Raw genomic sequence first — 115,343 nt, 5'->3', positions numbered from 1 at the left:
AGAACAGGTAAGCTGCTTCTTTTTTGGTGCTGGCCTCGGTCACGCCAAGGCCATCACCGAAGGTACCGGCAGCCTGTGTCGCTGGTCCCTTTGGCATGACACCATAACCGACCTTGCCAACAACGCGGGACTTCTGCGGATCTTCAATTGGCGGTGCAAAACCAACGCCGTCGAACCACATGCCGACCTTGCCCTGCAGGAAGGCCGACTGTGCTTCCGCCCAATTGAAGCCGGATATACCTGGAGGTGCCGCCTTGGTCATCAGACGCTGATAAAGCGTTGCCGCCTCGACCGCTTCTTTGGAGGTCGTCTGCAGTTTTCCATCAGCATCAATAGGACCGGAACCGTAGCCCAGCAACAGCGACGTCCAGACCGGCGTGTTGGCGTTTTTCAGACCGCGCGCAACGAAACCATAAGTGTTTGTCGATGGGTCCGTGATCTTTTCAGCAGCATCGACCAGTTCCTCAAAGGTCGTAGGATAGGAAAGCCCCTTCTGCTCGAACAATTCCTTGTTCCAGTAGACAATCCAGTAATCCACCGAGAATGGCAGCGAACGCAGGACCCCGTTGGAATCCTTGGCAAACAACATGCCGGCCTCAGCAAAATCGCTTTCCACAAGTGATGGATCGGTCAGCGACGGATCTTTCAGGAAACCGCTGATATCAGCCAGCCAGCCGCCCTTTTCGAACTGGCGCTTCTGAACGTGGTAGCTGAGGTGCACAACGTCGAAGCTTGGCTTACCTGTGCTGAGCTCGATAACCGTCTTCTGGCGCTGCTGCTGCTCAGGAGTGGCTTCGGCGTTGACCTTGATGCCGGTCAGCTCTTCGAATTCCTTGAGATGCTTGATCAACGTCTCACTGCGTGGACTTTTGACGAGATTGACTTCCAGCGTGGTGCCAGAGAATTTCTTCCAGTCCACTGCAGCCGATGCTGTGCGTGCGCCAAGCAGGGCTGCGCTACCAAAGGCAGCACTTGCCGCCAAAAACGTACGGCGGGTTGGTCTCAATAATGACGATGTCATGCCAGTCCTCCTCTTATTGCCGTACAACTCCTCCGCACGGCTTGCTTCTCATATCCTAAAGGCCTGTTAAGCCCCGATTATATTGCCAGTGAACGATCCCTCGCATTGTTAATATGTGCGGTCAGGTTCTGCACCGCCTCTTCGGCATTGCGCTTTTCAATTGCTTCAAGCACGGCCAGATGTTCCCCCATAACCGGCCCGACACGTCCATCGATGCGGAAACGCTCCTGATTGATGAGGCGCATCTTGATCGAATTGACGCGGTAAGCATTCGAAATGATCGAATTGCCCATCGCATCCACAAAGGCATTATGCATGCCCCAGTCCGTTGCCTGTGCCCGCTGTTCCAACTCGGCAGACGCGCCCTTTTCCTGAAGTTCCGCCGCAATATCCCGATGCAGCTTCAGCAAATGCTGAACGGCTTCATCGCTGGCAGAATGCGTAAACAGCGCCACGGCCTCACGCTCCAACAGAATTCTGAACTGGAAGGCCTCACGGATGAGGTTGATATCGATATGGGCAATTTGCAGTCCACGTTGCGGAACGGTTTTTATCAAACCTTCCGCCTCAAGCCGCGGAATAAGCTCGCGGATCGCTCCCAGCGTCAGTCCCGTCAGACCAACAAGTTGCCGTTGCGAGATGAACTGCCCCGGGCGGACGTCACGAGCGAGCAGATGGCGCGTGAAGCTTTCATACGCCTTTTCCCTCAGAGTGATCTGCTCGCCGGTTTCGTCCATGCAATCCTCTAACCTTGCCGTCAATCAAGCCGCTTTTGATGAAAAAAGCCCATCAAAAACCTGCCCAATCTTCTCCCGTTCCTCGGATGGAATCGTTACAAGTGGCGGTCTTACGTGGTGCCATACCGCGTCACCCGTCGTGCGGGCAACCAGTACTTTCACCGCAGGCGTGACCGGATACTTCAAAATTTCCACAACGAGATCAACGACGCGCTGATCTTCCTTGCCATCGACGGCCATAGCACGAATTTCCTGCGGCATGACATTTGCCATGCCCGAAATCGCACCCTTGCCACCAAGGCGCGTGCCCTGGGCAAGATGTCGCTCATCACCGATCAGAATGATCAGGTCTGCATGTTCTTTCAAAAGACGCTCCGTATGTGCCCAGTCACCACCGGAATCCTTCACACCGGTCACGACGCCCGGAAAGGCCTTGCGCAACCGGCCAACCAGCTCGACCGAAAGCTTCACCATCGTTACCGACGGAATGTTGTAAACGATAACGTCCCTTGCTTTGCTGCCAAGCTGTTCAAACACCTTGGAGAACCACTCAAACAGGCCGTCGTCAGACACGTTCTTGAAGTAGGATGGCGGCGCCAACAGAACATTGCGCGCTCCGGCATCCAGAGCCTGCGCCGACTGATCCGCTGCATCTTCAGCAGAATCAACAAGCACACCAGCCACAAATTGACGGCCAGAAATGCCCGCATCTGCAAACGCCTTGAGGACCGCACCGCGTTCGCGGCTGCCGATTGAACTTCCCTCACCTGTTGTGCCGAACAGCGTGACACTGTCGCAGCCCGACGCCAGGCAGTTCTTGGCATGCTGCGTCATGGTTGCGAAAGCAATGTTGCCTGCTTCATCAAAAGGCGTCGTGAGAGCCGCCGAAAGGCCGAAAGCTGTTGTCAATTGAATGCTCCTCCAGTCTGATAGCAGCAATATATTCAGGTAACATGTCAGTTGTAAACACAATAATTGTTTGCCTGTGGACGAATGATATGACAGGCATTTTGCGAATAAGAAATTATTCGTTACCGGTTGTTTATGTTTCTATTTTCAGCGCAGGTAATTAATGCGATGCTGTAATATCTCTGGCACCGGCGAGCTGTGGCCAATCATAAAGGCGCAATTGAATTGATGTGGTTTCCTCGTTTTGACGTAAGGCACATGATAGTAGAAAGCCCGGTTAAGCTGTCCAGGCTTGCTGTCACAGCATTGATTTGGGGTTGCGCCATGATGACGCCAACACACGCCCAGGATAACGCCAAGCCACTGCGGATAGTTTCCTTTGGAACATCCCTGACCAATCAGGGTGGCTGGCAGGTGCCGTTACAGACCTCACTCGCCTCATGCCTCAATCGGCAAGTTGAAGTGCTCAAGGTTGCTCAAAGCGGCGGCACATCAGACTGGGCCGTTTCGCATGTCGATGATGTTGTTCGACTTGCGCCGGACATTGTGCTGATTGAGTTTTATGCCAATGACGCAGCCATCAACCGTTTGATGACGCGTGATCGCAGCCGCACGAACATCGCACTTGTTTTTGATCGTCTCAAAAAAGAACTGCCGGCGACCCGGGTGATCATGACACGCATGAACCCGGTTTCCGGAATGCGCGGATCGATGCGCCCATTACTGGAATGGTATATCGACATGCAACGCAACGAGGCACTTGCCCGTGGTTATGAATATGTCGACTATTATCCCGGATGGTCCAAAATGACAAAAAATGAGCTGGAATCCGCCATTCCTGACGGATTACACCCCCGGCCCGAAGCCGTTGCCCGCATCGTCACATCGATCATGACGCCTTATCTTTGCAAGGGAAATGGCTAAAAGCCATTCCCCCTACATCACTTGCCCGGCCAAGGCTTTGGGTTTGAACGTCTTCCGCGCTGCTCCAAAGATGAACAGGCCCCAGACCGCAATGGAGGCGACGCCGAGAACGGCAGCGATGGGTCGTTCAAAAAGCCCAAACACATTGCCATTGGTGATGATCATTGACGTCGTGAAGTTCTGTTCGACCAGAGGGCCAAGAACGATACCCAGGATAACCGGCGCCATGGCAAAGCCGGACTTCTCCATAAAGAACGCCATCACACCCAGCACCAGCATGATCGTTACGCCAAACATCGTGTTGTTGATGGAGTAGGACCCAACAACGCAGAACAACAGAATGGCGGCGTTCAGCAGCGCACGGGGTACTTCAAATATCCACCGTGCTGAACGAGCCGCAACATATCCAAGCGGCAGCATCAGAATATTGGCAATCACAAACACCAGCATGACCGCGTAGAAGTTTTGCGGATTGGTGGTCAGCAACTGCGGTCCTGGCTCCATGCCCTTCATGACCAGGACGCCAACGGCGATCGCTGTCACGGCATCACCGGGAATACCGAATACCATGGCCGGAATCCATGAGGCACTGAGCGCCGCATTGTTAGTAGCGCCCGCCTCGACAAGGCCCTCCGGATGGCCCTTACCAAACAGCTCAGGGTTTTTGGAGGTTTTCTTGGCCAGTGAATAGGTTACCCAGGCAGCAAGGTCGCCGCCGACACCCGGCAAAGCGCCGATAAGACTACCGATGATTGAACCGCGAACCTGATTTTTGCGATATTTCCACAGGCAGGCCATAACGCCCTTGAACGGGTTGCGCACATTGGCCTGTGGAATGTCCAGCCTGAAGCGACGCCCGGTACGCATGACTTCCGCCAGGGCAAACATACCAATCATCGCCGGAATGAAACTGATACCACCCGTCAGTTCAGACACACCAAATGTAAAACGTGGCGTGCCGGTCAGCGGATCAACACCGACTTGCGAAATCATCAGACCGAGAAGCAATGAAAGTGCGCCTTTCGCAACGCCACCGGAGGAAATCAGGGCAGCACAGCTTAGGCCCAGTACCGCCAGCCAGAAATATTCAAAGCTGGAAAAACCAAGTGCAAACTTTGCCAAGGCTGGCGCGGTGAACATCAGGAATACAAAGCCGAACAGGCCGCCTAGGACCGAGCCGATAACGCCGATACCAATCGCAAGTCCCGCCTGTCCCTTCTGGGCCATGCGATAGGAATCTTCGACGTATGCGGCAGAGGCGGGAGTACCTGGAATGCGAAGCAGCGTCCCGGGCAAATCGCCAGCAGTGATTGCCATCGCTGTTGAGGAAATAATGGCCGCAATGGCCGGTATCGGCGACATGTAAAATGTCAGCGGCACCAGCAAGGCGGTTGCCATTGTCGCCGTCAGACCGGGAAGTGCGCCGACAAACAGGCCGAATATTGACGACGCGACGATGACAAGCAACGTCTCAAGATTGAAGACGAGAAAATAGGCCTCAATAAATGCATTCATGGCTCAACCCCACATCGCGACCGGCACCGGCACACGTAATCCATAAACAAACAGCGCATAGGTCAGTCCGGTCATGACCAATGCGAAAATGATCGCCTGCAACCATCCGCCGCCACCCAGCAACACCATCGCAAAAACGAAAATGGAGGCTGTGATGAGAAACCCGAGAACAGGCATAAGCAGGATCAATGCAAGGATCGCTAACAACAACAGCGGGTTATAAAGCCGGTCGATGAGAGTTATCGGTCCACCGTCATCTTCGGCTGGTTCGTCCACGGCCAGCTCATCAGAAGCATCCGTGCCACGTCCCATCCACGTCTGGGCATGCATAACAAGGCCAAAGAACAGCATACCGGCACCGGTAATGGCCGGAAATAAACCAGGCCCAACCGCCATGCCCGGCATGGCTTTCAGCTCCATGGAGCCGATGAGCACATAGGCGCCAACCAGCGCGAACAGAATGGATATTACAAGATCAAGTCGATTGACCGTCGTCATACGCGGTCTCCTTCTGCACGTGTTCGCAGGGACAGTCGGCATAGCAACGCGTGATGCTGAACACTGTCAGCGTTCCCATGACGTATCGTTTAAGAGAAGATGAGCGGCCGACTTCCGGCCGCTCGTAAACCCGATTAATTGGCTTTGATACCGGCGGATTTGATCGCAGCGCCGAACGCGTCATCACGCTGCTTCAGGTAGGTTTCGAAGTCAGCCCCGCCCTTCCAGTTGACTCCAAAATTGCGACCATCCATGAAGGTTTTGAAATCATTGCTGGTAACGATCTCTTCCAATGCGGAGGCCAGCTTTGCCTGGACGTCCTCGGGAATGCCCTTTGGAGCCGCAACGCCACGCCAGCCGGAGACAGCAAACTCGATACCGGCCGCTTCGCTGATTGGCGGCACGTCCGGGTTTTTCTCGTTCCGCTCGTTTCCGAGATAGGCAAGCGGTCGGATCTCACCCGCATCGACCAATGCCTTGGCTTCCGGGAACTGGGAAACAGCTACATTGATGGCATTAGACGCCAGCAATTGCAGCGACACGGTGGCACCATCCGTTGGCACCCAAAAGGCTTTTTCTGCCGGCGCACCCAAAAGCTGCACCAGACTTACCCAGGCGATGTGGTTATTGCCGCCGAAATTGGCGCCGCTTGCCTTGATGGTGGATGGATCCGCCTTGATGGCAGCAATCAGGTCATCAATGGTTTTATAGGGTGAATCTGCCCGTACAAAAATTGCAGACGGATCAGCATTATAAAGGCCGATCGGTGTGAAATCTTCGTAGGATATATCGGACGAGCCAACCGATTTGTACATGGACAGTTCGGTCGTGATGATACCGATCGTATACCCATCAGATTTGAGGTTTTTGAGTTCCTGGTGACCAACAATGCCGCCACCGCCGGTGCGGTTGACCACCGTGATGGGCTGCTTCAGTTTCTCTTCCAGCATCGTTGCAATGATGCGGCCCGTGGCATCCGTTCCGCCGCCGGCAGCCCATGGGATGATCATGGTGATCGCGCGCTCAGGATATTCCGCAAACGCCTGACCGGACAAAGCAACGACGGCACATGCCGCCAGAGCAGCTTTCTTAAAAAATGACATTGGTTCTCCTCCCGAATAGGCCGCCTCCACGCAGCCGTTTAAGTTCAGGGCGCTGGGGCGCCCCGCAGTCCTTTGCTCAGACTTTGATCAAACCGGCCCGGTTGAACCGACTGGCCAAACATCCCTCAGCTTTTCACCGGAAAGGATGCGTTCACGGCACGCGGCCTCGCCCTCGCCATTGCGATCCGCCTCATCAGCAATGACCGCAACCAGTTCCTGAGGAATGACCACCACACCGGAAATGTCTGCAAAAATCACATCGCCCGGCCTCACCTTCACACCCTTGATGTCGAGTTCGACCTGCGCTTCCGTCGGCTCCATACGACCTGAAACACCAACCGGGCTGACACCACGCCCAAACAGCGGGTAGTCGAGCTTGCGGACTTCGGCCAGATCACGCACGGTGCCGTGCACGATGGTTGCCGCAGCACCAGCGGTTTTTGCGCCCGTAGACATCAATTCACCTGTGCCAGAACCCTCTGCGCAGGAAGCATCCACCAGAATGATGCCGCCTTTCACCACAGCATCGATCGCGCCGTGATAGACATCCTGCGGCTGCCCCTTACGGGTACTCGGTGTATAACGCACCGTCGACACCGGGCCACAAACCACCTGACCTGGCTTGAGAACACCGTGAAGCGTTATGCCGTCGAGAAAGCCGTAAAAACCATGATTGTCCATCACGTCATGGATATCGCCGGAGTACCAACGAGACAGCCGCTTGATCGCATCCCAGTTCACGTTGTTGTAGTCATAGGCACTCATTCAGATTTTTCCTCCCGTTTACCGGATCTGCTCATGGCCTGTTCGAGATAGGCCATACTGTTATCGATATGTTCACGCATTGCAGAACGGGCGCCCTCAACGTTGCCACTGCGGATCAGCGTGTAGATGTTTTCGTGCTCAGCCAAACCATCGGCCAAGGTTTTGCGCGGTACGCGACTGGCCACCTTGATGACCCCGGCAATCAGAGTGTGCAGATTGCCGTGAAGCGACGATAAGATTTCATTGCCAAGCGACTGAACCAGTGCCCGGTGAAATGACGCATCACCTTCGGTGAACTGCGAAAAATCATTGTTGCGCACCGAGTTACGCATGGCATCAAGGGAGGCTAGGACCGCTTCCGAAAGCTGCCCTTCTCCGGCAGCAATCCGTCCAACCACTTCCAGTTCGATCATGCGCCGCACATCCATGGCCTGCACGAGATAGGCCGTGTCGCGTGCAAAAAGCGAACCGACTGATGCAACGAGCGATTCCATGAACTGCCCGACATCGTCACGCACCACTTCCGCACGTTCACCGTGACGGCGGCGTACCAAGCCTCTCGTTTCAAGGATTTGCAGCGCCTCACGCACCGAACGCGTGCTGACACCAAAGTTGCGAGCAAGCTCTGCCTCCGAAGAAAGCCGCTCTCCCACCTGCAATTCGCCGGTCAGGATGCGGGTTTCAATATCCGCGACCACCTGCATATGCAGCTTGCCGCGATCAGGTGCAGAGATTGCCGTTGCGTTTACCATGCAGTGAACCCACCATCGACCACGACGTTAGAGCCGGTCATGTACGTTGAAGCATCGGAAGCCAGGAAGCGGATAACACCGTTATACTCACCCTTCTCCGCTTGGCGTCCCAAAGGCACGCGCTCCAGAAATGCGTCGACAAACTCCTTATCGAAGCTGCCGGTCTTGACACCACCAAACGAAATGAGATTGCAACGCACATTTCTTGGCGCCCAATAGGTGGCCACATAACGTGTCAGATTAAGCAATCCGGACTTCGAGGCCGCGTAGGACACCGCCTTGATGAAGGGGACGCCGTCGCGTTTTTCGCGGTAGGCATAAAGCGCCTGATTTGGCGAAACCATGCCGTAGATGGAACCGACATTGATGATGCTGCCGCGGCCAGCCTCCGCCATGCGCGCACCGACAACCTGCGAACACAACATCACGCCGGTCAGGTTCACATCAATGATCTCATCCCAGTACTTCTGGGGATAGCTTTCGAAGGGACCGTTCTGATCTGCCGCGCCGTTTGGCTTGCTGTCAATGCCGGCATTATTGACCAGAGCGTGCGGCACGCCCCATTCCGCGCACAGAGCGTCGGTTGCCGCCTCAAGCGCCTCCTTGTCAGTGACACTCGCAACATAGACCTTCAGGCGACCGCCATGGTTTGGGAATTTTTCGTCAATCGCCGCAGCGTCAATCGGCCGGCGGCTGTAAATGGCAACCTTCGCGCCAGCGCTCAAAAGCGATGAGGCAAACTCTGTCCCCAACTGGCCAAGACCACCGGTTACAACAATCACCTTGCCCTCAACGCTAAACAGATCAGTCATAAAGCTCCTCCTCTTCTTAACTCATGACATATGTCATATGTCATGAGTAGTCAAATCGAATTTAGCCGATACTCACGACATGACAATTTGTCGCCGTATCCAACCAAAGCAACGCGCTTAGTGATTAAGAGGAGGAAGAGAGAGAGAGCACAACTCATTGCCGCACCACGCAACAACGTTTTCGGTGAAGGCATGCGAGGATCAAGGACACCTTATTCCGCAGCACCTTCAACTATGAGCAGAGCCCCCCCCGCGCGCGCCCAATTCGACAGGGACGACACCAGGATTGGTTGCCCTGACACCAGACAAAGAAACAGCGCGCCGCATCACCATCTTGGCCAAGCGCCCGCAACGTACCCCAGGGCATTGCGCACCACACAGTTGAAGAAGCCACAAAAAAAGGCGGCCCACATGCGTGAAAGCCACCTTTTACGAAGTCAAATCAGCGACAATTACTGCTGTCAAATCAAACAGAAGCCCTGCGACCACACCATCAGCTGGAAGAACAGAACACCCTTTAAACGAAGCTTCCCTTCGTGTCGCGGCTCCAGCGGCTCATCACGTCATTGAGCGTCTCAGGGAATTGGAATTCGTTTTGCTTCAGCCAGTCAGGATAGATATCAGTCGAGCGAACCAACTTCGTCACACGCTCTGGGTGAATGCCGACCTTCGACAAACCAAGCGACTTGATAAGCGTTGCGGCAGATGAGACAGCGCCACGCGGCACCATATATTCCCGCGCAGTTGGGAAGTGATCCTTGATAAGGACCGACACAATTTCTTCCAGCGTATATCTGCCGGGATAAGCGCCATTAAACAAAACAAACTTGTCCTCTTTCGCTTCAGCAAAGAGAATAGCGTTTATGAGGTCCTCAACGTAAATACATGCTTTAATTGTATTTTTTCGACCAGGATAAATAAAGAAGCCTTTTTTTAGCAACTGCGCAAGACGCGTGAAATTTCCACCCTCACCCTGACCAAACACCACTGCTGGGCGCACGATAACCAGCTTATTATCAGCCGCACGATCGAGCCAGGCCAAATGGATCTTTTCAGACAGCAACTTCGAGTGCCCGTAATCAGACTGAGGCGCAGGTACACTGCCCTCGGTCTTCATCTCTTCGCTCGGCCCATAGACAGAAATAGAACTGGTAAAGGTGATTTTTTTTACACCATTCTGCTCTGCAAACTTGGTGATCTCGTTGGCACCAGCGACATTCGCAGAGTAGTACTCATAGGGCTGATGTCCCGGCGTCGTGTGCACAGCGGCAAAATTATATATGTGATCAACCTCAATGCCTGCCTTGAAACCAGACAGATCCCGAACATCAGCCACGCGATAATCAACGTTTGGCAATCTTTCTCTGGGATCTTTTAGATCCAGCGAAATAACTTTTGAGCCCTCAGCAACCAGCCTACGCGTAAGTGTTGTTCCGATGAAACCGGATCCACCTGTCACGAGATATGTTGGCATAGGTTTATGTCCTTAAAAAACTGAATGAAAATCTCTGGCACAAACAATTCAAAAAAAATCTGTTCGATTTTATCTATCTAAATCATATGCAAATTCGAGCGACTGTGAAGCACGATGTCTTGAGCAGGGGCCTGAAATACACACACCAATGTGGCGCAACTGACGAATCTGCACCAACTCCAACTTTTAAGTCCCAATATTTAATATTGTTCAAATTTTGACATTGAGCGCAAATCATCCCATTATCAAAAAACAAGAGCCGAAGAATTCAGTTTTCTAGTACTTCATAAAATGCTCATCACCACCAAACAAGAAGGGCCCAGACCTCCGTCAGAGAAGGCCTGAACCCTGTTTTAAACGCCATAAACTCGAGAGACTCTCATTTTCAAAATGAGGAATTCTCTAAGTCAATCGACAATCACCTAGGCAAAAAGCCTGGGTCAAGCATGACATAGACAACATCCTATTGGAGCACGTCTCAATTAAAGCTATACCAACCTGCCCCGCACAAAAAGTGACGCGGCAGCCCCGCCGCTATCAATAGAAGCCGAAATCGCCCTTGACGAGATCAGCGCCGTTTACGGACTTGATAGCGATGCTATATTCAAGGCCAGTAGCACTGTCGGTCAGCGTGTAAATGCTTAGACCTGGATTGTGAATGCCCGCGTCAGCCGATAGAGCAACATTCTTCACCAATGTCGATTCTGCACCAAAGCCTGTGAAACGAAGGAAATCGTTTCCAGTAGCGCTCCAGCCACCAGCACCCTCAAAGTCCCAGATGTAGTCCTGAGCGCCATGGCCCAGACCAGAATCGAAGTCATTCTTGGAAAATGCGAAAGTGTCGTTGCCAGCGCCACCGTACAGGTAGTCAACTCCCTTACCGCCCATGATGAGATCGTTACCAGCGCCGCCGTCGATACGGTCAGAACCTGCACCACCGTAAATTTTGTCGTTGCCTGCGCCGCCACGAATAACTTCGTTGCCTGCAGTACCGGTAAAAGTATCATCCCCTGGGGTCGGGGTAAAAACTGTTGTTGCCATTTCATTAATCTCCAATTAGAAAATTTAATGGGTAATTAATTATACGTTGCCCAACCTGTGTCAATATCGAAAAGTCAGTTTTGAAGCATTAAGATTAATTTAACCATTGCAACTTGAAACAATCAACAAGTAGCCGGAAAAATAAAATAGATAACATATTATTAAAGTTGCCTACAAGTTCGTAGACTCAAACGAACAACTGGGAAATACCCTCAACAGTTCTACGTTGATTCTGTACCACCACCAAAGAAGCCGCAATCATCACGCTTAAAGCTCTGACAATAAAAATAAAAGCTAGCCGAAGCTCCATCTATGCTGTCGCAATGAATAAATGCGAGCGCAAAGTGTCTGGCAAAGGGGCACCATGACGCTCATAAAAGAGGGTGGTCGTTTTCATCCGTAACAGATGGCAGATCTATCGGACTCTCAGAATGCCCCCAACGCACGAAACAACCGATGCAGTTTAGCCAGTAGATCGGCTTCATGAATTACATTAGCCAATTAAGCGGCGTTATTCCGGCGTCATATCGCCAAGAAAAACCATGCACCAAATTAATAATTGGGTGTATCTGCTCCTAGTCCATGCCAGAAAATGGTGAAATATCGATCAGCAGAGCAAGACACAATAGACAACCGCCGCCCACTAAAATTGACAGCGATGCGGCAGTTGGCATATTTTCAAGCCAATTATCTTACGGTCACCGCGCAATCCGGAAACCAAACATCGACCCGCATTCAAAATTAATGACTTTAAACAATACAACACCGCACCAGCTTACACCTGATACAAACCACAAAAGAACAGTATCTCATAGTGCAAACATTATATTATAGCCTATAAAAATACGGGTATTTACATTGGAAAACAAAAACAAAACTCACGTGAGCACGGAGTTCATTAAACCGCTAATATCTGTAGTGATGGCAAATTATTGTGGCGAGCTATATATTGAGGACGCAATTAATTCGGTCCTGCAGCAAAGCATCAAAGAGATAGAGTTAATCATATCGGACGATGCATCATCTGATCGCAGTGTAGAAATCGTCCGAAACATGATGAAGTCTGACAATAGAATTAGGTTGCTGACATCTGAAATCAATCAAGGTCCAGCAAGGGCTCGGAATAGAGCGCTAAACGAAGTACGCGGTGAATGGGTATCGATCGTTGACTCTGACGACTTGCTACACCCATGCAGGTTTGAAAAACTGTTGCTTGCTGCTGATCATTTTAATGCTGATATCGTCGCTGACGACCTACTCCACTTTAACACTTACGACAGCAACGACGTATCCTTTCTCCTAAGCGGACGGTATTTTTCTCAACCTTTTAATCTAACACTGGACAGTTTTCTTGGCGATCAAGCCCAAAACGCACCTGCGTTCGGCTATTTAAAACCACTGTTTCGTAAAACGATCCTCAAGGGGGTTCGATACGATGAAACTTTGAAAATTGGCGAAGATTATGAATTGGTTTTGCGGCTGCTTATCAAAGGCGCACGATATACCGTCATCCCGCAACCATTTTATCTATATCGACGACACAACAGTTCTATTTCCTATCGATTGTCGGTGAAAGCCGTGGAAGCAATGATTGTCAGCCACGAAAAAATTCGTTCTGCTCACGGACCATTCAGCAATAGCGTCGAAAAAATCTTCGATGCGAACATACGCTCACTCAATAACGCGCTCTTATTTGAGCGTTTCGTTGCCGAAATCAAAGCTCGGCATTTTGTTTCCGGTGCGAAACTGGCGATCCGCCACCCGGGGCTTATCGGGAAATTTGCCAGAATATTTGGTGAACGAACAGCCAAATTACTTAAGCGTCGCGACAAAGTCGCTCCTGAAACCCAAGCAAAAATTACGATTTTTTTTGAAGACACGCAAACGCTCCCCGTCGACCTGACCGCAGCAAATGACTTCGCATTAAAGCACAATTCGACGCTTCTGATCGAAGCGGTTCCTGATTTACAAGACACAGCCACTTTATGGGAAAAACCATACGACGTACAAAAGAAACAACACCAGCGACTGGCCCGTTTCTCGGGCCTGAACACCGTAGCGCTGCTTTACAATAATCCAGCAGGTTACTACTACTCTGGTTTTATCCCTGCACCTGAGAAACGAACCAAACTGACGCCGATCAACAACTAAAGCGCATATACCCGGCGGGCCAAAAGACATAGAGAAAAGCGTTAATTTTCAAATACACCAGAGCCAAAACTAATATTTTAAGACGATTCACAAGGTAAGTAGTCAGTGGTTAATCGCTCAAAATTAAATATTCTTGCTCCTGTAGGTTATCCTTGGGATTTCAGCGGGCCTCGTCATTCAAAAAACAACGTAAAACGCAAACGTTTCGTTCCTTTCAACAGAATAAGAGGTGGACTTGACGGCTTTACGGTGTTCAATCCGGTCGACACATGGTCGTCCGATTTAATTCATGCATTCAACCGCATACCGTTAAACGCCAAAAGATTTGTGATTGGTTACGAGTCTCATCTCCCTCGCTTCTTCGGCAATCATAGCGGTTCATACGAAAAATTTCTGTACGGTCAGCTCCTATCTAGACGTTGCAAGAAGATTGTTGGTATTTCCAGATACGCTCAAAACAACTTCATCGAAGGGTTAGATAACGCCGATCTAAAAGACGAAGAGCGGTCGCTACTGAGGGGAAAACTCGACATACGATATCCCAATATGGATATTCCTGAGTGGAACGACCACGCACCGGTTTGGGAGGGTGAAATCAATCTGACGTTTGTCGGAAATCACTTTTCCAGAAAAGGTGGGTGTACTGTTCTGCGAATGGCAGAGCTGGCTTTCGAACAAAAGCTACCTTATGTTTTTAACATTGTTTCAGCTTTGCAATGCGGTGGCTCCATCTGGACGGACCCATCGCGTGAAGAATTTTACACCCCATATCTTCGGTTGCTCTCGCTACCAAATGTGAGACATCATAAGACGCTACCTAACCCTGAAGTCATGAAGCTGCTGGAGCGTAGCCATTTTTCGTTGCTCACAACCTTCGCAGATACATTTGGCTACAGCGCGATAGAATCTATGGCGAAGGGAACGCCTGTTATTTGCACAAACCAGGGTGCGCTGCCGGAGTTTATCTCGGACGGCGTCAATGGATTTTCGCTGGCACCAGCCACGACCCAAGGCGCACCAGATTGGCGTCCGGACTTTAATAGTCGTGGTAATGCAGATTTCGAGCAGTTATTCGCTGGCAATGTCGAAAGGTTGGCAACCGGCGCAGTAAAGAAGCTGACACAAATCACAAATCCAGATCAATACGCTAACATGCGCAAAGCCGCGCACAACACCGCAAAAGACTTTTTTGATGCAAATACTGCGAGTGCGTATTGGGACGAATTGTATAACGTCGTATTAGACAGAAAATAGAGCTGTATGCAGATTTTTGTGATTGGTTCAACAAGCCTTAGGGGTGCTCCACAATCGCAATATGCGAATTAGCGATCCTACCGTGACACACCCAAAAGTCAGCGCAGACCGCCTTCGACGATCTTAATAACTCAGTCGTCTCACCTCTCTCTAGGCGGAGAATGATGAGTAACTAGCCAACAGGTATTTAACCTTCTTTCGGCAGACAGAAGGCGCTCGCTCAATTACCTGATGGCTAGGTTTGTTCGCTTTTAAGAGCTTTATTTCGAAGCCTAAAATACACTCCAACGAGAACTGTTCAGGCGTGTGTCAATTCTCGACAGGTTACCATATTTTCGCGATGCGAGTACAACTCATGACAACAGGCCACGCAGCACGTTGACTATTCCTCTCTGAAGGCTCTTTCCAGCTGATCTCTGAGCGGCTTCATCAGGTAGGATAGAACTGTTCTGTCACCGGTCTGAATAAGAACTTCAGCCGGCATGCCAGGCACCAGAACAAGACTGCCAAGCTTCTCAGTTTCATCTCTGCGAAGGAATATACGCACCGCATAATAAGACATACCAGATCTCTCATCCAACGTGAGATCGGCAGCGACACGGCTGACTTCACCTTCCATCTGCGGTGTAGTGCGTTGGTTAAAGGCCGTAAGCCTAAGAAATGCTAACTGGCCAACCCTAACCTGATCAATGTCCTTCGGTTGGATGCGCACATCAATGGCAAGCTCGTCTCCAACAGGAACAATCTGCATAATCGTTTCCGCTGGCGTGATGACACCGCCCACCGTATGAGCGGTCAGTTCGTGCACAGTACCGCTCAAAGGAGAGATAATGTTGATACGCTTGAGATCGTCTTCGGCAGCGATTTTTCGCTCGACGTACTCGCCGATCTGCGCCTGAACTTCTCTAAGTTCTGTTCCAACCTCAGTCCTGAAATCTTGATCAATCGCGAGGATTTCAAGCTCAGCTTCGGTGATTTTACCGGCAACCTGAGCTTGGAAGGCAACTTTCTCACCACGCTCACCGCCATAGGTCGCAGCCTGTGTCTTCAGACTGTTAAGTCTCTGAACAGATACGGCGCCCTTGTTTCGCAACCCCTCCAGTGAGGTAATTTCTGAATGAAGCACAGAAAGTCCATCGCTGTAGGCGACTTCCTGTGCCTTGAGTCCATCAATTTCATGATTGAATTGGATAATACGTTCCCTGAGGCGCGCTTTTTTACTTTCGCGGGACTCTTTTCTGAACGTAAAGATACGTTTCTCGGCATTTACCTCGTCCACGTCGTTTGTGAGCGCGAATGGTGCCGTCGCTTCGTCAGGTGCAAAGCCGTCTCTGTCATCACGCTCGGCTTCCAGACGTAACCGGCGCGCATTGAGTTCATCAAGACGCTTGCTCACGATGGCCAGGCTTGCCTGTACTTGCGTAGGATCCAGACGCATAAGTGTCTCACCAGCTTTGACGACTTGCCCCTCAGAGACCAAGATTTCGTCAACGATGCCACCTTTAGGGTGCTGTATCTTCTTTACGTACGTATTAACAACGAAGTGCCCCGACCCGACAATAGCGCCTGCGATATTCGTCAGGGCAGCCCAAGTGCCGACCACGCCGAAAAGCAAAACGGACGCAGCGAATCCAACCAGAAAATGCCGTTTGATAGAGCTGTAGGCTTGTGTGTCTTCAATGTCGTTCACTTGGGATCTCCGAAGTGTTGTTTTCTTCGGTCATATGCAAATCTTGCTTTGCAACGATCTTGAATTGCTGCCCACTTTGGCTCGGTTGAGAAGCACGAGCGGCGTTGGGCAACTGAAGAACCTTTGAGAGCACCTCATCACGCGGTCCGAAGGCCTTCTGCCTGCCGTTTTCCATCACCAGAACATAATCCACAGCGCTGATTGCGCTCGGCCTGTGCGCAACAACAATCACAATGCCACCGCGATTGCGAACAGCAAAAATCGCACGGACAACTGCTGCTTCACCTTCTGCGTCAAGATTGGCGTTTGGCTCATCCAGGACAACCAGAAACGGATTTTTGTAAAGCGCGCGAGCAAGACCAACACGCTGACGCTGTCCTGCGGACAGTGCATTGCCAGCTTCGCCGATATTGGTTTGATAGCCGTTTTCAAACTGCAATATCATTTCATGCGCACCAGAAATCTTGGCAGCTTCAATAATTGCAGCTTCGTCTGGATTTTCCTCAAAACGAGCAATGTTATCTGCAATCGTTCCGTTGAATAGCTCAATCCCCTGCGGGAGATATCCAACGTGTTCCCCCAAAGCACGAGGGTCCCAGTGCTGGATATTCGCGCCATCCATTCGGACCTCACCAGCTGCCGGTTTCCAAGCGCCGACGATGGCGCGCGATAAGGTTGATTTACCTGACCCGGAGGCTCCCACAACACCAACTGCACTGCCAGCATTAACAAAAAAATTAACGCCTAATACGGAAGGTCTATTTTCACCAGGAGGTACAATGACGATGCCACTTAGTCTCAGTTGCGAGGTCGGAGGCGGAAGGGCCGTCAGTTCCGTTTCCAGTTCAATTTCTGCAGTTGAAGCCGTAAGCTTTCTCCAACTCTGAAATGCCATCTGCACGGATTTCCAGCTTGCAACAGCCTGTTCAATCGGTGCGAGTGCGCGTCCCATCATAATTGAGCTTGCGATCATAACGCCGGCCGTCACTTGTCTATCTACGACCAACCATGCGCCAACCGCTAATATCGCAGATTGCAGGACAATGCGGATAGTCTTCGACAAAATTCCAATTCCGCCAACAACGTCACCGACTTTTCTGTTTTCTTCGATGTAGGCGAGGTTGGATTTGATCCACTGGTCCCGAAAACGGGATTCGAGGCCCATCGCCTTGATAATTTCAGCATTACGACGTGCAGAATCGGCAAGACTATTACGTGTAATGTTTTTTGTAATTGTTTCCTGAATGGGCTTTTTGGATAAAAAGCTGTTCAGAATAGACAGGGCGATCAACAGAAATGTTCCAACCGTTGCAGTCACGCCAATCCAGAAGTTAAAAAGAAAACAGACAGCAAGATAAAATGGCATCCACGGCAGATCGAAAATCGCAGCGGGCCCTGGGCCGGCAAAAAAGCCTCGAACATTATCCAAGTCTCGCAATGGCTGCAGACCGTCGCCGGTCATCCGCGAGGTCAATGGACGTCGAACGATCGCGGTGTAGACTTTTTTCGAATACACATTATCGAATAACTCACCCACTCGTAAAAGCAGTCGCGATCTCGTTGTGTCCAGAATAAATTGGAAGACGTAAAGGATGATCGCGAGAAGTGACAGCCCCAACAAAGTTGGCACACTTCCGCTGGCAAGCACACGGTCGTAAACCTGTAGCATAAAGATGGGTGATGTCATCACCAGTATGTTGATGACGCAACTCATTAAGAAGAGGCTAAATGCCATAGATTTCGCATGAAATTTCATAACAATACCGATTGAAAAGACCGTTAGTATCTACGGCAAATAAAATCGACTTATTAGATGTTGTGCGAAAAAACACAAATAAAAAATTATGTATTGCTTAATATCAATGATTAATTTTCTGCCGCAGCAAACAAAAAAACAAAATCTTACAACACTGCATTGCGATTCATGGATTATCACACAAAATCACTCAAGATTTCAAAAGAAACCCAGGCTGTATCTCCTTAAACCACAAATACAATTGCAATGTTTACGTTACCAACGACAACGGCTCGACGACCCAACGCTAAAGCAGCAGCCGGCCTGACGTGACAAGGAAGAAATGCTCGTCCCCATGTACGGGCACGGGCGAATAGCGGCGGGCGACGCACAGACGCCCGCCTCGCTCCTCACTGACGCGATATCTTGGAGCCAAGTCGTTAGTGCCTACAGTTGACCGGACGACTATACCTTTAAAACGACATGAAATTTAGACAAGCCTACCGACGGCACGCCGCATCTTCACAGGCATTAATCTCCGCAAACACTGCTAGCGCTGCGCTTTTTCACGGGATTGTGGGATGCCTTACCTTACTCAAGAATTCGTAAAACTCCGGGTAATTTTTTCCCACAACGCGGATCAACAAACCTCGCGACATCGCTTTCAGCTTCGCACGAAACGTGAGTGCATGTGACTGATGAAATCCGATAAGGAACGATTTTAACAAACCATATTCTCTTTCGGAAATGCTGGAACGAAATGCTTCATTTGTAATATAATTTTCTTTTTCATTTTTGCCCGCAGAAAGCCACGCCAGACGCTGCAAGCTTTGAATACACCTTTTGAGGTCCAGTTCTCTTTTGAGATAGGAAGCATCAATTTCGGCATTACGTGTTGTCTGCTCCGCATTCTCCGCCCAAGCAGCAAGCGGCGTCATAGCTACGTAAACAGGCTCGCTAATAGCGTATGTTCTGAGATATTCTTGCGCCGTAGCGGTGCACTTTACACCAATTTCTAGTGTGCTTTTCGTATGCCGTGACCAGAACAAGCCACCATTTGACACACCTATACCAGTGATCAGCGAGAGCCGAAATCTTTCTGGCGGATACAGCCCTTCCTTAAAAAGATGGTTCAGTACTCCCACGTCACTTAATCTGGCATTCTCAGTTCCACTGGCAGTTTCAATCACTTGGTTACGTAGAACGACATTCACGTTGTGGAGATGACATAACTCTATATTCTCCTCGATAAATCGTTCGAATACGAAATTATCGTCCTCTAATACGAAGAAAAAATCTGCTGAGTGAGGATTCTTTTTCGTGAAGCACTGGTCGATATTTTTAGAGGCAAAGTTCTGCGGTGAGTTGTGGTTGTAGCGTATACGGTCATCATTGAGAGAAGCGCAAACCTCTCGGCCTGCGGCATCCGGATCGTCATCATAAACATCACAAATCCAATTGGACCACGTCTGATTGATGAGCGACTCTAATGCACGACGCAGCATAACTGGCCTGCGGTAAGTTGGAGTGCGAACGTGAACCAATTCATTCGATAACATTAGAATTTGCCCTATAGTTTGCCCCTGAAAACGGGAAAAAGAGATTATTCAATTCAAACAAAATATAATCAGATGTGCTTTGCCGAGAAGTAACCCTTTGCCAATCTCATGGCAACGCCTAGATAACCGGCACGCGAAGCCTCATTGCAAAAAACACCTTGCTGCCTCCTCATACGACACATGCAACGTGCTTTACCCTCGACGAAACCCATTAATCCGATACGGCTGACGCCCGATGATTTGACGCTCCGTAGGGACGTTCGATGCTTCTCTTAAAGCGCGAGAGCTTTGCGCAATTTTTATATACGCGATGTATGGCAAGAATGATTGGACAGTAAACTCAGTAAAAAATGTCACCTCACTGAAACTACGAGAGATGCTGAATGCGACAATCGTGAACCATAGGACATTGTCTGCAGAAGGTGCTGAAACACATAGCTTGAAACCTCTGTAGAGCGCCAAATACAAGATTGCTACTTGTATTGCCACTCCAACATATCCAAGCTCCACGGCGTTAGAGATATAGGTGTTGTGAAAATTAAATCCGGCACCAGATGGAACATCAAATTCGGCCCAAAGCATTTCTGCGTCCGCGTTACCGATCACCCAGAAACCTCGGTAACCTACTCCAAACAGCGGATTCTTGGCGATGAGATAATAGGCGTAATCCCAAAGCTCTGTGCGGCCGGTCAAGTCGGGACTCTTTCCAAAATACTCCAGCACACTCGATGTTATTTCTTCTGAGTATGTGGAGAGAATTGATCCCATGATTACAAAAAAAGCCACCAGAGCGAAGGTCGCTATGATCCTTACCGTGTGAGACATCCTTACAAGCATGCGAAAAAAAACGATACTCGCCAGGATAGGCATAATTGCCAGAATGGCTCCGGCGGACTGAGCAAGAGCAATAAAGATCGGCCCAACAAAAATGTAGCCTAGTGCAACAAGCCTCCACATCCGCATTTCCGGCATTTTTTGAACAGCAAAAGATAGTATCCACAAAATGGAGGCAAGAGCGGCAAATCCGTTTTTACTTCCAAAAAATCCAGCCCATGCTTGCCCTCGATTACCAGCCAATTCCATCAAGACACATATAACGCAACCTATCAGATAGGCGTAGAAAATCGCGCGTATTAATTTGGTCGAACTCAGCGACGTCGCGAATATTATAGCTATGCTCAACGTTATTAAGAGTTGAATTGCATAGCGGAAGGTAATGTCAGGATAATTAGACCATAACGCCGAAATTATGCAGTAAGCTGGAAGTATCAAAAGATGGCTATATTTCGCGGCATCACTGACAATCGATGGAAATCGTACAATACAAAAAGCTAGCCCGAACAGAATGAAACCTGCAGCTCCAAGATTTCCGACAAGTGGAATCAGCATCAACGCGAGAATCGAAAAAAAAGCGTTTGCAAACAACCACAACTCTACAGAAAGCCCGGAACTCTCTCCTCTACGAGCATTTTTTGACACAATATTCAAACTAACTTCCAATCATTGTAGCCGTTACCCCGTAGGCAAAAATTGGTTGCAATAAATCCGGCGACGTTCGTGTATGTGTCAGCAATGAATCATTGTCCTCAATATAACGTCACAAACCGCGACCACATTTCCAATAATATTTTTTCCCCAAACTCACAGCATAATCGCGAAATCGGCAATAGTACGACTTTCTTACGCGACACGTAATTTCTCGTCATGTTTCACCGACGCAGCGGTAACGACTTTAAGCCCTCACCGCTGCACCTTGCGACACCTTAAATCCCTGCCTTACTTACACAGTGAGGGAACCCACAAAAATCGATATCGACACGCTCCATCCTATACGAACGCAAATCGAAAGTATGGTTATCACAATGCGGTGACCTTGTAGCCGAGGACTTGCATGGTTAGTTGTTCGCCACCTGACAAGGGTTGCCAAGCACCGGCCCAGCCAGGATCTACACCATTGGCGGCCCAAAGGTCGAAAAATGCCTTCATCGGTAACGACGGAAATGATCCTTTGGTATCATTTGAAGTAATTGTTATTAGCTTCTGGCCATCAACATAGTAGGTGATCGACTTACCAGCCTCGTACTCAATGCCCAATTTGTAGCGCTTGCCAGAAAGATTTCCGGGAATAATCGGCTGATTGGGCCCCCTGCTCCACACCGCTGACTTAACGCCATTAACATTGGTCCACGTTGTAAGCGTAAGCCCCTTGGTGCCAAGGAACTCGAAATCAACTTCGTCCGACTTGTCGCGGCTCATCAACCAGAGAGGCGCAGCAACAAGACCGGAACGCATCTGGGGTAGGACGACGTCAATTTCCCAGAGCGCGTGGCTATAATATTGATTAGCTTGCACCTGAGCTGATGCTTTTTCGGAAACACTTAACAGAAGAGTGCCGCCAGATATGCTCGCATTGGCAGCCTGCCAGTTATACCCACCGAGCTTTGCCTCTCCCCATTGCGAAGGAAAAAAATCATTGGTGTAATTCCAGGTTTCAAGTTTAACTCCGGCCCAACTTGGGAGAGATTGCGCTGACACCGCGAACGGAACGAGAAATGCGAAAAGGAATGGGAGTAGCCTAGTCATCATTTGTCTACCTTTCGTAATTGATTGGTTACATGGATTTCTTTGCAGCTTATGTCTGCGAAAATAAATTGGCATAACGAAGGGGCACTACGTCAAATACCCACCCGAGGAGCGCAGGTAATACACTCCCAAAAACAGAACGACGCGTCGGAGAGGTCCGGTGCGCAAATCACTATAAAAAAGTGGTGTATGTGAGGGCAACCCAGAATCCGTCGCTTTGAACTCAATCTGAGGCATCCCGCAACAAACGCCCTAAAACGGCTAGAACAAAGTCAAAGAGGCGTCAGCACTGCAAAAAACTACTAATCCCAATTTTTCTGTGACCGTAATTGCCGTACTAACTTAATATGTCCTTGATTTAAAAATTAATGTGATACGCGTCGCCACATATAATATCAGAATAATTATACGGAGATCATTTTATGAAATTGACCTATTTCAAGGGAACAGTGCCAAATTTTGGTGACGAACTAAACGAATATATGTGGCACAAATTGGTACCGCCCGGTTTTTTGGATGAAGACGAAAGCGAACTGTTTCTGGGAATTGGCTCAATCATTTGGAACAACCTGCCTAAAACCGCGAAAAAGCATGTTATCGGCTCTGGCTATGGCGGATATACCGACATGCCAAACATGAATGATGGCTCATGGAATGTGGTTTTTGTACGAGGCCCACGAACAGCCGCCCTGTTGGATATTCCTGCGGAGAAGGCAATCGGTGACAGCGCAATTTTGCTGAGGCTTCTGGAGTTGCCCGCGCCTGAAAAGAAGCTTGATATCGCCTTCATGCCGCATTTTCATAGCTTCGACAGAGGCTTTTGGCCCGAGGTTTGCAAACTGGCTGGCATTCGGCTCATCGATCCACGCGGTGATGTCGAAACAATCCTGTCAGAAATTCGCGGCGCAAAGGCACTCATCACCGAAGCGATGCACGGTGCCATTGTTGCTGATGCAGTGCGAACCCCTTGGGTGGCAGCAAAACCGATACATGTTGAAAATCAGATGAAGTGGCTAGACTGGGCCGAATCGCTGAATATTTCTTTACGGCCACACGCTCTCGCTCCTTCGAGCCTGCTCGAAGCACATCTTCGGCTTTCGAAGACACGCAAAAACCATGGCCAAAGGGCATTCAGGTTGAACAAATCGGCATTGGCGAAACCTTTCAACCAAATCCTCACCCATTTCGCTGCTCGTCAACTACAAAAGCTTACCTCGGTCGAACCACAACTCAGCCAGGATAGCGACATAGCGCGCGCCACAGAAAGAGCGTCAACTGCCCTCGATCAATTTGTCGCCGGTCGCGCTTAGGTTAGAACGCTGTTAAAATAAAATGATTTACCGATGAATTCGCGGCCTGACTTTTTGTCGGCCGCGAAAATCTCTGATGTAAGAACTATAATCTGACTTACTGCTTTGCCTTGATGTTCGATGAAATGCCGTTGCGAAACTGAGTTTAGAGCAAACAGCTTGGTCTCTCGCGTTGAAGCGGCGATGGGCTGGCCGTGATGGTGACACAATCTTTTCAGACAGGCTTCATAAGAGCAGTCTACTACACATTAAAAAGGCGCTTTGGGAACCGCAACTGTAAGAAAAAACACCCGTTAACTTCTACAGCAATGTCAACTTTCCAAACGCCCTACAATAAACTAAGATGCCGATAAAATTCTAAATATAAATATCTATAATCAGTATAGGTTAGAATTAATACCCGCGTTAACTTATTAATTTTCCACAAGGACTGTATTTTACATAATAGCCGCTGCTCCGACCTTGCGCGCCTTCATTGAACTACAATTCTATCGTCTACAGCGCTGCCGAGCCGCACATAATCATTTTGAAACGACGAAAACACAAAAGAACTGATGTTATGAACGTTTTATATCTTGTTCACGATTTAGCAGACTCAGCGGTACGGAAACGTATCAAGATGCTGAAGGCAGGCAATGCCACAGTGTCGGTGGCCGGCTTTGTCAGAGAACAATCTTCCGGCGCCGTAGATATTGAAGGCTGCCAACCGATAGTTCTTGGAACAACCAGAGACGGCAAATTTGGCGACAGAGTTCTAAAGGTTCTCTTCAGTAGATCTGTTACGCAGCTCCACAACCAAAAATACGATGTGATTATCGCAAGAAATCTGGAAATGCTGGCGCTCGCGAGACGCGTCACCTTTTCCTCAAGGTCAGCGACAAGAATCGTTTATGAGTGCCTGGATATACACAGGATCATGCTCAATCAGGGCACGTTAGGAAAATTTGCCAGAGCAGTCGAACGATGGTTGCTTCGCAGCACATCGATGCTCATAACCAGTTCGCCTGCCTATTTGACTAATTACTTCAAACCCAAACAACAACTGACGAAGCCTGTATTGTTGGTCGAAAACAAGGTTCTCGATCTAGAACAAAACGATGCTACCGCTGTAACAGAGCGCAATTCTTCTGCTGCGCCAGCATGGCGAATAGGCTGGTTCGGTATATTGAGATGCCGTAAATCTCTCGCCATACTGAGCGCATTCTCGCGAATGATGGATGGCAAGGTCCAGGTTGTCTTGCGTGGAAAGCCTGCTTATCAGGAATTCGATAACTTTGATGCTGAGGTGGCGGCTGAACCTTACTTGTCGTTTGAAGGTGCGTACAAGTCTCCCGAAGATTTGAAATCGATTTATGAAGACGTGGACTTCATCTGGGCGATCGACTTTTTTGAAGAAGGATTAAATTCGAGTTGGCTTTTGCCAAATCGAATTTACGAAGGCTGCCGGTATGGCAGAGTGCCGATTGCCGTAAACGGGACCGAGACTGCAAACTTTTTGAAAAATAGTGCAATTGGGCTAACGGTGAAAGAGGCAACTCCCGAGGTTTTACGGGACATTTTTTCACAGATTACGCCATTAGACGCAGACAAACTTAAGCAACGTGTTCAGCAAAGTGATCCGCGAAAGTTCACTTTCACCAAGGCATCATGCAGCAGCCTGGTAGGCGAGATTAGTAAAGAGCGAACCGGGTCCGCTCAAATCACGATTTTAGAATAAAATATTAGGAGATAAAATTGAAAAACATCATCGTTATCCCCTGCCTGAATGAAATAAACCACATCAGCTCAATCATCGACAGCATGGCCAAGCAGGCTACTCTCATCGGTGCTGATTTGATTGTTGTCGATGGCGGCAGCACAGACGGGACTATTCAAGAAATAAAATACAAAGAGACTCAGTACGACAATGTATTTTTTCTGGATAACAAAAAGAAAATACAAAGCTCGGCAATCAACCTCGCCGTAGAGCATTTTGGCGCAGGTGCAGAATATCTGATCAGGATTGATGCTCACGGCGGTTATCCGGAAAATTACTGCCAAATCCTGATAGAAGAAGCTACGAAAACTGGCGCAAGTTCAGTTGTTGTTCCCATGAAAACAGAAGGTTTTGGTCTTTTTCAACGGGCAACGGCGATTGCTCAAAACTCCAAACTTGGTACCGGAGGGTCAAAGCACCGGGTAGGTTCGGATGGTTGTTGGGTGGATCATGGACACCACGCATTAATGCGCATTGATGCGTTCCGCAGTGTGAATGGCTATGACGAAACATTCACGCACAACGAAGATGCTGAGTTGGACTACCGCCTCCTGAATGCCGGGCATAAAATATGGATGACTGACAAGACCAGGATGATTTATTATCCGCGTAGAACCGCAAAAAGCCTCTTCCGGCAATATCTTGGTTACGGCAGAGGCCGGGCCAGAAACATCATGAAACATCGCGCAATTCCTAAAATTCGACAGATGGTACCCTTGTTGGTCGCTCCGTCTGCCTTTCTCGTTGCGCTTTGCGTCATCCACCCGGTTGCAGCTTTGCCATTTTCTCTCTGGGCAGGAATTTGTATTGCAATTGCGGTTCTCACAATGGCACGGGAACGCAGTTTTGCCGCCCTTTTATCCGGACTGCCAATCATGATCATGCACATGGCATGGTCGATTGGTTTTTGGCTCCAGATAATTGGCATGCAAAAAAAGAGCTACACCTGAACACACTGATAGCTGTGATGACGTGTAACGTGAGTTCCAGAGAGAACTCCGTTATGCGTCCTATGAAAACAACCCGACTTCGTGTATGGTCAAAAGCCTATTGATTAGAGCTTTGATTAAAAACGTAATTTCAAATAAGTGGATGATTATTCATGGTGCCGGAAACGGTAATTACGATTTGCATATGTACCTTTAGACGGCCTCAAATAACACTTACACTAGGATCTCTTTCCGGTATCAAAACGGACAAGAGCTGGAACGTTAACGTTATTGTCGCTGATAATGATTTTACGCCAAGTGCCCGCGAACTGGTTGAGGCATCTGCAGTGGGGTTTCCATTCCCTATCCGGTACATTCACGCGCCCGCTAGCAATATCTCTATCGCAAGAAACGCATGCCTTGGCGCGGCAAAGGGCGATTACCTGGCATTTATTGACGACGACGAAACCGTTACCACTGACTGGCTTATCGAGTTGATGAATGTGGCAAAAAAAAACAATGCCCATGCCGTTCTCGGTCCCGTAAGAGCAATTTTCTCCAAAGACTCGCCAAACTGGATGGTGCAAGGCAATTTTCACTCAACGTTCCCCACGTTTGTAAATGGAGAAATCATAACGGGCTACACGTGCAACTCCCTTCTGGATATGCGCCAGCCTACACTTTCCGAGCTAAGATTCGATATTGCTCGGGGCAAAAGTGGGGGAGAAGATACTGACTTCTTCGATCGGATTTACAGCAACGGTGGTCGGATTTCTTATGCCGAGAATGCTTGGGTGGAAGAGATCGTGCCGTCTTCTCGGGCAAGTTTAAAATGGCTTGCGACACGGAGATATCGCTCGGGTCAAACACACGGCAAAATCCTCTTGAAAAAGAAAAAGCAGGCCATAGCTCGAGCCTACGCTTTTCTAATCACAAGCTTCAAGGCGGCGTATTGTTTTTCCGGCGCGGCGCTCACTGTTTTTTCTCCCGTATCCTGGCGGCGAAACTATATAAGGGGCGCGCTCCACATTGGCGTGCTCTCCGCGTTGGTAGGCGCCCAGGAAATCGAACAGTATGGAGCCACGCTCACGGATGGAAAAAACACCAATGCCAGGTGAGAAAGACAAGCTTCCCTCACAACAGGCCGGCGATTCTTATCAGCATTTGAAATCCGGACGCGCTAAAGCCGCCATCGTTGGTGTCGCATGGTCGACGATGAACAGCCTAGTTCCTCTGGTCGTGAGCGTTGGCGTATTTACGATTACCTCTCGCTATCTGTCGCCCGCCGAATTCGGCGTCGTTGCGTTCGCAGCAGGTATAGCCAGTTTCGCGAGCGCGATTGCACCAATTGGATTTGGCGAAGCAATCGTACAAAATACTAATATCGAAAAAAAACACCTGGACAGTGTTTTCTGGCTTTGCGTAGCGGCAGCCGTAATCATATACGGCGGTCTACTTCTTGCGGCGTGGCCATTATCAGGCATGTCTGGTGAAGAGCAGCTAGCGGCATTTATTGCCGTTATTGGCGCTCGTGTAATTTTCGATCTGGCAGCAACTGTGCCAAATGCCCTGCTCACTCGCTCAATGTCATTTGATCGACTAGCGCTTCGAACGACATTGGCCGCAGTTGTTTCCGCGGTTGTGTGTCTCACGACGCTCGCAATGGGTTATGGCGCATGGGCCTTAGCTATTTCTCAATTGTCAGCGGCAATGGCCGCCTCTGTAGCCGCTTTTCTGTCTGTAAAGTGGAAACCAAGTCTGCACGTAGACAAGGCATCTCTTTCTGAATTGAAAAGATTTGGACTTTTTGCGTCTGGAAACCGCATTCTTACAACAGTAAGCGTCGACCAGGTAATGGTAGGCTTTCTTCTTGGAACAACGCCTCTTGGCCTTTACGGTTTTGCTCAGCGTATTCACCAGATACTCAGCCAGCTTATTGTTGGTGTTTTGAGCTCGGTTTCCTTTCCTCTTCTTTCTTCACTTAGAACAGAGCAAACAAAACTCAGAGAAGTATTTTTATCGGCCACATTTGTATCTTCAGCAGTTTCATTTCCAGTTTTCCTAGGACTAGCCGTTGTCGCCCGCGACTTAATCCCCTTCGTATTCGGAACGCAGTGGGTTGATGCCGTGCTACCGTTGCAGGCTTTCTGTGTAATAGGCCTTCTAACCTCAATTGGTGTGCTGCAATCGTCTTTGATCCGCAGTCAGGGCAAAGTTGATTGGTGGATGTGGTATATGGCGACCAATCAATTACTGACGGCTTTAACCGTATTAATTTCCTACAGTTTTGGCGTAGGGGTTATGGTTTTCGCTATTGCGCTGAAAACATTGCTATACTGGCCTGTCTCAGCTGTATTGACTGCAAAAATCCTGCAAATGAACACATGGTCTTATCTGAAAATCTTCACGGTTCCGCTTGCCGCAGCGATCTTAATGCTATTAGGCACAAGCTTGTTGCATGAATACCTCGGCACGCAAAAAGAGATTGTGCGCCTACTCCTCGAGATAATTTTTGGAGCGAGTATTTATGTTTGCATAACGTTCTATTTTGCCCGAGATAAAATATCGAATTTAAAGTCTGTATTTAAGAAAACACGGTCGTAGGCACCACAATTAAGCTCGCCTCGTGTTACGTGATACTCAATTTTCAACATTGAACTTCGATCAATAAATCGACCAAATAAAAGGCTTCAAATGAAACTGGTTTATTTCAAAGGTACAGTTCCAAATTTCGGCGACGAATTGAATCCTTATTTGTGGGAGAAATTGCTGCCCCAGGGCTTTCTGGATAATGACAGCGCGGAACTTTTCCTCGGTATCGGCTCCATTCTCCATAAGCATGGTTACCCACAGGAAGCGAAGAAACACGTTATCGGATCAGGTTATGCTGGATATGGGGAACCGCCGCCCGTCAGTGATGGCTCTTGGAATGTCGTATTTGTAAGAGGCCCGCGCACGGCAGCGAAACTCGGTTTACCTCCTGAAAAAGCTATCTCCGATACCGCGATACTTCTGCGCACAATCGATCTACCCCCACCTAGTGATCCGTGTGAGATTGCCTTCATGCCTCATTATGAAAGTCTTGAGCGAGGCTTCTGGCCCAAGGCATGCCAACTGGCTGGGGTAAAACTTATCGATCCAACCGACGACCTCGAGAAAATCATGTCGCAAATCAAGGGCGCGAAGCTCTTGATCACAGAGGCCATGCACGGAGCAATCGTCGCAGACGCTCTTAGAACACCTTGGATATCTGCCAAACCAATTTACAGCGGCCATCATGCCAAATGGTTTGACTGGGCTGAATCGTTGTCAATTGAATTGCGCCAAACAAGACTTTGGCCATCCAGCATTTCCGAGCTTTATACGCGCTTAACGAGACGCGGCTCGCCGGAAAGCATCGTGGGACGGCTTAATAAAAAGGCAGTGGCGGCTCCAGCCAACGCAATCTTGACATATATTGCCGCACAAAGACTGCTGCAACTGGCAAAACTTGATCCGCAATTAAGTGCAGACAGTGCTATAAAGCTTCAAACTGAAAGAGCACAAGAGGCCGTTTTCGGTTTTGTTGCTCAACACAAGAAGTGAACTGAAGAGATTGTAGGCTTGCTTTCATCATTTCGCGAGAGACGGTCTGAAATTCAGACCGTCCATGCTGTGATTTTTCATGGCGCTCGCAAGCTGAGCCACGACGTTGTAGTGTCATAAGACACTAAACAGCCGCGAATTTTCAACCAACATTCGTTTGGCTCAATCGCATCGCTTGGCAACACGGCCAAATTGACAAAACCGCACCTAAGGTCAATATAATTCCTTACGACTTAACTAGCACTCCCTGACACATCTCAGCGTGCCCATCAGTAAAGTTTCGAAATGAAGATTGCTGTCGCCGGACTTGGTTATGTTGGACTATCTAACGCCGTACTCATCGCTCAAAACCACGAAGTCGTCGCCGTTGATCTTTTGCAGGAGCGCGTTGATCTTGTTGCAGCACGCAAGTCACCGATCGTCGACAAGGACATCGAAGAATTTCTCTCGACAAAAGAGTTAAAGCTGTCAGCAACAACCGACAGTGCGGCAGCGTACACCGGCGCAGATTTTGTTATCATCGCAACACCGACAAATTACGATCCGCAAACAAATTATTTCAACACAACGGCTGTGCAGTCAGCAGTCGACGCAGTGCTTGCGGTTAATCGCAAGGCGTGTATTGTCATCAAGTCCACTATTCCCGTTGGTTTTACGGAAGGTTTGCGAGAGCAGACAGGTTACAGCAACATCATATTCTCTCCAGAGTTTCTTCGTGAAGGTAAGGCCCTTCACGATAACCTGCATCCATCGCGTATCATCGTTGGCGACAAGTCAGATGCCGCCAAAGCCTTTGCTAACCTGCTACTGCAAGGTGCATACAAAAAAGACGTATCTGTTCTTTTTACCGGTTCGAGCGAAGCTGAAGCAATCAAGCTGTTCGCCAATACATATCTTGCGATGCGTGTGGCCTACTTCAATGAAGTAGACACCTATGCTGCATCACGTGGGCTGGAAACACGTGACATTATCGACGGTGTCTGCCTCGATCCACGCATCGGAAATCACTACAATAATCCATCGTTTGGATATGGTGGTTACTGTCTTCCCAAAGATACCAAACAGCTGTTGGCGAATTACAGCGAAGTGCCACAGTCACTGATCCGGGCCATTGTGGACTCGAATTCAACGCGAAAAGATTTCATATCGGAAAGCATACAACGCCTGTCTCCTAAGGTTGTCGGCGTCTATCGCCTGACCATGAAGGTTGGCTCAGACAACTTTCGTGACTCCTCTGTCCAAGGCGTGATGAAACGTATCAAGGCCAAGGGTATCGAGGTTGTGGTTTACGAACCCAGCTATCAGGAAAGTGAGTTTTTCCGCTCAAGGGTCATCACAGACCTTGAAGAGTTTAAATCTCGCAGCGACGTCATTCTGGCTAATCGTATTACGCCTGAGATCGCTGACGTCGCTCAAAAGATTTACACGCGTGACATCTTTGGCGTCGATTGAACCTTACGGAATGCTTCCCGGCACAGTTTGACAACTAATACGCCTTGCGGAATGTGAGATTGTATCTGACATGACCGGTTTTGGGATGATCGCCGTCTTTCAACGTCAGGACACCGTGATGGAACAGGCGTGAGGCGCCGCCCCAGACAACGACATCGCCATGCTGCAGCAGGTATTTTTTGACCTCATCTGTTCGTTTTAGACCACCGAACTGGAATGTCGCCGGCAGACCGAGCGATATAGAGACGATTGGATTTTGAAAATCCTTTTCGTCTCGATCCTGATGAAGCGACATGCGTGCGCCGGCCTCGTAACGGTTTATCAGGCAGGCATCGGGTGAAAAACCTTCGTATCCTGCCTCCGCCGCTGCCTGTTCGGCAAGTTCGCAAAAAACATCAGGCATCTCAGGCCACGGCTGTCCCGTCTCCGGATCATTCTCCTGATATCGATAACCTCGACGATCCGTAACCCAACCTGCCCTACCGCAGTTGGTCATGGCAACCGACATGGAAAAGCCGCCAGGCGTCATCATGTTGCGAAACGGCGCGCGGTCGGAAATCTGGCACACCCCATCCAGTAACTTGTCCTCCACGTCAAGCGCCCGTTGACGTAGCAATACGGCGCCTTCTGCCAAGTCCTGCCGAGACGGCTCCGGTGATTTCATCTCCGCAAATAAATCATCCATTATCAGAACCTCCTGTGCTTGTTTGTCTTGAAAGAGATACGCCATATCGTCGCACGTAACAGAGGTTATTCGCACCCATTCCATGCCCAAATCCTATTTTTTTGTCCCTTTATCAACCTGCCTGTCGATCAAGCAAATTAACACCAGAGAAATTTAGAACCGTTCTGAAATAGGTTTTTTGACATCGTAAACCTGAGCAATTAAAGATGACGAAAGATATCATATTAATGTCCAACCACACTTAAATGTGGCTTTCTTCATTACGGGACAACAAAGGAAATGTCAGTGAACTTCAAGCCCCTTCACCCTGCCCGCCTGTTTGCTGTCGCAGCTTTCGGGTTCGGCGCCCTCACAGCAAACGCTCAAGACATCAGCATCAAGCATGGTCAGGGAGAGACTGTACTCAAGGGCGTTCCGCAGAAGGTTTTGGTTCTCGACATCCCTTCACTGGACACCATGGATGCTTTGGGCGTTGAGCCCGCGGGTGTCCTGGCCTCCAACCTGCCAGCATATCTTTCCAAATATTCAGATGCCAAATATTTGAAGGTTGGAACGCTTTTTGAGCCGGATTATGAAGCAATCAATGCGGCAGAAGCAGATCTTGCCATCGTTGGTGGCCGCTCTCGCGCCAAATATCCAGAAGTCTCTGCAATTGTCCCAGCGCTGGATATGTCTGTCGATGCAAAAAACTACATTGCGAGCACCAAGGCCAATATCCTGACCCTAGGTAAAGTGTTTGGTAAGGATGCTGAAGCCGCAAAACTTGATGCGACAATCGACGAAAAAATTGCCGCCCTCAAGGCTGCGGCTGCCGACGCCGGCACAGCAATGATCCTTGTCACGAATGCGGGCAAAGTTGGCGCTTATGGCCCTAACTCACGGGTTGGCTGGCTGCACAAAGAAGTTGGCTTCAAGACGGTTGCAGAAGACATTGACGACCGTTTCCACGGTGGAGACATCGTATCATTCGAGTATCTCCTTGAAGCAAATCCTGATTGGCTGTTCGTCGTAGACCGCGACGCTGGTGTGGGCAACAGTGGCGGTGATGCATCCCAAAAGGTTCTCGACAACGAACTGGTTCACCAAACCACCGCATGGAAAAAAGGCCAGATCGTCTATCTGGACCCACAGGCCGCCTACATTGTCAGCAGCGGATATACAGCCCTTACAACGCTGATCGATCAGGTTTACAAGGCAGTGTCCGAAAAGAAATAATTCCAGGCCCTTCATTTCCGCTCCCGATGACCAATACCATCGGGAGCATTCGCGCATTAGGACACTACGTTGAAATATCTGGCTCTAGCCCTGCTCGCAGCCCTAATGTTGGCCATCACCAGCCTTTTCATCGGGGTCAGCAATGTGTCACTTTCGACATTGATGTCGTCGGATACGGAAGCGCGCGCCGTCCAAGTACTGGTCGTCAGCCGCATCCCCCGGACGCTCGCCCTTATACTTGCCGGCAGCTCCATGGCAATTGCCGGACTTATAATGCAAATGCTGGTTCGCAATCGCTTCGTTGAGCCATCGACAGCGGGCACAATCGAATCCGCCAGCCTCGGCCTTCTGACTGTTACTCTTCTTGCACCGCAAACTCCCATTTTTGGTAAGATGCTGGTGGCGGCGGCATTTGCACTGGCAGGAACCGCGCTCTTCTTGCGGATACTGCGTGAAATTCCCCTGCGTGATATGCTGCTCGTTCCGCTCATCGGCATTATGCTCGGGGGCATCATCAGTGCGATAACGGCATTTTTTGCTTACCGTTACGAACTCACGCAATCTCTTTTGGCATGGACAACAGGAGACTTCTCCGGCGTTTTGCGTGGACGCTATGAATTGCTTTGGATTGGCTTTTGTTTTGCCATTGCAGCCTATCTGGCAGCAGACAGATTTACCGTCGCCGGCATGGGGCGTGACTTCACAACCAATCTTGGCCTCAATTACCGCCGCGTGGTGACATTCGGTCTGGTCATTGTGTCCCTGGTTTCAGCCGTCGTCGTGGTCACAGTCGGCATGATCCCTTTTCTCGGACTTATCGTGCCGAACATCGTCAGCCTGATGATTGGAGATAACATGCGCCGTTCCGTGCCATGGGTTGCGACCCTTGGCGCAATCTTTGTGCTGTCTTGCGATATTGTCGGCAGAACAATCCGTGCACCGTACGAAATTCCGATTGGAACCGTCGTCGGGGTCGTTGGTAGCGCTTTATTTCTCTATCTTTTGCTTCGGAAGCGTGACCATGCCCACTGATCTGCAGCAGAAACGCCCCGTCATTATCCTGGTGGTCCTCTCCGCTCTGGCAATTGTTGCCATCATTGCCTTCATGACACTTGGTGCAAAGGGAAGCTGGGCATTCGTTCTCAAATTCCGCGGCATAAAATTGGCGGCACTTTTGCTGGTTGCCTATGCGATTGCGGTCTCAACCGTCATGTTCCAAACGGTGACCAACAATCGCATTCTGACGCCAGCAGTCATGGGGTTCGATTCCCTATTTGTGCTGGTGCACACATTCATGGTCTTCGCCTTCGGATCTTCCGAAGTGCTTTTGATCGATCCTCGTTTGCGATTTATCGGTGAAACCCTACTGCTGGTCTTTTTTGCCGGCATTCTTTTCCGCTGGTTGTTTTCCGGCGGCGAACGCAGCCTGCACCTGTTGGTGCTGGTCGGAATAATCTTCGGTGTGCTGTTTCGCAGCCTCTCCAGTTTCATGCAACGTGTGCTGGATCCGAATGAATTCATGGTATTGCAGGACACACTGTTCGCCAGCTTCAACACAATTGATACAACGTTGTTGGCTATTTCTGCTGCTATTGTTGCATTGGCCAGCCTCGCTGGCCTGAGACTGTTTCACACCTTTGACGTCCTGTCGCTAGGAAGGCCTGCAGCGATAAGTCTGGGCGTTGCGCATAAACGTGTTGTCACCGCTCTTCTTGTACTCATTTCCATTATGGTTGCGGTGTCCACCGCCCTTGTCGGACCAGTGATGTTTTTTGGGCTGCTCATTGCAGCCCTTGCACATTACTTGACCGGCTCGGGCAAACATCGCCATGTGCTGCCAGCCGCAATCTTGATCGGCATCATCTGCCTTGTCGGCGGACAGGTGATCCTGGAACGGGTCTTCGCGTTCGACACGGCACTTTCAATCGTCATTGAGTTTCTCGGTGGCATCGTCTTTATTGTTCTCATTCTCAAACGGGGTGCTCGATGATCGTCACCAACGGCATCAGCAAGGCATACGGCAACTCATTGGTTGTCGATGATGTTTCCATCACAATTCCTGTCGGAGGTTTGACCTCGATTATCGGTCCCAACGGGGCGGGAAAATCAACACTACTGTCCATTATCGCGCGCCTGATGGCTATGGATAAGGGAACGGTTACCGTTGACGACATGGACGTGACGAAAACGCAAAGCGACCAACTTGCCCGTCGTCTTTCCATACTACGACAGGACAATCATATTTCATCACGCCTTACCGTGCGCGATCTGGTGACATTCGGCAGATATCCCTATTCCAAAGGGCGCCCGACTGTCGAAGACAAGGTGCATGTCGATCAGGCAATGCAATATCTCAACCTTGAGCCTCTTGCAGACCGCTTTCTCGATGAGCTATCTGGCGGGCAACGTCAACGCGCATTTGTCGCAATGGTTCTGTGCCAGGACACCGATTATGTGCTGCTGGACGAGCCCTTGAACAACCTTGATATGAAACATGCCAGCGCTATGATGAAAATATTGCGCAAGGCCGCCGACGACTTGAAAAAGACCGTGGTGCTGGTGCTGCACGATATCAACTTCGCCTCCTGGTATTCCGACCATATCATTGCGATGCGCGACGGAAAGGTGTGGGGCACTGGAACGGTAAATGACATTATCGACACCGATGCGCTAAGAGAGATTTACGATATGAAAATCGCCATTCATGAGATCGACGGGCGACGCATCGGATTATTTTATGAATGATCATCCGCCGCGATAGATCATGTATTTTTTGATAATTTCATGGTTTTCAAACCGCGCCTTCAGACAGGACGGAACCTAGTCGGGTCCATAAAAGTTTTGAACGAGGCCAGTTCTGACTGCCAGTAAAGAGAGAAGGAAGACAGACGTGAAAACCCATAAGACCAAAAATGATTTGCCATCGAATGCCAAGACAACAGTAAGCGCATTGTTGAATGAGGCGCTTGCTTCGATCATTGATCTGGCACTGGCAACCAAGCAGGCACACTGGAACCTTAAGGGCCCACAGTTCATAGCCGTTCACGAGATGCTGGATGGTTTCCGTACTCAGCTTGATGACCACGGCGACACGATTGCTGAAAGAGTTGTGCAATTGGGCGGCACTGCACTTGGCAGCCTGCAGGCTGTTTCTGCAGCAACAAAACTTGCTGCGTACCCAACGGACATTTACCCCGTGCACGACCATCTTCAGGCGCTGATCGAACGTTATGGCGATGTTGCCAACATGGTTCGCAAAGCCATTGATGAAGCTGATGAAGCCGGTGATGCGAACACCGCCGATATTTTCACGGCAGCGTCGCGCGATCTGGACAAAGCCTTGTGGTTCCTGGAAGCTCATGTTCAGGAAAAGAACTGAGACACGTTCCCATAATCAAAAAAGCCCCGGCAAAACCGGGGCTTTTTTCGTCACTCAATCTCGTTTGTAGTCGTCTTCGACACGGATAATATCATCCTCGCCGAGATAGCCACCAGTACGCACCTCGATAATCTCGAGCGGAATGCGGCCCTCATTGGCGATGCGGTGTAGCGCGCCAATTGGGATGTAGATAGATTGGTTTTCGGTTAGAAGTAGGGTTTCCGAACTGATCGTCACACTGGCCGTGCCCTTAACAACGATAAGGTGCTCGGAGCGATGCATGTGCTTTTGCAAGGAAGTCCGAGTGCCGGGATCAAGCATGGTTCGACGCACACCAAACCGTTCGCCATCATCCATGCTCTCCACATATCCCCACGGACGGTAGGCACGGGTGTGAACTTCCGTTTCAACATTCCGGCCTTCGGCCTTCAGCTGCTCAACGAGGCCTTTCACAGCCTGTGTCTTGTTTTTCGGTACAACCAGAACCGCATCCTTGGTTGAGACGACAACAAGATCCTTTGCACCGACAACTGTCGTCATCAGACCGTGTGAATGCACAAGGCATCCTTCGGAATCGACTATGAGACCATTGCCTTCAATTGCGTTGTCACCTTGCTGTTTGTCGGCAACCTCCCAGATTGCGTCCCAACTGCCAATATCGGACCAACGGAAATGACCACGCACCACCGCCATACGTTTGGTTTTTTCAATCACCGCGTAATCAATTGAGTTTTTAGGAGATGCCTCAAAGCTTTCCTGATCCAGACGGACAAAACCAAGGTCCTGTTTTGAAAGGTCCACGGCCTTTTCTACAGCGTCCAAAATCTCGGGTGAAAATGCCCGCAGTTCCGCAATCATCACGTCGGAGCGAAATAGGAAGTTACCTGAATTCCACAGATATCCCTTTTGCAGATAACTGACCGCCGTTTCAGCATTCGGCTTCTCGACAAAGGCTTCGACGATGCGCAGATCTTCGTTATCGGAAAACAACTCACCGGGATTGATGTAACCGTAGGCGGTACGAGGCTCAGTCGGAACCAGACCGAAGACAACAATGTTGCCTTGTTTTGCAGCTTCACATCCCAGTTTCACGGCGTCAGAAAACAGCTCCTCGTCCAGCACAACGTGGTCGGCGGCCAACGCCAAAACCAAGGAAGCTGCTGAGCGCCGTTCAGCCATCACGGCTGCGACCGCCATCGCCGCCGCACTATCGCGTCGTGCAGGCTCCAACACCACTGTGGTCGGCACCTCAACATCTTCTGCCTGACGTTTGGCGAAAAACCGGAAATCCTCGTTGGTGATGACAAGCGGCGACGCATAAAGCTTGGGATTTGAAACACGTTTCAATGTCTGCTGATAGGTGGAGAGATTTCCAACCAATGGCTGAAATTGTTTAGGCAATTGATCACGTGAGACTGGCCATAACCTTGACCCCGAACCTCCTGCGAGAAGCACCGGGGTAATTTTATCCGTCATATCACTCATACCAATCAGCCCATTCTAAAACAATTTTGAACATATACCCTAAATGCATACACGTAATAAATGTTCACCAGGAAAAGTTTCGGGTCAAGACAAACGGTTATCCCCCGAGTAAACTCCACACATGAACTGCATAAAAATTAAGCGATGAACCAACCTTGATATTAATGCATTATGATGACATGAGGCACGAGATCGGAAGGATAGATATGACCTTATCGTCACCGGCGAGCCGGGTGAATACACTTGAAAACAGGGTTTCTGAACTACGTCGATGGCTCGACGTGGATGCCTTGCCCTTGTGGATCAAAACCGGTCTAGCAGCAGACGGCCGTGGCTTCCATGAGCGCATTGGCCAAGACGGAATTCCGATATTCAGTGACGACAGGCGTTCGCGTGTTCAACCGCGACAGACTTATTGTTTTGCTGCTGCCGGGCACTCTGGATGGACTGGCCCTTGGCAATCAGCCGTTGAGCAGGGTGTCGCTTGGTTTGATAAAACCTATCGGTTGGACAGCGGTCTTTATGGCAATCTGGCCTCGGCAGATGGCCAATTGATTGATCCAACATTTGACCTGTACAATCAGGCTTTTGCACTTTTTGCTTGTGCAGAGCTTTCTATCGCAATGCCTGAGAAGAAAGCTGAAATGCGCGCCAAGGCGCTGTCCATACTGGACGCTCTGAAAAGAGAGTACAAACATCCTATCGCTGGGTTCGAGGAAGCCAATCCGCCACGACAGCCCCTCGGTTCCAATCCCCATATGCATCTGTTCGAGACAATGCAGGCCTGGGAAAAGGTCGATCCGACCGGACCTTGGATGGAATTGACTGACGAGATCGCCGCGCTTGCAATGAACCATTTCATTGACGCAGACAGCGGTGTGCTGCGTGAATTTTTCGATCACGATTGGCAGCCAATGCCAGGAGATGCAGGAAAGGTGGTCGAACCGGGACATCAGTTCGAATGGGCATGGCTTCTGGTTCGTTATGGCTCTTCACGGCACTCGCCGGAAGCAATTCAAAAGGCAAAACGACTGTTCGAAATTGCCGAAACGCACGGCGTTTGCCCAGATCGCAAGATCGTCATAATGGGCCTGAAAGACGACTTCACCGTGAGGGACAGCCTGGCACGGTTGTGGCCGCAGACCGAATGGTTGAAGGCGTCATTGCAACTGGCACTCAATTCAACCGGCGACGAACGGCAACGGTACCTTGCCTCAAGTTCGAAAGCATTGGATGCACTTCAACCCTTTTTGGAGACACCAATCAGGGGCCTTTGGTACGACAAGTGGACCAAGGACGGCGGCATGATTGATGAACCGGCACCCGCCAGCACATTTTATCATATTGTCTGTGCAATCCACGAAGCTGGTGACGTGTTAGAGCGCATCAGCAAAAGCTAATAAAACTAGACCATCACAAAACAAAAACCGCCGAAAGCCATGCCTGCGGCGGTTTTTTCTTGATATTGCAAGCTGTTATTTAAAGAGGCTTGGTAACCAGAGCGACAGCGCTGGAATATAGGTTACCGCCAGAAGCACCAGAACGCTCGCGCCGAAGAACGGCCAGATGGTTCGCATCGCCTCTCGTATCGATATTCCTCCGACAGCACATCCGACAAACAGCACTGTACCAACTGGTGGCGTGTTGAGACCGATGCCTGCATTGAGGATCATCACGACGCCAAAATGTACGGGATCGATACCAAAGGCTTTCACAACTGGCAGCAGCACTGGTGTGGAGATGATCACCATCGGTGCCATGTCCATGAATGTACCAAGCAACAGCAGAATGATGTTGATGACCAGCAAAACGATGATCGGATTGTCCGAGATCGCACTGATCGCACTGATCATAAGGGTCTGCACCTGAAGGAAAGCCATTAGCCACCCAAATGCAGCGGCTGTACCGATAACCAGCAACACCATGGCAGTGGTGCGCACGGCCCCCATCACCGCCTCAACAAAACCTTCCCAGTTCAGCTCACGGTAGACCAACATGGCAACCAGAAAGGCGTAGAGCACCGCAATGCACGAACTTTCCGTTGCGGTAAAAACACCGGAACGAACACCACCAAAGATAATGCCGATCAACAGGATGCCTGGAAACGAAGCAAGCAAGTAATAAAACAGCTTGGAAAAGCCCGGAAACGGCTCAGATGGATAACCCTTTCGACGTGCAACAATATAGGCGGTTACCATCAAAGCAGCGGCAAGCAGGAATCCCGGAATAATCCCTGCTGTAAACAAATCCGCGACCGAGACATTGCCACCAGCGGCGATCGAATAAAGGATCATGTTGTGCGATGGCGGGATCATCAGCGCAATGATCGCCGCATTGACAGTTACGTTGACGGCGTAATCCTTGTCATAACCACGTGCAGCCATCTGAGGGATCATCAGACCACCCACAGCCGATGCGTCAGCAACCGCGGAACCAGAAATACCGCCGAACAACGTTGACGCCACAATGTTGACCTGCCCAAGCCCTCCACGCATGTGACCAACAAGGCCTGCCGCGAACCGTATGAGACGATGTGCAATACCGCCGCGCACCATCAGGTCACCCGCAAAGATGAAAAACGGAATAGCCATCATGGCAAACACGCTCATGCCCGAATTCATTTGCTGGAAGATAACAACCGGCGGAAGCCCCATATAGAGAACGGTGGCAAGGGAAGCGATGCCGAGACAAAATGCGATAGGTGTGCCGATCAACATTAACAGGGTAAAGACCCCGAAAAGAATAGTGTATGCCATTTACGCAGCCTCCTGCACGATCACATCCGCTGCAATTTCCTCGCCGAGAGCAACATCAATGAATCGCTCAGTGCCAAAGAGTGCAATAAGAAAACCACCACCGATCAGCGGGAAAAAGTCCACACCGCCAGGCCATCCCAGAACCGGAATCGTCGCCGTCCATGTGCCCATGCAAAGCTGCACGCCGTAAAAGGTCATCGCCGCCCCAAAGAAGACAATGAGACCGAGACTGATCATATCCATTATTTTCTGGATGCCGGGTCTCATCATGTAGCGAATGATATCCAGCCCAAGATGTACGCTTTCACGCACGCCAACAGCTGCCCCAAGCATGATGAACCAGGCCATAAGATGAATGGACAAAGGTTCGGACCAACTTGGCGAATCATTCAATATGTAGCGGCTGAAAACCTGCCAGCCGATAATCAGCGTCATGATAACCATGCCGACGCCAGCGACATAAAGCGATGCACGATTGAGCGCACCAAGACCGGGGCGTATCGCCCTCATAAAATTTCGCATGTTCCCGTCCTCCACAACTCCAGCCCATGCAGCTGGATAAAAAAAGACCGGCTCAATAATGAGCCGGTCCTTCGTGTAACTGTTCACTTGACCGCCTGAACGCGCTCCAGAAGATCTTTCATCTTCGGATCGGTTACGAACTTGTCGTAAACCGGCTTCATAACGGCAGCGAATTCCTCCTTATTGACTTTGATGACATTGACGCCACCGGCACGAACTTTTTCTTCGGAAGCCTTTTCACGAGCACTCCAAAGTTCGCGCATTTTGCCAACAGAATCCTTGGCAGCCTGACGAACAAGCGTCTGATCTTCAGGCGACAGCTTGTCCCAGGACACCTTGGATATAACGAGGATTTCAGGGTTCAGAGAGTGTTCAGTAAGAGTGTAGTTCTTGGCCACTTCGAAGTGACGGGCGGATTCGTACGAAGGCCAGTTGTTTTCCGCGCCATCGACAACGCCGGTTTCCAGCGACGAATAAACTTCGCCCATAGGCATCGGTGTCGGGTTGGCACCAAACGCTTGCATCATCGCGATCCAAAGGTCGGATTGCTGAACGCGAATTTTCAGGCCCTTGAGGTCGTCGAGTTTTTCGATTGGCTTTTTGGTGGTGTAGAAAGACCGCGCCCCGGAATCATAAAATGCCAGACCAATCAAACCATGGGGTTCGAAGGCAGCCAGCACCTCATCACCAATCGGACCGTCCACCGTGTTGTGCATATGCTCGGTGGAGCGGAACAGGAATGGTAGACCCAAAACGGTCGTTTCCTTGACCAGGTTATTGAAGGGAGCCGCGTTAACGCGGTTCATGTCGATGACGCCGAAGCGGGTCTGTTCGATGGTGTCTTTTTCGCCGCCAAGTACAGCGTTGTTCATGACCTGTATTTTAATGCGGCCATTGGTGCGCTCAGAAAGCAGCTCACCCATATATTTGACGGCTTCGACCGTCGGGTAGCCATCCGGATGGATATCAGCAGAACGCAAGTTAATCTCCTGCGCCTGCGCAGAAACACTGCCAAGAGCCATGCCCATGGCAACGCAAAGCATGCCAGCAATCTTTTTCATTATTAGTCCTCCTCCGTTAAAACGGCCCGACCTTCCCCAGGTCCCGGGTCCGCTGTCGTCCTGCCCGTTCGGGCGGGTATGCAATGCCTTTCATTCGCTGGGCACAATGCGCGGGAGCCTCCACTCCCCCGGCGCATGCGGTTAAACTTATGCCGCTGTAAATGCAGGCAGATTAAAGAGAGTCTCAGGGTTGGAAACCAACGCAAGCCTGCGGGCGGCATCGTCAGCAAACCAGCCAAGGACGGTGTCAGCCAAAGCCGCATCGTCAGGATAATCAGCAGTTGTTTTCGCCAGATTGTGTGGCCAGTTCGTGCCCCAGACGATGCGCTCAGGCGCAAAGGCCGCAATCTCACGCGCAACAGCAGCAACATCCTCATAGTCAGGACCAGCGCTTTTGGCGGATTCGTAAACACCTGCAAATTTAAACCAGCAATTACCCGTATCGATCAGACGCTTCAGCACATCGATCTGAGGGCTTTGCGGTGTCACGCCACAAAAGAACTTGCCATGATGATCAAGCACCCAGCGGGATTTCAAACGCGACAGGCGTTCTTCGTGATCCCCAATGTTACTGCCATCGAACTGCACGGCAACCATCCAGTTGCGCGCCGATGCCCGGGCATCCACATCTTCCAGTGCCTCAAGACCAACCGCACCGCCAGGCAGATCCATTATACGTGCGCCAACAACGCCGGCGTCTGCCAGCGCATCGAGATCACGATCAGTTGTATCAGCTGAAATCACCGCAACGCCGCGCGCCACCTCGCCCATTTCTGAGAGGCAAGCGACGAGATTGCCATTGTCACGCTGGTGAGCATTGCCTTGGGTAATGATGACGCGATCGATACCGATCCATTTCATGAAGCTGCGATATTGCTCAGCGTCCGGCAGAGTACCCGCTGGCAAATCAGGGCCGCCCGGCAAAGCCGGAAAACCTGGCAGATACATATGCATCTGCGTATCCACTGCGCCTTTGGGCAATGTAATTTTCGGAGCGGGGCCAGAGAGGGTCCTGACAACCATATCAAGCCTCCTTCAGGCGGAATTCCGCCAGCGCATCACGGTTTATCTCTATGCCAAGGCCGGGCGCATTCGGTATGGAAACCACACCGTTGACATGCTCCAGCGGTGTCTTGACGATAGCCTGACGATAAGGATTGTCGGTGCGATCAAACTCAAGGATAGGCTCAACAGGGTTTGTGCGAACAGGGTCTGGCACCATTGATGCCATGAACTGCAAGGCCGCAGCAATCTGTACCGCAGTTCCCCAGACATGCGGCACCACGCGCACGCCGTGAATGGACGCAAAATCCGCAACGCGGCGGGCCTCTGTAAAGCCACCCACGCCACAGAGATCAGGCTGAATAATATCGACCGCTCGGGTTTCAAGCGGCTCCTTCATACCCCAGCGACTATGCCATGTCTCACCACCGGCAACCGGAATGGGCTGCTTGGCGCGCACCTCACGGTAGGCAGCCAGTTGCTCCGGCACAACGGGTTCTTCAAACCAGTCGATATTGTATTCAGCCGCCTTGCGACCGAGTTCAATGGCTTCAAGAACACCATAACCATGGTTGGCATCGATCATCAACCGCATATCCGGGCCGATCGCCTCGCGGACGGCGCGAATGACCTGAAGGTCTTCAGCAACACCAAAACCGATCTTGATCTTGCTGGCGTGAAACCCTTCCGCACGGTAGCGGGCGGCTTCCTTCGCGTTGTCCTCAACACGATTGACACCATCTCGTTTGAAGCTGCCCGTGGCATATGCACGGACAGATTCACGAAAACGACCACCCAGCAATGTGGAAACGGGAACACCGAAGTGCTTGCCCTTGATATCCCATAGCGCGATATCGATGCCGGAAAGCGCGGTCAGTGTAAGACCGCGCTGCCCCTGGTCGCGAAGCGCATTGTAGAGCTTCGCCCAGAGCTTTTCCGTTTCCAGCGGGTTTTCGCCAATCAGCCAGCCCGCATAGGTTTCGACGACGGCAGCATTTGCTTTCGCAGGGCCAAGGCATTCGCCCCAGCCAATGGTGCCATCATCACAAACGATCTCTACCAGAACATGCAGGCGACGATCGAAGCGCATTGAAGCACTTTCGAAAGGAACCGAAAGACGATGTTCGAGCAGATGTGTGCGGACTGCTGTTATTTTCATGCGCTGCGCTTCCAGGTACCGATGAGCTTGTCGAGGATTGCTTCTTCTTCCTTGGTCAGATCATCAAGCGGCGGACGAACCTTGCCCGCATCGAAGCCCTGGAGGCGAACACCGGCCTTAACCGCGGAAACCGCATAACCCTTGCGGCGGCTGCGCAAAGCCATGAACGGGTAGAAGAAGTCTTTGAGAATAGTTTCACACTTTGTGCGATCACCCGCACGCAGGGCATTGTAGAACTCCATCGCCAGACCGGGCACGAAGTTAAACACAGCAGAAGAGTAGGTTGTGAAACCAGCGCCCAGATAAGCTTCGGCGAACAGTTCGGCGGTCGGCATGCCACCAAGATACGTCAGACGGTCACCCATCGTTGCACTCACCTGACGAACGAGACCAATATCGCCGGTACCGTCCTTGAAACCAACCAGGTTCGGGCACTCGTCACACAGACGCTTCAATGTGTCAGCCTGAAGAACGGAATTGTCGCGGTTGTAGACCATAACGCCAATACCAATGGACTGGCAGACGCGCTTCACGTGCTGGTAAAGACCTTCCTGTGGCGCATCAATCAGATAATGCGGCAGAAGGAGAATGCCGTCAGCGCCCGCCTTTTCAACGGAACGCGCCAGATCGATGGCCATTTCCGTGCCGTAACCACAACCAGAAACGATCGCAGTCTTACCAGACGCTTCCTTGGCTGCGCGGACAATGTCGGGAATTTCAGACGGAGCCAGCGAGAAAAATTCGCCCGTACCGCCAGCAGCAAAAAGCACAGGAGCGTCATAACCAGCCAGCCATTCAACGTGACGACGATAGCTTTCAGCCTGGAATTTGCCTTGTGCATCAAAGTGCGTGACGGGGAACGACAATAGGCCCGAGCCAAGCGCGACCTTGATTTCTTGCGGATTCATCACTGATTTCCTTTTCTACGTACTCAGTTAACTTGTCATACGTCTAGGTCGGAAAAGTGTCAATAGTTATCATACATGTTTTCGCTGCTCGCGCAGCAACGCCCTGTACCGGGCCTGACTACCGCGCAAATGAGCGCGCATCGCTTCTCTCGCCGCATCCTCATCACCATTGGAAATAGCCACAACGATTCGATCATGTTCCTTATCAAGAAGCTTGATATAGGCCGCTTGATCAGCCTCGGACTCGTCACTGCTTAGCGCCGCACGCGGAATGGCATTGCGGCCAATCATCGTCAAAAACTCCGGAAACCTCGAATTGTTGGCAGCCTCAGCGATAGCAATATGCAACGCGAAATCCGCCTCAGAACTGGATGTACCGGCATCAAGACAGGCACGAACGGCGTGATGACATTCAAAAATTACTTCTTCCTGCGCGGGCGAGCGACGAAGCGCTGCTAAGCCGGCTGCCTCAACCTCAACCGCCGTACGCAATTCAAGCAACTCAATCATTGAAGAAACGCGAGCTGGATCAACAGCATGCAAGGAAAGGAGACTATCGTTAGCAACAGGCGTCGTCAGAACGAATACGCCAGCTCCTCGCCTCGCCTCGACCAGTTTATCAGCGCGCAAGGCAGCGATCGCCTCTCGTACAACGGTGCGGCTTACGCCATGCGCCTCAACGAGCTGCGCCTCACTGGGCAATTTTGTGCCGGGAGGAAACTGCCCTGCGGCGATTGCCTGGCGCAGATTTTCACCCAGCCGCTCCGTCAACGTGCCCGCACCACCTTCTATTCTGGTCTGTGTGTTCATCCCCGCCTCTTTCCCTATCCCGTTCATGCAAATGCCAATTTCCGGGTTGGCTATCATAGAAATTACGCAGAACCCACACCTTACCAATCACACTGGTTGACCACACCATATCAAGATGTATGATAACTTAAAAGCCATATTACATTAAATCATTATACAGCCTGTGAAGGCTGGCGACGGGAGGAAGAATTTTGAAGCGACTTCTGGTAACGGGAGCAGCCGGTGGGCTTGGACGCGCCATGCGCGACAGATTCTCCAAAATGGCAGATGAAGTGCGTCTTTCCGATATCGTCGAGATACAAGGTGAGCTGGCGGCCAACGAGACCTTCGTGCGTTGCGACCTTGCTGACGCAGCAGCGGTACACACATTGGCGCAAGGATGCGACGGTATCATTCATCTTGGCGGCATTTCAGTTGAGGATAAGTTCTCAAAAATACTGAACGCCAATCTGCTTGGTCTCTACAATCTCTATGAGGCGGCACGCGCCAACGGTCAGCCACGCATTATCTTTGCAAGCTCCAACCACACCATCGGATTTTATCGCCAGGACCAGCATATCGACTCGAGCGCACCAATGCGCCCGGATGGGCTTTACGGCGTGTCAAAATGCTTTGGGGAAGCGCTCGCCCGAATGTATTTTGAAAAATTTGGACAGGAAACTGCCCTTGTGCGCATCGGCAGCTGCGTCGAGAAACCGGTCAATTACCGGATGCTGTCGAGCTGGATGTCCTATGATGATTTCGCATCATTGATCAATTGTGCGTTCCGCGCGCCGCTGCTCGGTTGCCCGATCATATGGGGCGTTTCCAACAATGACAGTCGTTGGTGGGACAATTCTCAAGCGGAGTATCTGGGCTGGCGCCCAAAGGACAACGCGGAAATTTACCGTGCCGAGTTGGAAAAAACCTTACCTCGTCCCGGCACCGACGAACCGCTATCGCTTTATCAAGGCGGTCAGTTCGTCAAGGACCCGATTTTTACAGAAGACTAAGTGACGGAAAGCCACCTTTCCCGCATCTCACAACTCGATTGTCTCGACCCGCAAATCTGCGGGTCTTGAATTTCTGATCACTCGCTCGCCATTGGGCAGGTCATTGCCGTAAAGCTTGTGAGCAATGCCGTCGGCGTCCATACCAATGTCCGTCCAACGCTGGGTCAACCGTTCAGTCAGGACATCGGCATCAGGACCGATAAATATCGTGTAATCAAAGCAGCCACCGAGCCTGGCCCACGGACCTTCGTTCAACAGCAGGTAATTGCCTTCCACCAGAATGAAACGCGTGTCTGCGGCGATCGCCCGAGCAGAGGCAATGGCAATTTCCCGTGACCGGTCAAACACCGGCACAAGCACTTCCTGATCAGCTTTGTGAACTGCAGCAATAATGTCCAGGAAGCCCCTGACATCAAAGGTTTCCGGCGCACCTTTGCGCGGTAGAAGTCCACGCCTCTCCAGCAGTCCGTTGTCCAGATGGAAGCCATCCATCGGCAGAATTTCCGCACTGAGTCCTTTTTCCAAAAGACGCTCACGCAGTGCCTCAGACACGGTTGACTTGCCGGCAGCTGGCGGTCCCGCAATGGCGATAATGAAACGCGGGCGTTCAGCCGCGCGTTTCATAATGTCTGCAACCAGATCTTCCAGTCTCATGCGGCAACTACATCCTTTGGTGCTTCTCTTGCACCGGTCATGAATGCCACAGCATCCGACATTGAATAATCCTTCGGTTTGATAACACACAACCGCCGTCCAAGCCGGTGGATGTGAATGCGATCTGCCACCTCGAACACATGCGGCATGTTATGTGAAATCAGCACGATCGGAAGCCCTCTGGATCGAACTTCCTGAATAAGCTCCAGAACACGCCGGCTTTCCTTTACGCCGAGCGCTGCAGTCGGCTCATCAAGAATGATAACTTTTGAGCCAAATGCTGCAGCACGGGCCACGGCAACACCCTGACGCTGACCGCCGGACAACGTCTCTACCGCCTGATTGATGTTCTGAATCGTCATCAAACCAAGCTCGGAGAGCTTTTCCCGTGAGAACTTCTCCATGGCTGGACGATCGAGTGTGCGCAACAGACTGCCACGCAAACCGGGTTTTCTGATCTCGCGACCGAGGAACATGTTGTCGGCGATAGACAAGGCCGGAGACAGCGCGAGGTTCTGATACACGGTTTCGATACCAGCCTTGCGCGCCTCGATTGGCGAGCGAAATTGAACCGGCTGGCCGTGCAGCCGAATTTCACCTTCATCAGGTGTGATGGCGCCGGAAAGCGCCTTGATCAGTGAGGACTTTCCCGCGCCGTTGTCACCAATCACCGCCAGAATTTCGCCGGGATAGAGGTCAAAGTCTGCGTTATCGAGAGCCGTGACGCGGCCATAACGTTTAACAATACCGCGGGCTGTGAGAATGGGTTCGTTCGACATCAGCCAGCTACCTTTCTGATCCATTGGTCAATAGCAACGGCGGCGATAATCAGCACACCGATGAGAAGGTAAGTCCATTGCGGATCCGTGCCGATAAGACGCAGACCAAGTGAAAACACACCCACGATAAGAGCACCGAACAACATGCCAAGAATGGACCCACGCCCACCAAACAGTGACAGGCCACCAATAACCACCGCCGTGATGGATTCGATGTTGGCAAACTGACCGGCTGTAGGGGAAACCGAGCCGATACGTCCAATCAACGCCCATCCCGCAAGTGCACAGATAACACCAGACAAAGTGTAGACCGAAATGAGCATGCGCTTGACGTTAACACCCGCAAGTTCTGCAGCCTCAGGGTCGTCACCAACAGCATAAACGTGTCGGCCCCATGCCGTGTGGTTAAGCACATACCAGAGCAGAGCAACCAGCAGGACCATGACGATCACACCATAGGTGAATACCGCATTGCCCATGCGCACACTCTGGCCAAAAAACTGTAGTATCGGCGCATTCTGAGAAATATCCTGCGCACGGATCGTTTCGTTAGCGGAATAGAGGAAGTTTGCAGCCAACACGATCTGCCACATGCCAAGCGTTACGATAAACGGTGGCAGACGCATGCGGGAAACAAGGAAACCATTGATGTAACCGCACAGGGCACCCACTGCAAATCCACAGACAATCGAGAGTGTGGGCGGCAGGCCGTAGCGGAACGTGAATTGCCCCATAATGACCGAGGACAACACCATGATGGCACCAACGGAGAGGTCAATACCGGCCGTCAGGATGACAAGCGACTGAGCGGCACCGACGATACCGACGATCGCAACCTGCTGCAAAATCAGCGTTAGTGAAAAGGCCGAGAAAAATTTACCACCCAACAGCATACCAAACACTGCCAGCGACATGACCAGCACGATCAAGGGCACAGCCGCAGGGCTGGAATGCAGGAAGTGCTGAAATTTTTCGATGGGTGTTTTGTCGTGTGTATCGAACGCGGCAAGCTGCGCAGAACTGCCCGTCAGAACTTTTTCGAATTCATTGTGCGGTTGGGCACGTGTTGTTGATTGGTCGTCCATACCACTCCTCCCCGGTCGTCCGTATTTTTCGCCGTCTGCTGTGCGGATGATATGCGAACAGAAGAGACGTGGGTACATTGAGGGAAAGGTGCCTCAGCACCTTTCCTGTTTCGGGATGTTATTCAGGCGATCAGCCCCAGCACTTTGCCAGACCCTGCTTGGTATCGATTGATTCAACGCCAGCAACAGGCTTGTCTGTGACGAGCGTCACGCCGGTATCAAAGAAGCTCTTGCCTTCAGTTGGCTTTGGCTTCTCACCGGTATCAGCAAATTTCTTGACGGCTTCGACGCCAAGTGCTGCCATCGCCAGCGGATACTGCTGCGAAGTTGCACCAATCACACCTTCCGCAACATTTTTAACGCCTGGGCATCCGCCATCGACCGACACCAGCAGCACATCCTTTTCACGACCAACAGCCTTCAGGGCTTCATAAGCACCGGCAGCGGCTGGTTCATTGATGGTGTGAACAACGTTGATGGTCGGATCTTTCTGGAGCAGGTTCTCCATTGCGGAGCGACCACCCTCTTCGTTACCGTTGGTGATATCATGGCCAACGATACGAGCGTCGTCTTCATCACCGATCTTGTTGATGTCCTTCACATCAATACCAAAACCCTTCATGAAGCCCTGGTTACGCAGAACGTCGACGCTTGGCTGTGATGGCGTGAGGTTAAGAAATGCGATCCGCGCATCCTTGGCCTTGTCGCCGAGAGTGGCGGCTGCCCATTTGCCGATCAGTTCACCAGCAAGCAGGTTATCGGTTGCGAATGTTGAATCAGCAGCATCAATCGGCTCAAGCGGTGTGTCGAGTGCGATGACCAGAAGGCCGGCATCACGAGCCTTTTGAACCGCCGGTACAATGCCCTTCGTATCGGACGCCGTAATCAAAATACCCTTTGCGCCATCGGCAATGCAGGTTTCGATGGCAGCTACCTGGCTTTCAGAATCGCCATCAATCTTGCCGGCATAAGCCTTCAAGGTAACACCGAGTTCCTTGGCCTTGGCTGTAGCGCCTTCTTTCATCTTCACGAAGAAAGGGTTCGTGTCTGTTTTGGTAACGAGGCATACGGATGTATCAGCCGCAGATGCCATGCCTGCAAAGGAAACGCCAAGCGCAAGTGCGCCAATAAAGGCGGAAACGGTCGTCTTCATATAGTCCTCCTAAAGACGTGCGGATGCTTCTTATGAAACTATCCGGGGGCCAACCTCCTCCAAGGTGTGAGCGGCACCACCACGCAAATGGAAACACCAAATGAACAAAGTGTCAATAAATAAATCCAATTGAATTATTAATTCGATATGGCATGCTCTGGACGCGTCAACACAATGCATGTCCGGTCAACTCGCTTGTGCAAGAGCGGAAAAACAGGACCGAATACGCAATAAGGTGGCTTGTCGCGAATCCTGAGTGGCGGCATATGCAGTCATGAAGGGAGGGAGGAAATAATGTCTCGAGTAGCCGAGCCGACATGGCCTGCAACAAATGCCACCCTTGATATCAGCGGCGGCTCTAATCAGGTGCGCGTCCGGGCCTATAATGAGCGGCTCGTCCTGTCTCTGGTTCGTCGCCATCATGCCCTTTCAAAGGCCGAAATCGCTCGTCGCAGCGGGCTTTCCGCTCAGACTGTAACCGTCATTATGCGCGCGCTCGAAAATGACGGACTGCTATTGCGTGACGAACCCAAGCGCGGCAAGGTCGGCCAACCCTCCACCCCCATGCGACTTAATCCAGACGCTGCCTATTCCTTTGGCGTGAAAATTGGCAGACGCAGTGCTGACCTGGTGTTGATGGACTTTCTTGGCAAAATCCGGCTGAAACTGCGGCGCGCCTACCCCTATCCGCTACCAGAAGGAATCATCTCTTTTGTAACGGACGGCATAGGTGAGCTTGAAATGAAGCTCGACGAAAGCGAACGCAAACGCATCGTCGGCGCTGGCATCGCAGCACCGTTCGAGTTGTGGAGCTGGGCGGAAGAAGTGGGTGCTCCACAGGCGGAAATGGACACCTGGCATGGCGTAAATCTGCAGCAAGAGATAGCCGACCGCATTCCTTATCCCGTCTACCTCCAGAACGATGCCACAAGCGCCTGTGGGGCGGAGTTGGTATTTGGCGCCGGCCAAAACCACGCCGATTTTCTCTATCTGTTTATCGGCTCGTTCATCGGTGGCGGCGTCGTTCTCAATTCCGCGCTGTTTTCTGGTCGCACCGGAACGGCTGGTGCGGTTGGTCCGTTACCCGTGCAGCGACGGGACGGAAAAACCGTCCAGCTTTTGAAGATCGCCTCGATTTTCGTTCTCGAAAATATTCTTCGTGATCATGGCATTGATCCAAAGCCATTATGGTTCTCACCTGACGACTGGATCGATTTTGGAAAACCACTGGATATCTGGATCGATGATACCGCAGCCGCTCTGGCACAAGCGGTAATCGCCGCAGCATCTGTCATCGATTTTTCAGCCGTGGTGATCGATGGCGGATTCCCGAGCTGGGTGCGAGAACGCATTGTAAACGCAACAAAAAAAGCGCTCGGCGCGCATGACCTGCAAGGTGTTGTCGTTCCGGATATCATTGAAGGCATGGTCGGCAGCCAGGCCCGCGCCATAGGTGGCGCAAGCCTGCCACTCTTTGACCGTTACCTCTTGGACCACAACGTACTTTTCAAGGAAACAGGTTGAAACCGATAAACTAAAAATCGGCCCGACGGCTATGAAAGCAGTTCTCCACAGTAGAGCCTCCTTATAAAAGCTCTCGCATTTTTATTGTCACGATAATGTCCCGTTTACGGAACAAAACGATCCCCGTTGAATTGAAATAAATATTGCGCAATACAATTTACCTGCTGGGGGTATACAAGGAGAAAAACATGAAAAAGACCGTTCCCATGGCCCTGCTTGGTTCTGCGTTGGCTTTGGCTGGTGCGACCTCATCTTTTGCCGCTGACTTGGCGAGAGAATATCCTGCCTATCAGAACGACGACGACCGTAACGGTGTGAAGATCGGTTACCTCGATTGCTCCGTTGGCGGTGGCGTTGGCTACGTACTTGGCTCCGCAAAGGAAGTAGAGTGCACATTCCAGTCCACCGTCGGCCGCAAGGCGACGGAACAGTACACCGGCGCTATCCGTAAAATGGGTATCGACCTTGGTTTCACCGCAAAAAGCCGCATCGTCTGGGCCGTATTTGCACCGACTGCCGGTTACCACCGCGGTTCGCTGAGCGGTCTCTATCAGGGCGCTTCTGCAGAAGCCACGCTTGGCGTTGGCGTCGGCACCAACATTCTGGTTGGCGGCACCTCTGGCTCCATCCACCTTCAGACAATCAGTGTCCAGGGTCAGGTTGGCCTCAACGCAGCCGTAACCGGCACGTCGATGACACTGACATCTGTTCAGTAAGCCTGACTGTATTGTAAATCTGGAAAGATTTTCTTTTGAGACACCGTCATCCCCTAGGGGATGACGGTGTTTTCATTTGCCAAGCCGCGTTTTCAGCAGTGTCAGTACACGTTGGGCCAGTGCTTCATAATCACCGTCAAAATGATGTCCGCCTTCGAGTGCAACGACATTGGCGCCTGAACCTTCCAATGCAGGGCAGGCATTTTCGTCGTCATCCTTGCCGTAGATGCATTGCACCCTGCTAGCATCCATTTTCTTGATGTAATCAACCGGATCGCCGGCAGAGCCCTCGCCCTGAATACCAAGCCAACCCTCGACGGACACCTTATAATCAGCCTGATGTGACAGTGCCATCAGTGACATCAGGGCGACACGTTTCTTGTCTTTTTCCGGCAAGAGATCGTAAAGCGCAGGCAGAATATCGGCGCCGAAAGAATAACCGACCAACAGCACATGATGGACGCCCCATTGATGCCGGTAGGTTTCGATGATCCGCGCAAGATCGTCCGTTGCTTCCTGTGGTTTACGCTCCGACCAGAAATAACGCAGCGAATCCACGCCTACCACCGGGATACCTTGCTTTTGCAGATATCCACCCATTTCCTTGTCGATATCACGCCAGCCACCGTCACCGGAATAGATGACAGCCATCGTATCCATGCTTGGTTTGGCATCGAGAATGGTCAGAGGCAAACCAAGCGGTTGATCCGTATCTCCGGCAGCATCCACCCGGTCACTAAGCGCCTGCAATAGTTCATCATTCGCCTGCCCTGTCACATCCTGAATATCGATATCGGGGTGTTTGGTTTGCAAGGCTGTGGCATGGTCACGCCCTTCCTGCTTTGCAGCAGTAGAAAACAGCACCGTTACGGGCGCCGGCAGATCGCCGTCTGTCAGCCCATAAATAGTGCGGTTGCCAGCCTTTTCCTTGGTCGCCGGCGTGCAGAGTATCCTGTTTTCAAGAGGAATGCCTGCCAGCGGATCAACGGCGATCGCTTCACCGATGGTCGATGCCGGGCTTTGCGCAATCATCGCCAATGCCAGTGCACCGCCTTCACCAACACCTGCAAGGATTGGCAGTCGGTAGGTTTGTGCCTTGGCCTCGCGCTGGATTTCGTGCGCCAGTTCTTCGATATCAGAGATCATGTAGACGCAGTCACCTTCATCGGCACTGAGCGCCTTCATGTAAGTGGGAAAGTCTATACCAACGACGGCAGCACCCTTTTCAACCAAGGCCTTCGCCTGTTTTTCTTCCTCGTCGCCCCATCCGCCAGCATCAGACATCAGGAAAATGTTGGCCTGCACATCGCCATCTGGCAGCATGATATGGCCAGGGGGCAGCATGCCCAATTGATAGTTTGGTTTGTCCTGCGCCTTCACCGTATGCGGCAGAACCATGAACGCGCAGCCAAGGGCAGCATAGATCAAACGCGATACACTCATTTCCCAACCACTCCCCTCACGCCGCCTCCAATCAGAAGCGTTACATCCATCAAGGCAAGAGCCGCGCCTGCGCCATTCAATACGGCAAGATAACGTGGCTCCCATTTCGGGTGAAATTTGGTCTTAAAGGCACGCAGCCCTTTGAAGTTATAGAATTTTTCTCCGTGCTCGAAAAGCGTCCCACCAATCCAGTCCCAGACCGGTGCGATGTCACGTTTCGACATGCCCGAAAGCGGCGCCATGCCAAGATTAAAGGTGCGATATCCTTCGCTACGCATTTGCTCCATGATGCTGATGAACAGAAAGTCCATCGCGCCACGTGGCGCCTCCGGCAGAAACCGCATCAGATCCACTGTCGCTTCCTGTTTGGTGTCTGTCACCATGACGGTGGCAAAGGCAACAATCTTGTCATCCTTGCGCAGGACCGCTACCGGCTGCGACAGTACATATTCATCCGAAAACGATCCGAGTGAAAATGTCTTTTCACGGGTGTTATGATGGGCAAGCCAGGCATCCGAAATATCCCGCAAATTGCCAAGGACAGACTTTGCCTCATCCGGTGTCAGCAGGCTGAATGCCAGTCCATCACGCGTGCCACGGTTGAGCGCCTGGCGCAGGCCCGAAAGCCGACTGCCCTTCAAGTCGAAGGTCTCAAGGTCGACAATTGCGAGTTCGCCCAGTTTGAACGCACGAAGACCAGCATCGGCGCAATAGGAAAGCAGTTTCGGCGACACCTGGTAGAAGGCGGCGCGTCCGCCCGCCGCTCGCGCCGTCTCGACAAACTGCCAAACCAGCTCCGACATTTCGGATTCTTCACCGATTGGGTCCGTCAGTCCAATCCAGGAGCGCCCCTGAATGCCATACATGATGAAGGCATTGCCATCTTGCGAAAACATGATGTGTTTGTCGGCCATCCGCACCAGATTGGCATCGGCCATATCCTGTTTTTTAGCAATGGCGATGGCCTTTTCGAGATCGGCGCCCGCCATTTCATCAGGTCTGTAGGTCACAGGCCGCAACAGGCTGAAAATTGCCAGCGCACTTGATGCGAGAACCAACCCCAGCAAAGCACGCAGGCTGCGCGGCGCTTCCTCGGAAAATTCGAATTCCCACCAGAGAGCGTGGCTATATTGCGTATCGCGGTACACGAAGAACAGTATGGTCGCAGCACCGGCGATGATGATTGCAATTGCTGACAACCAGGCTGGCCCCATTCTCATTCGCAGCAATGAGGCGTGGCGGGTAAATTCACCCGCACTCAGCAACATGACCGCAATAAATACGCCGAGGAACATGGCCTCGAATACGGCGACAGCTTTCAGCAACGATAGGACAAGTGCCGCAGATGCTGCAATAATTCCAACCCACCAAGCACCATCCAGCCGTTGGCCAATGCCGCGTGACGCAACGACCAGTCCAAGTCCGAGAATGCTGGAAAGGAAATGCGCGGCCTCAACAATCGGCAGCGGCAGAATGCTCGACAGAAAATCGAGATTATCATCAGGTGTTGGCGTAACGCTCGAAAAAATCAGCATGGCGCCAACGATCAGCGCCAGTGTAGAAAGCAACGAGGGCGCAAGCCGAACCGTTATCTGCCCGATATCGGCAAATAGTGGCCTCGCTGCAAGCTGGCGGATTTCGCTCGCCACCAGCAAGACAGTTGCCAGCATAAGCGGCAGCACATGATAGATGATGCGATAAAGCACAAGGCTGCCCAGAAGCGTGTCGATATCAATGGCATTGCCAAGCCCGGCAATCATCACCGTTTCAAAAACGCCAAGACCAGCCGGCACATGGCTTAGAACGCCGAGACCAACTGCCGTCGCGAAGATCGCAAAAAACGATGGCCAGCCAACATGGGTGTCAGGCAACAGCACATAAAGTGCCGTGGCCGTTGCCGCGATATCCAGTGCCGAAACCAGAAACTGGCGGGAGGACGTGCGTGTATCCGGCAGACGCAGACGCAGCCAGCCAATGCTGACGGTGCGCTCACCGCGTGCAACAACAAACAACGCGACCATGATACCAACAATTACAACTGCGCCAACCCGCAACCAGAGTGGATCCAGCCCGACAATCGAGGCTACACGTGGTGCGACCATCAGCAGCGAAAGCGCTGTTACAGCGAGAAGACCAAGCCCGAAGGACAGCGTCACAAACGCAATAATCCGACCGATTTCACCGGGGTTTAGCCCAAGGCGCGAGTAGGCACGAAACCGGATCGCGCCGCCGCTCAGCGCACCGAAACCGGCAGTGTTGCCGATAGCATAGGCACTGAACGCGGTAATCGCCACGGTCGGGAGGGGCAGCTTTTTGCCGATGTAATCGATAGCGTTCACATCATAACAAATCAGCGCAACAAAACTTAAACCCGTAAACACGATCGCCAACAAGATTGAGGTCCAACTGGTGCTGAGCAACGCGGTCTCGACTTCGTCGTAACGAACTTCGGAGGTCAGGTGGTAGATGGCGAAGGCCGTCAGTGCGAAAACCGCAATGATGGCAAGTGACGTCAGATAGGGTTTGAAACGGATGAGAAATGCCCAGATCGCCGAGGATGCGGGCTGTTGTTCAGGCACTTGTTCTTGTGCAGGCATGGAACACCGAATTGCTGTTCATTTACATTGAAGATAGCAGGAAATGTCACGCCGAAAAGCTCGGTGGATGTGCTGCAATGCGCATTAATAAAGGCGGAATAACGACGCTATTTTTCGCTCCGATTTGCATGCCCGAATGATCAACCAACCGACGGCGTGGACAACAACCAAAGACCGAAGACAGTATAAAATACCATGAGAGCCGCCAGCACAAGTTGCGAGACCACAGCTCTCTTCGCCTCACCGAAATGACGCAAGGCAATTGCGTGCGCCAGAACAATGCCAATCACATGGCCTGCCACGATAATGCCGGTCTGTGTCAGCCAGATAATTCTGACATCATCGATGTTGAGCAGGAACGATGTCGTCACATGCCAGTGCGCCATACCAAACAGGTTCCACCCAAGTGCAAACGGGTCGGACATCATGATCAAGAGATACTGCCCATTGACGAGAAGAAGCGTCAGATAATGCGCCGTATGAAATGCAATCGAAATGGGAATGATGGAATAAACGAGTTTCCCGGAGAAACGCATCCATCCGGTCATCTCTCTTTCTCCCGCAAGCCACGCACCCGCGATCACGGCTTTATAAAACAGCACGACAAGAATAATCGGCGAGGCAAGCAGACCCAGCGTATTGGCAAACATCACGCCACTTCGACCGGGAAACTCCAATGGATTTACGCCGATGAAACCAAGCCAGGTGAACGTCTCGGAAAAACCGTCAAATGACGCGGTCGCCAATGTCAGCAGAATAAAGATAACACCACTTGGTGGTAGAGCATCAGCAACGCGAGAACGGTCGACCGGCCATCTCAGCACAAACATCTTGCCGCTTTCCGATTGCGACACCCCAAAGGGCGACAACATACCGATCATGCGAAAGAACACTGAAAATGGCTCCCCTCTCGACAGCCATGCCTTTTCACCAAAGATCAAGATGCCAGTGAAATTCACCAACCAATAGACAATCACAGCGGTAGAAAGCCGGGGCGGATCATCTGGTGCGAGCGAGACAAGCTCAAACCATGCGAAAGCTGAAAATTGCAAAATTGCTGGCAGGAAACCAACAGAAACCGGTAAGTTCACATGTGAGGCTTTAGCTAGCCTTGGCCCAACCAGCTTGCGAAGCAGGGCAACTGGACCGGTCCACGGATTAAGCCCCGGCCAAAGACTGCCCGTGACCACCTGTAACAGCGTAAAACCAACCCACCAGCCGGTCCATATCAGCAACGGCAGCGGATTGCTTAGCGGATCGGAAGGAGCAACAAAACCGGCGACAACACACAGCAGCAACACCAGAAAAGACAGACAACTGAACGGGGTCTTCGGCACCGCGAAATATGGAACGATTTTTATGCTGGCGCCCTCACCTTTGGCAAACCAGGTGCTCGGCGCAAATGCCAGCAACAGAAATGAAAACAACACCGCCAGCGCACCGCCAGTGACATAAAACCCTGTCGGCAACAACATGACCAGGCCGCGCTCTGCGCCATGGGCATTGGCATCACCCGCCATCATCATAAGAAACGCCACGGCAGCGAATTGCTTCAGCTGGGCGCTACCGCAATGTCTCACCACCCTCTCCTCCTCCAAAACCAGCCTGTTTCCGCTCCGTTGAGTCGGTTCATCTCACGTGGGCACGACGTTTCGCAAGCTGCATTTGATCCCGAAAAAGCCGACAAAACCCCAATAACTGGAATAAATTTCACCGAACAACCTTTAAGCGTTAAAACAGTTTGTGCTTCAAACGTTTCAGGTGAGAAAACACGACATTTGGTGGTCTTTAAGCGCCAAAAATCAAATGCTCTGTTTACGACGGCTAAAGCTGTTGTCATAAGATTGGTCAAACCAGTTGCCTTACCTGCCGCCACGGTCCGACAGAGGAGAATTGTCGCCGTTTCGTATGCCAGTGAGTATGCCTGTACGCTTGAAAGCGGCAAATTCAAACAATGATCATGAGCCGCAATGTGCTGCCAGTACGGCTGCATTGCCGGGATAATCTTTACGCCATTTGCATGAGAGGGGAGTTTCATGTCCGACAAGATCATTAAGCCTGAGAATGCCATTATTACCCGCCGTTCTACCCTGTTGGGAATGGGCGCCGTTGTCGGAACAGGCCTTGCAGCAGCTGCAGCACCGGGCTTCGTGCGCTATGCACAGGCGCAAACATCGGAACCGATCAAGATCGGCATGCAGCTCCACCGCACCGGCATCGGCGCATCCTACGGTCGCTGGTATGAGCGCGTTGCAAAGGCCGCCGCCAAAATCATCAACGACGAAGGCGGCATTAACGGACGTCCGTTGGAAATTATCATTGAAGACGATGGTACCGACGCCAAACGCGGTGCAGAAGTGGTCGAAAAATTCGCGACCCAGCACAAGGTCGATGCGATCTACGGCACGCTTTTTTCACACGTCGTTATTGGATCAGCGCCGCGCGCCGGCGAGTTGAAAATGCCATACATCGTGGTTTCAGAGGGTTACCATGTCGCGTCCGGCAATCTGAACCGTTATTGTTTCCAGCCGTGCATTACCGATGTTCGCAGCCAGGTCACGGCCATGGCGCCGTGGGTTTCGCAAAACCTCGGCAAAAAAGCGACGATGATTTTCCCGGATTATGCCTTCGGCCATGATCACCGCGACTATTTCTCGGCAGCCATGAAAGCGCAGGGTGGCGACATTGTGGAAATGATCGCTATCCCGCCAACAGAGACATCCTTCACTCGATATCTGCCGCGTATTCCCTCAGACACCGAAGTTCTCTACCACGTCATGGTCGGCCCATCGGTCCTGACCTTTGTGACCGAACTCGGTCAATTCTACGGCTCACAACGCCCTGAGATTTTCGGGTTTATCGACAGCCTCGAGGCAGTCGATCTGGCCACGCCACAACTTTCCTATCTCGACGGAACCTATTTCTGGGAAGGCATGCCGCGTTATGCCCAGAAGGATCAGAGCGAATGGGACAAATTTTACCGCAGTGCCATTGGCATTGATGACAATGGCGCCAGCACGGCCGATGCGAAAGACATCTCGACCTACGCCCATATGTTTGGATGCTGGGAAACGCTGTTCGTCATCAAGAAAGCCATGGAAAAGGCCGGATATCGCGGGCCGCAAGACAAGGCTGCCTTTATCGAAGCCATGGAATCCTTCGAAAAATTTGATGAGGGCCGTGATCACCCGCAGGGCGACAAGCTGTTTAATGGCAAAAACCACCAATGTTACGGCCACCAGTACATATCGAAGGTCGAAAACGGCAAACTGAATGTAGTGCACAAGACCTCAATTGAGGATGGCGCCTATGAAGTTACCGCCGACTACACTAAAATGTCTCTCTGATCCGTAAATTACCTCATATTGAGTTAATTTAACTTTATGCAAATTCATTCAATGCGTTATCCAGCATTGAATGAATTTTGTTTTGGCGCAGGAGCTTGTTTTGGCATTCGGTCCATTTCTGTTACTGGCAACACTGGAAGGTTTGCTGCAAGCGGCAGTCCTGACGCTGACTGCGCTTGGTCTTTCGCTGGTTTTCGGTGTGATGCGGGTGGTGAATGTCGCCCATGGTGAGTTCTTCATGCTCGGTGCTGTCATCGCATGGTGGGTGACGTCAATGCTCGGCCTTCCGCCCGCGCTTGGTTTCGTTGCCGCATTGCTCATCAGCCCCCTCGCCGTCGGCGCCATCGCATATGCAGGTGAAAGGCTCGTGTTGCGACGCCTGTCCTACAATCCCGAGGCAACAATCGTCGCGACGATTGGCATGCTCTACATTATCCAGCAAACAGTCCTTTTGACCTACGGCCCAGATGCGCGTCCGGTAACGGCACCATTCTATTATCGACTGCAACTGCCATGGTTTGGATATTCGGCCTACAACCTCTTCGTTATTGCCGCTGCAATCATCGTCCTTGCCATCACATGGTTCGTCCTCACCAAAACCAAAATTGGCTTGATCATGCGCGCAGCACAATTTGACAGTGAAACCGCGCAGGCCTTCGGCATTCCAATCGGCAAAGTCTACGGCCTGGTCTTCGCAGCCGGTGCGATGCTGGCCGCGATCGCTGCCGTCTTGATCGTACCCATTCGGCAAGCCCACTATCTGATGGGGCTTGATCCACTGCTGCTGTCCTTCATAGTGGTCATCATCGGCGGACTTGGCAGCATTCGTGGCACGGTGGTTGCAGCCTTGGTGATTGGCTTAAGTGACGGCATTATTTCGATGTTCTTTTCGCCAACACTCGCCAAGATGTTGTCGACCCTGCTTGTTGCACTGGTGCTGGTGTTCAAGCCGGAAGGGCTTTTCGGGGCAAAGACACGATGAACACCGCGCCATCCTTAAAAGTCCTGCTGCTGCACATTGCTGTCATCGCTATCTTCTTTGGCCTGCAGTTTGTTCTGCCGGAGTACCATCACCTTGCCATGACGCGCGTTATGGTGCTGGCCATTTTCGCCATGGGGTACAATCTTCTTTTTGGTTACACAGGACTTCTCAGCCTCGGCCACGCCCTGTTTTTTGCCAGCGGCCTTTATGGCGCGGGTCTTGCAGCCTACCATCTGGAATGGAGCGTGCCAGCCGCCTTCCTGTGCGGCATCCTGGCAGGATTTGTTATGTCTCTGTTCATTGGCCTGATCTCGCTGCGTACAACCGGTGTGGCGTTCATGATTGTGACCATGATGTTTGCGCAGGTTGCCTATCTGGCCAGCTTGTATTTTTCGCAATGGACACGTGGTGAGGAAGGGCTGGTTTTACCGCAATCGGCACGCAGCTTCGACCTCGCCGGAGTGACCTTTGATCTGACCGATGCCGCGACCCGCTATAATCTTGCGTTCGTCTTGATGACTGTGGCGCTTTTGATCTGCTTTATTATTGTGCGCAGCCCGCTGGGCCGCGCAATGATCGCCGTGCGCGAAAACGAACCACGGACGCTGATGCTTGGATATGACACATTCCGGCTGAAGCTTGTGGCACTGATAGTGTCGGGCTCGCTGTCGGCCATGGCTGGCGCGACCTATGCCTTGCTCTTTGCCTATATCGGTTCGTCTTTTGCATCGATACAATATTCCATCGAGGCATTGTTGTTCACCCTGCTGGGTGGTGCTGGCACCGTGCTTGGGCCGTTGCTGGGCACCGTTTCGATGTTTTACATGATCGATATCGCCAGTAATTACACACCGGCTTACATGCTGGTTACTGGCGTCATGCTTGTCTTTCTTATCCTGTTTTTCCCTCGGGGTATTTTGGGAAGCATCCGTGAGAGGTGGTTGAAGTGGCTGCCATGACGTTGCTTTCAACACAAAACCTGACCCGTCGCTTCGGTGGTTTGACCGCGGTCAACGCTGTGGATTTTGAGATCACGCAAGGTGAAATCCATGCACTGATCGGCCCTAATGGGGCGGGCAAGACGACCTTCGTATCCCTTCTGTCAGGGCGACTTGCCCCGTCTTCCGGACATGTCGTATTTTCCGGAAAAGACATTACTGCAATGCCTGCATTCGAGCGAGTAAAGCAGGGAATTGCCTACACATTCCAGATTACCAGCATCTATCCAAATCTGAGTGTCTACGACAATGTCGCGCTTGCCGCTCAAACTGCGCAGCGGCGGAACACCGGGCTGTTCAGCCGAATAGATACCAATCTGCTTTCGACTGATGTTCACGCCGTACTCGAACAGGTTGGCCTTGCACAATACGCCAATGAGACGGCAGGCGCCTTGGCTTACGGTCACCAGCGACTGCTGGAAGTCGCGATGGGACTAGCCTTGCAGCCGAAGCTGCTGATCCTTGATGAACCGACACAGGGGCTTTCAGACCCGGAAATTGCCAATTTCTGCGGGTTGGTCAAAGCCATTTCAGGTCAGATCACCACATTATTGATAGAGCACAATATGGATGTAGTCATGCAACTGGCTGACAGAATTACCGTATTGAACCACGGGCAGGTGCTGGCGACAGGAACGCCGGACGACATTCGCGACAACAGCGCAGTACAAACCGCCTATCTTGGAGGACATTGACCCGTGCTGAAGCTTGAGGATCTCAATGTCTACCACGGCAGCAGCCGCACATTAAAAAGCGTGTCCCTGTCACTTGCCAGCGGCGAAGTCCTCTGCCTATTCGGCCGAAATGGGGCCGGTAAAACAACAACCCTGAAAGCCATTATGGGCCTGTTACCGGCTCATTCGGGCCGGGTGACGTTGGATGATGTGGAACTGACGGGACGGGCAGCGCATGAGGTGCCGAAATGCGGCATTGGTTATGTTCCGCAGGGCAGACGTCTGTTCGCAGAACTGACGGTGGAAGAAAATCTCGAAATTGGCCTGATGGCACGCGGAACGGATCGCGAAATTCTGACCGAAGTATTTCGGTTGTTCCCCATATTGAAAGAACGGCTGCCACAGGTTTCAGGTACGCTATCGGGTGGAGAACAGCAGATGCTGGCCATGGCCCGTGCCTTGTGCCTCGATCCATCGGTTGTTTTGCTGGACGAACCAACGGAAGGCCTGATGCCTTCAATGATTGCCACCATTCGCGATGTCATCCTCGAACTCAAAAATAACGGCAAAGCCGTGCTGCTTGTGGAGCAACGAATAGAGGCGGTGCTGGCGGTGGCTGACCGTGTCTGCTTTATTGAGAATGGTACAGTTAAGGCAACCATGCCAACGGATGAGCTTCGTGCCGACCCGGCCTTGTTCAGACAATATGCCGGCATCGTGTAACCACGACACCGGCGAGACTATCACGCAACCTCGATAATGAAGGTTTTGCCGTCGAGCAGAATTTCAAGTCGTGCCGGCTCAGCGATTTTGACAGCACCACACAGAGTACCTGTGGTGATAACCTGACCCTTGCGCAGAAAACCGAGTGGCGATGGCGTACTGTTGGCGTAAGCGATCACACCCGCAACTGGATCGATATCCTGGTGATTTGAAGGCGCATCATAAAGCGTTGCGCCATTGCCCAGAACCTTCAGTGGAGAATCGAATGCCGGATCGTCCAATATGGCGCGCGACAGTTCCGGTCCGACTGCGTAAGAAATATTGCTGAGGCTGTCGGCAAGGCCAAGCGCGAAGATACCACCTGCACCACCCTCGTAACGGCTGCGGACAAACTCCGCACCAATCGACACCGTGCCGATTGCCGCGATAACCTCTTCGCGTGTCCAGGGCTCACCGCGCGACGGGAGATCGCTCTGTAGCGTGAAAGCCAGCTCCACTTCCAGTACGATGCCATCGACATACTTATATCTGTCATCACGAATGACCGAAAACAGCGGCGCGCTATAGGTACCGTCTGCCCGCTTCGACAGTTTTAAACCCTCAAGCGGACGGCCGGAGCGCTGAAAAACCTCCGCCTGCACCTTATACGCCGCCTCAACATCCAACGGAGCAACGGTGTTGCGGTCCAATGCCTTGCCGTTAGACATGGCGTCAAAAAGAGCGCCAGCCAGCGAAGAATTATCAATAGTGGTCATCGGGTTATGTCCTGAACTGTAACATCATCAAACAAGGGAAAACGGCGCGAAATATCAATGCATCAAAACAGCTTTATTGCGCGCGTTATTGGCAATTGAAGTTCTCCCAATCCTTAACCTACCTTAAAGTCAATCATTGATAACACAACACATCGTTTCCACTCTTCACGCCTGCCAACGCCCCGGTCAATCAACCTTGGGTTTGTGCTTCCAGAATGAAATTTTGCCAAGCCTGCGCCAGCTGGGCGTTCGGATTTCAATTGATGACTTCGGAACCGGTTTCTCATCGCTTTCCATTCTCGCCGACATTGATGCCGATGAACTGAAAGTGGATCGCGCCTTCATCATGTCCATTCATGAACGTCCCCGCAGCCAAGACATTCTGAAAGCCATCGAGTCCGTCTGCGCAACACTCGGTATCGGCATGGTGGCGGAAGGCGTTGAACTGCGAGAAGAACTACCTCGCGCAGAATACCAAAATCCGGCTGGCTCAGGGCTATTTCTTCTGCAAGCTGGCGTTCCCCGAAACATCCCTGACCGGCAACGCTCTATCGGATTTTTTTGACGTTGAGACACCAGCGATCGATCGTAAGAACAAAGGCAGGTAGCAAGCCAACACGTTCCAAACACAGGAAAACCGGAGACGAACAAACGTCTCCGGTTGCTGCATTGTAGACTGTATATGATTTCGCTTAGAAAGTTGCCTTAGCACCCACCCAAACGGTGCGGCCAATGCTCCAAGGTCTGGCGACGCCGGTTCGTACATTGCCTGTTTCATTAAACAGGTTGCCAATTTTCATATTGAGCATAAGCCCGCGATCTTCATTCTTGTAAATTTCATAGCTTGTGGAGAGATCAACGGTCACAGTTGGCGAGAAGTCGTGATCTTCATAGATTGCATGTTCCAGGCCATAAAGGTCTATCGTATCCCCTGTGTCACGAACACCTCGGAAAGCAAAATTATAGTTTGCCGACACATCGACGTTCAGGCGATTGTCAAACCAACTGCTCGCGAAGCCTGCTTGAAGACGCAATGGAATATCCATATTGCCGGTAACAACGCTAAAGCCTGCTTCTGAGTAAGACTGATTATTATAATAGATATGATTATCTTCCAAATTGTCTTCAAAGTACGTTTTGTTGCTAACCTCGTTACGTGCCCACGTAATTGACGTATTGAAAGATAGTGCGTCCAGTGCTTCGATGTTAGCCGTATCCAAGTCCTTGGAATATTCACCAGTTATAGACTGATAAGCACCATGGCCACTATTAGTCAGCGTATTGACTGTGCTCGATAAACTCTCAGTTGCGAACTGATCTTTTGATCGCCGATCCATAAATCGTATGCGCCAATCACCATCGAGTAACGGTTCTTTGCCAGACAATCCAAATGTAATTTCGTCGTTGTATGGTGTCTTCAGATCAGAGGCATGATTTTCGTATGGTGTTAGGGTCGTACCCTCAACCCAGCCGTTAACCGCACCGGTCAATGGGTCATGATTACGCGTCCATGGAGTCGTGCGTGGAATGCGTTCACGCAAAGCGTAGGCCAGATTTGTTGCATTATAATATCTGTTAAAACCAGCAGATATCGAAAAGTCTTCAAACGGCGTCAAAGTCGCGACAACGCGCGGTGCAACCTCAAAATTTTTCATATAGTCATCGTAGGACGCTCGCAGACCAGCACGTACATTAAGCCACTCCCAGGTTTGATCAACCTCAGAGTAGAAATTAAACTGATTAAGCCGCGTGCTGATGTCATAGGCCCCATAGACAGTTTTCCGACTTGAATACTGTTCAGAGCTGCAATTATCCGCGCCATTACAAATAAAACCCGCCAAAGTCGGGCTATTAAATATGACAGTGCTCACCGTGTGATAGGTATATTCTTCGGGACGACGTCGATGAGCCTCAGTGCTTGTATATTCGGCACCCAATCTAAACGAGCCCAAAAGCAAGTCGCCAGTCAACTCCTCGGAAAGGCTCCACTGCTCTTGGCCCTGTTCCTTGTAACCCCATCCACCGTCGATACATGATGTGGCGGTGCTCATGCCGGGCTGACTTTGGCACCAATCGCTTATCTCGCGCGCATTCCATACGATTGCTCCAGAACGAAATACATTCTGGATATATAGCCGCGCTTCATTTTCGCCGCCATCATTGAAAAAATTGGACTTGTTGTAACTTAAAACCGACTTCAATTTGACGTTATTGAATGCGACGCCGCCTATACTAAAGTCTTCAAATCCATAGTCATGCTGCAATTTGGTTGTTAAACCATCCTTGCCCAAGATCATGCCTGTATCACGCCATAGGGCACTTTCCCATTCCTGATCGTATGTATTGTAGATACCTTCAAGGGTGAAGTCACCCAAATCGGTTTCAGCCACAGCCTGCAGGCGGTAGAAATCACTTTCAGATTCCTCTGCCGTCCTTTCATTCCCAACATATTTTTTCTGCTTATCTTTGTGGGTGATGGCACTTTGAGTGCTGTATTGACCGATAACAGCGATATTATCTGTAACAGGTCCGGACACGGATACTGAGGAACGGCGACGGATGTAATCGTTACGAGCAACATTGCTCGGGTTCAGTCCAGTGGGTGTGAGGAGATTATACTTCGCCCACTCACTCGTCGTATAATCAGTCGTGACAGATGCTCGCCAACGGTCTGTTGAAGGTTTTTCAAGGTCATAAAGAATAACACCACCTTGGAAATTACCATAGCGAGCGGAAGCGTTGCTATCGATCACGGTTGTAGACGCGACAAAATCCGTCGGCACAAAAACGGTCTGCGAATGAAGGCCAAACAGCTGATAGTGTTCGAAATTATTCGATGTAACCAAAAAACTGTCACTTCTAAACTGATCGACACTTCCAGCAACATTATTGATTTCCATGCCGTTGAGAATGAAATTATTCTCATAAACACGCGCACCGGAAATCGAAACTTCCTTTGGTTTCAAGTCGATAACCGACTGATCCGTTTCACCCGCATCGGTGTTGATCTCATTCTGATATTGAACATTCGCCAAGTTACGCAGAACGCTGTTGGCGTCACCACTGCCACCTGTGCGGCCGTTCAATTGTCCTCCGGAAATTGTGGTGGTGCCAGTGTCAGCAGCGGAGCTTGTGCCAAGAACAGACTGGCCGGATTTCGACTGAACCTGAATTGCCTCAAGCAGGATCGTGCCATCTGCGTTGACTGCCGCCTGTCCGCCGGCAAGTAACGAAGCGGTTTTAGGCCCAGTCATGCGAATTTCAATGCCAGTCCCCGAAAGCAGCGTGCGCAACGCCGTCTCAGGCGTCAACTTGCCCGAAACGATAGCCGATTGCTTTCCATCGACCAGAGCCGAGGAATAACCGATTTGCCAACCTGTAGACTTGATGAAACTGTTTAGAGCTTTGCCAAGCGGCTGCGCAGGAATGTTAAAGCCAACCGTTGCAGAGGCAACCGAACCGCTTTGTTGCGCTTCAGCGTCGGCTGACACAGCCATCACACCTACATAGCCAAGAATTGTTGACGCAAGAAGCAACGAGACAACATTCTTGCCGCTTCTTTTTCTGCCCTGCACTGCCATTACCCTACTCCTGAACGCCTTTGGCAACGTTAAACGTCACCGGCACTTTGCATTCGCGTGCGGAAGGTCGTTCCAAACAGAGTTTCCGTCCCCCGAAAGCCCTGACACGCAAGGGGTTTTGGCTTCATGCCAGTACCGCCTCATTGCCTTCGACGTTCGAGACTTTTCAATCTCACAAAAAAAGTTGAGAATTTAACGAATGATTATGAAATTGCCCGGCAGCATATCGATTTTGCCGCCTACAGCAGTGACGATACTGCCAATAGCGCCAGCCGCATCATCCGTTCGATAGTTACCGCTCACCGCCACCGAAAGCAGATCACGGCGTAGAACAAAAACACGTCCGTCATAATAGCGTGCGAGATCACCCAACACGGCTCCGAGCGGTTTGCCTGAAAAAGCAATGCGCCCTTCGCGCCAGGCAAGCATTTCATCCGGTTCAAATGGCTCTATGTCTGAGATGGATTTTTCATCCACCGCCACCATCTGATCGGGCAAAAGCTGCACAGCAGTTTGCGCACTGCCATCACGGATGACATCAACGCGCCCGCGCTCAAGCGCCACCACATCGCGATTTGCCTCTGCGCGAACAACGAAGGCAGTTCCCTTCACGATAACATCGCCAAAATGCCCCACGACCCGGAACGGACGCGAAGCATCATGGACAACATCAAACCATGCCTCGCCCTTGATAAGACGCACACCACGTTGCTGCCCCTGATAGGCAAGCTCGACCGCGCTGTCGGTATTCAGCAGCATACGGGAACCATCCGGCAAGATGACATTCTGCATCTGGCCCGCAACAGTGCGATAATCGGCACTCCAGCGAAGCATGATCTCGGGATAGGCGTTATATCCGCCAACAAACAGGACCACTGCTGCCGCCAGTGACAACCAGTGAGCGCGCTTTCTACCAAAAACGGAATATGCAGGTTTAACGGCACGCAAATCGACTTGCCGTGCATGACGCTGCGACGCTGAAAACAGCTCAGGGTCGTGCCATAAGCCTGCAAGTTCCGCATAAGCGGCCGCATGGGCTGGATCGCTGGATATCCAAGTTTCAAAACCGATATCCAATGCTGGATCAACAACACCGGATTGTTTATGGACGAACCAATCCAATGCGGCGTCCATCACCACCTCAGTCTGCAAACCAACAATCTGCGCGTCATTATTCCTCATAAACACTGCCCAAGGGTCTCTTCGCGTACCCACAATGAATCAGACGTTTGAGCGGACCATTTCTCATAAAAAAAAGCAGCCCTGCAACGACAGATTGTCGATTTCGTTATTTCGCGGAACATCATCCCTTGTCCAGCCTCTTTCTGAAATCGTTGAGATGCGCCATGGCATGTTTCATGTCGTTGAAGACGGTGTTCTGGGACACATCCAGATGTTCGGCAATCTGTGGGTACGTCCAGCCTTCTACACGGCTCAAGACCCAGACCTGTTGCACACGTTTCGGCAATTTATCGAGCGCTGATTGGTAGGCGCGCAAACGGTCGAGATGAATGACCTTGTCTTCAGCGGACGGCTGATCATCTGCCACCAAATCCATAGCTTCGCCGCTGATCTCACTCGCCTCGTGGGCGCTGCGCACCTTTCTCTGACGCAGATAATCCAACGCTAGGTTACGAGCTGTTTGCTGCAAAAACGCCTCGGCATTGAGAAGTGCGCCATTTGAGGCCGCTTTTCGAGCACGCAGATAACTTTCCTGCGTCAATTCCTCAGCGGTTTGTTTGTCACGAACAATACGGAAAACACTCCATAACAGGGAGTTGCGCGCGCGCAGAAACGCATTGTTCACGTCTGCGGCTTCATCATCCATAGTGTCGGTAAATCCGTATAAGCAAGTCGGCCGTTCATTCGGAGGCAGTGGGATGTAGTTCAGAAACGATCAACAATGAATTACCAATGGCAATTCTTTGTGCCTCTCAACACCACAGACCAACAGCTAAAAAGTTGATTTTATTAATCACCTTTCCATTAACCGAACAGAACGTTTTATTCAACAGCCCTTTAAACAGGAAAGCGCGGCAGGAGCTGCCGCGCTTTGGAATGATCAACGATGAGACTTGTGACTAGAATTTTCTGATGATGGAAATCTTGAAATTGCGACCCGGCATGGCCGTAATACCGTCAGACAGGTACGGTTCGTATCTTTTATCGAAGATGTTATCCAACGCTACATGCACTTCACCACCCTTCATAAGGCCCTCCTTCGGCGACCAATCAAGGAATAATCCATGCACTGCATTACCGGCACTTTCAGGACGTGCATACAAGGGTTCTATTTTAGCTGATGTATGGTTCTGATTGTCTACGAACTTGCCGTTCCAACCAAATGAAAGATCGTAATCTACAAGTTTAAAGCCAAACTGCGCATCGGCTGTCAGCGGAAAGAGGTCTTTCGCGTAAGTATCTGAGCCATTTACATCACTAAGTGAGCCATTGCGACGGCCGTTCATCCAGGACACACCGAGATCCGCAAACAGAATATCATTCTCGTAGTGTGCGGAAGCTTCAACACCCCAGATCTTGAAGGCGGGCGTATTCCAATAGAATGGAACCGAGGCATAAGCTAAACCGGCCAGGTTCTTTGTACCCGTGCGGCGGTTAACCGGGTTACTGACGCGGTTGTAGTAGCCTTCCAGACCAACAGTCAGATTGTCACCGTCACTCAACAAGTCGTCAAACATCTGGTTGATCCCGATATTGACGTTATTGTTGCGCTCGACATCGAGATCGCGGGATGTCTTCGACGCCTTTGTATCCACGCTTTGCGTCGAATAGATTTCATCAATATTCGGCGTACGCATTGCGTAAGCCCAGTTGGCGTAAAGTTTGGTCTCCGGTGTAACATCCCACTCTATGCTCAGGGCGGGCGTGAAACCGTCATGCGATATGGCCGAATAATCATGACCGGCAGCTGGATTATTATAACGTGGCGCCAGGTTCGGCACACCTTCAGAGCGCACATGATCATAACGCAGGCCAGGCGTTAGCTTGAAAGTGTCGGTAATTTTGATCTCATCGCGGAAAAAGGCAGAAATCGTCTTCTGCGTGCCTTCAGGCAAAATCCAAGGCGCGTAATAACCGTAATTATAGTCTGCGCTGGTGCTTTTTCCTTTTTCAAACATCCAAACATCACGATCACCGTAATGATACTGGATGCCGTAATTGGCCATATGAGACAGGCCACCCAATTCGAAATTCGAGGTGTTCTCTACTTCAAACTTGATATCCGTATATTGGGTGTCGTTCTCGTTACCGCCCAGTGACCCCGTCGGGTTAAATCCTGGAATTGCGGGACGTGTTCCGTGTTGGGATACCTGCGAATAAGCCAGCAGAGATTTAATATTCACAAGGTCGCTGTCACCGGTGTAGCTGTATTTCAGCGTTGAGGTAAAATCGTCCATTTCACGCCAAGACAAAAGCCGAAGCCTGGCTTGTTCATAACCATATGTTTTGATAGAATAATCTGACAATGACAACTGACCGCGGATGGCCGCTGGTGGTCCCCAATTGGCAGAGGAGCCGTAAATCACGGATCCACGCAGTTCATGGCCATCATATTCGCCACCAGCATTTGCTGTAAATGTTGCCAACTCGCCATTTGAGGCATCGTACACCTCGCCTCCGCCAACACGCATATTCTCTGATTTGCGCCAGGTGGCTGAAACAAGGCCATCATAGGTTATCGGACCACCAAAGTCTGACATGCCGTAGAGCGTGCCTGTTTCGATAAATTGATTGTTGGCTGTTTCATATCCGGTCTTCCCCCAGAAACCCCAGCTCTCACCCTGGCGCAGCATATCCTTGGCTGTCTTGCTCTCCATGGAGACAGTGCCACCAAAGCCGCCGTTGCCATATCGTACAGAGGTCGCGCCCTTTTGCACTTCCACCCGCTTCAGCAGTTCAGGATCAATGAAAACAGTGCCCTGATCGTATCGTTCGAAGTTTTTTGGAGCACCGTCTAACAGAATACGCACGTCAGACTGACGGGTAAATCCACGCATCGCTACCGTCTGGCCTTCCAATCTTACGCCACCGGTACCACTGACACCGGGTATCTTCGAAAGGAGATCTCGCACTGACGAAGATTGCGCGCGCTCGATAGCCTTTGCATCCAGTTCAGCCGTGTTAAGGCCGGGGTTGGTGAAAGGCGCATTGTTCATGACGGTGATTGTCTGCAGATTGGTCGCGTCGCTATCCGCCGCGGAGGTGGCCGTGCCTGGAATCTGCAGCTTAACCGTGGTCTCGCCAATGAAATAATATTGAATGCCAGTTCCAGACAGCAATCTGTCGAGCGCGTTGCGGGGCGACATTTTTCCAGACACTGGCCGGTTTTTGAGCCCACTGGCGACAGAGGCATCAAAGATCATCTGCAAACCGGATTGCGACGCCAGTCGGTTCAACGCACTTGCCATATTACCAGCCGGCAGATCGACGCGAACCATATCAACTTGCTGGGCATAGGCCTGCGAGATTGGGCTCGTGAATGCGACACTGCTAAACAGCAATGAAAGAAGAAGACCGGACCGGCTCATATATGTCATATTTCTAGCTCTCCATTATGCAGGATCATCTGCACTTGTCCCGGATACGAATGAGCTTTCGGATTTGGGACAGCCCGGAGAGATTTTTTTAACAAAAATTTAGCACCTGCCTGAAAATCGTTCCCCCATTGCATTCAAGCCATTGAATTTGTTTCATACTAATGAAGTATCGTTAGATACGGCCCCACTCGCATTACACCAACATCGAACGCAACAGTCAGATCACGTAGAACCGCTTGCGGGTCAGCGAGATCAAAACTTCCGCTAATGCGCCGCTCACCAATATTTGCTCCTGCGATGACGATGCGGCCAGGAAGATAACGTTCCAGTTCAGCAACAACGGAGGAAAGCTGGCGGTTTTCAAACACCAGTCTGCCCTGTCGCCAAGCCGCGATTGAAAGTGGATCAACCGTTTCTATCGAACCAATTGACCCCTCCGCGTCATATGCAACCTTCTGGTTCTCCTTGATGCGGATGGACCGATTGGCATCTCCCACGTCCACCCGCACACTGTGCTCAAGCACGGTAACATTGGTGCCATTTTTCAACATTTCGACGTCGAAAGCCGTTCCGAGTGCGGTCGTTGTTCCGCCATTTGCCTCAACAACAAAAGGTCTCGTCTTGTCGGCCGCAACTGTCGCAAAAACTTCGCCCTTCAACACGACAATCCGACGCTCAGACGAACTGAATTTCAAAGAAACCGCCGTATCGGCATTCAATATCAACCCCGACCCATCAGGCAGATAGAGCGTTTGCCTTTCAGCGGTGCCGGAGATGGCGTCAGCTCTTAAGCGTAATGGTACATCAAGCGCAAAAAATGCCCCGGTCATCATTGCAAGACAGAGAGACAGGGCAACAGACCGGGCCGTGGAAGAGCCTGATTTGCGGATCGATGCATTTTGAATAAAGGCAGGGTCGCTTGATAACAGACGGGAGGCATCTCCCATTAGACATCGAACACGCTCGTAGACCTCTGCATGACGTTTGTCACTTGTGAGCCAAGCTTCAAAATCGGCATTGAGTTTTATATCATCGGGGGCATCACGCAGTTTCAGCAGCCAGTCAATTGCCTGTTCCCGCAACTTACCGATGGTTGGTTCACCTGCCGTCATAGCGTGTCCTCCAACGCGTCAAGGCAATGGAGATAAGCCTTCCTCAAATGGCGGTCGACCATGTTGCGGGAAATTCCCGCGCGTTGTGCAATTTCATCGGATGTGAGATTGGCGATGCAGCTGGCCAAAAACACTCTCCTGCGCTCGACGGACATATCCAGAATGGCTTTGTGCAACAGACCAAGCCGGTATTGTCTGTCTGCAAGCGCTTCTGCGTCCGGCAACTCCGCAGCAACCGACATGGCTTCAAGTTCGGTCCCGCTAAACAAACGGCGCTCAAGTTGTTCTCTGCGAAAGCGATCAATTCCAAGATTTATGCAGGCCCGCATCAAAAATGCCTTGAGAGACGCACGTCCCTCCAGTGACTTTGGTTTACCAGTGAGCCGGAGATAGAGATCATGAACGATCTCATGCGCTACCGGTGGTGCATGACCATGACGACGCGCAACAAGGCACAATTCCTGATAATAGGTTTCCATTGCATCATCGAGCGTAACGCGCGAGGCAGGTTTATCCCACATGATCTGGCCTTAGTTGGCTTGAAGAAGTCCGCGAGGCAATGCGGTTCGCATGCGTTTAACGGATAGGGATCAGCAAGGCAATAAACATGACTATAAAAATCATATTATCTTCTAAGGACCACCTTCAACTTTCCCCGCTAATATCGGGATAAACAAAGAAAACCCCACGGTCGCCCGACCGTGGGGTTTTGAATTTGATCTTAGAACTCCAAGTGATGCTGTTGCCTCAGTGTGCCAGTGAACGGCCTGTCTCAGTATCAAAGAGATGCATCTGGTTCATGTTGAGGGAGAGCGGCATAACAACCCCTGCCCGCAATCCATCCTGCGGTTCGATGCTGGCGCACAGACCTGCCGCACCAACATTGAAGTAGATCATGGTAGAAGCACCAAGGGGCTCGACCAGATCAATCGTGACATCGACCGGTACGTAACCTGGACGTTCCTGCCGTGACGAAATGGACTCGGGGCGAATGCCAAATGTCACCGCCTTGCCGGTATGAGACACGTAATGCGCGGCTTTCTCCAACGGTACAGCAAGTCGTTTGCCATCCTCGAGAACCACGAACAATCCATCGGTCCCACCTTCCAATCTCGCCTCGAGAAAGTTCATTGATGGCGACCCGATAAAACCGGCGACAAATTTACTGGCCGGATTGAGATAAAGCTCCTGTGGTGGACCTGCCTGTTCGACCAATCCCTGGTTCATCACCACCACCCGGTCAGCCATTGTCATGGCTTCGATCTGATCGTGCGTCACATAAACAGTCGTGGTCGGCAAAAGCTGGTGCAGCCGCTTGATTTCAGTGCGCATTTTCACACGCAATTTGGCATCAAGGTTCGACAAAGGCTCGTCAAACAGAAAGACCTTGGGGTTGCGCACGATGGCGCGGCCCATCGCCACACGTTGCCGCTGGCCACCTGAAAGCTGGCCAGGGCGACGATCCAGGAGATCACTGATATGAAGTGTTTCCGCGGCCTGTTTGATGCGTTGTTCAATTTCTGGCTTTGGCAGGCGCTGCTGCTCCAGGCAAAAGGAGATGTTATCGCGCACGGTCATATGCGGATAAAGCGCATAGTTCTGAAACACCATGGCGATATCGCGCTTGCCCGGGCCAAGTTTGTTGACCACCTGATCATCGATAACGATCTCACCGCCGGAAATATGCTCCAGACCGGCGATCATTCGCAACGTCGTAGACTTTCCGCACCCGGACGGACCGACAAAAACCACGAATTCTTTATCCTCGATCTCGAGATCAATGCCACGCACAGCCTCGTAGATTCCATAGGATTTGATGACGTTTTTAAGCTGTAATCTTGCCATCGACCGCTCCTACTTCTCAGCCAGCCAGACCTGCATCGCACCTTCGTCACGATTGGCCCAGAGATGATATGGAATTGCCTTGAAAGACCGGTTTTTGAGTTCGGCCGGTGCGGTGCGATAGAGCGTTGCTTTCCAGGACGATGTGTCTGCTTCCAGCGCATCTCCCTCAAGCACCGTTGCGCCGCCTAAGAAGTCCGCATCGAAACGCGAGGTGATGCTGGCCTGTGGCGTTAGGCGAAGCTGCTGCGGCTCGCTGCCAAGATCGGCCTGCTCAACACAATAGACAACCGGACCACGTCGCAGGGCAACACGACCGGCATCTTCCCCCACTGCAGGATTGGCATAAAGACGCTCCACCGGCATATCGAAGGACAGGCGAATTTCGTCGCCATCCTTCCACGCACGAGAAATCGAGACATAGCCCTTCTCGATCGATGAAGTGATGTCGACACTCTCGCCGTTAATGCTGACCTTCGACGAACGGCACCAGCCGGGAAGGCGCAACTTCAGTGTAAATGTGCTGGTGGCAGAGAGGCCAATTGACAGTTTGATATCGCCATCCCACGGATAGGCGGTTTGCTGCCGCAAACGCAGGAAACTGTCTCCGATTGTCAGTTCAGAGCTATTTTCACCGTAGAGATGGACCGCCAGCGTATCTTCGTTGGCGGAATAAAAATACTGACCAAGCGACGCGATAAATCGAGCGATATTGGTCGGGCAGCAAGGGCAATAATGCCATTTCCAGCGGCGATGCTGTCCATGGCTTTCCAGTGCATTCTCATAGAAATAATGCTCGCCATCCCGCGAAATGCCTGACAGCGCACCATTAAACAACACTGTTTCCAGCGCATCGGTGAACTTGCTGTCAAGATCGATCTGCGCCATGCGATGGCTCCAGAAACCAAGCGCGACAGCCGCGCAGGTTTCAGCATAAGCCGTTTCATTGGGAAGATCATATTCGCGGGTAAAACCTTCATTTGAGGCCGATGGCCCAAGACCACCGGTAACGTAAAGCTGGCGTCCCGTCAGATTATCAAAGAGGCTATCACAGGCATCTTTCAGGCTCTGGTCGTCATTTTCATAGGCAAGATCCGCCATGGCAGAAAACAGATACATGGCGCGCACGGCGTGACCGACCACCTGGGTCTGTTCACGCACCGGCATATGCGCCTGGCTGTAAGCATAGGTCTGGTAGACATATTTTGCCGGATCATCGCCTCGCTTGCGCGCCTCTTCGTCATAATAGGACGGCATCTGGCCACGCTCATCGACAAAATAGGTAGCGAGTTTCAGGTGGCGCGGATCCTTGGTGACGCGGTAAAGCTTGACCAGCGCGAGCTCGATTTCTTCATGGGCATCGTAACCGCGCAACTTGCCCGGCTCTGTACCGAAAGTATCGGCAATATGATCGACTGCACGTATCATTACGTCTAGAAACTTGCGTTTGCCGGTTGCTTCAAAATAAGCGACGGCACCTTCCAGCAAGTGCCCCATGGAATACATTTCATGCAGGTCACGCAGGTTGGTCCAGCGGTTTTGAGGTTCTCTGCGAATGAACCAGCTGTTGAGATAGCCATCGGCCATCTGTCCCTGCTCCAGCTTATCGACAATGGCATCGATCTTGGCCTCCACATCCGGATTAGGGTGCTTTTTCAATGTGTAGCTTGCAGCCTCTATCCATTTTCCGAAGTCGGAATCGAAGAAATGCTGCATGGAAAGGCCGCTCGGCTGAATCGGACGGGCAAGAGGGCCGGCAGGCTTGTCGAAATCCAGCACCTCAAGAAAACCTTCTTCTTCAAGGCGCTTGTGCTGCGTGGGAATGGTGACATTGCGAACCGTGTCTGACCAGCTTTTCCAGAAACCGCCGTCAAAAGAAACGCTGGAATGATCAACCGGGACCAACCGCTTGAAACGGCGCTCTGACTGGCTGGCGGTCTGTTTGAGAGATGAAGACATAAGAACTCCTTATCGCAGGGTCACTGCGGATTTACTTGACGGCGCCAGCGGTCAGGCCGCGCACATAATAACGTTGCAAAGCGAGGAAAAGCAGGATGCACGGCACCATGGTCACGGTAATACCGGCTTGCAGCGCGCCCCAATCGATGATGCCGTAAATGCCCGAGGACACATTGACGAGCATGATGGGAAGCGTGAACTTGTTCTGGTCCGACAGGAAAATCAGCGCCGCCAGAAACTCGTTCCACGAATTGAGGAATGCAAACATCGCAACGGTTGCCACGCCCGGCAGCGCAAGGGGCAGCAGGATGCGACGCAACAGCGTCCATTGTGACGCGCCATCAATACGCGCCGCCTCGATCAAAGCGCCGGGTACCGCATCAAAGGCATTGCGCATCATGAAAATGGAAAACGGCAGCTGGAAGGTCGTATAGACCAGCACCAATCCGAACAGGTTGTTCTGCAGCCCTAAAAACTTCAGGATCAGGAACAGCGGCGTCAGAATGGACTGGAACGGGATCATCATCGTTGCCATGACAATAACAAAGATCAGCGACTGTCCGGGAAAGCGGAATTTCGAAAACCCGTAACCGGCGGGTACAGCCACCAGGACCGTCAACAAAATTGTGCCAAGCGCGATCAGGACGGAATTGCTGGCATAGACATACCAGCCAGCCCCGACGCCTTCGAGACGACGATAGTTCTCCAGCGAGAACGCTTTTGAAAACAGCGCCACCGGATTGGCCAGCGCCTCAGCCGCCGGTTTAAACGAATTGGCGAAAGACCAGATGATCGGCATCAGGAAGAAGATGGCGAACAGCAGCGAAACCAGAATGAAGGTGATGTGGCCCAGCCGTTCCGCCACGGTTTTGTCCTGACCATTCGAATAGAAAATCTTCATCGACCTTCCTCCGGACGTTGACGCATGAAGCTGAGCTGGATGGAACTGATGGCGACGAGAACAACGAGCAACGCGAAAGACAAAGCTGAACCGTAGCCAAGCCGATATGACGAGAACGATGCCAAGTAGATGGAAAACACTGCCGAAATGGTACTGTTGCCCGGTCCGCCCTGCGTGATGATGAAGAACTGGTCAAAGGCCAGCATCGAAGATGTGATGTTGAGAATGAGCGCCAGAAGCAGCGAATTGCGCATCAACGGCAATGTAATTCGGCGAAACCGACTGAACACACTTGCACCATCGATCTTGGCAGCCTCGACGACATCAGGCGATATGCTTTGCAGACCGGTCAGCAGAATGACCATGGTGAAACCGGCAGTCTTCCACACAACCATCAAAATGATCACCGCAAGAGCCGGCCAGAAATTTTCAAGCGGGCGCGGCGCACTATCGACAAGGCCAAGCCCCAACAGAAGTCTTGAAAATACGCCACTGTCGGGATTAAGCAGCCACATCCACAAGGTCGACGCGGCACCAAAACCCGTCACCACCGGCATGAAATAAACCGTGCGGAAAAACGATGCGCTGCGCAACGGCCGGTCAACCAGCAATGCCAGCGGGAAAGCAACAAGCAGGATCGCAGCTGTTACAAATACTGTGTAGAGCAATGTGAACCCAAGCGAGTTCCATAGCTGCGTATCGCCCATCAACTCGACATAGTTTTCAAGGCCAATGAACTTCTTACGGCCAAGCAATGGCCAGTGGTAAAGGCTCATCCACACGGTCATGATGAGCGGAATGAGAAACAGCCCGATGATAAGCACCATGCTGGGCAACAGAAAAACAAGCCCGAGCCAGCCGTGTGGCTCGCGTTCATGAACGCCGGTTTTTTCGGAACTCGCTTCTTTGGTCGGGAACTTGGACACCACGGTGCAAAGTCCTTCTCTAAGCGTGAATGGATTGCGTCAGATCATCTGGTCCAGATCGCGCTGCCTGAACCAGAATGTCCGGTCGGTATTTCGCCATCAACAAACGAGGCGAAACAAACTTTCAATTCATTGGGAATGGGCCGGCAGACATCACCGGCCCTGCTCTCAAGTCAAGGATTGGTGCGCTCAAGAATCTTGGTAAACTCGTCCTGCGCCTTCTTGATCGAACCATCGACATCGTCACCGAAGATCGCACTCTGAATAAGATTCAGGAATGGACCAGTGCGGCTGACGAACAGCTCATCCGACGAGAAAGTATACGGCGTCTTGGCTTTTGCCAGCACGTCATAGGCAATCAGGTTACGCTTGTCGAACTGGGCGTAGGCCTGGTCGGCCACATCAGTACGCGGCGGCATGCCGGATTCCTTGGTAATGTAGACCTGCTGCTCAGGCTGCATGTAGAAGTTGACAAAATCCAGTGCCACTTTCTTCTTTTCCTCACTGACACCCTTAATGAGGGCCAGAGTGTCGCCGCCAGCAAAGCTCGAAACGCCACCCTTTGGACCAGGGATCGGCGCAACATCAAATTTCACATCGGGATATTTGCTGGTCAAAAGATTGACGATGTAGGAGCCGGTCATGAGAACGCCGACCTTACCGGACGCAAAAGCTTCAACGGCGTTGTTGCCATTGCCCGAACGGGATGTCGGATGAATGGCCCCAGCCTTCCACATGTCGCGATAGGCGGCGAAGGTGTCACGCAATGCCGGTGTATCGACCGTCGCTTCACGTCCATCTTCAGAGAGAATATCTGCATTTGCCGCCCACAGATGCGGCAAGAAGTCGTAAATCAGCCAGCTACCGGAGTTTGCGACAAAATAGAACCCGTAGGTATCATTACCAAGGGCGTGGATTTTTTTAGCAGACTCAGCGACTTCCTCAAGGGTGGCAGGTGCTTTCTTCGGATCAAGGCCAGCCTTTTCAAACAATTCGGTGTTGTAAGCGATGATTGAGGCATCTGGCAGTGCAGGCACACCGTAAATCTTGTCCTCATAGGTCGCCAGACGAATATGTGACGGGCTCAAAGCGTCAGCGTAAGGCAGCCCCTTCACGAAGTCAGTGATGTCCTCAAGGCTTTCATTGGCAGCAAAGGTCGGCAGGTAGATCAGGTCAAGCACAGCACCATCCGGTGGCGCACCACCGGCAATGGCAGCTCCCAGCTTTGGCACCATTTGTTCTGCCGTGATTGGTGTTACGATAACCTTGTCGTCATGGGCTGCATTATACTGATCTGCCAGCCCCTGAAGTACTGCTGCAGATGACGTACGCACCCACAGTGAAATCTCTTCCGCACTTGCGATAGACGTGGATGCTGCAAGCGAAAGTGCCGCGAGCATGAGTTTGGTCTTGTGCATCGCATTCCCCTTTTGGTTGTCGTCAAAACCCTTGTCCAGTTGACGTGAGGGAAACGCTATTCTAGATTTTTTTCGTTGTCGACAGTGTGTAGCCAGAAAAATGTCAGAAATATGAGAAAACCTTTTCCCAACGTTGAAATTGCTTGATAAAAGGTTTTCTCAAGATGACAGGGAGTGATTGGTTGAAACCTCAAATATCGCGACGCAAGACAATTCACGATGTCGCGAAAGCGGCAGGCGTCAGTATTTCGACAGCCTCAAAAGCTCTCAACGACAACGGCCGGATGCATCCGGATACCCGCGAACGGGTCAAACGGATTGCTACAGAAATAGGATTTCGGCCCAACGCCCTTGCCCGCGGACTGTTAAGCCGTCGAAGCCTGACAATCGGCCTGCTGACCAACGATACCTACGGCCGATTCTCGCTTCCGATGATGGCAGGCGCCTCCGAGGCGCTGTTCGACAACGGTGTTTCGGTCTTTCTCTGCGCCACCAATGACAATCCGGAGCTTGCCAGACTGCATGTCGAGGCTTTGCTCGACAAACAGGTCGATGGCATCATCTTCTCGGCGACCCGACTTGACCGTAGACCACCAATGGACCTGTCAAACCTGCCTATTCCAGTGGTCTATGTCTTCGCCGAGGGGCCACCAGGCAGCGTCACGATCATCCCGGATGATGAACAGGGCGCAAGGCTTGCCGTCAACCACCTGATTGAAATGGGACGCAAACGCATCGTTCACATTACCGGGCCTGAAGATTTTCGCGCAGCGCGCGCCCGATCCAGCGCCTATCACCGGATTTGCGGCGACAGCGCACCCACCTTGTTTGGCGAATGGACAGAGACTTGGGGGCACGAAGCCGTCGAGCGCCTTTGGTCACGGGAAACCCCTGCCCCGGATGGCATATTTTGCGGAAACGACCAGATCGCCCGCGGTGTGATTGATGCACTCCGCGATCGTAACATCCAGATCCCGAAAGACGTCTCTGTTGTTGGCTTCGACAACTGGGAAATCGTCGCTGAACAGACCCGGCCAGCGCTGACAACGATCGACATGGAATTGAAGGAATTGGGCAGACAGGCAGGGCTCGCCGTGCTGGCCCTTTCAAAGGGAGAGACGACAGTTGGTGGTACGCGCAAGCTGCATTGCAGCCTGATTGCTCGCCAATCCTGCTGATAAGGTACTGGAAAAATTGTCCCAAATTCTTTTGTGGGCAATCTGTCGACAAATAAGTTGACAGTCTGTTGAGATTGTCCAGAATGCGACGTCAGCGGCCTCATCTAAGACGCCGTAACAATCAGGGAACTTCAAAGAGGGATTGGACACATGAGTTTTCGGACAAAAAAACACGCATTGGGTCTCGCTGCTTTTATGCTTGCCGCATCCTGCTCGACGCTGACACTGGCAGCCGATCCACAGGCCGGCGGCGTGCTACGAATTCTCGGAACAGCTGATGTCGACCACTTTGACCCGACCTCCGGCGCCTTGGTGACCACCAACAATTTCCTGCGCGCAGTTAGCCGCCAGTTGATCAGCTACGAAGCATCGACCGATGAGAACGCCCGCCTTGAGCCGAAAGGCGACCTTGCGACAGAAGTTCCCCAGCCGACCAATGACGGCCTGACCTATACTTTCACCCTGCGCGATGGCGTGACCTGGAACACGCCATCAGGCGAACGCGCAATCACCTCGCAAGACTTCGAGCGCGGCATGAAGCGCATGTGCAACCCATCACTGGGTTCGGCTGCGCTGACCTATTACGTCGACCTGATCAAGGGCATGCGCGAGTTCTGCGACGGCTTCGCCAAGGTTGAACCAACCGCCGAAGCAATGAAGGCCTATATTGAAGGCAATGACATCTCTGGCATCGAAAGCCCTGATGAGAAAACTGTCGTCATCAACCTGACCGAAAAGGCCGGTGACTTCGTCTACATGCTTTCCCTGCCAACAGCGGCTCCGGCACCGGTTGAAGTTCTCGATTATATGCCTGACGGTCCCGACTATCGCTCCAACTTCATTTCCAGCGGTCCCTACACCATTGGCGAATATGTACCGGACAGCCGCCTTCAGCTCGTACGCAACCCATCCTGGAAGGCAGAATCCGACCCGCTTCGCAAAGCCTATGTCGATGAAGTGGAAATCACCTTCGGCATTCAACCTGATGCAGCCATCCAGCAGTTGCAGGCGGGTGATGGCGACATGACCTATGACATAGTTATTCCGCCTGCAACGTTGCACATGCTGACGACTGCCAGCGATGAAAAGCTGATGACCATGTCGGTTGGCCGTACCGCCTTCATCTTCATCAACACCGTTTCCGAGAACAACAAAGGCGCTTTGAAAGACCTGCGAGTCCGCCAGGCGCTTCAATATGCCATCGACAAGGCCGCAACCGTGCAGCAGCGTGGTGGCCCAACCGTTGCCAAGCCGCAGCATGGTATTTTTGGCCCCGGTGTCCTCGGTTATCACGACTTCGACCTCTACCCGTCGGAAGGTTCAAAGGGCGATCCTGAAAAAGCAAAGGCTCTGCTTGCTGAGGCCGGTTTCCCTGATGGCATCACGTTGAAAATGCCTTACCGCAACCAGAATGCGGAGCCTGCTATCGCCCAGACAATCCAGGCCAGCATGAAGAAAGCCGGTATCGAGATTGAACTGACGCCGGTTGCCCCTGCCGACTATTACTCCAAATTCATGACCAACCCGCTCAACACCAAGGAAGGAAACTGGGACATTGCGCCGGTTGGCTGGTCTCCTGACTGGGTTGGTGGTGCTGCACGCTCGGTCTTCCAGCCGCAGTTCACCTATAATGGCACGCACCAGACCTATAACTACACCGACTATAATAACGAGGAAGCGAACTCCTTCGCCCAGCAGGCCATTAACGCCACAACACCGGACGAAGCTGCCAAGCTTTGGGCCAAAGTTGACGAACTGGTCATGAAGGACGCACCAATCGTTCCGTTCATCTCCGAACAGGTCGTTCTCTACCATGGTGAGGCTGTGCAGAACTTCCAGCCTTATGCCATTGGTGCACAGGGTGACTGGACCAACGTCTGGCTGGATCGCTAATCACAAAAGGCCGCCTGCACGTTGCAGGTGGCCTTTTTTCGTTCCGACAGGACATACGGAGGCGACCATTCGCCTCCCTTGTTGTTTGTTCCAATGGTGTGGACCAGCTATCGTCAAAGCATGGTCACGCCTTTGCAACTGTTGAGTTCAGGGAATTGATCGATGCCCATTCTGGAAACCCGCAATCTGAACATCCAAATCCCGACGGAAGACGGCATTGTTCAGGCAGCCAGAAATGTTTCTTTTGAAGTAAGACAGGGCGAACTTTTCGGAATTGCCGGCGAATCCGGCTCTGGAAAAAGTGTCTTGACGCAAGCGGTCATGGGCCTGCTGCCTAACGCCGAGATTACCGGCGAAGTCCTGTTTCAGGGCAAGAACCTGCTGACCCTTTCCCAAAAGGAAATGCGCAGCTATCGCGGCGCGCGCATTGGCATGATCTTCCAGGATCCACTGTCCAGCCTGCATCCCTATTACACCATCGGCTCGCAGATCACAGAGATGATCCATGCCCATGAGCGTGTCTCGGCCGACGAGGCAAAAAAGCGGGCCATTGCCATGCTTGAGCGGGTGGGCATCCCCAATGCCGCGAGCCGTTTTAACAGTTATCCTCACCAGTTCTCCGGTGGCATGCGTCAGCGTGTAATGATTGCCATGGCACTGGTACTCAATCCACCGCTGGTCATTGCCGACGAACCAACGACAGCCCTCGATGTTACCGTTCAGGCGCAAATTATCGAACTACTCAATGAGATGCGGCGCGAGCGCGGCACCACCGTCATCATGATCACCCATGATCTCGGCCTGCTTTCCAGTATCGCTGACCATGTCATGGTCATGTATGCGGGCAATCGCATGGAGCTCGCCTCCAGCAACGCGCTTTTCTCCCAGCCAGCCCACCCCTACACCGCCGGTCTGCTGAATTCGTCTCCGGCCAATTACACACCCGGTGCAGAACTGGTGCCGATCCCCGGCCGGCCGCCAAGCCTTATTCACCTGCCAAAAGGCTGCGTGTTTAAGGCCCGCTGTCCGCAGGCGCAGGAAATCTGCGCCAATCCACCACCGCTTCGAATTTTCAATGACGAAACGCAAAGCCTCTGTTGGCTCGAAATACCTGCATCATTGAAAGAAAAGCAGAATACCTTGGCCGTGACCTCACAAGCCGACACGGTCACTGCACCGGCCAAGGTCATAGAAGCGCGCAACGTCAAGCTGAGCTATAATCTCGGCGGCCCATTCGGACCGGGCAATACGCTGGAGGTGCTGAAAGGCATTGATCTCGATCTCTACAAGGGAGAGACGCTGGGCCTGGTCGGAGAATCCGGCTGCGGGAAATCAACACTGGCACGTGTTCTGGCTGGCCTGATACCGGCAACCGACGGCAGCGTTATGGTCGAAGGAAAATCTCTTCAAGCCCTCAGCGGTCGCGAATGGCGTGAGATGCGAAAGCGCATTCAGCTGGTGTTTCAGGATCCGTTCGGCTCCCTCAATCCACGTCGACGCGTCAGCTCCATCATCGGCGACCCCTTTCGCATCCACGGCGTATTTGCGGGAAACCGGCGCAAGCAGGCCGTTCAGACATTAATGGAAAAAGTCGGGCTTAACCCAGAACACTATAACCGTTTTCCATCCGAGTTTTCAGGTGGTCAGCGGCAGCGTATCGGCATTGCCCGCGCCCTTGCACTCAACCCTGAACTTATCATTTTTGACGAACCGGTTTCTGCCCTGGATGTCTCCATTCAGGCACAGGTGCTGAACCTGATGCGGGAACTGCAACAGGAGTTAAATCTGACCTATCTGTTCATTTCCCACGATCTTTCCGTCGTACGACACGTGTGCAACCGCATCGCGGTGATGAACAAAGGGCAGATCGTCGAGCTTGCCGATGCAGAAAGCATCTATTCCAACCCGCAGGATCCCTACACAAAAACGCTGATTGCCGCGTCCATCCACACGCCGAACACGGTTGTTGTGCAAGACAGGCAGTTGATCCGCTCCATTCCGGGAGAGGCTGCATGACCGACACAACACAGACCACATCAGAAACGACGGTTATTCAGCGCGGCCCTTTAGAGCTGACAATGCGTCGCTTTTCCAGAGATCGTGCCAGCGTCATTGCGCTGATTTTTATTCTGGCACTTATCGTCATCGCCATTTGCGCACCGTTGATCGAAAATGCGACAGGCCACTCTCCTATTGAGCAGTACCGGACAACCGGCCTCAGCGAAATGGGCCTGCCGGTCGCCCCGAATGATGAATTTACGCTGGGCACCGACCATCTGGGCCGTGACGTTATGGTCCGTCTCGCATACGGCGCGCGCGTCTCCTTGCTGGTTGGCGTTCTGGCATCGCTGGCTGCCGCCTTCATTGGCCTGACGATTGGCATGATTGCCGGTTATGTCGGCGGGGCAACCGATATGGTTCTGAGCCGCCTGATGGACCTCGTCATGAGCGTGCCTTTCCTGCTTTGCGCTTTGGCTCTCGTTTCGGTGTTCGGACCAAGTCTGGGCCTCAGTGTCGGGGTTATCGTATTCTTCAGCTGGACGACGATGGGCCGCGTCATACGTGCCGAGGTCAATTCGCTTCGTCGTCGTGAATTTGTCGAAGCCAGCCGCTCACTGGGAGCTGGTCCGGTGTCCATCATGCTGCGGGATATTCTGCCAAATCTGAGCGTACCCATCATCGTCTACACCACGATGATGATCCCGAGCGCCATCGTGTTTGAAGCAACTCTTTCCTTCCTTGGGCTGGGTATTGTGCCACCAACGCCGAGCTGGGGCGGCATGCTGGCCGATGCGGCCACCAACTCGATTTATCTTGTGGCGTGGTGGCTGGTGGTGTTCCCGGGCATGGCGCTGCTATTCACGACACTTGCCTTCAACATTCTGGGCGATGGACTGCGTGATGCGCTTGATCCGAAAGCTCGCCCCGTTCGCATGAGCCGGTTTTTGAAAAAAGCCGGAAAGGCAGGAAAGCCATGATCCGTTACCTCTTAAAAAGACTGGGCTTTTCGGCACTGATCCTGTTCACCCTCAGCGGTTTCGTGTTCTTTCTGTTCTTTGTTGCGCCCGGAGATCCTGCCCGCGTCATCGCCGGAGAAAAGGCAACTGAAGCTCAACTGGTCCAGATCCGCACCAATCTCGGGCTGGATCGACCGATCCCAGAGCAATATTTCAAATTCATCAGCAAAGCAGTTCAGGGTGATCTCGGCTTTTCCTATCGAAACCAGCAGCCGGTTACCAAACTTATCGTCAACCGAATTCCAGCCACCGTCTCATTGGTTATCGGCGGTGTGATTTTCTGGCTACTGATTGGGATTCCGATCGGCGTGATGTCCGCCCGACATCCCGGCGGTTTTCGCGACCGTATGGGGCAAGGTTTTATTCTGCTTGGTCTCAGTTTTCCGACTTTCGTTCTGGGTATGCTGTCGCTCTATGTGTTCTATTTTCTGCCCAAGCAGGCGGGGTTCACCCTGTTTCCGGCCGGCGGTTACAAGCCGTTCCTGAGAGATCCAATCATCTGGGCATGGCATCTCTTCCTGCCATGGATGACGCTTGCGCTGGTCACAGCTGCGGTCTATGCCCGCCTCACACGTGGTCATCTTTTGCAGGTCATGGGGGAGGATTACATCCGCACGGCCCGATCAAAGGGACTTTCAGAGCGAACCGTTCTTTTTAAACACGGTCTGCGCAGCACCCTGACCCCGCTGGTAACGCAACTTGGAGCCGACATCGCCTTGCTTCTGGGCGGGGCCATCGTCATCGAGCAGATTTACGGCCTGCAGGGTGTCGGTGCGCTGGCTGTCCAGGCTGTCAACAACCAGGATCGCCCGATCATCATTGGCGTGGTGTTATTGGGTGGCCTTTTCATCGTCGTGACAAATATCGTCGTCGATCTTCTTTACGCTGTTCTGGACCCCAGGGTTCGAAGATAGGAACGGAAAAATAAAATGGCTCTTTCCGAATACGTCATTCCCGGCATGTTCATTCGTGATCACATCGTCACTGTTCCGCTCGACTGGAGCAAACCGGATGGCGAAACGATCGAGGTCTTTGCACGCGAGGTATGTGACCCGACCAAGCGCAACGCTACACTACCGCTGCTTGCGTTTCTGCAGGGCGGCCCCGGCGGCAAATCTCCCCGTCCGGCAAATGGTGGTCCCTCCTGGCTTGCTGAAGCACTGAAAAGCCACCGTGTCATTCTGGTTGATCAACGTGGTACCGGACGAAGCAGCCGCATTGAAAACGCCACCATGGCTCGTTTTGGTGACGACGGCGCACAGGCGGCGGATTATCTTGCCTGCTTCCGCGCGGACAGCATTGTTGCGGATTGCGAGCACATTCGCAAAACCCTGTTTGGAGGAAAAAAATGGGAGACGCTTGGCCAGAGTTATGGTGGCTTCCTGACGCTGACCTATCTATCCAAGGCCCCGGAAGGTCTGTCTGCCTGCTACGTCACTGGCGGTCTGGCTGGCATTGATGCGACAGCAGATGATGTCTACCGCTGCACCTATCCGCGTGTCGCTGCCAAGACGGCACGTTATTACGAGCGCTACGCTGCCGATCGCGCCAAGGTGGGCAAGATTGCCGATTTCATCGCTACAAATGATGTTCGGTTGCCGGATGGCGATCGTCTGTCCGTGCGTCGCTTCCAGACTGTTGGCATCGATTTTGGCATGGCGCCCGGCTTTGAAAACATTCACTGGCTGGTTGATGAAGCTTTTTCGTCCAGCGCAGAGGATCGTCTGTCCGATCATTTTCTGGCATCAGTTATGAACCTGACATCCTATGATGGAAATCCGCTCTTTGCCGTGCTGCAGGAAAGCATCTACGGACAAGGACAAGGTGCCACCAACTGGGCAGCAGAACGCATTCGCGCAGAGTTTGCCGATTTCGAGGAAACAAAACGGCCTTTGCAATTCACCGGCGAGATGATGTTCTCATGGATGTTTGACGAAATTCGTTCTCTCAAACCATTCCGTGTCGGCGCCCGTGCTCTGGCCGAACGCCAGAGCCATAGCCAACTCTACGATACCACACGCCTTGCCAGCAACGAGGTTCCAGTGGCCGCCGCCATCTATTTTGATGACATGTATGTCGACGCGGGCCTGTCGCTGGACACCGCGAAACGCACCGGCAATGTCGAGGCATGGGTTACCAACGAATATGAGCATGACGGTGTACGCCAGTCTTCCAGAGTTTTCCGTCGCCTGCTTGATATGGTCCGGGACAAAGGCGGCCCGCTCTCCTGAATGAAAGAAAATTAGCATGACCTCTTCTGCTGATATCAAAACGCGGCTTGCCGCGCTTCGTGCTGTCTTGGCCTCCAAGGGGCTGGATGGCTTTGTCGTCCCCCGAGCGGATGCCCATCAAAGCGAAGTGGCGGCACCGCGTGACGATTGCCTGGCTTTCATCACTGGCTTCACCGGTTCTGCCGGTCTGGCATTGATCATGGCAGGCAAGGCCCTGATTTTCGTCGATGGACGCTACGATATCCAGGTGCGCCATGAGGTGGATCAGGCATCGTTTGAGGTTCATCACCTTCACAATGCGCCCATTGATCGCTGGATGCGTGGCAATGCGACAAAGGGCATGCAGATCGGCTTTGATCCGATGTTGATCAATGGTGAACTGCACAACAGAATGTCCAACGCCCTGACGGAAGTGGGCGCCGTTCTTACTCCTGTAGCAGACGACATTTTCGACCAGATCTGGAAAGACCGTTCGCTCAAGCCATTGTGCGCTGTTCGCGCGATGCCGGTGAGCGTCGCAGGGGAGACTTCTGACAGCAAAAAACAACGTGTTGCCGCATCAATCACTCAAAGCGGTGCAGACATTGTTGTGGAGACACTGCCAGACAATATTGCATGGCTTTTGAACGTTCGTGGTTCAGACGTGCCTATGAACCCCGTGCCGCACTCCTTCCTGACGCTATCATCCGATGGAACAGCGGAGTGGTTCGTTGATCCGCGCAAACTCGGCAATGATCTATCAACGTTCGAACTTGATAACGTGCAACTGTCGTCGCCCGACGCATTCATAGATCGTCTCTGCGAACTGGCGTCCAGCAAGACCGCCATGATCGATCCGCAGTTTTCTCCTGTTGCTGTGCGTCTTGCGGTCGAAGCCGCTGGCGGCAAGACCGTAAGCAAAACCAGTCCGATGACGATTTTGAAAGCATCCAAAAATGCTGTCGAGTTGGAGGGTTACCGTCGGTGCCATGTAGAGGATGGCGTTGCCGTCACCAATTTCCTCGCCTGGGTGCTGAAAGAAGGACGTGAGCGTGAAGGCACGGCAAATCCGCTGACCGAACTTGAGGCCGAAGCAAAATTGCTGGCATTCAGAGCGGAAGGCGCAGGTTTTCTGGAAGCAAGTTTCCGCTCGATTTCTGCCTCTGGCTCCAATGCCGCAATGTGCCACTATAATTCCGCGGAATACACCAACGCTGCAATCGACAGCCACTCACCCTATCTGATTGATTCCGGAGGCCAATATACAGACGGCACAACAGATGTAACCCGCACATTAATGCTGGGAACGGCGAGTGATGCCGTGCGGCAGACCTACACGGCCGTTTTGAAAGGGTTTCTGTCGCTGCTCATGGCAAAAATGCCGATCGGCACACAGGGCCATCAATTGGACGCCTTTGCCCGCCGTCCTCTATGGGATCTGGGCCTGGATTATGATCACGGCACAGGACACGGTGTAGGGCATAATCTTCTCATTCATGAATACCCGCACCGCTTTGCCAAGATTGCAAATCCCTATGGGCTTGAGCCCGGCAACATCATGACGATCGAACCTGGATATTATGAAGCCGGACAATATGGGCTGCGTATAGAAAACCAGGTCGAAGTGACTGCCGTCTCCTCGAAGTTTTGCGGATTTGCATCCTTGACGTTGGTCCCTATCGATCTGTCGGCCGTCGATATTGCCAAGCTGTCGGACGAGGAAATCGTCTATCTGAACGAATACCATCGGACTGTGAGAGAGGTGCTCTCATCGAGGGTAAAGCAAGAGACGCTTGCGTTCCTGATGGAGCAAACCCAGGCGATTACACGTCCGCAATAAAGACAACAAAATCACGGCAAACTTCGCGAGACCTCCCATTTTTGAGAAGGGAGAGACGTGCCAACCTTTACGGCCGATTAAAGAGTGGAAAAATACAACCTGAAAAAAGGCAGAAAAATGTCAAAAACAAGCACGAAACGAGGCGGCACTCGCCTCGAACATGACTAACCTTCTAAATTTACAAGTATATTCAATTCACTGCCCTATACTAATAGGCAATCAATTGCACCCTCACATTAATTAGACATTAACTATGTGCCCACATAGTGCAACCCGAAGCGGAATATCTCGAGGAAGCTCTCGCGACGTCTCCGTGCTTCTCAACTGATGGCATGACGCCACTCAGAACACCTTCAAAAAATGTCCAATCTTAGCGAAATTCACCGTTTTCACGGACCGTTTTCGTGCGCGCATTTTTCAGTTGAATACGGCAATCGGGGGCCAAACGTGCATATTGTACTGGTAGACGACAGCAGGTCTGCTCTTTTTGCACTTGATATAGCAGTTCGGGAAATTCCCGGCGTGCATGTTACTGCATTTGAAGATCCCGCAAAGGCACTGGAACACTGCCTGAAATCCCCTATCGACCTTTTGATCGTTGACTTCACAATGCCCAAATATACCGGCATTGAGCTTGTGGCTGAACTCAAACGTCAAAACGTCCTGCAACATATCCCCGTCATCATGGTGACATCGGAAACGGAACGCAGCATCCGCATTCAGGCCATTGAGACTGGCGTAACCGACTTCATTGGCAAACCTTTTGACTCGATTGAACTGAAAGCCCGAGTGCGCAACCTTCTGGCGCTGCGCAGAGCACAACGCGACCTTTCCCAGCAGGCCAGCAGGCTTGTCGATGAAGTTGACAAGGCAACCGAAGAGCTTGCCGAACGTGAAGAAGAAATCATCTGGCGATTGGCACGTGCAATCGAGTTTCGCGATGGCGATACTGGTGATCATATTTCCCGTGTCGCCCAAATCAGCAAGCTGATTGCAAAGGATCTCGGGCTCTCCAGTGAACACTGCCGCATGATCTATCTTGCTGCCCCTTTGCACGACGTTGGCAAAATCGGAATCTCAGATAGCGTGTTGCTCAAACCCGGCCGCTTGACGCCGGATGAAATTACAGAGATGCGCAGACACGTCGAAATTGGCGTGCGGATACTGGAAAAAGGAACCTCCGATCTGGTTAGGATTGCCGAGGCGGTTGCCGGTGGCCATCATGAAAAATGGGACGGCACCGGCTATCCAAAGGGCATTACCGGCGAAAACATTCCGATCGAAGCCCGCATCGTCGCAATCGCCGATGTTTTTGAAGCCCTGTGTTCAGAACGACCTTACAAACGCGCTTGGCCCATTGAAGAGGCCCGCGACCACATCATCGCGCAAAGCGGCCTCCATTTCGACCCAGCCTGTGTGACGGCCTTTGAAAACCAATGGTCACGCATCGCCAGCCTCATGGCGCAGGATCTGCCAAAAACGATCGTTGATGTTCCCAGCTTGGAAACACCCGACGAACCGGCTGGCCCGAACCAAACCGTCTCTGAAAAACCCGCACCAATACGAGAAACATCCAATGTCAAGTAACGCAACCGCTGAAACGCTGGTGTTCCCTCCCTCGCTTTCCATCAGGCAGATATCCGGCGCACACGAACTGCTTTTAAAGCAGCTCGAGAAAGAAGACGCCCTGCTTCTGGACATTGCAGACGACGCCGACACTGACCTCAGCTTCATTCAACTGATCGAGGCCTCCCGCCTCTACGCCAAAAAACACGGAAAAACAGTCAGCCTGAAACACCCTGCCAGTGAAAACCTCCAGCAGACACTCCGCAGAAGCGGCTTCCTGTCACGTATGGACAAAGAGTCACGTCAGTTTTGGCTGCATGGAAAGGACATCTAATGAGCGCCAATATTCTTACAGTCGACGACTCTGCCAGCATCCGCATGACCACAAAGATCGCGTTGACCAACGCCGGTTATCAGGTCACCGAAGCGGTTGATGGCCAAGACGGCCTTGCCAAGGCAAAGGGTGCGACGTTCGACCTGATCATCACAGATCTGAACATGCCCAACATGAACGGTCTGGAAATGATCGAGGCATTGCGGCAGTCGCCAGCACATACCGGTATTCCGATCATCTTCCTCACCACTGAGTCCGATGCCGACATGAAGGCACGTGCGAAAGCGGCCGGCGCAACTGGCTGGCTGACAAAACCCTTCGACGCTGAAAACCTCGTCAAGATTGCCAAAAAGGTACTCGGAAAATGACCACGCTTGACCCGATTCAGGTTTTCAGGACGGAAGCGGCTGAGCTGTTCGAACAGATCGAAAGCGGCCTGCTTGATCTGCTTCACGACCTTTCCGATCAAGATCAGATCGACGCCGTGTTTCGCGGCCTGCATACGCTGAAAGGGTCCGGCGCAATGTTCGGGTTTGAGGCACTTGCCGCCTTTACCCATCATTGCGAAACGGCATTTGACCGGGTGCGCAAGGGCGAAGTGCCCGCCACAAGCGAACTCATCGCAGCTGTTCTGGCCGCGCAGGACCACATGCGCGCCCTCGTAGAGAACCCACTCGGTGTTCCAGGCGATATCGGCGACAAATTGCTGGCCAAACTGCATGACGCCGTTGGCGAGGGTAACCGCGGATCGGTAACCCACGTACCAGCCGCAGTCAAAGCGGCACAACCGGCACCAAAGCCGAAAGCGACGACATGGAACGTCAGCTTCCGCCTTCCAATCAACGCCATGGCAAACGGAACCAATCCGCTTGGGCTTTTGGATGAGCTGGATGAACTGGGTGAATGCGAAATCGTCGCGGACCTTTCAAAGGTCCCATCGCTCGATGTTCTCAATCCTAGCGATCTGCATGTTGGTTGGTCGATTACGCTCACGACGGAACAACCAAAGTCTGCCATCGAAGATGTCTTCATCTTCGTCATGGATGACATGGAAATCAATATTCGCCAGATTGAAGATACTGCAGAGGCCGAAGACACGCCCCTCGTAGAAGAGGTCGTGCAGACACCTGCAAAGTCCGCACCGGCAGCAACTCCCTGCTCGAACGACACCAAAAATGCCAAGGCCACCGAAAATGTTCGTGTTCCGGCTGAACGGCTTGACGAGTTGATGGACCGCGTCGGCGAACTGGTTATCGCCCAGTCGCGACTGTCGCAATTGGCAGGTGGCAGTGCTGACATTCTGCTTCGCTCGGTCTCCGAAGATGTGGAGCGGCTTTCCGGCGAACTGCGGGACACCATGATGGTATTGCGCATGGTGCCGATTGCCCAGCTTTTCGGCCGGTTCCGTCGCCTTATCCATGATCTTGCCCGAGAAACTGGCAAGCAGATCGAACTGGTAACCGAAGGCGAAAGCACCGAGGTCGACAAGGGCGTCATTGAGCGTTTGGCAGATCCGCTTGTGCACCTCGTCCGAAATTCCTGTGACCATGGATTGGAAACACCAGAAGAACGAATTGCTGCGGGTAAGCCTGCAATTGGTACCATTACTCTCGTTGCGCGCCAGTCCGGTGGTGATGTCACAATCAGCATTCGCGACGATGGCAGAGGAATTGACCGCGACCGTGTTCGTGCCAAGGCCGAGTCCTCAGGTATTGTCGCAGCGAACGCCGTTCTTGCCGATCAGGAACTCTTGCAACTGATATTCCAGCCTGGTTTCTCGACAGCGGCTCAGGTCACCAACCTCTCGGGCAGAGGTGTCGGAATGGATGTGGTCAAGCGCAGTGTCGAGGCTCTTCGCGGATCGATCAACGTCACCAGTACGGCGGGTATCGGCTCTGAGATATCGCTTGCCATCCCGCTCACCCTCGCCATCATCGATGGGCTGCTCGTACGGGTTGGCACGGGCTGCTACGTCATTCCGTTGTCAGCAGTTGAAGAATGCCTCGAACTTTCTCCCGAAGAAGATCTTCGTTCTCGTGGCCGTTCGTTCATCTCACTGCGCGAAAGTCTCGTACCATTCATCCGGTTACGTGACCTCTTCAGAACAGGAACGCCCCCGGACCAGTTCCAGAAAGTCGTGGTCGTATCGACGGGCGCAGAACGGGTTGGTTTGGTCGTTGACCAGATCATTGGCGATCACCAGACCGTCATCAAAGCGATGTCAAAACTGCATCATGACGTATCTACCTTCTCAGGGGCGACAATTCTCGGGGACGGTAGCGTCGCCCTGATCCTCGACGTCGGCCACCTCGTGGCAGCGGGACAACACCAGGAGGCGCAATTGCGCGCAGCAGGATGAACCAGCACATTACAATTAATGCCGGAACCATTTGGGGGAAGGACGATGATGTGGAGGTCCTGACCTTCAGTCTCGCCGGAGAAACCTTCGCAATTGAAGCGGTCAAGGTTCAGGAAATCCTTGATCTGCTGCCGGAAACCTCCGTCCCTGGAAGCTTGCCATTCGTTGGAAGCGTCATCAATTTTCGTGGCAAAGTCATTCCACTGGCTGACATACGTCTGGCATTCGGAATGGAGGCTGGAGAGAAGACGATCGACAGCCGGATTGTGGTCATTGAACTGCCACTTGGTGACGAACGCACCCTTATCGGGATTCGTACCGATAGGGTCTTTGAGGTCACCACCTTTTCAAAAAGCGCCAGTGAGGCCCCACCCAGCGTCGGAATGCGTTGGCGCGCAGATTACATCGATTGCCTGATCAAGCGGGAAAACCAGTTTGTTATCCTGCCGAACCTGGCGGCAATTTTTTCAAATCACAATTCACAATCGGCGGCTGGACCCTCGCACGGTTGAACTGAGCCAGCAATGGAGAACTAACATGCGTGCTTCGATCAAGTTAAAACTTGGATTGGCCTTCGGATTTATCATCATCATGCTCGTTGCGACCGCGAGCTACGGAATTTTGAGCCTCGGCAATCTCAACAGCACACTGGGAAGTGTTCTGCAGGGACCTGCTCTGCGCCTCAAGCTGGCGCAAAACCTGAACAATGAGCAGCTTCAGCAGCTACGGCAGCAAAAGAACTTGCTCCTCGCACCAGGCACGGCAGAAATGCAGGGCTACATTACGGCCTCTGACAATGCGCGTCGCGCCTTCGATGAAAACTTCAACCAAGTCAACGCTCGTGCAACAGAACAGGGGAAGGCCATCTGGGCAAAGCTTGCTGACTTCACCGCAGAATTCCGCCGGCAGGACGACCGCATTCGCTCATTAATGCTGCAGGGCAATACATCCGCAGCGCTACAGGTCTCCACGAACGAAGCACGCAAAGTCACAAACGAAATTGACGCACTGCTCAGCGAAGTTGTTACGTTGGAAGAAACCCGCCTGGACGAAGCCGAAACGGCTGCCAATGCAACATACATCGACACCAGAACAATCATGATTTCTGTCGCTGCTTTTGCGCTGGTCATCGCGGTTATCGCTGCGTTCTGGATTGCACTTTCGATCAACAAGGGCTTGCGCAATGCGATTCGTGCCGTACAGAGCGTCGCTGAAGGAGACCTCACTGAGTTCGCTGCTATTTCGAGCAAAGACGAAATCGGCGAGATGCTCAGCTACCTGAATGGCATGATTGAAAGACTGCGCGGCGTAGTGGGCGATGCACTCTCAGCGTCCGATAACGTTTCTTCGGGCAGTCAAGAGTTGTCTGCAAGTTCTGAACAGCTCTCGCAGGGTGCTACCGAGCAGGCTTCCTCCGCCGAAGAGGCATCTGCCTCCATGGAGGAGATGGCCGCCAACATCAAGCAGAATGCCGACAACGCCGCACAGACCGAAAAGATTGCCCGTCAGTCTTCTAAAGACGCTGAAGTCAGCGGTGAGGCTGTTGCCCGCGCAGTCAGCGCAATGCGCACGATCGCCGAAAAGATCTCCATCGTTCAAGAAATCGCTCGTCAGACCGACCTGCTCGCACTTAATGCAGCTGTTGAGGCTGCCCGCGCGGGTGAACATGGCAAAGGCTTTGCGGTTGTGGCTTCTGAAGTGCGCAAGCTGGCTGAACGCAGCCAGGCAGCAGCATCCGAGATCAGCTCTCTGTCCGGCGAAACTGTACAGGTAGCCACAGAAGCGGGCGAAATGCTGAACCGTCTGGTGCCGGATATCCGCAAGACTGCTGAACTGGTTGCTGAAATCTCCGCAGCATGCCGCGAGCAGGATATCGGTGCATCGCAGATCAATGAAGCGATCCAGCAACTCGACAAGGTAACGCAGCAGAACTCTGGTGCATCCGAAGAAATGTCGGCAACCTCAGAAGAGCTTGCTGCACAGGCAGAAGAACTGCAGAGCAGTATCGCATTCTTCAAAGTCGATCGCGCTGTTACATCGCAATCCGCACCAGCACGCAGGCCCGTCGAAAAGCCACAACCAGCTGCACGTCAGGTGGCCAAGCCCTCGTCGTTCAAGCCGGCTTCAAGTGGTTCGGTCAAGGCACAACAGGCCCGTGCAAAGGGTTTCGCGCTCGACATGTCGATGGGTGGCCCGGATGCACACGACGCTGACTTCAGGGAAAGTGCCTGAAACACACAATTATGATGCCGGTTAATCCGGCATCAGACCACCGTGTGTATGCGGTGGTGCAAAAGGGTCGCACGGACCCGCAGACAGGTGGATGTATCGCCCCACTGCATTCTTCAAGCTTTTCTTCCGTGAAACATGAAGAGCCAACATCGTACATTACCGTCATCGGGGACATACATGCGTCTGACTATCAAACTGAAACTGGCAATGGCCTTTGGTCTTGTCATCACATTGCTCGCCATCACCGCTGGCTACGGTATTTACAGCCTGGCCAATCTCAATCAGGCCGTCACGGACATCATCGCAGGCCCGGCGCACCGTCTCGAAAGCGCGCAGAACCTTAGCAACATTCAGCTTCGGATCACCCGCTCTCAGATGAACATGGCGACGGCAACCAATAGTGCGGATGTTGCAAAATACATCGAAGCTAGCACCACAAACCGTCAGCGCTTTGATGAACAGGTCAATGAACTCGAGCAGGCATCCACAACCGAAGACGGCAAGCGTGGTTGGAGAGAAGTTCGTGCTGCGAGTGCTCGCCTCTTCGCGATTGACGATCAGATCCGGGAATTTGCACGCGTCAACAACGCGACAGAGGCAGTCCGTCTTGCCACTGGCCAGGGACGGCTTATCGTGGATGAAATCGAGGCTTTGATCACAGCCCGTGTCGAGGCGAACAAGGCCTCAATGGTCCAGGCAGACCAGGACACAAATGAGCAGTACACGGCCACTCGCGACTATATCATAGGACTGACGGTCATTGCACTTGTGCTCGCGATTAGTGCAGCGTTGTGGATTGCTCTTGGCATCAACCGAGGCTTGAAAAAAATCATGGTTGTCGCTGAAGCTGTTGCGCTTGGCGATCTCAATCAGGATGTCGACATCAAGACGAATGATGAAATCAAGGATCTCGTTAACCGCATCAATGTGATGACGGGCAACCTGCGCAACACCGCTTCTATCGCCGACCAGATTGCCGACGGTGATCTGACTGTGACGCCAACACCGCTGTCCGACAAGGACACGCTCGGATTGGCACTGGAACGTATGGTTGAGCGTCTTCGCGGCGTTGTTGCAGATGCACTGTCTGCCTCAGACAATGTCTCTTCCGGTAGCCAGGAATTGTCTGCAAGCTCTGAGCAGCTTTCTCAGGGTGCAACCGAACAGGCATCATCCGCCGAAGAAGCCTCTGCTTCAATGGAAGAGATGGCTGCCAATATCAAACAAAACGCCGACAACGCAGCGCAGACAGAAAAGATTGCTCGCCAGTCCTCTAAGGATGCCGAAGCAAGCGGCGAGGCTGTGGGTCGTGCGGTCAGTGCAATGCGTACCATCGCCGAAAAAATCTCGATCGTTCAGGAGATCGCACGTCAGACAGACCTTCTCGCTCTCAATGCCGCTGTAGAAGCAGCCCGTGCGGGTGAACATGGCAAGGGTTTTGCGGTCGTCGCTTCCGAAGTCCGCAAGCTCGCCGAACGCAGCCAGGCAGCTGCATCGGAAATCAGCTCACTCTCCGGTGAGACCGTTCAGGTCGCGACGGAAGCGGGCGAAATGCTCAACCGTCTCGTACCTGACATTCGCAAGACAGCTGAACTTGTTTCCGAAATTTCGGCCGCTTGCCGCGAACAGGATATCGGTGCGAGCCAGATCAACGAAGCGATTCAGCAGCTGGACAAGGTCACGCAGCAGAACTCCGGTGCCTCCGAAGAAATGTCTGCAACATCCGAAGAGCTTGCCGCACAGGCAGAAGAGCTGCAGAGCAGCATTGCTTTCTTCCGCGTTGATCGTACCGTGGTTCCGCAAGCCGCTGCGGTTCGCAAACCCGCCGCAAAGCCTGTAATTGCTGCACGACCTGTCGCCAAGGCACCAGCATCGAGATCCGCAACAGCGAACTCGGTCGCATCTCAGCAAGCTCGGGCAAAAGGCTTCGCGCTCGACATGTCCATGGGCGGACCGGACGCAGGCGATGCAGATTTTAGAGAAAGTGCCTGATCTATGACCAATGTATCCTCCGAAGGTCAGTTTGTTACATTCAGCCTGGGTGACGAAGTCTTTGCGGTACCTGTTGAGGTGGTTCGTGAAATCCTCGATCATGAGGATGCATTCAAGATCCCACACGGACCGGATTATCTTCTTGGCTTGCGCGATGTGCGTGGACAAGGCGTTCCGGTCATTGACCTCAGACTTCGCTTAGGCATGAGCGGGACGGTCAAGACACCCCACACCAGGATGTTAGTTCTCGATATTCCAATGACCGAGCGCGTACTTGCGCTCGGCTTGGTGGCCGACAAGGTGTTTGAGGTCACGCCTTTCAGGGGTGACCAGATCGAAACAGCGCCTGACATTGGGGTAAACTGGAGTTCGGACTACATAGCCGGGGTGGTGAGGCGTGAAAGTGACTTCGTGGTCATCATAGACCTCGCACGCCTTTTCTCCGATGCCGCTGGCGTGCTTTCGCGCCCATCCAGCCGCTCTGGCCAAGCCGCATAAAGGAGCTTTTGTCTTGAATGCGACTGCAAGAAACACCTTTGATGACAGCCTTAGCCAACGAGACTTTCGTCAACTCGCGGCTTACATCTATGATTATTGCGGCATCAAGATGCCCGATACAAAACGATCAATGCTGGAAGGTCGCCTTCGCAAGAGATTGCGGGCGACAGGCTGTGGGACATTCAGCGCCTACTGTAACTATCTGTTTCGAGAAGGTGGCATGGATGCAGAGTCCATTCACCTGATCGATGTCGTTACGACCAACAAGACAGACTTTTTCCGTGAACCGAACCATTTCGAGTATATGGAACAGGTCGCTCTTCCGACACTTGCGAGAGATGGTCATCGTCGTATTCGCACCTGGAGCTCGGCATGCTCAACAGGTGCCGAACCCTACACTATGGCCATGGTACTGGCAGAAGCTGTCGAGAGAAATGTGATCCAGGACTACAGTATCCTGGCAACGGACCTTTCAACGGATGTCCTGAAAAAAGCGCATTGCGGTGTATACGCACGTGATCTGCTAGAGCCTGTTCCTGCTCCACTCGCAAAAAAATACGTCATGCAACCGGTAGACAAACACAGGAATGACGTCCGCATCTCTCCTGCACTGAGGTCAAAAGTAGGGTTTGCCCGTCTTAATCTGATGGATGCTAAGTACCAGATCGGCGAACCTGTTCAGATGATTTTCTGCCGGAATGTCCTCATTTATTTTGACAAGAAAACGCAGGTGCACGTGTTGTCGCGCCTTTGTGAAAACCTTGTCTCAGGTGGATATTTGTTTATCGGTCATTCTGAAACCGTCACGGGGATCGATCTTCCGATACGACAAGTTGCCAACACCGTGTTCAAGAAGAACTAACCAGCGTTATGTCCAAGAAGATCCGCGTCCTCATCGTTGACGATTCTGCGAGTGTCCGACAGACGCTCACAGCGGTCCTGCAGTCCGACCCGCAGATCGAAGTGATCGGCGCAGCCGCCGATCCCTTCATCGCCGCCAAGCGAATACAAGAAGAGATCCCCGACGTCATCACACTTGACGTCGAGATGCCGCGTATGGACGGGATCACCTTTCTCCGCAAATTGATGTCACAACATCCGATCCCAGTGGTGATGTGTTCCTCATTGACGGAATCCGGCTCGGAAACCCTGCTGCAGGCTCTCGAGGCCGGCGCTGTCGATATTATCCTCAAGCCCAAAATTGGCGCAGCGGACCATCTTGCAGAGTCTGCCATGAGGATATGCGAAGTCGTGAAGAGTGCTGCACAGGCAAGGCTAGGACGTCGTAAGATTACGTCCGCCCGCCAGTCGGAACTCAGTGGGCCAACTGCCAAGCTAACGGCTGATGCAGTCCTACCGCCCCCCTCGGGCAAGGCGATGGCTCGCACCACGGAAATGGTCGTCTGCGTGGGTGCATCGACCGGTGGCACAGAAGCACTGCGCGAAATGCTGGAGAAACTTCCTGCCAATGCCCCAGGCATCGTCATTGTCCAGCATATGCCGGAAAAATTCACCGCAGCTTTTGCCAAACGTCTCAACAGCCTGTGCGAGATGGAAATCAAAGAAGCGGCCGACGGTGACCCTGTCTTGCGGGGTCACGTGCTGATTGCGCCCGGTGACAAACACATGTTGCTGGAGCGCCAGGGCGCCCGTTATCATGTGTCCGTGCGCACCGGACCGTTGGTGTCACGTCACCGCCCGTCTGTTGACGTGCTTTTCCGTTCGGCAGCGCGCGCCGCCGGCGCCAATGCCATGGGTGTCATCATGACCGGCATGGGTGACGACGGCGCACGTGGCATGCTGGAAATGCATCAGGCTGGTGCTTTTACCGTCTCTCAGGATGAAGCAAGTTCTGTCGTTTTCGGCATGCCGAAAGAAGCAATCGCCCATGGCGGTGTCGACAAGATCCTGCCACTCGACCGCATAGCCGCAGAGATATTGGCTGAAGATCGCCGGCGATAATCAGATTTCCGGCGGCTGTTTTACTGTTCATTAACCATGTTGGCGAATGATGGACGAACCACCATGCGACCCGGTGCGTCCTGTGAGGCATGAACGTCTCTGTCAAAATTTCGGATCTGCGGCCATGTCAGTCATCACGTTTGCAAACACCAAGGGCGGCGCGGGCAAAACAACCGCAGTCCTGTTGCTGGCGACTGAACTTGCCCGTCGGGGCCTGCGCGTATGTGTGATTGATACCGATCCACAGCGCTGGATCTCACGGTGGCGCGATGCCGCTGATTACCGGGTCAGCTTTACAGTCATCACCTATGTCACCGCATCCAACTTGCAGCAGCATGTGCTGGACAGCCGCAAGGCCTTCGATCACGTCATCATCGACCTGCCAGGCGCACAATCACCTTTGCTGGCCACAGCAATCGGTCTGTCAGATCACGTCATGATCCCCGTGCAGGGAAGCACGATGGACGCGCAAGGTGGTGCCCAGGTGCTGGAACTGTTGCGTTATCTCTATGAGAAGGCCAATATCAGCATTCCGCACTCTGTTGTGCTGACGCGCGTCAATTCACTGGTCACCACACGCGCCTTGCAGGCTGCACGTCAACTGCTGGCCTCGCGTAATGTACATGTTCTGGATACACCGATCATTGAACGCTCTGCATTCCGCGACATGTTCGAATTTAACGGTTATCTGCACATGATGAACCCGGCGCAGGTGAGCAACCTGGACAAGGCCATTCACAACGCCGGATGTTTTGCAGACGAAATTCTGCGTCTGCTTCCGGCCTCAACAGCCAAGCGCAAGTCGGACATGATGCGCGCTGCCTGAACAAGTTCAGGCAGCATCACCGGCTTAAAACAAAGCGTCAGCGAACAGATCGTCATCGTGGTCTACGGATGACGAGGTGACCTTCTCCTTGGCGGGAGCCAGCTCAACCGGGAAATACTGGGTGTGAATGTCACGTTCTTGCGCCATGGTGTAAAGTTTGTAAATCCGGTTCGAGAAGGGCTGGATTTTTTCACCGATTGACGCGACATCAATCGAACCACCGTTCAGGACGCTGGCGGATAGTCCGCAGCACTCATCCAGGACGTTGCCAAGCTCGTTTTCAAAATCGAGTTTCACGACCGCCGAGCTGATACGGCTGAACACGGCCTGACCTTCGCGCGCCAGATCCTCCATGCCAGCTTCCATTTCAGTTTTGGCACCGGTGACGGCAGCAAGTGCGTCGCGCAGAGGCTGGCTGAGGTCATTGGAAGCATTGGCTTCATGGAGACCAAGTTTGCCGATTGCCGTTTCGATCTGCTGCAGGTCGGACACGATCGCATCTGCAGGACTTTCCAGCTTCTCAGCGAATACCCGCAATTCAGCGCTCACTACATTCACGGAACGTCCTTCATCACCCAGTTTGGAGCAACGAAGGTTGGAGTTCAAAGCCATGTAGTGAATTTCTGTCTTGATGGAACGCAGTACCCCCATGCCTCGGAGCAGGTCGTCCGCAGTCTGAGTGACCGTACTCACAACAGCATCGGCATCCGTACTGCTACCCTGCACACGTTCTGCCAGCTGACAAGCCTTGGAGATATCACGCTCCATAAGCTGCAAGGCACCGCCGCCGCCCTGGCGCGTGTTCTCGACGAGGTTATCGCGCAGGGACAGAATACGTGCAGCGTCATCGGCGAAGCTGGAAATACCTGCGAAAATCTTGCGGCAGTCGCGCTGCAGATCTGTCGTGGTTTCCTCCAACTGTGCATTCACGAGAACCGCAACAGCTTCTTTCAACGTATCGGCTTCATCCTGAGAGAGCTCCCTGCCCTCATCAGAATTCATGTATTCATCCAGCATCTGCATGGTCGACTGAACATGCTCGATGCGCTGGCGTGTGATGTCGCCGATCTGCAAAGATGAAAGTGCCGAGGCAATCTTGCCCTGAACGCCCTGCGCGATGGATTTGACCTGCGCAGCCATCTGCTTCATTTCGCGATGCTGTTCGCCCACCAGCGCTGAATTGCGCTTCAAGCCTTCAATGATTTCTGGGATGGTTGCCTGAAAATCCTTCAGGATCGTTGCCGAGAAATTGCGCGCCTTGCCAAGCTGCTGGCGCATGGTTTCAAGATAGGTACCAAACTTGCCGACTTCATCAGCACCAAACTGAATGCGCTCACGGATTTCGTCAGCAAAGGAAGAAAATTCGGCAATACCCGCGCCGGTAATCTTCACCGTGATGGCAAATGTCTTGAGATAGCGGATTGTCTCTCTGATATCATCGAGATGATTGTCCGTCGACTTGCAGAATTCCGCCATGGCTTCAAACGCCACCTGCCGTTGCTGCTCAGTATCAGGCAGACGGGCAAGATCTTCAATCGTCTTGCGCATGCCGGCAATCGCCGCATCGGCAGTGCCGCCATCCATCGTACCGGCCATGCGGTCGAGAATTGCAATCAGATCACTCAGAATTTCCATGACGGAAACCAGAACCGCGCCGCCATCCAGAAAGGTCTTTTCGATGCGAGCATGCGCAACCGACAAGCCTGTCGTCAAATCTGCCCGATGATCAATTATATTGGTTGTGAGTTTACGTTGTGCGTTCACTATTCTTTTCCCAACCGCCCTGTTTGAAGGCAAGCTAGGTGGAATATGGAAATGACAGGTAAATTCGGGCGCCTGTTCTAAAACAGAACAATTTGAAGGTTAATGAACTGCGTCACATATCACTAAAATTGCAATGGATCTGTCACAGTATCGCTTATGCATTATGTCTGAGGTCGATTGCACCGCCGAATTCCCAAAACAATCGAGTTAGTTGATGCTTACTTCGCCGGATGATGGAATATCGCTACAATTTGTCTCGCGATATCCTCAGGTGACAGCCTACCTGCCCGATACCAGCCAGCCACCTTATTCAGCAGCGTCAACAACAACAGGCGATAAACGCTTCGATCAAGTACTGGATCAAGCGGCAGCGCGTTGACAAGATCTGTAAACAGCGCCTCAAAGGCGTCACGCTTCAGGATCAGTTTTTCACGGACGGGAGGTGGCACTGACTGAAAATCATTCATCAGGGGCAGGGTCAGCGAGTTCGGATCAAGCTGGATATCCAGCATGGTGACACATGCGACTTCCAGCCGCCTCCAGGGGTCTTCAACGCCTTCGATGGCGGCGCGAATACGGTCCTCACCCATTTGCAAGGCCATATCATGGACTTTGACAAACAGGGCTTCCTTGGACTTGATGTAATGGTAAAGCGACCCGCCGAGCAGCCCGACCTTTTCGCCGATGTCACGGATCGACGTCGCCGCAAATCCACGCTCGGCAAACAGCGCACCTGCTGCTTCTAGCACCTCGAGATGGCGGTCGGTGAGTTTTGCGCTGCTTTGCACAACGCCGTGATCACTCTCATTTTCCCCTCTACGCAAAACCTTGTTTCGGGCTGCCATCTAAACTCTTCCTCGACATAGCCTGCAGATCATCAGGTTTCGAACATTGCGCACAAATTCAACGGCACGAATAGAGGTGTCGTGATTTTTTGACGATCCAAAGACAGCTCATGCCAGGAGACTTGAGGAAGACGAGAAAAGGCATCACGACTTTGTGGAGTAGTAAGACTTATACCACTCGACAAATCGCGCGACCCCAACCTTGACCGGCGTGTCTGGATTAAAACCGACCCAACGTTCAAGTTCATCGGTATCAGCCGCGGTTGCCGGCACATCACCCATCTGCATCGGCAGATAGTTTTTTTCAGCCTTCATGCCTAGGGCATCCTCTAGCGCGCCGATGTAGTCCATGAGATGGGTTGGCTGATTGTTGCCTATATTGAATACACGATACGGCACGTTGCTGGTTGAGGGATCAGGATTGGCCGGATCAAAATTAGGGTCGGCCTCGGCAGGTCGATCATTTATTCGCACAACACCTTCGACAATGTCATCGATATAGGTGAAATCACGGACCATTTGCCCGTGGTTGAAGACATTGATCGGCTTACCGTCCAATATTGCTTTAATGAACAGAAACAGCGCCATATCCGGGCGTCCCCACGGACCATAGACCGTGAAAAAGCGCAAACCTGTCGTCGGTAGATTGAACAGATGGCTGTATGTGTGAGCCATGAGTTCATTTGCCTTTTTTGTGGCAGCGTAAAGACTTATCGGGTGGTCGATATTGTGATGTTCGCTGAACGGCAAAGCGGTGTTTCCACCATACACCGAGGACGAACTTGCATAGGCCAGACTTTCAACACCGTTATGCCGACAACCCTCAAGAATATTCAGGAAACCCTGAATGTTGGAATCGATATAAGCGTACGGATTTTCTAAAGAATACCGAACACCGGCCTGTGCTGCCAGATGAATGACGCGCTGCGGACGGTGTTGTTTGAAGATGCCGGCAACACCATCCGTGTCTTCGACACTCAGCTTGGAAAAAATGAAATTCGGATACTCTTTCAACCGTGCCAAACGCGCTTCTTTTAAAGCGACATCGTAATAGTCGTTCAAGTTGTCCACACCGATGACCGTATCGCCACGCTCAAGCAAACGAATGCTCGTGTGCATCCCGATAAATCCCGCCGCACCAGTAAGCAGTATTTTCACGACAGACGCTCCAACTCGCAGTTTAGTTCAGTAATGTGTGACTCGTCGCCTCGGCAACGGAACACCAAGCGTTTCCAACACAATCGATAAATCGTCAATTCGTTTTACGCTTAAAGACGATCAACATTCAGATAGTGCAGTTTAAAACGACAATCCACCATAGAAAAACCACGTGCACTTTGCTAATCGCACATACCTTCAAGCGTTACGAAGAAGCTGCTCATATCATTCTGAAAGGTGAGATAATGACGTTGGAAAATCGAACTGTAGCCGTTATTGGCCTTGGCTATGTCGGACTTCCTCTCGCAGCAGCATTAGGTCGCGTTAGAGAAACAATCGGCTTCGATATCAACCCAACGCGAATAACGGAACTTTCGTCGGGACACGACCGTACTCAAGAACTGACGCCAGATGAGTTGAAAGCCAGCACCAACATATCGTTCACGGCGGATTCGGCGCAGTTATTAACCGCCTCCATCTTTATCGTAACAGTTCCGACACCCGTAGATGAGGCAAATCGCCCGGACATGACACCGCTTGTTAAGGCAAGCGAAACAGTGGGACGAGTGCTGAAAAAAAACGATGTCGTCATTTTCGAATCCACGGTCTATCCGGGCGCGACGGAAGAAGTCTGTGTACCTATCCTGGAAGCGGAGTCTGGCTTGGTCTACAACCGAGATTTTTTCTGCGGTTACAGCCCGGAACGTATCAATCCAGGGGATAAGGTCCACCGTTTGGAGAACATCGTAAAGGTCACGAGTGGCAGCACGCCCGAAACCGCTGACCTTGTTGATAGCCTGTATAAACAGATCATTCTGGCTGGCACCCACAAGGCCAGTTCCATTCGTGTTGCCGAAGCCGCCAAAGTGATTGAAAACACCCAGCGAGACGTCAACATCGCTTTGATGAATGAATTGAGCCTGATCTTTCAGAGGCTGGAAATTGACACGATGGACGTGCTTGAAGCCGCCGGTACGAAATGGAACTTCTTACCGTTCAGACCCGGTCTCGTTGGCGGCCACTGCATTGGTGTTGATCCCTACTACCTCACACACAAGGCTCAACAGATCGGTTATCATCCAGCTGTCATCCTAGCCGGGCGCCGCATCAATGACAGCATAGGCGCATTTGTTGCAGAAAAGACGGTAAAGCTTATTTTGCAACGTGATTTACCGCTTAACAATGCGCGGGTACTCGTGCTCGGGCTGACATTCAAGGAAGATTGCCCGGATCTACGCAACACCAAAGTTGTCGACATCATTCACTCCCTCAAAGAATATAATCTTGAGGTCGATATTTACGACCCTTGCATAAATGTTGAGGACGCCGACCGTGAGTACGGCTTGAAATGCCTGACAGCATTACCAGAAACTGACGATTACAGTGCTGTTATCGTCGCTGTTGGCCACAGCCAATTCAAGGAAATGGGCACAGACGCATTGCGCAACCTTGCAAAGGAAAATGGCGCATTGCTGGACGTGAAATCCATATTCGCCAAGGAAACAACCGATTGGAGACTGTAACGGTTTTTGGGTACTCTTCCGGCCATTAAGATATCGAGGTTGCTAGGCTGGCCGTTTCGAAATACATCGCCTATCTCCACTCTATGAGATAACAATATTATAACTCAGAGCTCTGAAAATGACGGCGAAACGCATAACCGATCTAGTTCTCGTGATACTAGCAGCGATAATTCTCGCCGTGCCCATGATCATGGTCGGCATTGCCGTGAGGCTTACCTCGAAGGGTCCGGCTCTTTACTGGTCGAAACGCGTTGGTAGAGGCAATCAATTGTTCGATATGCCAAAGTTTCGAACGATGGCTGTGGATACCCCAGTCGTCGCAACACATCTCTTAAATGACCCAGCGAAGCATTTAACGCCAATTGGCAGCTTCTTGCGCAAGACCAGTCTCGACGAACTACCCCAGCTCTGGTGCATACTGAATGGCGAGATGAGTTTCGTGGGGCCGCGGCCCGCTCTTTATAATCAATACGACCTGATTGAAGCGCGGACCTTGTGCAATGTCCATTCACTTCCGCCAGGGCTGACGGGCTGGGCACAAATCAACGGTCGAGATGAATTGGCGATTCCAGAAAAAGTCGCCTTGGATGCCCACTACCTGGCACGACATAGCTTCCTTCTCGATATGCGCATTTTGATTATGACCGCCGTGAGCGTTATCGGAGCCAGAGGCGTTAAGCACTAGAACTTCAGTTTTTGACGCCAAGTCGTCGCCACTAAGAATTTTGCCTTTTCTTTGAGAAAGGTAGTCAGCACACTTGAATTGATTGATGGAGTATTTTTGTTGAAGACGACATTGGTCACTGGAGCGTCTGGATTTGTGGGTTCCCACCTAGTTACCGAGATGGCGCGACGTAACATGCCGTTTAGGGGACTTACGAGAGGAAGTGCGCCTAACTTGGTAACGATCCCCTCTTACAGTTCCGACATGAGCTGGCATCCTTATCTCGAGGATGTCGAGACTATCGTACATTTAGCCGCCCGCGTTCACGTGATGAGAGAGACCGACGTAGATCCAATCAAGCGATTTCGTGAAGCAAACGTTTTATCGACAATTAATTTGGCGAAACAGGCTGCAGAAGCCGGCGTTCGACGTTTTGTATTCGTGAGTTCCATCAAGGTGAATGGTGAGTGCACACCGCCCGGAAAACCATTTCGCGCAACTGACCCGCGAGGCCCACTGGATCCATATGGCATCTCAAAAGCAGAAGCCGAGGAAGCACTCATTGAACTAGGCGCGAAAACGGGAATGGGCATTACAATCGTTCGTCCCCCACTCGTCTATGGCCCCGGCGTTAAAGGTAATTTTCAAACCTTGATCAAATGGGCACGTAAAGGCGGGCCATCGATTTTTTCCAAGGTAGACAACAAACGTTCCTTCATCTCCGTCGATAATCTTTGTGATTTTCTCATAACGGTTCTGGATCACCCGAACGCATCAAATTCGGTATTTCTGGTGAGCGATGGCGAAGATCTTTCAACCCATGAACTTTTAACCAGATTGACCACAGAGCTTGGCCGCACGCATAAAAGCATACCACTCCCCCCGTTCATTTTACGAGGGCTTGGAGCACTTGTCGGTCGCAAGGACATGATTGCAAGGTTGACAGAAAACCTTGAGATCGACATGTCAATGACGAGAAAGTTCCTAGGATGGGCACCTCCCTTTTCGGTAGGCGAGAGCTTGCGTAAGCTTACGAGGCCGTAATTTGATTGTGATTCACAAATAGCTCGCCAAGTTGCGCTGCGCGGTAGTATGGAGGCCTATAAAACGCGCCCCTCCCAAAATTTCAGATTTCCACAAGAATACGAACGCTCACGTATAATCGTTAATCAAGCTTTTTTTACAAAGCTTGTCACATAGCGTACACAATTACCCCAGTAACAATTGCATGGGGCAACACACAATGACGGCAGACAAAATTATCGAAGGCATCGAGGCAAACGTCTGGAATTATTATGACCTCAGTGCTGACGAGAAAATTGTATCCGTTCCAGCCCGTACATTGTTGTCTCCCGATCGCCTTGATGTTCTTGCCCGCTATATTTTTGTCAAGCAGCGAAATTTAGGTTGGGGCGTAGGTTGGGGCACCAGTATTTACCGGCACTACCTTGAAACATGTAATGCAGATTTTATTGACGGCGACAAAACGAAGAGCTCGTTTAGCGATTACTTGAGATCATTCTCTAAATTATCTGATAGCGTGGCTGTGGAGGGATGGAACTTCAACAAGGGGCTGCTCCCTCATGTTGACGGAGCGGTTATCGATGGTGCCCATCGTCTGTCTGTCGCACTCTATCACGACGGAACTGTCGAAGCTGTGCAATTAAAAGGACAAAAACAGGTACATTCAGCCGATGCCCTTTTGCGAATTGGAATTTCTCCCAATATTGTCGAGCAACTTGTCAATGAATTCATTTCATTAGACGAAGAAACATTCACAGCGATTCTGTTTCCATCGCAACTTAATCTTCAAGACGCCGCGGTTCATCGGATCGGTGAATTTGCGAAGATCATATACACAAAAGATGTGGCTTTAAGTGATCAAGGTCGAAAGAATGTGATCGAGCTGCTTTACGGCCATGAGCCTTGGTGGAAAACAGAGTTGCTTGAAGACTTTGTAAATTTACGATTTCCTCAAGGTGGATCAATTACCGCTGTTTTCTTCAAGGCCAATGCAGGACAAACCTCACGCACAGTCAAAGAACGCGCAAGAGAGATTTTTCCTGCGATACACTTCATCCACGCCAATGATACACATCAAGAAACACGCTGGATCGCTGACTGCCTATTAAATCCAAATGGCATTCAATATTTGAATTTGAGACCGACTGTTCAGCCGCCACGTTTTCGCGAACTTCTTGATGATTTTAGATCAAGGATAACCAGCGATAAATCGCCAGGAAATTATTGCATAGATTCGAGTGCCGTCATGGCCGCGTTCGGCATCAGGGACTGTCGAGATTTGGACTACATCACTCCAGAAGTACGTACGACTAAGCTCGCGGACGATAGCCGAATATCGTGGCACAACGAAGAATATCTAAAATTCCCAATACCAGTAGATGAACTTGTCGCAAATCCAGCCCACCACTTTGTTTACAAAGGGGTTAAATTCATGGCCCTGGATACTGTTATGTTTTTCAAACGGCACAGATGGGCTGAAAAAGACATCGAAGACTGTCGCCTAATCTTGGAAGCACGCTATAAGATTTCTTTCAGAGATCGTTTTGCGACGAAGCGAAAGCGTCTGAAACGCGAGATCTCATATCTGCTTCAGATAATGCCTGCCGAGACCGCAAAATTGCTTAAACGAATTCTGCCGACAAGTGCATTTCAGGCCCTACGTCAGATGTACCGCAGGTGGAAAGGCATCATGTGACGTAACATTTAAATCAGTTTGTTGCGCATATTCATGACCGGCACATTGCCATCGTCACTATGCATGCCGCAGGTATAGTTCTGAATATCGGGTCTAGAACCAGAAAATCCGGTTTTACAAAGAGGCCGACAAAGCTTGAAGCTTTGCCGGCCTTTAATTATTGCGAGATAAACAACGTGATGACCCGCTTGCGATAGTCAAGTATAGATCATCAAAACCTAAGCTTTGCCTTTCGCAGCAGCATCCGAAACGTTCTCATTGGATCGACTCGTACTGCAGAAAACAGCGCATGACACGCTAAGACGATCAAAAACCTGCGCACTGCACCATTAAATAACCTGAGAAGAAAATCAGCCATAAGTGGCTCGGCACGAGTTTTCACGTCTAACTGCCGATAGTCTTGCCACGCATTTTTTAGCTCGACAACCTGACCCAGAGAGATGCGCGCATAGCGAATAACAAAGAGAGAAGCTTCAAGGTCCCTCCGCATTTCAATAGGTATCATCTCAATAAGTCCGGGACCTATCGATTCAATATCTTGAGAGGGATCAGGTAATTTTGCTACGCGCATTCGATGACACAGTTTGGCTATCATGGTCGCCAGCTCTTGTTGCTCACGATGAACAAGCGAGACATTTGTGTCATGAACTCGGTATTTTAACAGAGGCTTTGGAATGTTACTGAGCGCATAACCAAGTTCATGAATGCGCAACCAAAGATCATAATCTTCTGCATGAGAAAATGCTCTGCGATACCCGCCAGCGGCAACCACAGCCTCTTTTCTCATCATGACAGTTGGATGGGCGAATGGGCATCCGGCTTCTAGAAAATTTTCCACATCGCCTTCAGATACGGGATAATCGCCTTGACGAACAATCTCTCCATCGGCGTCAATAAGAAGAATGAAGCTGCCAATGGCTCCAAGATGCGGCGCTTCGGACATGCGGCGGTATTGCTCTGAAAAGCGCTCTGGCATAGCGATATCATCGGCGTCCATACGTGCAATAAGATCAGCACGAGCGAGGTTTATTCCTTCATTAAGAGCAGAAACAAGCCCGCCATTTGATCGGTCAACGAGCACAATACGCGTATCGCGAGCAGCCAACTCACGTAAAACGGCACCGCTTCCATCTGTTGAGCCATCATTGATGACGATCAGCTCAAAATTTGAAAATGTCTGCGCCAGCAAGCTTTCAACAGCTTCGCGCACGTACTTTTCAGCGTTATAAACAGGTAAAATGACACTGATTAATGGCTCATCACTCATTTCAGGAGAATCCAGTCAGCGGGATACAAGTCAAGAACATTGCAGCCTGCAAGCTTTTCTGAGGTGAACCATTGAGCGGGAGAGATAACTCTTCGCTTTGGACTGTTGTTAAGCCAGGCGGCCCACCAGGAGTATGAACTGTTTGCAATTATATTATGTTTGCAGTTCGCCATGAGAAACATGTCTTCCCAAGGTGCAGATGGATCTGACCGAACCACGTGGAAACGCGGTGATTTTGCGAAATTTTCAGTCGCATAATCAGGGTCATCAGAAAACAGGAAAAAGTCGGTGTCGGTCCCAACCAAATCCTGCATAAGTGCGATAGCCCGATGATAATAACCAAGACCTAATGCGGCATGCACTGAAGAGGCTGTGGCGCTGAGATAATCTCCACGACGAACATGCAAAGAAACACTGCAGTTAGAAGCAGAAATTTTTTCTGCCCACCCAGCTGACGTCGCCGTAAACGGAGATTTCAGTTGAAACCGTGCGCGGAGCAAATCCTCCGCACCCAGGAAATATTGCGGGCTCTGAAAATACCCATCAAGCAATATCTCATCACTCGAGAGATCCGCACTTATAGGATTGTAATGAAAATTTTGCTCTCGATAAACACCGTCACGAAAAGCCCGATCTCCATTCAGTCTACGTGCTATACGAGACACAAGCGACGAGGAAACCGGCCCTGCCACAGGCGGGCCGGAATATATATCTTGCGGCACTTGCAGTACATCAAGCTGATAGGGCCAAGTCTTGTAAGCGTCAAAAGTGGACACATCCAAATACAATTTTCGGTTCAACTGCTCCGACAGCCCGAGCGCTGCCGCATACTGGAACATCTGGTTGCCCAGTCCGCCCAAAAGACGAATTACTACTGCTCCATTCACACTTGACCTATCGCTCACGCAAATCTGCCTTTTATTCGTTTCACCAGAATCTTTATTATGCCAAAGCAAATTTCCGCCCAAAAATGGAGTTGATTGGGGAAAATTGAGCGAACCAACGCATTCTCATTCGTCGCGAAGCTTCGATAAAACTCGTGAACAATTGACGGTTTTTTTATCGACGGAAGGATAGCGTCTATAGCTGCACGCCGCAGACTTCTCTCAAAACGGTTGTCAGCTCTAACGGCTGCCTCCCATTTCGAATATACCCGCATTTGCTGCTGAAAAAATTTCAAAGCTCGCCCACGTTGAACACGGCGTTGTGCACTTTCATTATGGATGCGTATTCCGACAACAGCTTGTGGCGTAAAATCCACCTTGCTGATTTTGGCTAAGCGTATCCAGAGGTCCCAGTCTTCACCATGAAACAATTGCTCATCAAAGTGACCAGCAGAATCCAGTACGTCCCTCCGCACTAATACACTCGACGCAGAGCCGGACAACACATAGCTTTCAATCAACAAAGGTAGAAAAATATCGCCTCTTTTTTTGGGCGGCACAACATATTGATTGGTCGCAAGTTCACCGTCAGCGTTTATACAAAAATATGACGAGTGTACAAATCCAACATCTGATGCAGCGCGCCCAAACACCTCAGCCTGACATTCGAGTTTTGTAGGCAACCAGATGTCATCAGCGTCAAGAAAAGCTATAAAAGGTGCCTTGGAAGCCGATATTCCTGCATTTCTCGCTGCAGAAACCCCTTTGTGAGGCAACTTTAAGTAACTTATGCGCGAATCCGATTCCATAAACGACTTTGCAACATCGACGGTTCTATCCGATGATCCGTCATCTGCCACTATTATGCGTGAAGCGGGCAACGTCTGCTTTTGAATCGAACGTAGTGCATCCGCAAGATACTGCTCACCGTTAAAAACAGGTACAACAACGTCGATTTCAATGCTTTTCATTTTATTTACTCAAATCATCACGCCTTACCCATGATTCCCAAACAAACGGGTAGCGCCACTCAAGCCGGTGGGTACGTTGCAAGCGTTTTGCCAAGTCTTTATATTTCCTGCGAGCATCAGGAACGTGCAAGTGAAATTGAACCTGAAGGTGCTTTATTGTCGTGATCCGATTGGTATCAATCAACCGGTTAAGTAGAGCGAATTCTCCACCTTCGATATTAAGCTTTGCCAAATGCCACTCAGTTACACCACGCTCGTTCAGAACACGTTCTGCATCTAACAAACTCACTTCGACTTTCTTTCCATCGGATGCACCGAAAACGCCGGACGCATCAGCATCCAAATCAAACCGGACTGTCTCGTCCTGGTCAGAAAGCCCGGCTT

General features: G+C 51.7%; 98 protein-coding genes and 1 pseudogene (2 of these 99 cut by a window edge). 47 read left to right on the top strand and 52 right to left on the bottom strand.

The features are described 5' to 3' along the window. From M2418_RS12525 to M2418_RS12515, 3 genes are all read right to left on the bottom strand, one after another. Nucleotides 1–1,021, bottom strand: the 5' portion of a protein-coding gene (locus M2418_RS12525) for a sugar ABC transporter substrate-binding protein (RefSeq protein ID WP_259146892.1). 311 nt of this gene lie to the left of the window's left edge; 1,021 of the gene's 1,332 nt are visible here — the first part of the coding sequence; it begins with the start codon at nt 1,019–1,021; its stop codon lies off the left edge, out of view. 77 nt (nt 1,022–1,098) lie between these two features. Continuing rightward, nucleotides 1,099–1,758, bottom strand: coding sequence for a GntR family transcriptional regulator (locus M2418_RS12520; protein WP_259146890.1), 660 nt, complete (start codon nt 1,756–1,758; stop codon nt 1,099–1,101). Between the two features lie 24 nt (nt 1,759–1,782). Next, the gene (locus tag M2418_RS12515) at nt 1,783–2,667 is read right to left on the bottom strand and encodes a dihydrodipicolinate synthase family protein (protein WP_259146888.1); all 885 of its coding nucleotides are present in this window, start codon (nt 2,665–2,667) and stop codon (nt 1,783–1,785) included. A gap of 324 nt (nt 2,668–2,991) precedes the next feature. Between M2418_RS12515 and M2418_RS12510 the strand changes: the two genes are divergently transcribed. After that, nucleotides 2,992–3,591: an SGNH/GDSL hydrolase family protein gene (locus M2418_RS12510; RefSeq protein ID WP_259146885.1), complete on the top strand. Its 600-nt coding sequence runs from the start codon at nt 2,992–2,994 to the stop codon at nt 3,589–3,591. Between the two features lie 12 nt (nt 3,592–3,603). Here M2418_RS12510 and M2418_RS12505 read toward each other — a convergent pair whose 3' ends face one another. The 8 genes from M2418_RS12505 to M2418_RS25695 form a co-directional block, all read right to left on the bottom strand. Beyond that, the gene (locus tag M2418_RS12505; RefSeq protein ID WP_259146882.1) at nt 3,604–5,106 is read right to left on the bottom strand and encodes a tripartite tricarboxylate transporter permease; all 1,503 of its coding nucleotides are present in this window, start codon (nt 5,104–5,106) and stop codon (nt 3,604–3,606) included. 3 nt (nt 5,107–5,109) lie between these two features. Beyond that, the gene (locus M2418_RS12500; protein ID WP_259146879.1) at nt 5,110–5,604 is read right to left on the bottom strand and encodes a tripartite tricarboxylate transporter TctB family protein; all 495 of its coding nucleotides are present in this window, start codon (nt 5,602–5,604) and stop codon (nt 5,110–5,112) included. A 134-nt stretch (nt 5,605–5,738) separates the two neighbouring features. Beyond that, nucleotides 5,739–6,707 carry a tripartite tricarboxylate transporter substrate binding protein gene (locus M2418_RS12495; protein ID WP_250985258.1) on the bottom strand — a complete coding sequence of 323 codons (969 nt, stop codon included), beginning with the start codon at nt 6,705–6,707 and terminating at the stop codon, nt 5,739–5,741. 87 nt (nt 6,708–6,794) lie between these two features. After that, on the bottom strand, nt 6,795–7,472 hold the full coding sequence (locus M2418_RS12490) for an RraA family protein (RefSeq protein ID WP_259146877.1): 678 nt from the start codon (nt 7,470–7,472) through the stop codon (nt 6,795–6,797). Next, the gene (locus tag M2418_RS12485) at nt 7,469–8,224 is read right to left on the bottom strand and encodes a FadR/GntR family transcriptional regulator (protein ID WP_259146875.1); all 756 of its coding nucleotides are present in this window, start codon (nt 8,222–8,224) and stop codon (nt 7,469–7,471) included. Before M2418_RS12485 ends, M2418_RS12490 begins: the two co-directional genes overlap by 4 nt. Further along, nucleotides 8,218–9,036, bottom strand: coding sequence for an SDR family oxidoreductase (locus tag M2418_RS12480; RefSeq protein ID WP_259146874.1), 819 nt, complete (start codon nt 9,034–9,036; stop codon nt 8,218–8,220). The genes M2418_RS12485 and M2418_RS12480 overlap by 7 nt, the downstream gene beginning before the upstream one ends. Before the next feature lie 517 nt (nt 9,037–9,553). Continuing rightward, nucleotides 9,554–10,510, bottom strand: coding sequence for an NAD(P)-dependent oxidoreductase (locus M2418_RS12475; RefSeq protein WP_259146872.1), 957 nt, complete (start codon nt 10,508–10,510; stop codon nt 9,554–9,556). Nucleotides 10,511–11,047: 537 nt separating this feature from the next. Continuing rightward, a complete protein-coding gene (locus tag M2418_RS25695; protein WP_310503198.1) occupies nt 11,048–11,551 on the bottom strand; it encodes a hypothetical protein in 504 nt (167 codons plus the stop codon). Between the two features lie 858 nt (nt 11,552–12,409). Here M2418_RS25695 and M2418_RS12465 point away from each other — a divergent pair. Next, the gene (locus M2418_RS12465) at nt 12,410–13,702 is read left to right on the top strand and encodes a glycosyltransferase family 2 protein (RefSeq protein ID WP_259146871.1); all 1,293 of its coding nucleotides are present in this window, start codon (nt 12,410–12,412) and stop codon (nt 13,700–13,702) included. A gap of 105 nt (nt 13,703–13,807) precedes the next feature. Further along, entirely contained in the window at nt 13,808–14,956 is a 1,149-nt protein-coding gene (locus tag M2418_RS12460) for a glycosyltransferase family 4 protein (RefSeq protein WP_259146870.1), read from the top strand. 382 nt (nt 14,957–15,338) lie between these two features. On the opposite strand, the gene M2418_RS12455 is transcribed toward M2418_RS12460, so the two are convergent. The 5 genes from M2418_RS12455 to M2418_RS12435 all read right to left on the bottom strand — a co-directional run bounded on the left by M2418_RS12455 (nt 15,339) and on the right by M2418_RS12435 (nt 22,526). Further along, nucleotides 15,339–16,646: an HlyD family type I secretion periplasmic adaptor subunit gene (locus M2418_RS12455; RefSeq protein ID WP_259146868.1), complete on the bottom strand. Its 1,308-nt coding sequence runs from the start codon at nt 16,644–16,646 to the stop codon at nt 15,339–15,341. Then, nucleotides 16,633–18,402 carry a type I secretion system permease/ATPase gene (locus tag M2418_RS12450; RefSeq protein ID WP_259146866.1) on the bottom strand — a complete coding sequence of 590 codons (1,770 nt, stop codon included), beginning with the start codon at nt 18,400–18,402 and terminating at the stop codon, nt 16,633–16,635. Before M2418_RS12450 ends, M2418_RS12455 begins: the two co-directional genes overlap by 14 nt. Nucleotides 18,403–18,947: 545 nt before the next feature. Further along, nucleotides 18,948–19,940 carry a glycosyltransferase family 2 protein gene (locus M2418_RS12445; protein WP_259146864.1) on the bottom strand — a complete coding sequence of 331 codons (993 nt, stop codon included), beginning with the start codon at nt 19,938–19,940 and terminating at the stop codon, nt 18,948–18,950. 192 nt (nt 19,941–20,132) lie between these two features. Then, a complete protein-coding gene (locus M2418_RS12440; protein WP_250985353.1) occupies nt 20,133–21,419 on the bottom strand; it encodes an O-antigen ligase in 1,287 nt (428 codons plus the stop codon). 378 nt (nt 21,420–21,797) lie between these two features. Further along, nucleotides 21,798–22,526 (bottom strand): family 16 glycosylhydrolase, encoded by a 729-nt coding sequence (locus M2418_RS12435; protein WP_250985249.1) that lies wholly within the window; start codon nt 22,524–22,526, stop codon nt 21,798–21,800. A gap of 419 nt (nt 22,527–22,945) precedes the next feature. Here M2418_RS12435 and M2418_RS12430 point away from each other — a divergent pair, with 419 nt between their 5' ends. The 7 genes from M2418_RS12430 (at nt 22,946) to M2418_RS12400 (ending at nt 31,555) form a co-directional block, all read left to right on the top strand. Continuing rightward, nucleotides 22,946–23,833 carry a polysaccharide pyruvyl transferase family protein gene (locus tag M2418_RS12430; protein ID WP_250985248.1) on the top strand — a complete coding sequence of 296 codons (888 nt, stop codon included), beginning with the start codon at nt 22,946–22,948 and terminating at the stop codon, nt 23,831–23,833. 559 nt (nt 23,834–24,392) lie between these two features. Beyond that, entirely contained in the window at nt 24,393–25,550 is a 1,158-nt protein-coding gene (locus tag M2418_RS12425) for a glycosyl transferase family 1 (protein ID WP_259146860.1), read from the top strand. 17 nt (nt 25,551–25,567) lie between these two features. Continuing rightward, entirely contained in the window at nt 25,568–26,539 is a 972-nt protein-coding gene (locus M2418_RS12420; RefSeq protein ID WP_259146859.1) for a glycosyltransferase family 2 protein, read from the top strand. Nucleotides 26,540–26,691: 152 nt separating this feature from the next. Next, complete coding sequence (locus tag M2418_RS12415; RefSeq protein WP_259146858.1) at nt 26,692–27,636, top strand: glycosyltransferase family 2 protein; 945 nt, start codon at nt 26,692–26,694, stop codon at nt 27,634–27,636. After that, a complete protein-coding gene (locus M2418_RS12410) occupies nt 27,611–29,122 on the top strand; it encodes a lipopolysaccharide biosynthesis protein (RefSeq protein ID WP_259146856.1) in 1,512 nt (503 codons plus the stop codon). The genes M2418_RS12415 and M2418_RS12410 overlap by 26 nt, the downstream gene beginning before the upstream one ends. 90 nt (nt 29,123–29,212) lie before the next feature. Beyond that, a complete protein-coding gene (locus M2418_RS12405; protein ID WP_259146855.1) occupies nt 29,213–30,103 on the top strand; it encodes a polysaccharide pyruvyl transferase family protein in 891 nt (296 codons plus the stop codon). A 285-nt stretch (nt 30,104–30,388) separates the two neighbouring features. After that, the gene (locus tag M2418_RS12400) at nt 30,389–31,555 is read left to right on the top strand and encodes a nucleotide sugar dehydrogenase (protein ID WP_259146854.1); all 1,167 of its coding nucleotides are present in this window, start codon (nt 30,389–30,391) and stop codon (nt 31,553–31,555) included. Between the two features lie 34 nt (nt 31,556–31,589). On the opposite strand, the gene alkB is transcribed toward M2418_RS12400, so the two are convergent. Then, complete coding sequence (alkB, locus tag M2418_RS12395) at nt 31,590–32,240, bottom strand: DNA oxidative demethylase AlkB (RefSeq protein ID WP_259146852.1); 651 nt, start codon at nt 32,238–32,240, stop codon at nt 31,590–31,592. Nucleotides 32,241–32,525: 285 nt separating this feature from the next. Between alkB and M2418_RS12390 the strand changes: the two genes are divergently transcribed. From M2418_RS12390 to dps, 5 genes are all read left to right on the top strand, one after another. Beyond that, on the top strand, nt 32,526–33,455 hold the full coding sequence (locus tag M2418_RS12390) for a siderophore ABC transporter substrate-binding protein (protein WP_405049413.1): 930 nt from the start codon (nt 32,526–32,528) through the stop codon (nt 33,453–33,455). 69 nt (nt 33,456–33,524) lie between these two features. Then, on the top strand, nt 33,525–34,487 hold the full coding sequence (locus M2418_RS12385; protein WP_259146850.1) for an ABC transporter permease: 963 nt from the start codon (nt 33,525–33,527) through the stop codon (nt 34,485–34,487). Further along, a complete protein-coding gene (locus tag M2418_RS12380) occupies nt 34,477–35,445 on the top strand; it encodes an iron chelate uptake ABC transporter family permease subunit (protein WP_259146849.1) in 969 nt (322 codons plus the stop codon). The genes M2418_RS12385 and M2418_RS12380 overlap by 11 nt, the downstream gene beginning before the upstream one ends. Then, nucleotides 35,442–36,200 carry an ABC transporter ATP-binding protein gene (locus M2418_RS12375; RefSeq protein ID WP_259146848.1) on the top strand — a complete coding sequence of 253 codons (759 nt, stop codon included), beginning with the start codon at nt 35,442–35,444 and terminating at the stop codon, nt 36,198–36,200. The genes M2418_RS12380 and M2418_RS12375 overlap by 4 nt, the downstream gene beginning before the upstream one ends. A gap of 112 nt (nt 36,201–36,312) precedes the next feature. Then, complete coding sequence (gene dps / locus M2418_RS12370; RefSeq protein ID WP_259147368.1) at nt 36,313–36,834, top strand: DNA starvation/stationary phase protection protein Dps; 522 nt, start codon at nt 36,313–36,315, stop codon at nt 36,832–36,834. Between the two features lie 54 nt (nt 36,835–36,888). Here dps and M2418_RS12365 read toward each other — a convergent pair whose 3' ends face one another. Further along, on the bottom strand, nt 36,889–38,319 hold the full coding sequence (locus tag M2418_RS12365) for a mannose-1-phosphate guanylyltransferase/mannose-6-phosphate isomerase (protein WP_259146847.1): 1,431 nt from the start codon (nt 38,317–38,319) through the stop codon (nt 36,889–36,891). Nucleotides 38,320–38,525: 206 nt separating this feature from the next. On the opposite strand from M2418_RS12365, the gene M2418_RS12360 reads away from it, so the two are divergent. Then, on the top strand, nt 38,526–39,719 hold the full coding sequence (locus tag M2418_RS12360) for an AGE family epimerase/isomerase (RefSeq protein ID WP_259146845.1): 1,194 nt from the start codon (nt 38,526–38,528) through the stop codon (nt 39,717–39,719). Between the two features lie 75 nt (nt 39,720–39,794). Here the strand turns inward: M2418_RS12360 and M2418_RS12355 are convergent, their stop codons facing one another. From M2418_RS12355 to M2418_RS12325, 7 genes are all read right to left on the bottom strand, one after another. Further along, nucleotides 39,795–41,075: a TRAP transporter large permease gene (locus tag M2418_RS12355; protein WP_192489217.1), complete on the bottom strand. Its 1,281-nt coding sequence runs from the start codon at nt 41,073–41,075 to the stop codon at nt 39,795–39,797. Further along, nucleotides 41,076–41,597, bottom strand: coding sequence for a TRAP transporter small permease (locus M2418_RS12350; RefSeq protein WP_192489218.1), 522 nt, complete (start codon nt 41,595–41,597; stop codon nt 41,076–41,078). An 83-nt stretch (nt 41,598–41,680) separates the two neighbouring features. Further along, nucleotides 41,681–42,658, bottom strand: coding sequence for a TRAP transporter substrate-binding protein (locus M2418_RS12345; protein ID WP_192489219.1), 978 nt, complete (start codon nt 42,656–42,658; stop codon nt 41,681–41,683). Between the two features lie 147 nt (nt 42,659–42,805). Next, nucleotides 42,806–43,681 carry an amidohydrolase family protein gene (locus M2418_RS12340; protein WP_259146841.1) on the bottom strand — a complete coding sequence of 292 codons (876 nt, stop codon included), beginning with the start codon at nt 43,679–43,681 and terminating at the stop codon, nt 42,806–42,808. Nucleotide 43,682: 1 nt separating this feature from the next. Further along, on the bottom strand, nt 43,683–44,819 hold the full coding sequence (locus tag M2418_RS12335; protein WP_259146839.1) for a mandelate racemase/muconate lactonizing enzyme family protein: 1,137 nt from the start codon (nt 44,817–44,819) through the stop codon (nt 43,683–43,685). Then, nucleotides 44,816–45,727 carry a 5-dehydro-4-deoxyglucarate dehydratase gene (gene kdgD / locus M2418_RS12330; protein WP_192489222.1) on the bottom strand — a complete coding sequence of 304 codons (912 nt, stop codon included), beginning with the start codon at nt 45,725–45,727 and terminating at the stop codon, nt 44,816–44,818. The genes M2418_RS12335 and kdgD overlap by 4 nt, the downstream gene beginning before the upstream one ends. A 69-nt stretch (nt 45,728–45,796) precedes the next feature. Beyond that, nucleotides 45,797–46,537, bottom strand: coding sequence for a FadR/GntR family transcriptional regulator (locus tag M2418_RS12325; protein ID WP_192489223.1), 741 nt, complete (start codon nt 46,535–46,537; stop codon nt 45,797–45,799). A 191-nt stretch (nt 46,538–46,728) separates the two neighbouring features. Between M2418_RS12325 and M2418_RS12320 the strand changes: the two genes are divergently transcribed. After that, a complete protein-coding gene (locus M2418_RS12320) occupies nt 46,729–47,529 on the top strand; it encodes an NAD(P)-dependent oxidoreductase (protein ID WP_259146837.1) in 801 nt (266 codons plus the stop codon). Nucleotides 47,530–47,556: 27 nt separating this feature from the next. Here M2418_RS12320 and M2418_RS12315 read toward each other — a convergent pair whose 3' ends face one another. From M2418_RS12315 to M2418_RS12300, 4 genes are all read right to left on the bottom strand, one after another. Next, complete coding sequence (locus tag M2418_RS12315) at nt 47,557–48,183, bottom strand: nucleoside triphosphate hydrolase (protein WP_259146836.1); 627 nt, start codon at nt 48,181–48,183, stop codon at nt 47,557–47,559. Further along, nucleotides 48,180–48,962 (bottom strand): ATP-binding cassette domain-containing protein, encoded by a 783-nt coding sequence (locus M2418_RS12310; RefSeq protein ID WP_192489226.1) that lies wholly within the window; start codon nt 48,960–48,962, stop codon nt 48,180–48,182. The genes M2418_RS12315 and M2418_RS12310 overlap by 4 nt, the downstream gene beginning before the upstream one ends. Further along, entirely contained in the window at nt 48,962–50,047 is a 1,086-nt protein-coding gene (locus M2418_RS12305) for an ABC transporter permease (RefSeq protein ID WP_259146835.1), read from the bottom strand. Before M2418_RS12305 ends, M2418_RS12310 begins: the two co-directional genes overlap by 1 nt. A 130-nt stretch (nt 50,048–50,177) precedes the next feature. Next, complete coding sequence (locus M2418_RS12300; protein ID WP_259146833.1) at nt 50,178–51,200, bottom strand: sugar ABC transporter substrate-binding protein; 1,023 nt, start codon at nt 51,198–51,200, stop codon at nt 50,178–50,180. 294 nt (nt 51,201–51,494) lie between these two features. Here M2418_RS12300 and M2418_RS12295 point away from each other — a divergent pair, with 294 nt between their 5' ends. Together M2418_RS12295 and M2418_RS12290 are read left to right on the top strand one after the other, a co-directional pair. Continuing rightward, nucleotides 51,495–52,724, top strand: coding sequence for an ROK family transcriptional regulator (locus M2418_RS12295; RefSeq protein WP_250985228.1), 1,230 nt, complete (start codon nt 51,495–51,497; stop codon nt 52,722–52,724). Nucleotides 52,725–52,912: 188 nt separating this feature from the next. Further along, on the top strand, nt 52,913–53,440 hold the full coding sequence (locus tag M2418_RS12290) for a DUF992 domain-containing protein (RefSeq protein ID WP_192489230.1): 528 nt from the start codon (nt 52,913–52,915) through the stop codon (nt 53,438–53,440). Nucleotides 53,441–53,512: 72 nt separating this feature from the next. Here M2418_RS12290 and M2418_RS12285 read toward each other — a convergent pair whose 3' ends face one another. The 4 genes from M2418_RS12285 to M2418_RS12270 all read right to left on the bottom strand — a co-directional run bounded on the left by M2418_RS12285 (nt 53,513) and on the right by M2418_RS12270 (nt 59,518). Continuing rightward, complete coding sequence (locus M2418_RS12285) at nt 53,513–54,883, bottom strand: AcvB/VirJ family lysyl-phosphatidylglycerol hydrolase (protein WP_310503195.1); 1,371 nt, start codon at nt 54,881–54,883, stop codon at nt 53,513–53,515. Next, complete coding sequence (mprF, locus tag M2418_RS12280) at nt 54,880–57,480, bottom strand: bifunctional lysylphosphatidylglycerol flippase/synthetase MprF (protein WP_259146830.1); 2,601 nt, start codon at nt 57,478–57,480, stop codon at nt 54,880–54,882. Before mprF ends, M2418_RS12285 begins: the two co-directional genes overlap by 4 nt. A 140-nt stretch (nt 57,481–57,620) precedes the next feature. After that, nucleotides 57,621–59,060, bottom strand: a complete 1,440-nt coding sequence (locus M2418_RS12275) for a hypothetical protein (RefSeq protein WP_259146827.1) — start codon at nt 59,058–59,060, stop codon at nt 57,621–57,623. Continuing rightward, the gene (locus M2418_RS12270; protein ID WP_259146824.1) at nt 59,057–59,518 is read right to left on the bottom strand and encodes a hypothetical protein; all 462 of its coding nucleotides are present in this window, start codon (nt 59,516–59,518) and stop codon (nt 59,057–59,059) included. The genes M2418_RS12275 and M2418_RS12270 overlap by 4 nt, the downstream gene beginning before the upstream one ends. Here M2418_RS12270 and M2418_RS12265 point away from each other — a divergent pair. The 5 genes from M2418_RS12265 to M2418_RS12245 all read left to right on the top strand — a co-directional run bounded on the left by M2418_RS12265 (nt 59,517) and on the right by M2418_RS12245 (nt 64,204). Next, a complete protein-coding gene (locus M2418_RS12265; protein ID WP_259146822.1) occupies nt 59,517–60,827 on the top strand; it encodes an ABC transporter substrate-binding protein in 1,311 nt (436 codons plus the stop codon). The two genes, M2418_RS12270 and M2418_RS12265, sit on opposite strands and share 2 nt — an antisense overlap. 100 nt (nt 60,828–60,927) lie before the next feature. Then, nucleotides 60,928–61,809 (top strand): branched-chain amino acid ABC transporter permease, encoded by an 882-nt coding sequence (locus M2418_RS12260; RefSeq protein ID WP_192489236.1) that lies wholly within the window; start codon nt 60,928–60,930, stop codon nt 61,807–61,809. Beyond that, nucleotides 61,806–62,768, top strand: coding sequence for a branched-chain amino acid ABC transporter permease (locus M2418_RS12255; RefSeq protein WP_259146820.1), 963 nt, complete (start codon nt 61,806–61,808; stop codon nt 62,766–62,768). Before M2418_RS12260 ends, M2418_RS12255 begins: the two co-directional genes overlap by 4 nt. After that, nucleotides 62,765–63,502: an ABC transporter ATP-binding protein gene (locus M2418_RS12250; RefSeq protein ID WP_250985222.1), complete on the top strand. Its 738-nt coding sequence runs from the start codon at nt 62,765–62,767 to the stop codon at nt 63,500–63,502. The genes M2418_RS12255 and M2418_RS12250 overlap by 4 nt, the downstream gene beginning before the upstream one ends. A gap of 3 nt (nt 63,503–63,505) precedes the next feature. Then, the gene (locus M2418_RS12245; protein ID WP_259146819.1) at nt 63,506–64,204 is read left to right on the top strand and encodes an ABC transporter ATP-binding protein; all 699 of its coding nucleotides are present in this window, start codon (nt 63,506–63,508) and stop codon (nt 64,202–64,204) included. 20 nt (nt 64,205–64,224) lie between these two features. Here M2418_RS12245 and M2418_RS12240 read toward each other — a convergent pair whose 3' ends face one another. After that, nucleotides 64,225–64,959, bottom strand: a complete 735-nt coding sequence (locus tag M2418_RS12240) for a hypothetical protein (protein ID WP_259146818.1) — start codon at nt 64,957–64,959, stop codon at nt 64,225–64,227. Between the two features lie 208 nt (nt 64,960–65,167). Between M2418_RS12240 and M2418_RS12235 the strand changes: the two are divergent. Continuing rightward, a pseudogene (locus M2418_RS12235) lies at nt 65,168–65,486 on the top strand (EAL domain-containing protein); the annotation flags it as partial. Between the two features lie 165 nt (nt 65,487–65,651). Here M2418_RS12235 and M2418_RS12230 read toward each other — a convergent pair. The 11 genes from M2418_RS12230 to M2418_RS12180 all read right to left on the bottom strand — a co-directional run bounded on the left by M2418_RS12230 (nt 65,652) and on the right by M2418_RS12180 (nt 81,257). Then, a complete protein-coding gene (locus M2418_RS12230; RefSeq protein ID WP_259146817.1) occupies nt 65,652–68,540 on the bottom strand; it encodes a TonB-dependent receptor in 2,889 nt (962 codons plus the stop codon). 192 nt (nt 68,541–68,732) lie between these two features. After that, on the bottom strand, nt 68,733–69,722 hold the full coding sequence (locus tag M2418_RS12225) for a FecR family protein (protein WP_259146816.1): 990 nt from the start codon (nt 69,720–69,722) through the stop codon (nt 68,733–68,735). Nucleotides 69,723–69,843: 121 nt separating this feature from the next. Continuing rightward, complete coding sequence (locus tag M2418_RS12220; RefSeq protein ID WP_259146814.1) at nt 69,844–70,368, bottom strand: RNA polymerase sigma factor; 525 nt, start codon at nt 70,366–70,368, stop codon at nt 69,844–69,846. A gap of 253 nt (nt 70,369–70,621) precedes the next feature. Continuing rightward, nucleotides 70,622–73,090, bottom strand: coding sequence for a TonB-dependent receptor (locus M2418_RS12215; RefSeq protein WP_259147366.1), 2,469 nt, complete (start codon nt 73,088–73,090; stop codon nt 70,622–70,624). 167 nt (nt 73,091–73,257) lie between these two features. Next, complete coding sequence (locus tag M2418_RS12210) at nt 73,258–74,211, bottom strand: FecR family protein (RefSeq protein WP_259146812.1); 954 nt, start codon at nt 74,209–74,211, stop codon at nt 73,258–73,260. After that, a complete protein-coding gene (locus M2418_RS12205; RefSeq protein ID WP_259146810.1) occupies nt 74,208–74,732 on the bottom strand; it encodes an RNA polymerase sigma factor in 525 nt (174 codons plus the stop codon). Before M2418_RS12205 ends, M2418_RS12210 begins: the two co-directional genes overlap by 4 nt. Nucleotides 74,733–74,958: 226 nt before the next feature. Next, on the bottom strand, nt 74,959–76,056 hold the full coding sequence (locus M2418_RS12200) for an ABC transporter ATP-binding protein (protein ID WP_259146808.1): 1,098 nt from the start codon (nt 76,054–76,056) through the stop codon (nt 74,959–74,961). 9 nt (nt 76,057–76,065) lie between these two features. Further along, complete coding sequence (locus tag M2418_RS12195; protein WP_259146807.1) at nt 76,066–78,012, bottom strand: glycoside hydrolase family 127 protein; 1,947 nt, start codon at nt 78,010–78,012, stop codon at nt 76,066–76,068. A 31-nt stretch (nt 78,013–78,043) separates the two neighbouring features. Then, complete coding sequence (locus tag M2418_RS12190) at nt 78,044–78,913, bottom strand: carbohydrate ABC transporter permease (protein ID WP_250985212.1); 870 nt, start codon at nt 78,911–78,913, stop codon at nt 78,044–78,046. Then, the gene (locus M2418_RS12185) at nt 78,910–79,839 is read right to left on the bottom strand and encodes a carbohydrate ABC transporter permease (protein WP_405049424.1); all 930 of its coding nucleotides are present in this window, start codon (nt 79,837–79,839) and stop codon (nt 78,910–78,912) included. Before M2418_RS12185 ends, M2418_RS12190 begins: the two co-directional genes overlap by 4 nt. 173 nt (nt 79,840–80,012) lie before the next feature. Beyond that, complete coding sequence (locus M2418_RS12180; RefSeq protein WP_259146805.1) at nt 80,013–81,257, bottom strand: sugar ABC transporter substrate-binding protein; 1,245 nt, start codon at nt 81,255–81,257, stop codon at nt 80,013–80,015. Nucleotides 81,258–81,421: 164 nt separating this feature from the next. On the opposite strand from M2418_RS12180, the gene M2418_RS12175 reads away from it, so the two are divergent. The 18 genes from M2418_RS12175 (at nt 81,422) to M2418_RS12090 (ending at nt 103,164) form a co-directional block, all read left to right on the top strand. After that, the gene (locus tag M2418_RS12175) at nt 81,422–82,435 is read left to right on the top strand and encodes a LacI family DNA-binding transcriptional regulator (protein WP_405049412.1); all 1,014 of its coding nucleotides are present in this window, start codon (nt 81,422–81,424) and stop codon (nt 82,433–82,435) included. A 150-nt stretch (nt 82,436–82,585) separates the two neighbouring features. After that, nucleotides 82,586–84,328, top strand: a complete 1,743-nt coding sequence (locus tag M2418_RS12170) for an ABC transporter substrate-binding protein (RefSeq protein WP_259146802.1) — start codon at nt 82,586–82,588, stop codon at nt 84,326–84,328. Nucleotides 84,329–84,490: 162 nt separating this feature from the next. Further along, entirely contained in the window at nt 84,491–86,344 is a 1,854-nt protein-coding gene (locus M2418_RS12165) for an ABC transporter ATP-binding protein (RefSeq protein WP_259146801.1), read from the top strand. Next, nucleotides 86,341–87,306, top strand: a complete 966-nt coding sequence (locus tag M2418_RS12160; protein ID WP_259146800.1) for an ABC transporter permease — start codon at nt 86,341–86,343, stop codon at nt 87,304–87,306. Before M2418_RS12165 ends, M2418_RS12160 begins: the two co-directional genes overlap by 4 nt. After that, entirely contained in the window at nt 87,303–88,259 is a 957-nt protein-coding gene (locus M2418_RS12155) for an ABC transporter permease (protein WP_192489253.1), read from the top strand. The genes M2418_RS12160 and M2418_RS12155 overlap by 4 nt, the downstream gene beginning before the upstream one ends. 15 nt (nt 88,260–88,274) lie before the next feature. Continuing rightward, on the top strand, nt 88,275–89,576 hold the full coding sequence (locus M2418_RS12150; RefSeq protein ID WP_259146798.1) for an alpha/beta hydrolase: 1,302 nt from the start codon (nt 88,275–88,277) through the stop codon (nt 89,574–89,576). A 16-nt stretch (nt 89,577–89,592) separates the two neighbouring features. Next, the gene (locus tag M2418_RS12145; RefSeq protein ID WP_259146796.1) at nt 89,593–91,395 is read left to right on the top strand and encodes an aminopeptidase P family protein; all 1,803 of its coding nucleotides are present in this window, start codon (nt 89,593–89,595) and stop codon (nt 91,393–91,395) included. 447 nt (nt 91,396–91,842) lie between these two features. Beyond that, nucleotides 91,843–92,982 carry an HD domain-containing phosphohydrolase gene (locus M2418_RS12140; RefSeq protein ID WP_259146794.1) on the top strand — a complete coding sequence of 380 codons (1,140 nt, stop codon included), beginning with the start codon at nt 91,843–91,845 and terminating at the stop codon, nt 92,980–92,982. Beyond that, nucleotides 92,972–93,295: a hypothetical protein gene (locus M2418_RS12135; RefSeq protein ID WP_250985203.1), complete on the top strand. Its 324-nt coding sequence runs from the start codon at nt 92,972–92,974 to the stop codon at nt 93,293–93,295. The genes M2418_RS12140 and M2418_RS12135 overlap by 11 nt, the downstream gene beginning before the upstream one ends. After that, on the top strand, nt 93,295–93,663 hold the full coding sequence (locus tag M2418_RS12130; protein ID WP_250985202.1) for a response regulator: 369 nt from the start codon (nt 93,295–93,297) through the stop codon (nt 93,661–93,663). Before M2418_RS12135 ends, M2418_RS12130 begins: the two co-directional genes overlap by 1 nt. Further along, nucleotides 93,660–95,654, top strand: coding sequence for a chemotaxis protein CheA (locus M2418_RS12125; RefSeq protein ID WP_259146791.1), 1,995 nt, complete (start codon nt 93,660–93,662; stop codon nt 95,652–95,654). The genes M2418_RS12130 and M2418_RS12125 overlap by 4 nt, the downstream gene beginning before the upstream one ends. Then, the gene (locus M2418_RS12120) at nt 95,651–96,166 is read left to right on the top strand and encodes a chemotaxis protein CheW (RefSeq protein WP_259146790.1); all 516 of its coding nucleotides are present in this window, start codon (nt 95,651–95,653) and stop codon (nt 96,164–96,166) included. The genes M2418_RS12125 and M2418_RS12120 overlap by 4 nt, the downstream gene beginning before the upstream one ends. 25 nt (nt 96,167–96,191) lie before the next feature. Next, nucleotides 96,192–97,886 carry a methyl-accepting chemotaxis protein gene (locus tag M2418_RS12115; RefSeq protein ID WP_259146788.1) on the top strand — a complete coding sequence of 565 codons (1,695 nt, stop codon included), beginning with the start codon at nt 96,192–96,194 and terminating at the stop codon, nt 97,884–97,886. A gap of 177 nt (nt 97,887–98,063) precedes the next feature. Beyond that, nucleotides 98,064–99,878, top strand: a complete 1,815-nt coding sequence (locus tag M2418_RS12110; protein WP_259146785.1) for a methyl-accepting chemotaxis protein — start codon at nt 98,064–98,066, stop codon at nt 99,876–99,878. 3 nt (nt 99,879–99,881) lie between these two features. After that, nucleotides 99,882–100,376, top strand: a complete 495-nt coding sequence (locus M2418_RS12105) for a chemotaxis protein CheW (RefSeq protein ID WP_192489263.1) — start codon at nt 99,882–99,884, stop codon at nt 100,374–100,376. A gap of 13 nt (nt 100,377–100,389) precedes the next feature. Continuing rightward, entirely contained in the window at nt 100,390–101,238 is an 849-nt protein-coding gene (locus M2418_RS12100) for a protein-glutamate O-methyltransferase CheR (protein WP_259146782.1), read from the top strand. A gap of 8 nt (nt 101,239–101,246) precedes the next feature. Next, nucleotides 101,247–102,338 (top strand): chemotaxis response regulator protein-glutamate methylesterase, encoded by a 1,092-nt coding sequence (locus M2418_RS12095; RefSeq protein WP_259146780.1) that lies wholly within the window; start codon nt 101,247–101,249, stop codon nt 102,336–102,338. Between the two features lie 124 nt (nt 102,339–102,462). Next, nucleotides 102,463–103,164, top strand: coding sequence for a ParA family protein (locus M2418_RS12090; RefSeq protein ID WP_250985195.1), 702 nt, complete (start codon nt 102,463–102,465; stop codon nt 103,162–103,164). A 24-nt stretch (nt 103,165–103,188) separates the two neighbouring features. Here M2418_RS12090 and M2418_RS12085 read toward each other — a convergent pair whose 3' ends face one another. The 3 genes from M2418_RS12085 to M2418_RS12075 all read right to left on the bottom strand — a co-directional run bounded on the left by M2418_RS12085 (nt 103,189) and on the right by M2418_RS12075 (nt 106,931). Beyond that, the gene (locus M2418_RS12085; protein ID WP_259146778.1) at nt 103,189–104,928 is read right to left on the bottom strand and encodes a chemotaxis protein; all 1,740 of its coding nucleotides are present in this window, start codon (nt 104,926–104,928) and stop codon (nt 103,189–103,191) included. Nucleotides 104,929–105,146: 218 nt separating this feature from the next. Beyond that, complete coding sequence (locus M2418_RS12080; protein ID WP_259146777.1) at nt 105,147–105,773, bottom strand: TetR/AcrR family transcriptional regulator; 627 nt, start codon at nt 105,771–105,773, stop codon at nt 105,147–105,149. Between the two features lie 144 nt (nt 105,774–105,917). Then, nucleotides 105,918–106,931, bottom strand: a complete 1,014-nt coding sequence (locus M2418_RS12075; RefSeq protein ID WP_259146776.1) for an NAD-dependent epimerase — start codon at nt 106,929–106,931, stop codon at nt 105,918–105,920. 245 nt (nt 106,932–107,176) lie between these two features. Between M2418_RS12075 and M2418_RS12070 the strand changes: the two genes are divergently transcribed. The 4 genes from M2418_RS12070 (at nt 107,177) to M2418_RS12055 (ending at nt 111,837) form a co-directional block, all read left to right on the top strand. After that, nucleotides 107,177–108,454: a nucleotide sugar dehydrogenase gene (locus M2418_RS12070; protein WP_259146775.1), complete on the top strand. Its 1,278-nt coding sequence runs from the start codon at nt 107,177–107,179 to the stop codon at nt 108,452–108,454. Between the two features lie 118 nt (nt 108,455–108,572). Next, a complete protein-coding gene (locus tag M2418_RS12065; RefSeq protein WP_192489270.1) occupies nt 108,573–109,139 on the top strand; it encodes a sugar transferase in 567 nt (188 codons plus the stop codon). Between the two features lie 51 nt (nt 109,140–109,190). Next, nucleotides 109,191–110,162, top strand: coding sequence for an NAD-dependent epimerase/dehydratase family protein (locus tag M2418_RS12060; protein ID WP_310503194.1), 972 nt, complete (start codon nt 109,191–109,193; stop codon nt 110,160–110,162). Between the two features lie 199 nt (nt 110,163–110,361). Further along, entirely contained in the window at nt 110,362–111,837 is a 1,476-nt protein-coding gene (locus tag M2418_RS12055) for a hypothetical protein (RefSeq protein WP_259146774.1), read from the top strand. A 211-nt stretch (nt 111,838–112,048) separates the two neighbouring features. On the opposite strand, the gene M2418_RS12050 is transcribed toward M2418_RS12055, so the two are convergent. The 4 genes in view from M2418_RS12050 to M2418_RS12035 are tightly spaced (at most 1 nt apart) and all read right to left on the bottom strand, a layout consistent with a single transcriptional unit that may run on beyond the window. Continuing rightward, the gene (locus M2418_RS12050; RefSeq protein WP_259146773.1) at nt 112,049–113,104 is read right to left on the bottom strand and encodes a glycosyltransferase; all 1,056 of its coding nucleotides are present in this window, start codon (nt 113,102–113,104) and stop codon (nt 112,049–112,051) included. Beyond that, nucleotides 113,101–114,009: an alpha-1,2-fucosyltransferase gene (locus M2418_RS12045; RefSeq protein ID WP_259146772.1), complete on the bottom strand. Its 909-nt coding sequence runs from the start codon at nt 114,007–114,009 to the stop codon at nt 113,101–113,103. Before M2418_RS12045 ends, M2418_RS12050 begins: the two co-directional genes overlap by 4 nt. Then, on the bottom strand, nt 114,006–114,959 hold the full coding sequence (locus M2418_RS12040; protein ID WP_259146770.1) for a glycosyltransferase: 954 nt from the start codon (nt 114,957–114,959) through the stop codon (nt 114,006–114,008). The genes M2418_RS12045 and M2418_RS12040 overlap by 4 nt, the downstream gene beginning before the upstream one ends. A 1-nt stretch (nt 114,960) precedes the next feature. Further along, nucleotides 114,961–115,343: the end of an FkbM family methyltransferase gene (locus M2418_RS12035; RefSeq protein ID WP_259146768.1), read on the bottom strand. 1,309 nt of this gene lie beyond the right edge of the window; 383 of the gene's 1,692 nt are visible here — the last part of the coding sequence; its start codon lies beyond the right edge, outside the window; the stop codon is at nt 114,961–114,963.

Source organism: Rhizobium sp. BIGb0125 (genome assembly GCF_024810055.1).
In the GTDB taxonomy this organism is placed as follows: domain Bacteria; phylum Pseudomonadota; class Alphaproteobacteria; order Rhizobiales; family Rhizobiaceae; genus Agrobacterium.
Note: the sequence above shows the minus strand (reverse complement) of the source record. Positions and strands in the feature narration are given on the sequence as shown.

Bases quoted from the DNA above. Each gene is read 5' to 3' on its own strand.
- M2418_RS12450 (WP_259146866.1), bottom strand. From the start codon at position 18,402: ATGAAATTTCATGCGAAATCTATGGCATTTAGCCTCTTCTTAATGAGT.
- M2418_RS12335 (WP_259146839.1), bottom strand. From the start codon at position 44,819: ATGAAAATAACAGCAGTCCGCACACATCTGCTCGAACATCGTCTTTCG.
- M2418_RS12295 (WP_250985228.1), top strand. From the start codon at position 51,495: ATGTCTCGAGTAGCCGAGCCGACATGGCCTGCAACAAATGCCACCCTT.
- kdgD (WP_192489222.1), bottom strand. From the start codon at position 45,727: ATGAATCCGCAAGAAATCAAGGTCGCGCTTGGCTCGGGCCTATTGTCG.
- M2418_RS12340 (WP_259146841.1), bottom strand. From the start codon at position 43,681: ATGGTTGTCAGGACCCTCTCTGGCCCCGCTCCGAAAATTACATTGCCC.
- M2418_RS12380 (WP_259146849.1), top strand. From the start codon at position 34,477: ATGCCCACTGATCTGCAGCAGAAACGCCCCGTCATTATCCTGGTGGTC.
- M2418_RS12080 (WP_259146777.1), bottom strand. From the start codon at position 105,773: ATGGCAGCCCGAAACAAGGTTTTGCGTAGAGGGGAAAATGAGAGTGAT.
- M2418_RS12520 (WP_259146890.1), bottom strand. From the start codon at position 1,758: ATGGACGAAACCGGCGAGCAGATCACTCTGAGGGAAAAGGCGTATGAA.
- M2418_RS12155 (WP_192489253.1), top strand. From the start codon at position 87,303: ATGATCCGTTACCTCTTAAAAAGACTGGGCTTTTCGGCACTGATCCTG.
- M2418_RS12055 (WP_259146774.1), top strand. From the start codon at position 110,362: ATGACGGCAGACAAAATTATCGAAGGCATCGAGGCAAACGTCTGGAAT.
- M2418_RS12210 (WP_259146812.1), bottom strand. From the start codon at position 74,211: ATGACGGCAGGTGAACCAACCATCGGTAAGTTGCGGGAACAGGCAATT.
- M2418_RS12130 (WP_250985202.1), top strand. From the start codon at position 93,295: ATGAGCGCCAATATTCTTACAGTCGACGACTCTGCCAGCATCCGCATG.
- M2418_RS12040 (WP_259146770.1), bottom strand. From the start codon at position 114,959: ATGAAAAGCATTGAAATCGACGTTGTTGTACCTGTTTTTAACGGTGAG.
- M2418_RS12250 (WP_250985222.1), top strand. From the start codon at position 62,765: ATGACGTTGCTTTCAACACAAAACCTGACCCGTCGCTTCGGTGGTTTG.
- M2418_RS12355 (WP_192489217.1), bottom strand. From the start codon at position 41,075: ATGGCATACACTATTCTTTTCGGGGTCTTTACCCTGTTAATGTTGATC.
- M2418_RS12145 (WP_259146796.1), top strand. From the start codon at position 89,593: ATGACCTCTTCTGCTGATATCAAAACGCGGCTTGCCGCGCTTCGTGCT.
- M2418_RS12115 (WP_259146788.1), top strand. From the start codon at position 96,192: ATGCGTGCTTCGATCAAGTTAAAACTTGGATTGGCCTTCGGATTTATC.
- M2418_RS12090 (WP_250985195.1), top strand. From the start codon at position 102,463: ATGTCAGTCATCACGTTTGCAAACACCAAGGGCGGCGCGGGCAAAACA.
- M2418_RS12125 (WP_259146791.1), top strand. From the start codon at position 93,660: ATGACCACGCTTGACCCGATTCAGGTTTTCAGGACGGAAGCGGCTGAG.
- M2418_RS12240 (WP_259146818.1), bottom strand. From the start codon at position 64,959: ATGACCACTATTGATAATTCTTCGCTGGCTGGCGCTCTTTTTGACGCC.
- M2418_RS12360 (WP_259146845.1), top strand. From the start codon at position 38,526: ATGACCTTATCGTCACCGGCGAGCCGGGTGAATACACTTGAAAACAGG.
- M2418_RS12445 (WP_259146864.1), bottom strand. From the start codon at position 19,940: ATGTTATCGAATGAATTGGTTCACGTTCGCACTCCAACTTACCGCAGG.
- M2418_RS12430 (WP_250985248.1), top strand. From the start codon at position 22,946: ATGAAATTGACCTATTTCAAGGGAACAGTGCCAAATTTTGGTGACGAA.
- M2418_RS12175 (WP_405049412.1), top strand. From the start codon at position 81,422: ATGACAGGGAGTGATTGGTTGAAACCTCAAATATCGCGACGCAAGACA.
- M2418_RS12310 (WP_192489226.1), bottom strand. From the start codon at position 48,962: ATGTCGAACGAACCCATTCTCACAGCCCGCGGTATTGTTAAACGTTAT.
- M2418_RS12120 (WP_259146790.1), top strand. From the start codon at position 95,651: ATGAACCAGCACATTACAATTAATGCCGGAACCATTTGGGGGAAGGAC.
- M2418_RS12200 (WP_259146808.1), bottom strand. From the start codon at position 76,056: ATGGCAAGATTACAGCTTAAAAACGTCATCAAATCCTATGGAATCTAC.
- M2418_RS12135 (WP_250985203.1), top strand. From the start codon at position 92,972: ATGTCAAGTAACGCAACCGCTGAAACGCTGGTGTTCCCTCCCTCGCTT.
- M2418_RS12195 (WP_259146807.1), bottom strand. From the start codon at position 78,012: ATGTCTTCATCTCTCAAACAGACCGCCAGCCAGTCAGAGCGCCGTTTC.
- M2418_RS12485 (WP_259146875.1), bottom strand. From the start codon at position 8,224: ATGGTAAACGCAACGGCAATCTCTGCACCTGATCGCGGCAAGCTGCAT.
- M2418_RS12375 (WP_259146848.1), top strand. From the start codon at position 35,442: ATGATCGTCACCAACGGCATCAGCAAGGCATACGGCAACTCATTGGTT.
- M2418_RS12405 (WP_259146855.1), top strand. From the start codon at position 29,213: ATGAAACTGGTTTATTTCAAAGGTACAGTTCCAAATTTCGGCGACGAA.
- M2418_RS12345 (WP_192489219.1), bottom strand. From the start codon at position 42,658: ATGAAAAAGATTGCTGGCATGCTTTGCGTTGCCATGGGCATGGCTCTT.
- M2418_RS12065 (WP_192489270.1), top strand. From the start codon at position 108,573: ATGACGGCGAAACGCATAACCGATCTAGTTCTCGTGATACTAGCAGCG.
- M2418_RS12050 (WP_259146773.1), bottom strand. From the start codon at position 113,104: ATGAGTGATGAGCCATTAATCAGTGTCATTTTACCTGTTTATAACGCT.
- M2418_RS12220 (WP_259146814.1), bottom strand. From the start codon at position 70,368: ATGGATGATGAAGCCGCAGACGTGAACAATGCGTTTCTGCGCGCGCGC.
- M2418_RS12400 (WP_259146854.1), top strand. From the start codon at position 30,389: ATGAAGATTGCTGTCGCCGGACTTGGTTATGTTGGACTATCTAACGCC.
- M2418_RS12480 (WP_259146874.1), bottom strand. From the start codon at position 9,036: ATGACTGATCTGTTTAGCGTTGAGGGCAAGGTGATTGTTGTAACCGGT.
- M2418_RS12435 (WP_250985249.1), bottom strand. From the start codon at position 22,526: ATGATGACTAGGCTACTCCCATTCCTTTTCGCATTTCTCGTTCCGTTC.
- M2418_RS12225 (WP_259146816.1), bottom strand. From the start codon at position 69,722: ATGAGGAATAATGACGCGCAGATTGTTGGTTTGCAGACTGAGGTGGTG.
- M2418_RS12170 (WP_259146802.1), top strand. From the start codon at position 82,586: ATGAGTTTTCGGACAAAAAAACACGCATTGGGTCTCGCTGCTTTTATG.
- M2418_RS12510 (WP_259146885.1), top strand. From the start codon at position 2,992: ATGATGACGCCAACACACGCCCAGGATAACGCCAAGCCACTGCGGATA.
- M2418_RS12190 (WP_250985212.1), bottom strand. From the start codon at position 78,913: ATGAAGATTTTCTATTCGAATGGTCAGGACAAAACCGTGGCGGAACGG.
- M2418_RS12105 (WP_192489263.1), top strand. From the start codon at position 99,882: ATGACCAATGTATCCTCCGAAGGTCAGTTTGTTACATTCAGCCTGGGT.
- M2418_RS12205 (WP_259146810.1), bottom strand. From the start codon at position 74,732: ATGTGGGATAAACCTGCCTCGCGCGTTACGCTCGATGATGCAATGGAA.
- M2418_RS12270 (WP_259146824.1), bottom strand. From the start codon at position 59,518: ATGAAACTCCCCTCTCATGCAAATGGCGTAAAGATTATCCCGGCAATG.
- M2418_RS12095 (WP_259146780.1), top strand. From the start codon at position 101,247: ATGTCCAAGAAGATCCGCGTCCTCATCGTTGACGATTCTGCGAGTGTC.
- M2418_RS12365 (WP_259146847.1), bottom strand. From the start codon at position 38,319: ATGAGTGATATGACGGATAAAATTACCCCGGTGCTTCTCGCAGGAGGT.
- M2418_RS12425 (WP_259146860.1), top strand. From the start codon at position 24,393: ATGAACGTTTTATATCTTGTTCACGATTTAGCAGACTCAGCGGTACGG.
- M2418_RS12300 (WP_259146833.1), bottom strand. From the start codon at position 51,200: ATGAAGACGACCGTTTCCGCCTTTATTGGCGCACTTGCGCTTGGCGTT.
- M2418_RS25695 (WP_310503198.1), bottom strand. From the start codon at position 11,551: ATGGCAACAACAGTTTTTACCCCGACCCCAGGGGATGATACTTTTACC.
- M2418_RS12315 (WP_259146836.1), bottom strand. From the start codon at position 48,183: ATGAGACTGGAAGATCTGGTTGCAGACATTATGAAACGCGCGGCTGAA.
- M2418_RS12265 (WP_259146822.1), top strand. From the start codon at position 59,517: ATGTCCGACAAGATCATTAAGCCTGAGAATGCCATTATTACCCGCCGT.
- M2418_RS12180 (WP_259146805.1), bottom strand. From the start codon at position 81,257: ATGCACAAGACCAAACTCATGCTCGCGGCACTTTCGCTTGCAGCATCC.
- M2418_RS12305 (WP_259146835.1), bottom strand. From the start codon at position 50,047: ATGGACGACCAATCAACAACACGTGCCCAACCGCACAATGAATTCGAA.
- M2418_RS12285 (WP_310503195.1), bottom strand. From the start codon at position 54,883: ATGAGTGTATCGCGTTTGATCTATGCTGCCCTTGGCTGCGCGTTCATG.
- M2418_RS12415 (WP_259146858.1), top strand. From the start codon at position 26,692: ATGGTGCCGGAAACGGTAATTACGATTTGCATATGTACCTTTAGACGG.
- M2418_RS12475 (WP_259146872.1), bottom strand. From the start codon at position 10,510: ATGCCAACATATCTCGTGACAGGTGGATCCGGTTTCATCGGAACAACA.
- M2418_RS12230 (WP_259146817.1), bottom strand. From the start codon at position 68,540: ATGGCAGTGCAGGGCAGAAAAAGAAGCGGCAAGAATGTTGTCTCGTTG.
- M2418_RS12255 (WP_259146820.1), top strand. From the start codon at position 61,806: ATGAACACCGCGCCATCCTTAAAAGTCCTGCTGCTGCACATTGCTGTC.
- M2418_RS12110 (WP_259146785.1), top strand. From the start codon at position 98,064: ATGCGTCTGACTATCAAACTGAAACTGGCAATGGCCTTTGGTCTTGTC.
- M2418_RS12215 (WP_259147366.1), bottom strand. From the start codon at position 73,090: ATGAGCCGGTCCGGTCTTCTTCTTTCATTGCTGTTTAGCAGTGTCGCA.
- M2418_RS12410 (WP_259146856.1), top strand. From the start codon at position 27,611: ATGGAAAAAACACCAATGCCAGGTGAGAAAGACAAGCTTCCCTCACAA.
- M2418_RS12150 (WP_259146798.1), top strand. From the start codon at position 88,275: ATGGCTCTTTCCGAATACGTCATTCCCGGCATGTTCATTCGTGATCAC.
- M2418_RS12290 (WP_192489230.1), top strand. From the start codon at position 52,913: ATGAAAAAGACCGTTCCCATGGCCCTGCTTGGTTCTGCGTTGGCTTTG.
- M2418_RS12500 (WP_259146879.1), bottom strand. From the start codon at position 5,604: ATGACGACGGTCAATCGACTTGATCTTGTAATATCCATTCTGTTCGCG.
- M2418_RS12070 (WP_259146775.1), top strand. From the start codon at position 107,177: ATGACGTTGGAAAATCGAACTGTAGCCGTTATTGGCCTTGGCTATGTC.
- M2418_RS12325 (WP_192489223.1), bottom strand. From the start codon at position 46,537: ATGAACACACAGACCAGAATAGAAGGTGGTGCGGGCACGTTGACGGAG.
- M2418_RS12350 (WP_192489218.1), bottom strand. From the start codon at position 41,597: ATGCGAAATTTTATGAGGGCGATACGCCCCGGTCTTGGTGCGCTCAAT.
- M2418_RS12165 (WP_259146801.1), top strand. From the start codon at position 84,491: ATGCCCATTCTGGAAACCCGCAATCTGAACATCCAAATCCCGACGGAA.
- M2418_RS12505 (WP_259146882.1), bottom strand. From the start codon at position 5,106: ATGAATGCATTTATTGAGGCCTATTTTCTCGTCTTCAATCTTGAGACG.
- M2418_RS12495 (WP_250985258.1), bottom strand. From the start codon at position 6,707: ATGTCATTTTTTAAGAAAGCTGCTCTGGCGGCATGTGCCGTCGTTGCT.
- mprF (WP_259146830.1), bottom strand. From the start codon at position 57,480: ATGCCTGCACAAGAACAAGTGCCTGAACAACAGCCCGCATCCTCGGCG.
- alkB (WP_259146852.1), bottom strand. From the start codon at position 32,240: ATGGATGATTTATTTGCGGAGATGAAATCACCGGAGCCGTCTCGGCAG.
- M2418_RS12160 (WP_259146800.1), top strand. From the start codon at position 86,341: ATGACCGACACAACACAGACCACATCAGAAACGACGGTTATTCAGCGC.
- M2418_RS12490 (WP_259146877.1), bottom strand. From the start codon at position 7,472: ATGAGTGCCTATGACTACAACAACGTGAACTGGGATGCGATCAAGCGG.